Here is a 113,070-nt window from a genome sequence, read left to right on the forward strand (position 1 = left end):
GGCCGCCCGCAGCACCCGACCCGGCAGACCGAGCGCCGCCGCGGCAGCAGCGCACTACCGCGCCGCCGAGGACGCCCTGCGGACGGCCGGGATGCCGGGGCTGCACCGCGGTCTGTTCCCGCTCGCCCTCCTGGGGCTGCGTCTGCTGCACGACCGGCCCGCGCCCACGGACCCGGACCTCGACTGGGGCCCGTACCGGTCCTGGGCGCAGCCCCTCGTGCTGCTCGCCCAGGACCAGGTCGAGCAGGCCCGTACCGCGCTCGCCGCGGTGCCCGAACCACCGCGTGACCACATGCAGGAGGCCATGTGGTGCCTGACCGCCCGCGCGGCCGTGCGCCTGGGCGAGCGCGGAATCGCCGCGCACGCCGCGGCCGCCCTGCGGGGTGCCTGCGCTGAACACGCTGGCGCCGCCAGCGGAATGCTGACCCTGGGTCCGGTCGCGCGGTACCTGTCAGAGGCAGAGGCATGCGTCGCGGCCGGGTGAGCGACAGCGGTCCGCGCACCCCCGACCTCCCTCGACCGCACCACCTCCGACGGCGGACTCGGGCAGGACCGCAGGCCGTCCAGACGGGCTCGCGGTGCTCTGCGGCCGTGGCCGTGGCCGTGGCCGTGGGCAAGTGCGGCGTCGCCCCGGCTTGCCACACCTCGGCATTGTCGGGCCGACCTGAAATGCTCATGGTCGACGAGGTCGGCTGGGTTCACACTCACCCTCGTACTCCAGGACGCCCTTGCCGAGCCCACCTGGGCCGGTCTGCTCGGATCTGCCGGTCGCCGTGCTTTGACCCGCTGTTCTGGTCCCACGTGCGGCCCTACGGCGAGGTCCGCCTCGACCTCGGTTCTCGCCTCATAGTCACCGGCCCGGCGGTGGCGGACTGGTGACCGTGAGGCGGCGGGCCGCCGGGCCCGGGCCTCCATCGGCGCCGGCGCTTTCGCCAGATCCGCCCGCCGGTCGACTTCGACAGTCCGGACCGCACCGCCATCGAGCTTCGCGACCAGTGGGTCGCGTCCTTCGGGATCTCCTCCGGCGTCGCCACGACCACGGCTTCCACCTCGTCCACCGCGATCGCGGGTGGCCGGCCAGGCCGAGGTTCGTCCGCCAAACCGTCCAGCCCCTCGGCCAGGAACCGCCGCCGCCACTTGCGCACCGTCTCTGCGGCGATCCCCCAACTCCCTTGCCACGTCCACGATCGGCGGTACACCTGGACCATCGCAGGCCAGCACGATTCGAGCCCGCAGCCAACGCCTGGGCAGACTTCCGCCTCGCTGGCTTCCGAGTGAGGTGAATGGTCAGCTGTTCGGTGGCCGGTGCCCGTCCGGCGGGGTCGGGTAGTGGCTGTCCGCCGGCGGAAGTGCGAGTTCGGCCCAGACGGTCTTGCCCGCTCCGGCCGGGATGGTGCCCCAGGCGGTGGAGATCTGGTCGATGAGGTAGAGGCCGCGGCCGTGGGGTTCTTCCGGCGGGGGGAGCTGCCGCACCCGGGGAGGGTCGGGCAGGGCGTCGGTGACGGCGATCCTCAGGATGTGGCGGCCGGAGTCGAGCTGCAGGTCGAGGGCGAGGGGGCCGCCGGCGTGATGGGCGGCGTTGGAGAGCAGTTCGGCGGTCACCAGCAGCGCGTCCTCGACCACCGTGCCGCCCCCGTCAGGTCGCCAGAGCGCCATCGTCGTGCGGATGAACGCGAAAGCGCGGCGCGCGCACCGGGTGTTGCCCGGCGGGAAGTCCAGGCGGTCGTGGAAGGCCGGGGTGGCAAGCGGTCCGGGCATGAGAGCTTCCGTGCAGGTTCGGGTCGGGTCCAACCACGGCGTGTGCCCGTCCGGACGCGCCTTACACGGCCGGAGAGGGCCGCTGGTGGTACACCGCCTGCTCCAGTGACGGACATAGGGGGAAGACGTGGTCGGTCTCGATGATCCGCAGGACACGCCGCACCGCGGGGCTGGGCGCCGCCAGGACCAGCGGCACGCCGCCGGCGCCGGCCCGCCGGCGGACGGTGAGCAGGGCGTTCAGGCCGCTGGAAGTGAACAGGGTGACGGCGGACATCTCCACGACGAGGAGCGCCGGCGCCTGGTCCAGCGTCCGGGTCAGGGCGTCGTGGACGAGCTGTTCGTTGTCCATGTGCAGGTCGCCGGCCAGCAAACACACCGCGGCGTTGCCCACGCGGGTGATCTCGATCCTGAGGTCCGGCTCCGAACACACGCATTCGGTGTGCTCTCGGTATGGGGTCACGGCACTGCTCCAAGCCCACCGAAGGCTCCACCGTCAGAGGTGGGCCGGGGCATCGACCCCGCGCATGGGCGGGGGGACAGTGCGGCGACAGCCGACGGGCATCCGGTCCGCCACGGTGACGGAACCGGCTTTCCTCACTCCTACCCCGCGCAGCCGCACCCACACAGGACCCAGCCAGTGAGCCCGGGCGAGGGCAGCGGATGATCCTGGATCGGTGGGGCCACCCTCCCGTGCAAGCGGCGCACAGTTCGCTTGCCCTGAACTCAGCCGACGACGCGCCGCACGCCGCAGCGGCCAGAGGTGTTCCCTTGCAGCCAGCAGTGTCCGGCGTGTCCGGAACCGGGCGGGCGATCTCGCATGCCCTGGCGGCGTCTGGGCATGCGAGCAGGGGGTCGGTCGGCCCGGTCACGCACGGGCGAGCCAGTTCCGAAGAGCGCCACCAGCGTGCCGCTCGTGGGCCTCCCATCGGATGAGGAATTCGTCCTCGGCCGACTCGGAAGCCCCGCCCGGGAATCACTGCCTGCCGGGCCGGGACGAAGCCGGCACTCGAAGCACAGGAGAGGCGGATACGCGATGGGACACGGCGGCAACGTCATCAACGAGCTGATGACCGATCACCGGGAGGTCAGAAAGATCTTCGGCCGGATCCAGGGTACGGGCGGCGGCGGACAGCAGCTGCGCGACCTCGTGGACGAGGTCACGATCGAGCTGGTGCGGCACTCGGTCGCCGAGGAGCAGTACCTCTACCCCGCGGTGCGCGAGCACGTCGAAGACGGCGACCGGCTCGCCGACAAGGAGCTCAAGGACCACGAGGACGTGGAGAAACTCCTCAAGCAGCTGGAGGAGATGAGCACCGATGACCCGGAGATGATGCCGATGCTGCAGCAGCTCATGGACCAGGTCACCGCCCACATCCAGGACGAGGAGACCACCCTCTTCCCCATGTTCAGCCAGGCCTGTACGCCGCAGATGCTGGACGACCTCGGCGACAAGATCCGCCGCGCGAAGTCCATGGCCCCCACTCGGCCGCATCCCGCCGCGCCGAGCAGCCCCACCGCGAGCAAGATCCTCGCGCCCGGGGCGGGCCTGGTCGACCGGGCCCGCGACTTCGTCTCCGGCCGCGGCAAGTCCTGACCCTGCCCGGGGTCCGGGCTGGCCGGCACCGCAGCCCGGACCCGGCCCCCGCGCACGGCGGCGGGCCGGGTATCAGACATCCTGGAAGACGGCTCGCTCGACCAGGCCGACCACCTGATCGAGCGCCTCGACGTCGTCGTGGTGTCGGTGCACTCCGCCCGCTTGGTGGCCGCGGTCCGCAACCCGCACACCGACGTACTCGGACGCTGCACCGGCCGTATCGTCACCGGCCGAGGCCGGCCGCAGCCACGCTTCGACGCCGAAACGGTGCTCAGGGCCTGTGCCGATGCCGGGACGGCGGTGGAGATCAACTGCCGGCCGGAGCGCCGCGACCCGCCCGACGACCTGCTCCTCCAGGCAGCCGGCGCGGGCTGCCTGTTCGCGGTCGACACCGACGCCCACGCCCCTGAACAACTGCACCAGCAGTCCTCCGGATAGCCCGCGCCGCCCGCGCAGGCATCGGACCGGACCGGCTGGTCACGGCCTGGCCGACCGGCCCGCTCCTGCGCAGGATGAGGAGCACACCGCCCGCCCGGGCAACCCGAGGAGCCGGCTCAGCTACCCGCCCACGAGAACGAAACGCCCTCGGCCCCCACAAAAGTGACCCGGGTCATGCCGCCATCGGCAACACGCACCTAAACTGGACGGCCACGAAGCGAGGCAGCGCGGCCCCGCTCCAATGCGCTCGCACCCGCTCGACGACCGGACCCAGGCGAGCCCGCCCCGAGGGACCGACTGACGTGTCCACCGACCTGACACCCGTCATAGCCGCCTGTGCCCGCTGGCTGCTCACCGCCTACCCGCCACCCGCTGGCGCGCTGAACCGAGCGCTTGCCGAGGCCCAGGCCCAGCAGGCCGCCGCCCTCGCCGCCACACTGCGCTACCCCACCGCCCTCGACGTCGAGCTGCTTCACCTGCTCGCCCCCAGCGGCTCCGACCGGCTCGACTGGCTCGCCGGCTGCGACCCCGACGCCGACCGCCCGGGGAGCGCCGACTGGCGCACCTGGGTGGACGAGACCGTCGTCAGCTGGGCTGCCTGCCTGCTCGCCGACCCCTCCCTCGCAGCCCGCGCCCACCACCGAAGCGGCGCCCAGGACCAGGCGGACCACGGCGACCCGAGACGACTCACCATCCCCCGGGCCCGCGACAGCGAAGCCGGCGCGCTGCTGCGCCACCCCGACCTGCTCGAACCCGTCGCCGCCCTGCACCGCACCCAGCTGACGGACCTCCTGACCACCGAGGACGTTCCGCGGTAGGCACCCGGACGCCGCAGGACGGCCCGGGACCGACACCTGCGGAAGGGATTTGCCACGCCGGCGCGAAGCCGTCGGCAGCAACAGCGCGGATGATCACTGCGGGCTGCAGACCGCGACGGGCCGGCGGGTCGGCACGGCGTCTTTCCCCTGGGGGCGATCCCCCCAGCAACCGACCCGACCCGCCGTGTCACGAAACACCGGACCCGGGTAGGCCCGGTGGCGCATCACCTGGATGCGCTGGGGCATGAACGTCGCCGAGACCGCGCACGCCGCAGGCATCGGGCACTTCGTCCTCAGCTCGGTCGCCGAAGCGGACCGGCACTTGCAGGAGGAGCTGCCGGTGGACCCGGTCAGCAAGTGGCGGATCGAGCGGCACGTCGCCGCGCTCGGTCTGCCCGCGATCCTGAGGCCGGTGTCTGCCTCTTGAGCCCGGCACCAAGCCAATGGCCGCTCTGTGATCCGTTGCCGGCTTCGGAGCGTCAGGACGATGTCGGGCAATCGCCACCGGTCAGCGGGAGGTCACCCCGCGCGAGCAGCACATCCGCAGCCTCCTGGACGTACTCCCGCTCACCGCGGTCGCCTTCACCGCCTGCCTCCACTGGGACCAGGTCCGCTCCCTGGCCCGCGGCGGCGCAGCGATGCCGCTATGTGACGACATCGCTGCGGCTCCCTTGCCGACGGTCAGGACGCTCAGCGGGCACGGCGATCGGGGACGGCCGGAACTGTCCGTTTCGTGCCGGGGGTCGCGGGCAGACGCGCGGGCATGGACCAGTCCCAGGCACCGGTGCTCGAAGCCCTCACGGCCTTCCACGCCAACCCGCTGACCACCTTCACCCCGCCTGGTCACAAACAGGGCCGCGGCGCCGACCCCCGTGTCCTTCGAGCCCTGGGCGCCGACGTCTTCCGCGCGGACGTGCTGGCCATCGGCGGCCTCGACGACCGCTTGGGCACGCATGGCATCCTCCAGCACGCCCAGGAGCTGATGGCCGAAGCCGTCGGCGCAGACCACACGTTCTTCTCCACCTGCGGCAGCTCCCTCTCGGTGAAGGCCGCGATGCTCGCCGTCGCCGGCCCGCACGAAGAGCTCCTGGTGGGCCGCGACGCGCACAAGGCCGTCGTCGCCGGACTCATCCTCGCCGGTATCCGCCCCATCTGGGTCGAACCCCAATGGGACCCGGACCTGCACCTGGCCCACCCGCCCTCTGCCGACGCGTTCCGCACCGCCTTCGACCTGCACCCCACCGTCAACGGCGCGCTGGTCACCTCCCCGACCCCGTACGGGACGTGCGCCGACCTGGAAGCGATCGCCGGCGTGTGCCACGAGCACGGCAAGCCGCTGATCGTGGACGAGGCGTGGGGCGCGCACCTGCCTTTCCACCCGCGGCTGCCGCGCTGGGCCATGGACGCGGGCGCGGACGTGTGCGTCACCTCCGTCCACAAGATGGGCTCGGCCCTCGAACAGAGCTCCGTCTTCCACCTCCAGGGCGACCTCGTCGAGGCGGCCGTCCTCAAGCAGCGCGAGGACCTGCTCGGCACCACCAGCCCTTCCACCCTGGTCTACGCGGCCCTCGACGGCTGGCGCCGACAGATGGTCCAGCACGGCCGCACCCTCTACGACCGCACGCTCGACCTCGCCGACGAGGTCCGCGCCCGCATCGACGCGATGGCCGGCCTGCACGTCCACGGCCGCGAGGACTTCTGCGGCCCGGACCGCGCGGCTGACCTCGACCCGCTCCAAGTGATCATCGACATCTCCGCGCTGGGCACCAGCGGCTACCAGGCCGGCGACTGGCTGCGCTCGCACCACCAGATCACCCTCCACGTCTGCGACCACCGCCGCATCAGCGCCCAGCTCACCCACGCCGACGACACCACCACCACCACCGGCAGCCTCATCCACGGACTCACCGAACTCGTAGCGATCGCCGAGGACCTGACGCCCCCGCGTCGCATCCGCATCCCCGACCCGGAACAGCTCCGGCTGGAGCAGGTGCTGCTGCCCCGCGACGCGTTCTTCGGCCCGACGGAACAGGTACCCGTCGAGAAGGCCGCCGGCCGGATCGCCGCGGAGATGCTCACCCCCTACCCGCCCGGCATCCCCGCGGCCCTGCCCGGCGAACGCCTCAACGACGAGGTCATCGACTACCTGCGCAGCGGTATCGAAGCGGGCATGCTCATCCCGGACAGCGCCGACGCCACGTTGGCCTCCTTGCGCGTCGCCCTCGAAACCTGAAAGCCCGAAGAGCGATGCCGCGAGCGCCCGGCCCGGCACCGCACGCCGAGGCACACCCCGACCGGCAGGCCGGGCCGGCCACCGCCTTGGCCGACGCCCCCGGCTCCGGGCAGACGTTCCTCGGCGGCGTCGTCGCCTACGCCACCGACCTGAAGAGCACCCTCCTGCACGTCGACGCGGCCCTGCTCGCCGACGAAGGGGCCGTCCACCCCGAGGGCAGGCCCGGTGCTGGTAATCCCAGATCTGCCTGCTGCAGGCGCTGTACCTGTGGGAACTCCCGGACAGCATCGCCCGGTCCGAGGGCGACGCGGCGGCCGGACATCGGGACGGCGGCAGGAGAGGCCGCGGCAGCAACGGCGGCAACAGCGGTCAGGACGGCAACGGCGGCAAGGACGGCAACGGTGCAGCAGAGCGGCCCGGGAGCAGGAACGGCATGACCGCGGTGCAGACCATGGGCCGCTGGCTGTCGATGGCGGGCTCCGCCTGGGACGGGGAAGGCGACGGGGCGCCCGCGCCGCGCCTGCACCCGTTCGTCGCCGAGGCCGGCGACCCGGTGGCCCTCGCCCTGCAGACCCGGGAGCCTGACCGCTTCGTGTGGATCGACGAGAAGGGCGTGGTCGACAACATCGGTTCCCGGAGCAACGGTTCGCAGCCCTACCGCAAGCACAACCTCTGGATCCCGCCCTCGGTCGGGTGGACGAATCTCGACGGACGCACCCAGCGGCTCGTCGCCGACGTCCTGGTGATGCTCAACCTGATCGAGCGGGACGGGTTCCCGGACGAGGTGGAGGACCGGCTGAAGCGGTCCCACCGGCCGGGCATGACCCTGCCGCCCTGTGTGACCAGGGACCGCGCTCCGCTGCATCCCGAGCTGACCGCCGGCACCTCGGACCCGCCGGCACCGGGCACGACCTGCCTGCCCACCGGCAAGTTCAAGTTCTGCCCCTACCCGCCGCAGGGCACGCAGCTGCGGGCCGAGATCGGCGAGCCGTTCTGCCGCCGGCAACAGGCCCTGCTGCCCGGACGCGTGCGCCGGCGGCTGCCGCGGGCCTTCCGGAGGAAGACACCGTCCTGGGTCGGCATGCCCGTCATGGAACTGCACCGCTCCTGGGACGACAGGGCGGACCGCACGCGGGGCTAGAGGATCCGCCCGGTACAGGCAGCCGGTACAGGCAGCCGACCGGCCGTCGCGAAGGGCCCGGCATCCATGCCGGGCCCTTCCGCCGTTTCGAGAACGCTCCGCGTCTGCACGGCGTCGACGAGTGACGAAACGGCCCGACCGGGGACCCGTGGCCGCTGACCAGGCATGTCCTGTGCGCCTCGCCCGACCCGCATGAAAAACTGCACCGCCCGAGCACCAAGCAGAGAGGGGAGAGCCGTGGCACGACCGGTCCTCACCAAGGTCCACTGGGCGTTGATCACGCTCGTCGCGCTGGGCGCCACGTTCGTCGCGCTGATCGGCCTGGCCGGCTCGTACCTGGCGGTCCGCCGGGTGGCCCTCGGCGTCGGGATGGGCCGGTTCGCCTACGCCTTCCCGATCGGTGTGGACGTCGGCATCCTCGTCCTGCTCGCCCTGGACCTCGTCCTCACCTGGCTGCGCATCCCCTTCCCGCTGCTGCGCCCCACCGCCTGGGGCCTGACAGCGGCGACGATCGCCTTCAACGCCGCGGCGTCCTGGCCCGACCCGCTGGGCACCGGGATGCACGCCGTCATCCCGGTCCTCTTCATCATCATCAGCGAGGCGACGAGACACGCGATCTCGCGGATCGCGCGCCTCGGCTCCGACCGGACCATCGAGAAGATCCGGCTCACGCGATGGCTCCTCGCCCCCCGGCAGACCTGGGCGATGTGGCGGCGGATGCAGTTGTGGGAGATTCGCAGCCTGGACGAGGCCGTCCGCCTGGAACAGGCCCGGCTCGCCTACCTCACCTTGCTGGAGGACGCCCCGCTCGGCCCGGACGGGAAGCTGCCCGCCGCCGCGCACCTGCCGTTGAGGCTGAACCGGCTCGGCGTGCCGATCGAGTGGACATATGAGGACGGCCTCGCCGCTGCCGGCGTCGCCACCCGCCCCCTTGACCGGATCTTCGCCGCGCGGGCGTCAGGCGCCTCCGGCCGGCCGCAGCCGACGGAGGCACCGGCGGACTCGGCCCGGCAACTGCCGGCCATCGGCGGTCCGCGCAAGGAGCCGGCTGCAGCGGACGGTGAGATAGCGCCCATCCCCGTGGGAGGACGGACGGAGCCGTTGCGGGCTCGGTTCGAGGGCGTTGCGGGCCCGGCGTCCGGCAGGCCGGCCGCTTCGCGGGAGTCGGCCGGGCAGTCCCCCGCGGCTGCGGGACCGGACCTCGACGCGCCTGCGGGTGCGGGCCGCCTCGTTCGGCAGAGCCCGGTGCCTGCGCAGGCCGATCCCGGGTCCTCGCGGGCCGGTGACCTTGCAGGAGGTGCTGCGGGTCGGGGACGGCCCGAGGAGCCGGTGCGGGAGGGCTCCGCGGCCCTTGCTGAGACCACCCGTACCGAAGGGACCGAGCACGCTGCCGACCCGGCCGAGAACGACCTGCCGACCGTCGATCCCGCGCTCGCGGACAAGGCGCTCGCTGTCGGCATCCCCTTGACGTGGGCCGTCGGCTTCGCCGCCTTGGTCGCCGAGCACGGGCGCCACCCCGGGCCGGAGGAGCTCCGTCGCCACCTCTACAAGAGCCCCTACAACCTCCGGGCGCGGGGCAAGGACGACCAGCCGGTGAGCCTGCGCAGCGTCAAGCGCTACTACAACGACCTCAAGGACCTCTTCCCGCTCCCCGGCGAGGAGGACCAGGGGCAGCTCCAGCTGGAGAGCGCGGGGGCCTGACCCGTCCCGCACCACGACGGTCCGGCACCCTCGGGTGCCGGACCGTTCCGCTGTCGCTCGGCCACGGTCGCCTCCGGTGGTGTCGACGAGGTCGGTGAGCGGGTGCGGGTGGCCCGGCTGCCGGCCGAGTCCGGTGACGGCGCGCCGGCCGGAGACCGCCTGGTGGAGGGCCAGGGCCTCGGCGAACGGGGCGCCGACGGCCTCGGCGGCCTGCTCCACGGCCCAGGGCCCGGGCCCGGCCGGTGCCCCCGCGGCGATGTCGGCGGCCCCGGCGAGCGCGGCGACCGGTACCGCCTCGTGGGCCACTGACGCCTTCCGCGAGAGGTCAGCCGGTGTGATCCCGGGTTGTGCACGGGTGGTCAATGACCGCGGTGCCTTGAGGCATCGTGACCGACTGCGGGGGAAATGGCTCGCTGTGGGGTCCTGGTCCCGGCATGATTCCCACCGTGCTTGAGGATGAGAACCATCGCGGGCGGACGCGGTACACGCTGGCTGGGACAGAACACGGCCACGCCTGGGGCGTCTGCGCCGAGGCGGAAGGACTGTTCGGGGAACCGCAGCGTGGGACGTACGAGCTGTTCGGCTGGATTCCACAAGCTGAAGTGCGCGGCTGGATCGGTAGCCGAGTGTGGTTGGTGCCGGAAGACGAGGCGCTGGACCCCTGGCTGCTGGAGGACGCGGAAAGCCAAGGGACACTCCCTGGGACAGGCAGTCTCGTGCTCACCGGCCTGGACGAGTACGAAGGCCCACCCGAGGGATACAGGGGTCCCGTCCGAGTGCATGACGGGCACCGGTGGCTGGGCTCTTGTCGGGAATTCGCCCGTATCCTGCCGGCCAAGCAGTCGGCGTCCCCGCTCGTCCTGCGGGGACTCGCCCCGGAGGATCAGCTGCGGGCGGCACTCATGAAGGGTACCCGGCGGGCACTGGATCTGGAGCAGGCCGTCTTGGAGATACAAGATGACCGGGGCGAGCCGCTCACTGATCGACTGCTGTGGGCCAGAGTCAGCGCCTGGCGCCCGTCCTCGTCCGGGACGGATCTGATCGACCTGGAGCTCGACGGGGAACTCTTCACGCCCGTTCCCGAATTCGTCCGACCCATCTGGGAGCGGTGGCTCGCCGGGCCGCCGGACACCCTGGGGGCCTGGGTCGGCCTCGACACCCGGCGCCGCGGGGCCTGGCTCGACCTCGTTCGAGAGCGAGCCTGCCGACGCATCCACCGTGATCGGCCGACCGGTCACGCGTACGAACTCGACGGCCGACACATCACCGACGAACCAGGCCTCTATCTGGCGCTCGGCGAGGCAGTGAACGGGCCGGGTGGCTACTTCGGCGGCTGCCTGGCCGCCGTCGACGACTGCCTGGGCGGCACCTTCGGGTACACCGCGCCCGCAACCCTGCTCTGGCGGGACGCCGTGACCGCACGCGAGCACCTATCCCAGGTACTGACACCGGACGGGCAGTCCTATGACCTGTTCGCCGAGGTCCTCGATGTCCTTGCCGAGGGCGGCATTCACGTCACCTTGGCGTGAGCTGCGGTCAGCCCGCCGGTCAGCGACCTGCCCCACAGCTCCTGACTTGTGCACGCCCGGTCAGTGACCGGGATCCGCTACCGTCCGCACATGTTGAGGGACGGGACCTGGTCGGTCCACTACAGCTCGCGCGAGCTGCCTGAGCTGGACCGGCCCAAGTGGGACCTGCAACTCCTCCCTGACGATTGGGAGTTGTGGCTGGACAGAGCAGGCATCCCGGACGGTACGCCGTTCCTGCTGTCGCCGGGATTCGAGTACGACCTGGCGCTCAACACGTACTTCCATCGGGCGAACTTCATCGAGGCACCGTTCAACACCCAGGCCAACCGTGCGTCGGCCATCGCCCGGTTCCTGAACTTCCTGCATGCCTCCAGGAATGGGAGGGGCTGGCGTGACGCGACGCAGGAGGACCACCTCGCGTTCCACTACTGGCGCCGCCGGGACGGACAGGGGCCGACGGTCGCCGGCTCGACGTGGAGCCAGGAGGTCTCGCACGTCAACCAGTTCTACGTGTGGGCCTTGGGGCAGGGGCTCGTGGCCAAGCTGCCGATCCCGCAGCGTGCCCGCAGCGCTCCTCCCGCAGGCAGCGTGGCGGCACCACGCGCGTCGGCGGAGGCGGTGACGGTTCCGGCGACGTACGCCCACGATGAGGCCGGGGAACGGATCGAGTGGCTGCCCGCCGCGTCCTACCGCCGGTGGCGGGATGTTGGCGTGCGGGGCTACGGTGCCGACGGCCTGCCGCGGGCTGGCTTCCGAGGCCGGTGGGCTTCCCGCAATGCCGCGTTCATCGATCTGATGGTCCGCACCGGCATGCGGCTGACCGAGCAGGCCAGCCTCACCACATGGGAGATGCCCACGCATTCGGGAGGAGCGGACGACTATCGCCGGTTCTGGCTTCCGGGCGCGATCGCCAAGCGGGACTCGGCCCGATGGATCTACGCCCCGGCGGGAGTGGTGCGCGACCTGGCCGAGTATGCCGCCACGGACCGGGCCTTGGTCGTGGAGGAGGCGCGGGCAGCGGACCGCTATCGCAGGATTCGCCGCCCTCTGGTCATCGAGGATCCACATGCTCCGCAGGTCGCACGCCGCACCACCGGCGCACTCGCCGGGCAGCGGGTCGACATCCGGCGGCTGAAGCCTGCCGAACGGCGGCGGCTGCTGATCGAGACCGACGACGGGCTGGAGCCCGCGATGTTCTGGCTCGGGGAGAGCGGCATGCCCATCGCGGTCTCCACCTGGAAGGACATGTTCACCAACGCCAACCGGCGGTGCGCTGACCTTGGACTTAATCTACATGGACATGCCCATCTATTGAGGCACACGTTCGCGGTCATCGCCCTTGAGCAGCTGCAACGCGGGCACATCGCGGCCCTGGCCGACCTCAACTCCGCGCAGAGACTGCACTACACGCGGATCTTCGGGGACCCCCTGGACTGGGTCCGACGCCGACTGGGCCACCGGACAGTTCTCAGCACGCTGATTTACCTCCATGCCCTGCAGGAACTGGAGATGGAGACCCGGATGGCCCTGGTCCCCGACAGCTGGGAGGACCCGCGCGACACCCCGGTCGAGGTGCTGGGTGACGACACTCCACCCGACGGCTTCCGCGAGAGGGGCGCCGCGCAGTGACCCGCCATGGCCGCGGAAGCACCGGGCCGGGCCGCCCGGCAACCCTGCCCGGAACCGGCTACGAACCGCCGGCCCGGGTTCGCGCCGAGGCGCCGGGGCAGCTCACGGTTGAGTTCTCGGGCGACGACAGCCGCACGGACACGTTCGACGTCGCCGGCCTGCCCATGCCGGGCTGGCACGCGGTGTTCGCCGAGGCGTTCGCCCTTCGCACCGGGCCGAGCGGTGGTCTGCGGACGCTCACCTCCGCTCGAAGCTGCTGGCGGCGGCTCACCCGGTGGGCCGGGTTCCTGGCCTCACTGGCCGCGTCTCCCCACATCCCGATGCAGTTGACGCGGGATCACATTGAGGCATTCCACCAGCGTCCGCATGTGGATCCCAGAACGCGGTACTCGGACATGCGAGAGGTGCGGCTGCTGTTCGTCGAGCCGTCGGTGCGCCAGCACCTGCCTGCTGACGCCTGGGACGCACTCAACCGGCGGATGCACAAGCCCGTGACCAGCGCGGTTGGCGGCTACTCGGACGGGGAGTTCGAGCGGCTGGTCGCGGCGGCGCGAACCGACACCGCGCGGATCGCTCGCCGCATTCGGTCCGGGGAGGAGCTTCTGCTGCGTATCCGGCAGGATTCCTCGCGGCTCGGCACCGAGGAACTCGCCCGCGGCGAGATCCTCGCCGGGATGGCGGCCACGGGTGAGGTCCCGGGCGGGTCGCGACGGCTTGACACCGCCGCCCAGTTGTTCGTGACGCGCAAGGACCTGGCGCCCCTGATGATCCTGATCGCGGCGGTGAGCGAACGCAACGGCGAGACGGTGAAGGAGCTGCCCGCCGAACACCGGCTCCTCGAAGGCAGGGCCGTCGAATTGACGATCACGAAGCGGCGGCGGGGACGTCGGCGCTGGTTCGAGAGGGTGACCTGGGAGATCGGGCCGCCGGGGCGAGAACTACACACGCCGGGCGGCCTCTATCTCCTGCTGCTTGAACTCACCGCCCGCAGCCGCGAGTTCTGTGGATCGTCCGCGGCATTGTGCATCTGGCGCGATGGCCACAGCATCGGCGCGAGAGGGGCCGCCGAGCACGTTGCCCCCTTCGAGCGCGACCTCTCCGGGGGCACCTGCGTGAATCTCTCCGGCTGGGCCGCCGGCCGTTCGAAGCCCGTGGCCGCCGACGCGGGCGCAAACGCACCGCTGCAGCCGCTCGTCGTCTCCTTCAACCGGATCAAGACCAGTGCCGATGCGCGGCGAGTGAGAGAGATGGGCGGCCACCTCCCCTCGGCGGCGAAGAGCAACACCGCGCAGGTTCTCTACACCAGCTACCTCAGCGCCGATGCCGCGACCCGGGAGTGGGCCGACGATGTCATGGCGGAAGCCCTCGCCCAAGCTGAACGGGCGGCACTTGAAGCGCACGAGGCCGTCTCGCGAACCCGAGGCGGGGTACCTCGCGTCATCCCCGGCCCGGCATCGCCTGCCGCATTCGAAGAAGCCGGCCTGGAGACGAGCACAGCCGCTCACCTCGCGGGCGGTGGACTCGACACAGCGTGGACCGCATGCGCGGACAAGGATCACCATCCGGCCACCGACGCACCTTGCGGTGATTCGTTCCTGGACTGCTTCCACTGCGGCAACTGCCTGGTCACCCACGATCACCTCCCCCGGCTGATGTCGCTGCTGGACGCGTTGACCACGCGCTACCAGGAGATGCAGCAGGACGACTGGTGGCGGCGCTACGGACCGGTCTGGGCGGCGGTGCGGCAGGACATCCTCACCAAGTTCGACCCGGCCGAAGTCGCCGCCGCCCGCACGGGGCCGCTGCCCGACGCCCTTCTGGACCTGGTCGAAGCACCCTGGGAGCACCCGTGACCGTCGTCCCCATCACTTCGTCCCACGCGGATGCCCTGCCGCAGGGGAATCTCTACGTCCTTCACGGCCGCCCTCTGCGGCCCGGACTGCAGCTGGACGGCACCGCACGCTTCGGCGACGACCACTGGCGCCTGGGCCCCGCGCAGCTCCAAGAGCACCAAGGTGTGCTGGCGCTGAACTTCCGCGCCGTCCCTCTCCGCTTCCGGCCGGCCGCGAAGAAGCTGTTCTACAACCTGCTGTCCGGGCCTCTTCCGGACGGGGAAGACCGCGCCGCGGTCGGCACCCTGCACAGCCACTTCACCGCCATGAAGCGGTTCCTGACCTGGCTGGACGGGCGTTGGGAGACGGACCGCGTCGCCCTGTCCTTGCTGACCGTGGACGACTTGCACGCCTACCGCAAGCACCTGACCATGTCGTGCCCCGAACCGGCCCGTCACCGACGGATGTTCCGCACGGCCATCCGAACCCTGTGGCGATGGCGGTCACACCTTGGCGATGACGCCTTGCCCTTCGATCCGTTGCACATTCCTGACTGGGACGAATCGCGCCGGGGAGAATCTGCAGAGAACTCCACCGACCGAATTCCCGAGCCCGTCCTGGGACCACTGCTTGCCTGGGCATTGCGATTTATCGATGACTTCTCCTCCGATATTCTGGCCGCCGACCGGCAGTGGCGCGAGTGGCAAAACCCGTGCGCCCCGACAGCGGAGAGGAAGATCTCTGTCGGAGCGGCGCTTCAACGCATGCTCGATGAGCATGTCGGCAACCGGACTCCGCTTCCGGGGTGCAACGGCCGCCCCAACATCAAACACATCGCTCGTCTCCTGCACTGCCATAAGAGTTCTTTGAAGAGGTACCTGGACAGGATTGAGGCTGCGGCGACCGCCGTCGGAGTTGGTCCCACTTCCTGTTTCACTACTTCGACTCAAGGCCGCTTGGATGGCGGGCCTTGGGTCGACGGAATCGAAACGCACCACCGTGACTTCTACTATCTCGGCTCTCTGGCCCGGCACCTCCAGGCCGCCTGCTACACGGCGGTCGCGTTCCTCAGCGGCATGAGAGACTCGGAAGTCAAGCACTTGCGGCGCGGCTGCCTTCGCATTCAACGCGACAGCGAGGGAAACCCAGTCCGCTGGAAAGTGGCCAGCTTGGCATTCAAAGGGGAACGAGACGTCACGGGAGTGGCGGCCACGTGGACGGTCGGCGAGCCGGTGGGGCGTGCTATCGCTGTCCTGGAGGCATTGCAGCCGCCTGACAGTGACTACCTGTTCGCCGCCCTCCCGCACTTCCCGAAATCGAAGGAGACCGTCCGAACCCTTCCGACATCCGGGGCCACGAATCTGCAGCTCAATTCGTTCGTCCGATGGGTGAACGAGTACTGCGAAACACGCGGACGCCACGACACAATCCCCGTCGCATCAGACAAATCACTCCGGCTCCAGACCAGCAAATTCAGGCGAACCCTTGCCTGGTTCATCGCGCGCCACCCCGGAGGAGTGATTGCCGGTGCTCTAGCATACCGGCACCACAGCATCCAAATGTTCGAAGGATATGCGGGCACCAGCGCTTCCGGATTCCGCGCGGAAGTCGAAAGCGAACAGGCGCTGGCCAGGGGCGAAGGATACATGGAGATGATCGAAGCTCATCAGCACACGGACCTCGCCGGCCCAGCGAGCGACGAAGCCGCTTCCCGTCTCACTGCCTTCGGCAACCACATGCGATATCACGGGAGAATCGCCCTGGACAAGCACCGGCTACTACGAATCATGAAACGCAATGACCCTGCCGTCTATCCCGGCGAGTACGTCACCTGCGTCCATGATCCGGCGAAAGCCCTCTGCGAGAAGGCCCGAAAGGGCGGCAGCGAAGGGCTCCCAGCGCACGGCGGCTGTCTCTCTCTCGCCTGCCGAAACGTCGCCCTCACTCCTGAGAACATTCTCGCCTGGCAGCATGAGCTCGCTCGCATCGAACGTCGGCTCGCCGCCCGCCCTCCGCTGCCACCACTCCTACGGCATCGCTTGAGCCAGCGCTCTCGCGAGATCGAGGAGTTCCTCGCCGCCAACAACGTCCCGGCGGTGACTCCATGAGTGTTCCTACCGATCCGCCCATCGCACTCGTGCGCAAGCGCCTCGACGAGATGCTGAGTGACTGTCAGCAGCACGGAACCCGACCGAGTGTCCTGGCGCTCGCCCGCCGACTCGGCATGAGCAACACGACCTTCCGCCGCCGCTACCCCGACATCACCCAGGAGATCACCGCTCAGCGTTCCGCCCCTGCCGAACCGCCCGGACACACCCCCAGCGGGATGGGCAGACTCATCGCCCGCAATGCCAAGCTCCGGCATCGCAACCGTGAACTCACCGCCCAACTCGCCGTCGCGGCCGCCCACATCCAGTACCTGACCATGACGAATGCCAAGCTCCAACAAGAACTCGAAGCCCAGACCCGGGTCACCCACATCGGTCCCAGGACCCGAACCCCCTGACCCGCAGCGATCACGAGAGGCGCCATGCCCACCATGGCCCCCGGAACCCAGACGGCCTCGTGCGGTCAGCGGTCAGCACGGAAGACCGTTCACAACCCGGGCCCGCACCGGGCCAAGGGCGGCGGCTGCAGGGTGGCCGGGTCGGCCCGGTGCAGCAGCGGCTCGCGGCCGCTTCGGCTGGTCGGGGCGGTCACGGCTGCGCCGGCGCAGCGCGGTGTCTGCGAGGCGGCCCGCTCGGGGTCCTGCCGCAGCGAGTCGTGGTTGTCAGTGCCGGATGAGATCGTACGAGTACGCCGGGCCGCGTGGTCCGGCACCGAGGAGGGGGAGAAACATGCGGCGTGCGAGTTTCGCCTGGGCGGCGGCGGTGGCGGCGGTGGCGGCGATCGCGGGGGCGGCTGCTCCCGCGGCAGCCGAACAGGTCGGGACGCCCGGAACGGGTGAGGTCCTGCCCTACCCGGGGCAGGAGGGGCTGCTCTGGATCCCTGACTGGATGGGTGACGGCGGGGCGGTCACCGGTGGCGCATTCCCGGCGGGTCCGCCCGTCACGGTCACCGTCGGTTGTCGGGCGGGCAGCGGTGGCGCGGGAGAGGTGCAGGTCGCGTTCACCGCGGAGTACGGCGACACCACGCCGGTCGAGTTCACCGTGGCCTGCCCGACCGAGGCCGTCGGCACGGGCTCGGTGGTGGTGACGGCCGAACAGGGCCGTTCCTTCCGCGTCGGGGTGGCCGCGTCGGCGCCGGACGTCCACTGGGGGCTCACGGTCACCCAGCCGGACGCCTGACCGCCGGGGTGGGGCGGGTCACCCCGTGGTGAAGGGGCGGGCTTCCGGGGCGCCGTAGGCTGCCGTGATCCGCGTCGGACACCGGGTTCCACGGGGTTCCACCGGGCCGCACGGGCCCGGAGGCCCACCCGTAGCGGCCGGCCCGGTCCGGCCGTGTGCCGCCCCACCCCGCCACGCCACCCGGCCCGGCCCGGCCCGTGAGTGGCCGCTCGCGAGCTGCCACGAGCTGCTGTCAGGGGTGTTCCGGAATTCACGAACACAGTGGCCGACGATCCGGCTGCGCCCTGGCTCGCCCCGGCCTCCGGCGACACCAGGATCAGGAACACTGCTCATGGCCGGGGCGGCGAGGAGTTGGTCGACTCGTAGATGACGTGGTCGATCTGGCCGATCCCGAACAGGCTGCTGGTGTTCTTGTAGCCGATGGACCCGCGGCGCAGTAGTTGCCGTTGCCGCTGGTGGTGACCGTCAGCCCGTTCTCGGGCAGCCCACTCCGCCGATGGCGTTCGCCGGTGCCGCCACGGCGACCCCGGCCAGGGCGAGGCCGGCGGTGGCGGTGAGGGTAAGGAGCTTCCTCCCGATCTGCAGGGGGAATCCTTCGATCGAGGTGTCGGTTGTCGAGGCGCCGGGGTGATCGCGGCCCATGGAGAGAATCGCCGCCGGGCGCAACGACGGCGCGAGCCGCTCTGCCGGAGCCGAACAGCCTCGAAACCATCCCGAACTTGCACGGAGCATGACAATCTTGCCATCGCCCGCTGCCGGCCCACCGGGGGGAGAGGGGAACTCGAATTGCGCTTCTCCGGCCCGGAACGGCGCGGCTGACCCCCGCGACAGCGGGGGTCAGCCGGACGGCGTCGAGGCCGGGCCGAGGACACGGTGTCCGCCCCGCGCGAGCGGGGGTCAGCCTCAGGCGGCGAGTTCCTGTTCGCGGCCCGGCCTCCTGACCTTGGGCTTCTTGTTCGGCAGCGAGAGCCGGAAGACCTTGCGCCACGCGGAGAACACCTGCTTCGGCAGCGGCCCGGTGACGTACTCCAGCTCGTACTTTTCGAACAACGCGCGCACCTTCACCGCGACCTCGGCGTACCGGTTGCTCGGCAGGTCCGGGAACAGGTGGTGCTCGATCTGGTGCGACAGGTTGCCGGTCATGAAGTGCATGGCCCTGCTGCCGCTGATGTTCGCCGAACCCATCATCTGGCGCAGGTACCACTGGCCGCGCGTCTCGTCCTTGATCGACTGGCGCTCGAAGACCTGCACGCCCTCGGGGAAGTGCCCGCACATGATGACCGAGTGGGACCAGATGTTGCGGACCACGTTCGCGGTGAACGTGGCGGCGAGCGTGGTGAGGAACGACGGGCCCGACAGCAGCGGGTGGATCACGTAGTCCTTCAGCACCTGCTTGCGGATCTTGCGGCCCACGGCCTTGGCCCGTGCGCGGAACTCCGGGTTCTTGCGGCGGCGCTTGTGCAGGTTCTTGCCGAGCTCCAGATCGTACGCTGCGATGCCGTACTCGAAGAAACAGGCGTTGACGAAGTTCCACAGCGGCTGGCCGAGGTGGAACGGGTGCCACTTCTGGTCCTCGTCGACGCGCATGATGCCGTAGCCGAGGTCGTTGTCCTTGCCGATCACGTTGGTGTACGTGTGGTGCAGCTCGTTGTGCGAGTGCTTCCACTGATCGGACGGCGAGACGTGGTCCCACTCCCACGTGGTGGAGTGGATCTTCGGGTCCCGCATCCAGTCCCACTGGCCGTGCAGGACGTTGTGGCCGATCTCCATGTTGTCCATGATCTTCGCCACGGACAGACCGGCGGTGCCGAGCAGCCACGCGGGCGGGAAGATCGAGAACAGCAGCACGCCCCTGCTGGCCAGCTCGATCTTGCGCTGCGCCGAGATGACCTTACGGATGTAGGCGGCGTCCTTCTCGCCACGGCCGGCGATCACCTCGTCTCGGATCGCGTCCAGCTCGCGGCCGAGCTCCTCGATCTGCTCCGCGGTCAGGTGGGCGGTGGGGTCGATGGCGGTCAAAGTGCTTCTACCGTTCGATGTCGCAGGGGCCCGCCGCGGCGGACACGCAGGTCTGGATGAGGACGCCCGGCTCGGCCTCGGTGATCTCCCCGGTTCGCAGGTCGCGGACGGCGCCTGCCCTGAGCGGCGTGACGCAGCCGAAGCAGATGCCCATGCGGCACCCGGAGGGCATGAGCACGCCGGCCTCCTCGCCGACGTCCAGCAACGGCGTGGCGCCGTCCGCGTCGACGGTCTTGCCGGTGGCGCTGAACGTGACCTCGCCACCGTCGCCGCCGCCGCCGTCGCCGGCGACGACGGTGCCGGGGCGGAAGCGCTCGGTGTGCAGGCGCTCCCGGACACCGTGCTCGGTCCAGTGCTCTTCTACGGCGTCGAGCAGGCCCGCGGGCCCGCAGGCCCAGGTCTCGCGCTCGGCCCAGTCGGGCACGAGCTCGTCGAGACGGGCGATGTCGAGCCTGCCTTCCGTGTCGGTGTGCACCTCGGTGAGGCGCAGCTTCTCGTCCGCGACCAGGTCGTGCAGTTCGTTGCGGAAGATCACGTCCTGCGGCTGTGGCGCGCAGTGGACCATCACGACGTCGTCGAACTCGATGTCGCGCAGCATGCCCATCACGGGCGTGATGCCGCTGCCGGCCGTCAGGTAGAGCACCTTGGCGGGCTTGGCCTGCGGCAGCACGAAATCACCGGTCGGCTGGTCGAGCTGGACCAGCGTGCCCGGTGTCGCCTTGCGGACCAGGTGGTTGCTGACCTTGCCGCCCGGGATCGCCTTCACGGTGATCGTGACGCGGCCGTCCCGGCGGTTCGTCGGTGAGGTGATGGAGTAGGCGCGCCACAGGCGCCTCCCGTCGACGTCGACCCCGATCCGCAGGTACTGGCCGGCCGTGTGGCCGAGCCAGCCCCGTCCCGGCCTGATCACGATGGTCGCGGCGTCACCCGTCTCGGGGTGCACGGCCTCGATGCGCCCACGCAGGTCGGCGCCCGCTCGAAGCGGGCTGACCAGGTCCAGGTAGTCCGACGGCAGCAGCGGCGTCGTGACCATCTCCAGCAGTTTCCACGCCTTGCTGCGGAGGGCTGCACTCGTCATGGCTCCAGCTTGCTGCGCCTCCGGGCGTAAAGTCCTGACCGTAGGACGTTAAATCTGGTCGACTGAATTGTTCGCAGGGAACAAAACCGTGAGCCATGCAATCCGGAGGGCCAGCGGACTGGCCCTGGATGAGACGACGGTCACCGCACTTCGGGCCGAGCTGAAGACCACCGCCGACGAGGTCGTCCAGGCGATCATCGACGAGGTCCCTTCCTATGCCAACGCCCTTTCGGGCCGCATGGGCGGCACCATCCGCCGAGCCGTCCGCACCGCCCTGGGGCACTACCTGGACCTCGCGAGCGGGGACGCCACGGGCGGCGACGCCGGTGACGCGGCCTACGAGCTGGGCCGGGGCGAGGTGCGTGACGGCCGTTCGATGGATGCCCTGCTCAGCGCATACCGGGTCGGCGCCCGTGTGGCCTGGCGATGCCTGGCGGCGGGTGCCGTACCCGCTGGTCTGCCCGCCGCCGAGGTCGCCAAGTTCGCCGAGCTGACCTTCGCCTACATCGACGAGCTCTCCGCCGCGAGCGCCGCGGGCCACGCCGACGAACTGGCCGCCCGGGGCAGGGCCCACGAACGCCACCTGGAACACCTGGCCCGCGACCTCCTCGCCGACGCGAGCCCGGACGTACTGCTGGCCTCCGCCCAACGGGCCGGGTGGCAGCCTCCGGTTTCGCTGACCGCGGTCCTGCTGCCCGCCGCCCAGGCCCGGCCCGCCTACCGCGCGCTCGACCCGAGCACCCTCGTCCTCGACGATCTGCCGGACGCCACCGGTGTGCTGCTCGTCCCCGACGCCGACCGATCACGTCTCTTGCGACAGCTGACCGACCGCACCGCCGTGGTCGGCCCGGCCCGGCCGTGGACCCGTGCGTCCGCCTCGTACACACGGGCCGTACGCGCGCGCTCCCTCTCCCCCGACATCCGCGACACCGAGGACCACCTGCCCGAGCTGGTCCTGAGCGCCGACGCGGACGCGTTCGCAGACCTGCGTGCCCGAGCCCTCGCACCATTGCGGACCCTGCCCGTCGCGACCGGACGGCGACTGGAGGAGACGCTGCGGGCGTGGCTGCTGCACCAGGGCAGGCGGGACGAGGTGGCGGCGGCGTTGTTCGTCCATCCCCAGACAGTCCGGTACCGGATGTCGCAGCTTCGGGAACTGTTTCCGGATCTGGCGTCGCCACACCGGGTCCTTGAGCTGACACTGGCCGTGGGTCTTCGGGTCAGCTGACCCGGTGCTTCCGACCATCCAGCGGACCGCTCGCGAGAGTACTTTCCAGAATGGAACGTAGGTGCCGCCCTGGAGGTACGTGCCGCACCTGGGGGGAACCACGGTGGGCCGGGCTGCCGATGCTGCCGGTCGGCGCCGTCGCCGGTGCGGCCGCCGGCGGGGTGTTCTGGCGGGTCATGCACCGGGTCATTAGGTCTCCAGGAGCGTGGCCGTCGGGACCCCGCGGCACAAGTCGGCGAGGAGCTCCCAGGACGGATCCAGCCCGACGTGACGAAGCATCAGCCGGTGGTGGTCGTCGGGAGCGGGCTCGGGCGACGAGCTGGCGAGGAGTCGGTCGCCCGCGGCGACGGCTGCCGCGAACGGTTCCGACGTGATCGAAGGCACGTGGGCGAGAACGGTCTGCGCGAAGCCCGCCCGCGGGTTCCACCGGCCGCCGATCGGCTGCATCAGCACGCCGCCCGAGTCGAAGAGAACGGCGCGGAGGTCCTCCGGAGGGCGGGGTCGTGTCGTCATCGGATGCCTCCGTGTGTCAGCCGGGCCGTGACGTCGGCACCTTCCCGTACGAAGACCGGGATGCGCTCCAGCGGGGCCTCGGCCTCGGGCGTCGTTCCGCCGTCCAGCACCCGGCCGGTGGCCGGGTCGCGCCGGCGGGTGCCGGACGGCAGGGCTTCTCCGTCGCGCGAGCCGGGCCCGCCACCGCCGGCGGGGCGGTGGCGGGCCGGTGCGCGGCGGTGCTGCCGCGGTGGCTCAGCCCCAGGGCTGGGCGACCAGCCAGCTGGTGTCGGCGGCCCAGCTGGCACTGCTGTCCCAGCTGTTGGAGCCGCCGTTGCCCGCTATGTAGGCCGTGTAGTCGTAGTGCCGGAGGTACTTCGTCGGGAAGTTGACGGACCGGAAGGAGGTGCCGCTCCCGCTGTTGCCTCCGGTGGGGCAGAAGGTGGCGTCCTGGGCGAAGGAGCCGGCCCCGCTGTCGAAGTCCAGGTAGAGCTCGTAGTTGTAGTGGTGCAGGAACCGCCCGGGGTTGTTCGCGGACTCGAAGGACAGGCAGGAGCTGTCGGCCAGGCCGGCGCGGACGATCCAGGTGGCGTCGGCCTTGTCGATGGCCGAGCTGGAGGAGTTCGTGTCGGAGATGACGACCTCGGTGTCGGCGTCGTCGTGGCGGAGGTAGTGCGAGGTGCAACAGGGCGCGGTGGTGGCCCGCAGGGAGATCCGGGAGCCGGGGGTCAGCGTGCCGGTGCCGGTCGAGCCACTGGTGTAGCCGGCGGCGGTGATGTCGGCCTGGACCGCGTTCTCGGTGGCGTCCGACGGGTAGCCCTGGGTCATGACCCCTTCGTAGAAGGTGCCTTGGGCCCACTTGCTGTTGTCACCGCCGATGCCGAGGATGATCGCGCCTTCCTTGTGCATCGGGTTGTAGCCGGTGGCGTTGGGGCGCGCGCCGTTGTAGAAGGTGGACAGGCCGCCCGACTGGGCGTCGCCGCCGCGCAGGGCCCACTGGTTCGGTCCGCCCTTGAGCATGGCGGTCAGGAACCGGTCGTTGACGCTGGGGTCGTTGGTGTTGGAGCCGCGGTTGACCCCGGAGAACAGGCCGTTCTCCAGGTCGGCCATGACCCAGGGGCCGTTGCCGCTGCCCGAGCCCCAGCTCTTGTTGTCGCCGAAGTAGAGGGCCTCCATGTGGCCGTTGCCGGTGTCCAGGTTGTTGGTCTCGGCGTTGCCGTAGTCGAAGCAGCAACCGCCGTTGACGTGCGTACCGTCGAAGACGGCGTACATGCCCTCGGGCTGGTCGCCGGTGGCGATGCCGTTGGTGTGGTTGTTGCGGTAGCCCGTCCCGGGGGCGACGTACACGCCGTACGCCTTGTGCCCGCCGACGGTGACCGGCGCCTCGAAGGCGTTGGCGAGGTTGTCCGGACCGCCGGCGGCACCGCCGGCAGGAGCCCGGGTGAGGTGGTTGCCCTTGCCGGACTGGTCGTAGAGGACGGTGATGGCGCAGCTGGTGGCGGCGCAGAAGGAGTCCTGCGCGGCGGCGTCGGCGTATCCGCCGGTGCTCAGCAGGCCGATGTCCCTGGTCGCGTTGTCGGAGGCACGCCTGACCTGGTACAGCGGGCCGTTGTACGCGCCGTACAGGGCCCGGGTGGTGCTGTGCGCGGCGACGCACGGCGTGCCGCCGGCGCGGTAGAGGTCGCACGGCCCCTGGGTGGCCGCCTGCGAGGTCCCGGCCGTGGCGGTGAGCAGACCGGCGGCGAGCACGGTGGTGGTGCCGGCCGCCAGGAACGCCCGTCGGAGGCGGTGCATCCACGGTTTGATCATGAGGAACTCCTTCACTGGGTGGGGTGTGGAGTGAGCGGTCCGGTTCGGCGACGTCCGTCGCCACCGGACCCGGCTCGGGTTGCCGCCTGTCAGTTCCAGGGGCGGGCAGCCCGATTGTTAGCGCTAACAATCCCGGCCGGGAAGAGGCGCGCGTGATGACGGTACGGACACCTCCCGTGCCGCAACGGGCATCACTATGGCCAGCCGCCAGGACACCGTCAAGACATCGCGCATGGACGGACGGTCCAGGAAGGGGCCGGGGTCACGCGCCACGGCTCGGTGGCGCGTGACCTCGCGGCGGGGCCGGGCTCAGGCCGGGTAGGGCAGTTCGGCCTCCCGGGTGCCGGCCGGGCTGACGTGCAGCGTGCCGTCCGGGCCGCCGATCCGCGGCTGCCAGGGGTGCGGGCTGTCGGTGGTCACCCGCAGGCGGTCCCCGGTGCGGCGCAGCCGGAAGCGGGCGCTCTCGCCGGGGCCCTCGGTGTCCGGGATCACGACGGTGCGCTCGGCGCCGTCGGCGAAGGCGTGCACCCGCAGTTCGACGCCCTCGGCCCGGGCGGAGACCGGGCGCTGGTCGTCCGCCCCGAACGGGATGACGGTGTCCGGGCGGGCGAGCAGCGGCAGGGCGTGGAAGCCGTGCTGTTCGCGCACCCAGCGCGGGCCGGTGACCTGGTCGCCGGTCAGGATGTTGGTCCAGGTGCCCCGCGAGTTCACCCTGCTGAAGCACCGTGACCTCGACGGCCTCGGGCGCGCCGGACCGGATCCGCTGCGGCTCGCCGAGGGTTGCGCAGCGGGTCGGCGGCTCGCGTCAGACGAGGGCGTAGGCCTCGGCCTGGCGGTCGATGAGGTGGGGGGTGATGCCGGCGAGGACCAGTCGCCGGTAGGGCGCGCTCTCCCGGTGGGCGGCGAGCGCGCTCTCGTCCTCGTACTCGGCGAAGACGACGAAGGCGCCCTGGTCGCGCAGGGAGCGGACCACCCGGAAGGACAGCACGCCGGGCTCGGTGAGCGCGGCCTCGGTGATGGCGGGGAGCAGGTCGGCGACGTGCTGCTCGGCGCCGGTGTCGGCGAGCCAGTCGGTGATCACGACGAGGGACACGGCGGGTCCTTCCGGGTGGGCTGGACGGTCCTGGTGAGGAGGGTTCGGGCGGGGGTCAGGGAGTGGTGACGACGATCTTGCCGCGGGTGTGGCCGGCGGCGTTGAGGCGCTGGGCGTCGGCCGCCTGCTCCAGGGGGAACGTCGCCGCGACCTCGACGGTGAGCCGGCCGCTCTCGGCGAGGTCGGTCAGGGCGGTGAGGTCGGCGGCGTCGGGGCGCACGAAGACGTAGCGCCCGCCGAGGGAGAGGACGGCGCCGTCGGCGACGGAGGCGAGGCGGCCGCCCTCGGCGAGCAGCGCCGGCGAGATCCGGAGGGCTTCGCCGCCCACCAGGTCGAGTACGGCGTCGACACCCTCCGGCGCCAGCGCGCGGACGCGGTCGGCCAGGCCCTCGCCGTAGGCCACCGGCTCGGCGCCGAGACTGCGCAGGTAGTCGTGGTTGCGATCGCTGCCGGTGCCGATCACCCGGGCACCGAGGGCGACGGCGATCTGGACGGCGAGCGAGCCGACCCCGCCGGCGGCCGCGTGGACCAGCACGGTCTCGCCGGGCACGAGTTCCAGGGCGCGGGTCAGCGCCTGGTAGGCGGTGAGGCCGGCCAGCGGCAGACCGGCGGCCTGGGCGAAGTCGAGGTTGGCGGGCTTGCGGGCGAGGGTGCGTACGGGTGCGGCGACGTACTCGGCGAAGGTGCCGCGGCGCACCATGTCCTCGCGGACGTAGCCGATCACCTCGTCGCCCGGCGCGAACTCGGTGACTCCGACGCCGACCCGCTCCACGACACCGGCGACGTCCCAGCCCGGGATCACGGGGAAAACCACGTCCATCGCAGCGTCGAGGTAACCGGCCTGGATCTTCCAGTCGACCGGGTTGACCGATGCCGCCGCCACTCGGACCAGGACGGAGTCCGGGCCGAGCTTGGGCTCGGGCACGTCCCCGTACTCCAGGACGTCCGGTCCGCCGTAGCTGCGGTAGGTGATGGCCTTCATGGGTGGTGCTCCTCGCAGGAAGTGTTGAGTCACTCGATGGTTCACATCATTAAGTAACGCGTGAACGGTAGGACTGAACAGTTGAGGATGTCAAGTAATTCTCTGCTCCGGCCCACCTTCGCCACGTCGGCGCACCAGCCGTTGCGCACGTCGGGCTGCTGCTCCAGGCCCGGGTCTGTGGCATGCGCGGCGGCTGGAGTGGCCGCGGGTCGGCGGCCGCGGCGTACCCGCTCGTCCAGCGCGAACTGCTTCGACACCCTGCACAAGCATCAGCCGCCCGGCCACGCGTGGTGGCCGGGCGGCGGCGACGCCGGTCAAGGGCGTCTCACGGTCGGGGGCGGCGGGCGGTGATCAGGCGTTGCAGGACGATGAAGACGAACAGCAGGGCGCCGATGACGATACGGGTCCACCAGGAGCTGAGGGTGCCCTGGAAGCTGATCACGGTCTGGATCAGCCCGAGCACCAGAACGCCCAGCAGGGTGCCCAGCAGGTAGCCGGAGCCGCCGGTCAGCAGGGTACCGCCGATGACCACCGCGGCGATCGCGTCGAGTTCCAGGCCCACCGCGTGAAGGCCGTAGCCGGACAGCATGTAGAAGGTGAGCAGGACGCCGCCGAGCGCCGAGCAGAAGCCGCTGATCGCGTAGACGGTGGTCCTGGTGCGCTGGACCGGCAGCCCCATCAGCAGTGCCGACTGCTCGCTGCCGCCGAGCGCGTACACGTTGCGGCCGAGCCGGGTGTGGTGGAGCACCACGAATCCGACGGCGACCACCAGCAGCGCGATGACCGCGCTCGGCGAGACGAACAGGCTGCCGAGCGGGATCCGGGTCTGCGCCACGGCGGTGTACTGCGGGTCGGTGATGGAGATCGAGTCGACGCTGATCGTGTAGCACAGGCCGCGGGCCAGGAACATGCCGGCCAGGGTGACGATGAACGGCTGGATCTCGAAGACGTGGATGACCCAGCCCATCAGCCAGCCGCCCGCGGTGCCCATCAGCAGGACCAGCGGTATCACCAGCAGCGGCGGCCAGCCGTGCTGCTCGACCAGCCAGGCGGAGACCATGGTGGACAGCGCCACCACCGCGCCGACCGACAGGTCGATGCCGCCGGTCAGCACCACGAAGGTCATGCCGACCGCGACGACCAGCAGGAACGCGTTGTCGATCAGCAGGTTGAGCACGACCTGGCCGGAGAAGAAGCCGTCGTAGCGCACCGAGCCGACGCCGAACATCGACAGCAGCAGGACCGCGGTGACCAGCAGCGGGATCTGCCCGCGCAGGCGGGTCAGCAGGGCGTTGGCCATCATTCGCCGACCTCCCGGTCGATGGGGGCCGCGGCGAGCGGCCGGTCTGTGGGGGCCGATGCGGGCGGCCGGTCGGTGCCCCGGGCCCGGGCCAGGCCCTCTACCTGAGCGGGAAGGTCAAGGGCGTCATCGGCCTGTTCCGCTCCACCGACGGCGGCTCGACCTGGGTCCGGATCAACGACGACCAGCACCAGTTCGGCGGGAGCGTCATCAACGTCATCTCCGGCGACCCCGACGTCTACGGCCGGGTGTACTTCGGAGGCTACGGCCGCGGCGTGGTCTACGGCGACCCGTCCTGACCGGCACGGCCCGTGGGCGGGCGGGGACCTGCGCCGCCCGCCCCCGGGCCGGCCCCGGGAGAACACCGGGAAGAAACCTGCGCCGGCCCGGCGACCTTTCCGTTCCCGGCGCCCACCGGGCAGTGCAAGGTCGAGTCGATCCACCGATTGGACGGGAATGAGGGCAACGACGCACGCCGCCCCGCCGGCGAACCGCAGGCGTGGGCTGGTCATGGGCATTCCGTTGGCGCTGGTGGCGGTCGGCGTACCGGTGCGCCCGGCCTTCGCGCTCCTTCCGGGTGCGCTCCTTCCGGGTGCGCTCCTTCCGGGTGGCGGCTCGACGAAAGATTCTCCGAGATCACGGCAACCTCTCCGCGCATGGCGGCAACTGACGGGTGACCAGGGCCGGTACCGAGGCCCATCACGCCAGAAGGACAAGCCTTTGCCAGATCAGAACCGCTCTCATCGCCGCCGTCCGGCAACCCGCCGCCTGATCGCCACCGCCGTGGTGCTCGCCGCCGTGGGTGTCGCCGTGCCGCTGGTGGCCCAGGCCGCACGCACACCGAATGCCGGCACGCCGACCGCACTCGGTGCGGCAGCGGCCGGCAGCGGCCGCTACTTCGGCACGGCGGTGGCGTCGGGCCGACTCGGCGACTCGACGTACTCCAGCCTTCTCGACCGGGAATTCACCATGGTCACGCCGGAGAACGAGATGAAGTGGGACACCGTCGAGCCCTCTCGCGGGTCGTTCGACTTCGCTCCCGCCGACTCGATCGTCAGCCACGCCTCCGCGCACGGCCAGCGCGTGCGCGGCCACACCCTGGTCTGGCACTCCCAGCTGCCCGACTGGGTCAAGTCCACCACCGACCCCAACACCCTGCGCAGCGTGATGGCCAACCACATCACCCAGGAGATGAGCCACTACAAGGGCAAGATCTACGCCTGGGACGTGGTCAACGAGGCGTTCGCCGACGGCGGCAGCGGCCGGCACCGCGACTCGGTGTTCCAGAACGTGCTGGGCGACGGCTTCATCGAGGAGGCCTTCCGCACCGCGCGCACCGCCGACCCCGCGGCCAAGCTCTGCTACAACGACTACAACATCGAGAACTGGTCCGACGCCAAAACCCAGGGCGTCTTCGACATGGTCAAGGACTTCAAGTCCCGCGGCGTACCCATCGACTGCGTCGGCTTCCAGAGCCACTTCGCCGCGAGCGGCCCGCCGACCAGCTTCCAGACCACCTTGTCCAGCTTCGCCGCGCTGGGCGTGGACGTCCAGATCACCGAACTCGACATCGCCCAGGCGTCCACCACGGCGTACACCAACGCCGTCCAGGACTGCCTCAACGTCCCTCGCTGCACGGGCATGACCGTGTGGGGCATCCGTGACAGGGACTCGTGGCGCACCGGTGAGAACCCGCTGCTGTTCGACGACAACGGCAACGGGAAGCCCGCCCACAACGCGGTGCTCACCACCCTGGGCAGCGCCGGCGGCGGCACCCCGGACGGCGGCATCACCCCCGGCGCCGTCTACACGCTCTCCGGCGTGGCCTCCGGTCGCGTCCTCGACGAGCCCGCGGGACAGAACGGCAACGGCACGCCACTCCAGGTCTGGGACGCCAGCGGCGCCACCAACCAGCAGTGGCGCGCCACAAAGAACACGGACAGCTCCTACACCCTGACCAACGTCGCCAGCGGCCGGGTCCTGGACGAACCCGGGGGCCGGACCGCCAACGGGACGCGGATGCAGGTCTGGGACTCCAACACCGGCGCCAACCAGCACTGGAAGGCCGCCAGGAACGGCGACGGCTCGTACACGCTGACCAACGTCGCCAGCGGCCGAGCCCTTGAGACCCCCGGCAACCAGACCGCCAACGGCACTCCCGTCCAGATCTGGGACTCCTGGGGCGCCACCAACCAGCACTGGAACGTCAGGTCGTCCGGTTCGTCGACTCCGGCACCGACGCCGCCGGCTGGCTCGTGTGCTCTTCCGTCGACGTACCACTGGTCGTCCACGGGTGCGCTGGCGCAGCCCGCGAACGGGTGGGGCGCGCTGAAGGACTTCACCGACGTGGTGTACCAGGGCAAGCACCTGGTCTACGCCTCGAACGTGAACGGCTCCTCGTACGGTTCGATGGCGTTCGCTCCCTTCACCAACTGGTCGGACATGGCCTCGGCCCCCCAGACCGGGATGAACCAGAACGCGGTGGCACCCACCCTGTTCTACTTCGCGCCGAAGAACATCTGGGTGCTCGCCTACCAGTGGGGCCAGTGGCCGTTCATCTACCGCACCTCCAGTGACCCGACCAACCCCAACGGCTGGTCCGCACCGCAGCCGCTGTTCACCGGCGGCCTCCCGGGCGGTGTCGCCCCGATCGACCAGACCCTGATCGGCGACGACCAGAACATGTACCTGTTCTTCGCCGGCGACAACGGCAGCATCTACCGGGCGAGCATGCCGATCGGGAACTTCCCGGGCAACTTCGGCTCCTCGTACACCACGGTCATGACCGACACCGTGAAGAACCTCTTCGAGGCACCCCAGGTCTACAAGGTCAAGGGCCAGAACCAGTACCTGATGATCGTCGAGGCCCGCGGCGCCACCGAGCAGCGCTACTTCCGCTCCTTCACCGCCACCAGCCTGAACGGCACCTGGACCCCGCAGGCCGCCGGCGAGAACAGCCCCTTCGCCGGCAGGGCCAACAGCGGCGCCACCTGGACCGACGACATCAGCCACGGCGACCTCGTCCGCGACAACCCCGACCAGACCATGACCATCGACCCCTGCAACCTCCAGCTCCTCTACCAGGGCAAGTCCCCCACCGCCACCGGCCCCTACGACCAGCTCCCCTGGCGCCCCGGCATCCTCACCCTGCAACACTGACGGACCCGAGGCCGCACTCGCCCCGCCGGGGCGGACACGGCCTCCGGGGCGCCCGCTCGAAGGAGCGGGCGCCCCGGATCCGGACTCCGGCTCACCGGATCACCCCGGACGCAGCTCACGGCCCGCCGGTCAGACGGCGGCCGGCTGCTTCCCGGCGACGGCGGAGACCGCAGCCGTCCGGTCGACGGGCTTCCGCATCCCCTTGAGCAGCACCACCACCGCCGCCGTGGTGACCGCCGTGCCCGCCGCGACCACGTACAGGAACGGGCTGCCGATCAGCGGGTGCACCCGGATTCCGCCGTGCGGGGCACGAAGGGTGGAGCCGAAGGCCATCGACAAGCCACCGGCGGTCATGCTGCCGGCGATACCCGCAGGGGCTGCGCCTGACCATGACCTCGGGCGTGGCCAACTTCGGGATCGCCGCGACCACCACCGTCGCACCCGACCTGACCGAGGACGCCGGCGGCACGGCCATCTGCGGGCTGTTCGGCACGACGGTGAAGTCCGACAGCCGCACCTACGTCTCCTCGATCGGCTTCTACGTGCGCGGCGGGAACGTGCCGCAGACCGTCCTGGACCACCTGAACGACAACCGCCGCCACTACAGCCAGGCCGTGTGGGCCAACGCCGACGAGCTGACGCTCAGCCGCATCCTCGCCAACTCCGGGGCCCGCGCCGGGGGTCCGTTCCGGGCGACGGACGACGGACGACGGACAACGGACGACGGGCGACGGGCGACACCAACGGCCTCCGGCAGCCACCCCCCAGGCCGCGCCGCAGGCGGGGGACCGTCGGTGTGAACCGGCAGTGTGTCAGTTCGGGATGGGCCGCTGCTGCTGGTCGCTTGATCGACAGTGGCGGAAGGCGATCCCTCGCCGGGACCTTCTTCCGTCTTCTGGAGTTGAGCGTGACGTTCTCACTGTCGGGGGCCGTCGGCCGGCCCGCTGCGGGGCATCGTGCGGGTTCGGCCGGGCGAAGGGGCCGGGCGTCGGCTGCGGCGGCCGCCGTGTTCTGCGCCACGGCCGTAGCGCCGGTGGCACTGTCGGTGCCCGCCCATGCGCAGGGCACCTGTACTGTGTCCGGCCCCACCACCACCTGTACGTTCGCCTTCACCGGCGCCGAGCAGACGTTCACCGTCCCGGCCGGTGTCAGCCAGGTGAACGTCACGGCGATCGGCGCGGCCGGCGGCCTGGAAGGTCTCAACAACACGCCCGGGGGCCGGGGCGCCCAGGTTTCGGGCACGCTCACCGGACTGTCCGGCGGACAGACCCTCTATGTCGAAGTCGGCGGCAACGCCACCAACAACGGCTCCTGTTACCCGTCGTCCCAGTGCACCGGCGGGTTCAACGGCGGTGGCAGCACCCACTTCGGCGGCGGCGGAGGCGGAGCCTCCGACATCCGCACCCAACCCGACACCACCCCCCTCACCACCACCGACTCCCGCCTCATCGTGGCCGCGGGCGGCGGTGGAGCCGGTCTGGTGCAGAGCCTCGGGTGCCCGGCAGGCCCGGGCAGCGACGCCGGCCAGGCGGGCACGGACGGGGGTTGCAGCGGCGGAACCGGAGGCGGGGCAGGCACGGCCACTCAGGGCGGGGCCGGCGGGCAGCAGTTCGGCGGCCCCGGAACGCTCGGCACCGGCGGCACCGGCGGCGGTCCAGGCCCCAGCCTGACGGGGGGCGCAGGCGGCGCCGGCTACTACGGCGGAGGCGGCGGCGGCAACATCTCGGTCACCCCGACCGGGAACGCGGGCGGTGGCGGCGGCGGCTCGTCCCTGGTCCCCGCCGGCGGCACCGGCCCCACGGTGACCAGCGCGGCCGCGGGCATCACCATCAGCTACCTCACCCCGGGCAAACCGGTGAACACGCACCTGATCCCGATTCCCCAGCAGGTCCGGCTCGGCCGGCCGGTGGTGCTCGACGACCTGGTCTGCCCCGCCGACACGGGCGCCACGACCCCGCCCACCGGCACCGTGACGTTCACCGACACCACGACCGGCACCGACCTCGGCACCGCACGCCTGGTCCTCAACCTCCGGAACTGCGCCGCCGCGGGGCGCGTCGTCTTCCTCAAGTCCACCGGCCCGCACGTCATCACGGCCGTCTACAGCGGCGACACCGTCTACCAGGGCAACAGCGGCAACCCCGAAACCACCACCGTCACGGTGAGCCCCTGACCGGGACACCCGGCCGCACCGACAGGCGCACGACGGGCCCCTGCCGAGCCCTTGCCCGGCGGGGCCGGTCGGCTGCTCGACCACCGGCTCCAGCGAGGCGGCGATGCTGTGCGGCCCCGCCCTGAAGTGGCGCCGGCGGGACCGGCGGAAGGCGGCGGGCCAGTCCAGGGAGGAGCGGCCCGACGTGGTCTGCGGCCCGGTCCAGGGCGCGTTCATCGCGCCGTTCCTCCACGCGACCTGGTCCCCGACGACATGCTCCGGGCGATCGAGCGGCCGGAGCAGGGCCGTCGGCACGAGGACGAGCGCGTCGGTTTCCGCCACTGAGAAGGAACACCGAACGACTTGGGCGAGAGAGGAAGTCATGGCCGGCACCACCGGACGAGAAACACGACGCCCTCACCGAGGGAGAGCCTCGACCTGGCTGTCGCACGTCTTCGAACTCCGGCCCGTGGGCCTGAACTGGCCGCGAGCCGTCATGTTCCTCGACGTCGCGCTGGTGCCACTGATCGTCTTCTGGGCGATCGGGCACGAGGAGTACCTGCTCAGCGCGGTGTTCGGGTTGTTGTTCGCAGCGCTGGAGGACCCGGGAGGCAGCTTCGGTACCCGTGCGTGGCACATCGCCCTCTTCTCGCTGGTCGGCGCCGGACTGACGGCGCTGGCATTCGCCCTCGGCGGTCAGGCTTGGGGCTGGCTGGCGCTGGCGGCCTTCGCGGTCACTCTGCTGGCGGGCCTGACGGCCGCCTTCGGGGTGCGGAGGTTCGTGAACGCCATGCTCCTCAACATCTGGTTCATCGTCGCCACGTCCCTCGCGGTCGGCTTGCACCACGCCTCCCGCGTCACCAGCTACCCGTGGGCCCAGGCGGCCTCGTGGGCAGGCGGGTCGCTGCTGTGGATCCTGGTGACCTTCGCCGGGTGGCTGATCCACGGGCGCCGGGACCGGCCGCAGCCGGTCGCGGAACTCCCCGGTGACACCTCGCGGCGGAAGCTGACCCCGCCGATGACCGTGTTCGCGGTGATCCGCGCCCTGGTCATCGGCGGCACCGTCGCACTCGCGTTCGGACTGGACCTGACGCACGGCTCCTGGATGCCGATCGCAGCCATGGTCGCCATGAAACCGAGTCTGGAACAGAGCACCCTCGTCGCCGCGCAGCGGCTCCTGGGCGCCGTGATCGGCGCCGTCGCGGCGACGTTGCTCCTGCTGATCCCCACCAGCGAGCACGGCCTCAGGCTGTTCGCGGTCGACCGCGGGCTCGAAGTGGTCGCGCTCGTCCTGTTCATGCACGGGGCGGCGGTCCGCTTCTGGAACTACGCGTTCTACTGTGCGGCCATTGCCGCGAGCGTCCTTGTCCTGGTGGACCTTCAGCAGCCGTCCGACTACGCGACCGAGGGCTACCGGGTGCTGTGGACGGCGTGCGGCGCCGGGACCGGCGTGCTCGTCATGCTGCTCGCCGGCCTGCTCGGCAAACGCACCGCGAAGGCAACACCGCGCCCGGCCTGACCCGACGGCGGGCCCGAGGGCGCCGCCGCCCGCCCCTGCGAGGCTGCCGGCGGCGCCACCCCGGCCAGGGCCGCCCCTGCACGATCAGTTGGACTTGACGCGGTCGGCCCGGGGTGCGGTGGCGAGGGTGAAGGCGAGCAGGGCGGTGGCGGTGAAGTCGTCGGCGGATTCGACGGTCTGCCAGGCGCCGACGTGGTCCATGAAGCCGCTGCCGCGGCCGTCGAAGGCGGCGAAGGGGTTGCTCTGGTTCGTCGGGCAGGCCCGCATGGTGGGGAAGGAGTTGAGGTCCTTGAGCTTGTCGGCCGCGTTGGGGCCGTTGACGACGCCGCCGAGGAGGATGTCGCCGTCTCCGGTGAGGTCGCCGGCGAGGTTGGCGGCCTGGTGTTCGGGGCAGTGCGGGAAGGTGGTTCCGGCACCGATGACGAAGGAGGAACCCCACGCGTTGGCACCCAGGGCCCAGTTGCGCTGCTGGGTGGCGAACGCGGCGTAGCGGGCGTCGCCGGTGACCTGGTGGTAGAGCTGGGCGGTGGCGGCGAGGCCGAAGGTGTGGGGCACGGAGTCGAAGTCGGTGTAGACGGCGCCGGCCCGGAAGGGGTCGCGGGCGGCGCGGGAGCTTCCGTCGTCGAGCTGGCGCCTGAGGTCGGCGGCGAGCTGCTCGCGTGTCACTTCGGTGCGGCCGGTTCCGTCGTCGAGCAGGCGGGCGAGATCGGCGTGGGCGAGGGCGCTGACGTCGCCGAGCCCGAGGGTACCGAGGCTGTCGGAGGTGACGTACTGCTTGGCCCAGTGTCCGGCCTGCCTGGTCCACTCGGCCGCGCGCTTGTCGTCCAGGGCCTTCGCGGCGAGGGCGAGTTCGGCGGCGCCGAACTCCATGTCGTCCTGCCAGGACGCCTCGGGGTAGAAGCCGTGGGGGAAGGCGGTGACCAGCCGGTCGCCCGGGTCGGTGTTCGCGAGGGCGTAGATGTGTGCGGCCTTCTCAAGTTCCTCGTGTGCCCGCTCGGGGTCCTCGGCGGCGTCGAGCTGGGCGGCCAGCGCGAAGGTGGCGGCGACGCGTCCGGCGAGGTTCGGGCTGATCGGCTTGCCGGGGGCCGCAGCGCGGAAGACCGGCCGGTGCTTGATCAGGTAGTCGGGGTCGCCGGGCTTGACGTCGAGGGCGTCGTCGGCCTCCGGCAGGCGCCACACGTCGTGGTCGGAGCGGATCTTGCCGCTGCCGTCGTCGCTGTCGCCCTTGCCGAGCCCGACCTGGACGTAGAGGGTGCGCGACGTGTCGTCCCACATCTTGTCGAGCCAGTCCAGGCCGTGGCGCGCCTCGGCGGCCAGCTCCTTCCCGCCGACGGATGCGGTGCGGTGCGCGAGCAGGAGACTCGCGGTGGAGTACGAGGCAGTGTGGGTGAACTTGAGGAAGTCGCCGGCATCGTTCCAGCCGCCCGAGACGTCGACCGGGCCGGCGACACGCTTGAGGGGCGCGGTCAGCACCGTCTCGTCCTCCGCGTAGGCGGGGGTGTCATAGACCGCGGCCTGGCGGTCCGCCAGGTGGGACGGCTTGCGCCGCAGTTCCGTGGGGATGACGTCGGCACCGTCGCGCTGGGCCTGGAAGAAACGGACGTTGTCCTGGATGAGCTTGCCGAAGAGGTCGGCCGCCACGGCGATGCGGAACGTCGGGGAGACCGCCTTGACGGGCCCGGACACCTCGACCCGGTAGTCACCGGGCTCGGTCAGAGCGGACAGGTCCAGGGTGTGGACCGCCTTGTACGTGCTGTTCCAGCCGCCGGTGGACGCTCCGACCTTGCCCTTGAGGATCTCCTTCCCGGAGGCGTCGAGGACCCGGAAGGTCGCCTTGGGCGCGGAGACCGAGGTCATGAGGTAGGCCTGCTTGGCCTCACCGGGCGTGTAGCCGACCTGGTCGACGCGCACCACCGCCCGCGGACCGCTTGCCGCGAGAGTGTCCGCGCCCTGCGCGGACTGGACACAGTAGACGGCGACCACGGTGGCTGCCAGGCCGGCAGCGGTCATGCCGATGAAGCGCTTACGCATACGAATCTTTGCCATGCCCACAGACTGCCGGTCGGTGCATGAGGCGATCATGAGGAAGCCGCGGCACCCGACGTTGCCTGCGGATCCCCGTCCACCGCGGCCCGTCCCAGCGCCGGCGGATGCAGCTCAGCAGCCCCCGGGAGCGGACGCCGGTCAGCGGGCTCCCGCTGTTCGAGTGACGCCCGACGGGCGGGTACATCCCCTCGATCGCGGCCACCCCGGCGTTCGTGTGGTTTTCGACCCAGTAGGCTCGCCCGCCATGCGAGTACTTGTCCTTGAGGACGACCCCGAGCTCGGCCCCGTGATCACCCGGAGTCTGCGTGAGGCAGGCTTCGCCGTCGACTTCGCCACCGATCTCGCCGACGCCGACTTCAAACTCGCCGTCAACACCTACGACTGCCTGGTCGCCGACCGCAGCCTGCCCGACGGGGACGCCCTCACCCTCCTGGCCGCCCAGCGCAAGGCCGGTTCCACCCTGCCGGTCCTGCTGCTCACCGCCCTCGACGCGGTCAGCGACCGCGTGGCCGGATTCGAGCACGGCGCCGACGACTACCTCGTCAAGCCCTTCGCCTTCGCCGAACTCGACGCCCGCGTCCGCACCCTGTGCCGCCGCGCCCAGCCCGCACGACTGCCGGAACTGCGCGTCGGCAACCTGGAACTCGACCTGCCCCGCCGCAGGGTCCGACGCGACGGCGTCCTGCTCACCCTCACCGCCAAGGAGTTCGCGGTCCTGGAGGTCCTGATGCTGCGCGCCGGCGAGGTGGTCACCCGCACCGACCTCATCGAACGCTGCTGGGACGAGCAGACCGAACCACTCTCCAACGTCGTCGACGTCCTCATCGGCCAGCTGCGCCGCAAACTGGGCCCACCCGATCCCATCTCGACCGTACGCGGCGTCGGCTACCGGCTCGCCGACCCCGCCACGGACCTGTGACGCCGTCCAGTCCCGCCGTCGCGCGCCTGCACCGCGTCCGGTGGGCGACGACCCTGCTCTTCGCCGCGACGACCGCTCTGTGTCTGCTGGTCCTCTCCGTCCTGGCCGTACGCACCGATGACCGGTCCCGCACGAACGACCTCGACAACGGCGTCGGCCGGCGGGCCGACGGCCTCGCCCGCACCCTCTACTACGACGCCGGTGTCCTGCACCTCGACGCCCTGGCGGAGGACGACCTGGCGCTGAGCGCGGAACGGCTCGCCGTCATCCAGGCACCCGCGCCCGAACGGCCCCAGGTCCGACACGCGCCCACCGAGCGGGCCGCTCTTCCCGACCAGGCCGGGCTGGACGAGATCTGGAAGCAGGTCGAGCACGACCAGGAGACCGTCTTCGTCTCCGTGGAGGCCGGCGGCCGGGAGGTCCAGTGGGCCGCCGCCCCCGTCTGGGACGGCGACCGGATCGGCGCCGCCGTGCTGGTCGGAGCCGACCCCGCCGAAAGCCAGGCCGCGCACGACCGCCTGGTACGCCGGCTCGCCCTGGGCTGCACGGCCCTGGTGCTGGCCGCCGCGGCCATCGGGCACCTCCTGTCCGGGCGGGCCATGCGACCCGCGCTGCGCGGACTCGACCGGCAGGAACAGTTCCTCGCCGAGGCCGCGCACGAACTGCGCACCCCGCTGGCCACCCTGCGCCTGGTGATCGAAAGCGGCGCCGTCTCACCCGCCCGGGCACCCGCCGCCCTCGACGAGGCGGTCCGCCTCGTCGACCGCCTGGGCCGGCTGGTCACCGGGCTGCTGGCCCGGGCCCGCGTCGAGGCCGGCACCCAGGAGATCGAGCTCACCCTGCTGCGACTCGACCAGCTGGTCGAGCAGACCGTCGAGGAACTGCCGGACAGCACCCGCGTCACCGTCACCACCGAGGCCGCCATCGTCAACGGCGACCCCGAACTGCTCGCCCAGGCCGTCCGCAACCTCGTGGAGAACGCGCTGCGGCACGGCGGCGGCACCCCGGTCGAGGTGAGCGTCACCGCCGGCCGCATCGCCGTCCGGGACCACGGACCCGGCGTGCCGGCCAAGGACCGGGAACGGGTCTTCGAACGCCGCGTCACCGGAACCACGAGCACCGGCACCGGCACCGGCCTCGCCATCGTCCGCTGGGTCGCCGAACTCCACGGAGGCACCGCACAACTCTCCGCTGCCCCCGGCGTCGGCCTGCTCGCGGAACTCCTCCTGCCCCCGCACACCACCGGCTGACACGGCCCGGCGAACCGCGAACAGCAGGGGCCCGCGGCCCGCGGCCCGCGGTGACGCCGACCGGTCCGGCCTGGCCGATGGCCGGCCGGTCGTGCTCGGTCGGCCCCGGTCAATCGGCGGTGTCGTAGCGCAGGCCTGCGGGAACGGGCGGTGAGGAGTCGCCGGCCATGTGTCACCGACGTCCAGCAGTTCTGTACCTAGCGCAGCGCGTTCGCGAGGGACTGGGTGAGCGCGCAGGTGAAGCCGATGCCCCACTCGTCGGTGTCGTCGCAGCGCAACTCCCGGTCGCCGAAGGCCTCCACCAGGCGATCGAGCGGGATCACCGTGAAGTCGTCGGAATCCGGGCGGGCCACGTGGTGCACCTCGATCGTGCCGTCGGCCACGAACCGGGCCAGCGGTGCGGTCTCCGCCTCCACGAAGGCCCGTCGCCCGTCCGCCGTCAGCTCCGCCGGAAGGTCGGCGAAGATCCCGAAGGGGCCGGTCAGCCAGCCGCTCGCCTCCATTCCGCAGACCAGGACGGCTTCCTCCTCCTCGGTGAGCTCCGCCGGCATCCGCCCGTCCTCGCCGCCGCGCGGGTACGCCTCCGCCTCCCACCGGGCGTGGCCCTCACCGGACGCCCGGAGGGTCAGGACCGTGTCGCCGACCGGTCCGTGGAGCCACGTCACCGGATCGGCCAACAGCCGTTCCGACTCCGGCCCGGACAGCACCGGATCGTCCGCCGCCTGCACCATCGGGCTGCTGCGACGCACCGTCAGCCACCCCGCACCGACCAACCGCAGCGTCGCCGCGGCCAGCTCGGGCACCCGTGCCCGCTGCTCCTCGATCGTCGGCCCGCGCAGCGCCGGGACGTGCGGCGAGCCCGACCAGCGCAGCACCGCCGCGACGTGCTGCGGAACTCCCGCCGTCCGGTACCCCGAGACGGCCCGGCGCATCAGCACCTGCTCGGTGACGGTCAGATCGGCCCAGTTCTCCATGGCTGGTGATCCTCGCACGCGCCCTCCGTCGAGCCGCCGCCCCGGGTGCCCACTCCCCCCACGGGCCCTGCCGGACGGCCTGACGGGGTGGATCCGCTCGCCACGCGGATCGCGTGCGGTTGCTCGGTGCTGCGGAACGGCCACGTGCGGCAGTCCGGATCGAGCGCGGCCGCCTCGTGCGCGTGCCGGCTGACCGGCACGGCCTTGGCGGCGAGGTGCGAGCGCGGTGCGCAGCCGGTCCGGGGGGCCGGGGACCGCCGAACCGTGGCGGCCCGCCGGGCGACGGGCCGTCACGAACGCAATCGGGCGACGGGGCGGAGATGCGGCCCCGGAGCGCGGTCGGTGCCCGGGAACCCCCACGTGGGCATCTGGTCAACTCTTAGGCGTCGATGCCCGTTTCGGGGCACCGCCGAGGAAGCCGCCGCTTCGGCCCTTTACGACGGAGCGTCCGTCTGCCGGCATGCCGGGGTCGAGAAGGCGGCGAACGCAGCGTCCAGCAGCTTGCCGAGGTCCTCCTGGCCGTCGCTCGCAGCCCATTGCCCGAGGACGATCCACAGGATTTCGAGCGCCGCCGCTACGCGAACGGTGGCGATGACCGATGACCCGTCGGTCGAGGAGGTCGTCTCCTGCAGTCGGGCGGCGATCTCCGGTCGCCATTCGGCCTGCTTCTCGTGGAGGCGTGCGCACAGGGCCGGGGTCTGCTCAATGAGGCCGAGGATCGTCACGAGTTCCTGAACGTCGCCCACGAGGAACCTCACGGCTGACTCCAGGGCGTTGCGCAGCCTGCTCCAGTCGTCCTGGTTGGCCCGCTCGGCATCGAGCGCGTCAGTGATGACGCCACCGACGGGGTCGAAGACGAACAGGACCACGTCTTCCTTGGTGCCGAAGTAGCGCAGGAAGGTGCTCCGCGACACTCCGGCGGCTTCGGAGAGGTCGGCGAAGGTGACCTGGTCGAAGCCCGTGAGGCAGAACCGGTTGAACGCGACGCGGGCCAGCTCTGCTCGCACCGCGTGGCGGCTGATCTCGCGGGTACCGACTGGCGCTGCGCTCATGGGGGCGAGTGTACTCCGACACACTTGTTTGCTTATTCGGATACAGGTTCCTAATCTGATACTCAGTGTCAGTCGTGATGCTGAGATTCGTGACACTGCCCCAGCCGGCGGCCCGGTCACGGACCGTCCCTCACCGCGATATGGAGCCACCTCATGAGCTACGACGACCTTCCCGCCCTGACGATCGACGTCTCGGACGGGGTCGCGACAGTGACGATCGATCACCCGCCGCTCAATCTGATGGACGCGGTCCTCCTGCCGTCACTCCGGGCATTCGTCGCACGTGTGCGGGACGACGACGACGTCCGCGTCATCGTCTTCGAGAGCGCTGACCCGGAGTTCTTCGTTGCGCACGGTGACATGGCGTACCTCACCGACCCTGACGCGCTGCCTGCAGCCACTCGCGCTGCGATCGCGGCCGCGCCGGGCATGACCGTCCCGGAAGGCCTGAACATCCTCCAGGCGATGAGCGAGGAGGTCCGCTCGCTGCCGCAGGTCACCATCGGCAAGCTGGCGGGCTTCGCGCGCGGCGCGGGCAACGAGTTCTTCATGTACCTGGACATGCGATTCGCGGCAATCGGCAAGTCCGGGCAGGGGCAGCCGGAGTCCTTGATGGGGATCCTCCCCGGAGGCGGCGGCACGGTGAACATGACGCGCCTGGCAGGAAGGGCCCGCGCGCTGGAGCTCATCCTCGGCGCCGAACTCGTGGGTGCGGAGCTCGCGGAACGGTACGGCCTGATCAACCGCGCCCTGCCCGCCGCAGAACTCGATTCCTTCGTCGACACCCTCGCCCGACGGATCGCCGGCCTCCGGCCGGAGGTGATCGCCGTCACGAAGGCCGCGGTCGACGCGGTCGCGCCGCCGATTCCGCATGCGGCGTACGCCGTTGAGAACGAGGGCCTGTTCGCGGCGTTCGGCGATGAGGTCACCGAGCTCGCCCACAAGCTCCTCGCCGCCGGCATCCAGACCCGCGAGGGCGAACGGGACCACGAGCGCATCGCCAACAGCATCTGAGTGCCCAAGCCCTCGTCATCCGTGCCCGGAGGTTCTGTGCAGCTTGGGTCAGAAGAGGTGATCGGGCGCCGTCGCACGGCGGCGGCCCGGAAGCGCCGGGCCCGGGGCCGGGGCCCCGCGGCCGGAACCTGCGCGTCCAGGAGCACGGCGGTCTGCTGGTCGGTCAGCTTCCCCTCGGAGCGGGCCTTGTCCTGCTTGCACGGCCAGGCGCCGGGCCGGAACACCGGGTCGGCGTCGCCACCGGTGCGGTTCGCCGGGCCGTCGAAGGTGCCGCCGACAGCGAGGGAGGCGAGCAGCAGCCGACGAGGCGGCGAGGGCGACGGCGGGAGAGCAACAACCGCCGCGTCCCCGTCGCTCGCTGAGGCTCAGCGGCCCCAGTGCGGGCTGAGCGCGATGGCCCGCAGCTGATCCACGGTCAGTGGGGGGTCGGCCCGAGTGGGACTGGCGGTCGTCGCGTTCTCCGGGATGTGGTCGGTGTTGAACTCGTTCACCTTGACCTGCCGGCCGTCCGCGTACAGAACGAGCACGGACCAGAGCAGGTAGCCGCTCGTCAGTCTGGTCTTCTCGGCCCGGACACTGGTGCCGTCCGCGAGGATTTCGCAGGACAGCCACGGACCCGCATCGCACGTCGGAGTGCGCGGGGCGTTGTCGGCGAGCCACACGCCGACGGAGGCCCGGCCGAGCCCGTCGTCGTAGAGGACGGTACCCATGGCCGTCCCGGCCTGGCCGTACGTGACGCGTCCGTCCTCGAAGGCCCCGGTGGCGGAGACCCGGGTGACCTCACCCGGGGGCAGGAAGGCCGCCAGCTGCGCCGAGAGCTGGCCCGAGCGGGGGCCGCCGGCGGGCGGGGCGGCGGACGGCACCCGCGGCGGGGCGGGCGCGGCTGTCGTCGTGGGGACGGCCGTCGGAGTCGGCGTCGGGGTACCGGCCGGCGGGGGGCGGACACGGTTGCCGGCGAGAGCTGCACGGCTCCCAGAACGGCTGCCCCGGCGACGGCAGCGGCCCCGACGGCGATCTGGGCCCGGCGGACGAGGCGGAGCCGGCGGCCTCGCGCGGCGGCGCGGAGAACGAGGTCGGCACGGTGCGGGCCGAACGCGCGGGAGCTGTGCTGCATCGCCTCGTGCAGGCGTCGGCCGGACTGCTGATCGGGGCTCATGGTGCTCTCCTTCCAGGGGGCGGGGGTACCGAGTTCACGTCCGGTCACAGGTGTGCCACGTCGGCGAACAGCTCGTCGCCGAGTACGGCCCGCAGTCTCCGCAGCGACCGCAGGCTGCGCGCGCGTACGACCCCCGCGCTCACCCGCATCATCCGCGCGGTCTCCTCGACGGACCGGTCCTCCCAGTACCGCAGCACCAGCACCGCCCAGTCTCCAGGGGCGAGCCGTGCGAGCCCGTCCAGCAGGGCCAGTCGCAGCTCCGGGTCACCACCCCCGGCCTGTGCACTCTCCGGAAGCCGGCCGACCGGACGCTCCTGGGCGCTGCGCCGGCGGCGGTACGAGGTGAACGTGCGCACCAGCACGGTGTGGGCGTAGGCGACCGGTGCCTGCGAACGGTCGATCCGCCGCCATGACCGGTACATCTTCGCGAGCGTCTCCTGCACGAGGTCCTCGGCCAGGTGCCGGTCGCCGGTGAGCAGGCATGCCGTGCGGAAGAGCTGGTCGCTGCGGGCATGGGCGAACTCCAGGAAGTCCGCAGGTGTGTCCCCCACCGAAAGGTCTCCTCTCAACTGATGTCACCCCCAAGCACGCTCCAGGACCGCTGGTACGTTACGCCGAACAGCAGCGGAGTTGACGCCGCAGACAACGACCTCACCCGCTGGGCCGCCCGGGGGCGCAGCACGGCTGCCATCGATCGGGCACACCTGATCACGACCGGCTGCGCGCCGGACGGCGACCAGCGGGGCCGGACAACGGCAAGCGGGCAACGCCGCACGACAGCCGGACCACGACGACAGACCGACGACAGACGGGCAACGGCGCAGCGAAGCGCGAGCAGCAGGTCGGCGGCACCATCACCGGCACGGCCTGCTCATTGACGGCTACCCGCCCGTAGCCGCCCCCGTGCAGGAGTTCCATGCAGTCCGCGCGCCCGAGCGTCGCGGGCAGGCGTGGACCGGTGCCGTTCATGCGTCCGGTGCTCCGCCGCCCCACGGCCCGGCGGATGAGCCGGGCCCCCGCAACGGGGCCGAACGGCCCCCGAACGGCCCAGCCGGCACGAGCGGGCCGTCCCGGGTGCCCGTGCCTATCGTTGGTAGCACTCCTTGATCGGAGAGCGGCGAGGGACGGCAGGTGAAGTGTGGACGGACCCGTCATCGACTACCAGGCCGTGTTCCAGGCCCTGCCGGGCGCCGTCGCCCTGCTGACCACCGACCTGGTCTACGCGGGCGCCAACGCGGCGTACCTGGCCTTGTCCGGGCGCACGCGCGATCAACTGGTCGGCCGCTACCTGTTCGATGTCTTCCCCGACAATCCCAACGATCCGGCGGCCACCGGGGTACGCAACCTGCACGCCTCGCTTCGGCGCGTCGCCGCCACCGGCGAGCGCGACACCATGGCCATGCAGCGCTACGACGTCGAGGACGCCGAGCGCCCCGGCGTGTGGCAGGAACGCTACTGGAGCCCGGTCAACACCGCCGTCCTCGCCCCGGACGGAACCGTGGCACTGCTGCTGCACCGCGTCGAGGAGGTCACCGAACTCATCAAGGCCCGCGGCAACCGCGGCGGCGACCGCACTCGGGTCCTGGAAGCCGAGCTCTACACCCGCGCCCGCGAACTCCAGGACGTCAACGAACGCCTGCGCCAGGCCCACGCCCGCGAACGCGAGGTCGCCCTCCACCTGCAGGAGGCCATGCTCCCCGCGCCCCAGCCACTCGGGCACCACCGCGCCGCCGTACGCTACCGGCCCGCGACCGGAGCCCTCAACGTCTGCGGCGACTGGTACGACCTCGCAGACCTGCCCGGCACCGCCCGCACCGCGGTCGCCGTCGCGGTCGGCGACGTCGTCGGCCACGGTCTCGTCGCCGCCGGCGTCATGGGACAGCTGCGCAGCGCCCTGTCCGCCGCCTCCCGGGTCGCCTCGGGCCCCGCCCAGGCCCTGGAAGTCCTCGGCCTGTACGCCCGCTCCGTGGACGGGGCGGAGAACACCACCGCCGTATCGGTCTTCGTGGACTGGACCGACCACGCGCTCACCTACAGCAGTGCCGGCCACCCGCCGCCCGCCCTGTGCCGGCCCGACGGCACCGTCACCTTCCTCGACCAGGCCACCGACCCCCCGCTCGGTGCCCGCCCCGAACACGTCGCCCGCCCCCAGACCCGTACCGCCTTCACCGAGGGCTCCGTCCTCGTTCTGTACACCGACGGCCTCATCGAACGCCGCCGCGAGGACATCGACACCGGCCTGACCCGGCTCGCCCGCTCCCTCACCCGCCACCGCCACGCCGACCCCGAAACCCTCGCCGACGCCCTCCTGACCGACCTCGTCCCACCCGCCGGGCTCACCGACGACACCGCCCTCATCGTCCTGCGCCTCTGAACCGCACCGGAGCGTCAGAGAGGAGGAAGAGCAGGAGAGTCGGCGCGCAGAGCAGGAGCGGAGACGAGATCCCGGCAACCTGATGCTGCGCGCCGACGGAGACGGATCGCCGCTGCGAGCTGCAGTGCGCTCTGCCCGACGGCCTGCACGGGGTGATCGGTGGCCGGCGCTACCGGGATGAGGTGGGCTGCTCCTGCGGCGCGGGCAGGCGTCCGCGCAGCCTGGCATACCGTCGGCCGGCGAGCCAGACGCCCAGTACGGCGAGTGCGGTGACCGGCCAGGTCGAGATGCTCAGCGGCCCGGCAAACAGCGGGTCGACCGTGCGGCCCGACACTGCGCGGGTGAGGGGCAGTGTGAACTCGTTGAGGCACAGGTGTGCCGCGACAGCCGCCCAGACCGACCCGGTGGACAGCCGGATCGTGGCGATCACCGTTCCGAGCAGCGTGGCAGTGACCACGGCCACGGGTATGCCCAGCAGGATCGAATGGCCGGGGTAGCTTCCGCCGAGCGCCGTCATCGGCACGTGCCACGCCCCCCAGATCGCGCCGCCGAGCAGCAGGCCCCGGATCCTGCCCACGCCGAGCAGCCGCGGCAACAGGTAGCCCTGCCAGCCGAGTTCCTCGCCGAAGTACAGCGGTACGGACAGCAACGCACTCAGCACCAGCGGCACGACCGTTGCGGGCCCCGGCAGATGCGCGGGGGCGTACCGGCCCGCGAGCGTGGCCAGCGCCAGACCGGCGGCGGTGAGGATCACCGGGATCATCAACCCGACGGCGACGGACCGCAGTTCGTGCCGCCACGGATTGGCCCTGGCGAGCCCGAGGACCCGCGCGGCCCGGCGCGGTCCGAGTCCGCGCACGGTGAGGCCGAACGCGGTCAGCGCCGGCACCAGCATCATCAGGATCATGCACAGCGCCGCGATCCGGGGCGTGCCCTGCCCGGCGCTGGTACGGCGCAGGCCCTCCGCCCACAGCGGCACCATGGCGAGCCACGCGCCGACGAAACTGATCGTCAGGAAGAGGGGGAGATCGGAGCGGGAGTGGCCAGAAGCACTCGTCGGTTTCATGGCTGTGACGCTACGAACCACGGGCCGCCCGGGCGATCGCGCAGGCTCGTCGATCAATGGTGTAGCACGCTCCACTGCGCCCGGGGCCGCGAAGGGGCAAGACTGGTCGGTGTGAACGACTCGTCAACCACACGAGCACGCGCGGCGCGTAGCGCTCGGGCCGCCGGGTACTGCGCGACCGTGTTCGTCCAGGCCCTGGCCCTGGTCGTGCTGGTGCCCGTCCTGATCTACTCGGCGGTCCTGTGCCTGGTCGGTGCGGGACTGCTCGTCCTGCCGCACGAGCTGCGGCTGCTGCGCCGGCTGGCCGATGGCGAACGCGCCCGGCTGGGACGGTGGGCGGCGCCAACGCCACCGGCCGAGCCGCACGCGGGACGCGGCCTGGTGGCGGTGCTGTCGGACCCGGCGACCGGCCGCGATCTGCGGTGGGCGGCCGCCGCTGTGCCCGTCCACGCCGCGCTCGGACTGCTCGGCACGGCGCTTTTCCTGTTTCCGGCAGCCGCGCTCGTGCTCGGCTGCCTGTGGTGGCTGTTCCCGGCGGACGACCCGATCAGGCTGCTCCTGAACATCCCGATCGACAGCTGGGGATCCGCGCTCTACGCCGGAGTGCCGCAGCTCCTGCTCAGCGTGCTGCTCGCCCTGTACGGCCCGCCGCTGCTCGCCCGGCTGGCGGCGTCCGTGAGCCGCCGGCTGCTCGCCCCCTCGGCCGCCGTGGTCCTCGCCGAGCGCGTGTCGACGCTGGACCGGACCCGCACCGGGGCGCTCGACGCGCACGGCGACGAACTGCGTCGCATCGAACGCGACCTGCACGACGGCACCCAGGCCCGACTGGTGTCTCTGGCCATGCAACTCGGCCTCGCCGAGAGGACGTTGAGCACCGATCCCGGCGCGGTGGGCCCGTTGTTGACCCGGGCCCGGGAGGGCGCCGAGGAGGCGATGGCCGAGCTTCGCGACGTGCTGCGCTCCGTCTACCCGCCGGTCCTCGCCGACCGGGGCCTCGCCGGTGCGGTCGCCGCGGTCGTTGCCCGCTGCCCGGTGCCCGCCACCGTCGACCTCGGCAACCTCGGCGGACCCGGCGGACCCGGCGGACCCGGCGGACCCGGCGGACCCGGCGGACCGGGAGGGCCCGGCGCCCTGCCGGCGCGGACCGAGGTGGCCGTCTACTTCGCGATCACCGAGGCGCTCACCAACGCGGCCAAGCACGCCGGGGCCGGATCGGTCTCGGTGACCCTGGCCCGGACCGGGGGCACGCTCCGCGCGGAGATCACCGACGACGGCCGCGGCGGCGCGGCCGAGCGCGGCGGCACCGGACTGCGCGGCATGCGGCAGCGCATCGAGGCGGTCGACGGCACACTGCGCGTCCAGAGCCCGCCCGGCGGCCCCACCGTGATCACCGTGGAGTGCCCGTGCGGATCGTGATCGCCGAGGACAACGCGCTGCTCGCCCAGGGACTCACCGCGCTGCTGGAGGCTCTCGGGCACCAGGTGCTCGCCACCACGGGGGAGGCCGGGTCCTTCGTGGAGGCCGTCCTGACCCACGGGCCGGACGTGGCGATCGTGGACGTCCGTCTCCCGCCGTCCTTCACCGACGAGGGCATCCGGGCCGCGCTGCGTGCCCGGGAGCGTCTGCCAGGCCTGCCGGTCCTCGTCCTGTCCCAGTACGTCGAGGACACCTACGCCCGGGAACTCCTCGACGACGGCACCGGCGTCGGGTACCTGCTCAAGGACCGGATCGCCCGCGTCGACGACTTCCTCGACGCGCTGCACCGCGTCGCGGCCGGCGGCACCGCGCTGGACCCCGACGTGGTCCGCCAGCTGCTCGCGGCCCGCAGCAACCCACTGTCCCGGCTGACCGAGCGCGAACGCGAGGTGCTCGCGATGATGGCGCAGGGGTACGGCAACTCCGAGATCGCCGACCGCCTCGTGGTGACCGAACGGGCCGTGCACAAGCACGTCGGGAACATCTTCATGAAGCTCGGCCTCCCGCCCGAGGACAGCGGCGACCGCCGCGTCCTCGCGGTCCTCACTCACCTCGGAATCCCCCAACGCCGACCCCGCCATCCGGAGCCCCGCCACCCGGCGCCGCCGCCCGGCTGATGTCCTGCACCGGAGGTCCGTTCGTCGTGCAGGCGGACGAGGACACTGTGCGGGATGTCATCCACCTCATCCACCGCTTCACGAGATCGGCCTGGCCTGCCTGGACCCTCGGTGGGCGGGAGGCCGTCCCCGCCGGATCGGGCAGGATGTGATCGAACGTTTCGGGGGCATACGAGATGACGGGGTTGCATGATGGGGCGTACGGCACGGCGCGGGGGCGCGGCAGTGGCTGCGGTGGTGGTGCTGGCACTGGGGGCGGCGGCCTGCACCGGGCAGGGCGGCACAGGGGCAGCCGCATCCACGGCAACGGCGATGACCGCCGCGGCGGCGACCCCGACAGCGACCCCGACGGTGACGGCACACCCCGTGGTGCTGCCCGAGCCCGCCCCGGCATCGGCGCAGTGGATCGTGGACCAGCTGGCCAAGGACCCGCCACAGCCCTGCCCCGCCCCCACCCTGGCGAACCTCGCGGTGCTCGACCGCAGCGAGGACGCCCACGACCGGGCGGACGTGATGTGGTTGAGAGACGACTCCTACCTGTGCCTCGCCTCGATCAGCCGCGTCAACGGCAACCTGACCACGGGACTCTCCTACGGCTCGATCGCGTCCTACACCTCCGGGCAGAGCCCGTCGACGATCGGCGGCCTGCGGCAGCCCTCCTACTTCACGGTCTTCCCCGTCGACACCGGGCAGGTCGTGCTGCAGGGCGGGGGGAGCCGGTTCGGGCCGTTGCACCAGCGGACGGTCGACCTCGGCGCGGGCAGGGCGATCACCGTCGTCCAGTACCGCTACGCCGTCGAGCCGACGCCCGACCCCGATTCGTCGGTGGTCGAGCTTCCGCCGCGGGAGGACCCGGACCACCCGGCCGAGCTCTGCCCGTCCGTCCACGGGCCGTGCCGCCTCGCGGACGTCTACTGAACCCACGCGCCGGCCCCGATGGAGGCAGTGACCGAACACTTGAGCACACCGGTTGTACGGGGTCTCTGACCAGGGACGGGCCCGCCCGTTGCTCCCCGTTCCTAGGCTGCCGAGGCCCCGGGACGGCACACGAGGCCGCCGCCCACAGGGGCGGCCTCCCGGCATCTCGGATGCGCGAACGGCCGTCGGCACGGCTGGGCCCGCGGGTCAGCCCTCCAGTTGCGCGTACAGGCCACGGCCCGGGCGCTGCGCCCGGCCGGCCTTGGCCAGGCGCTCCAACATGGTGCGCACCGCCTTCACGTTGTCCTCCGACTCCTCGATTCCCAGCCGGGCGGTCACCTCCCGGGCGCGCAGAGCTTCCTGGGCGTCGGCCAGCACGGCCAGCACGGTCTCGGACGTGGCACCGGTCGTTCGCCGCCCCGGCACGGAAGCAGCCGTTTCGCTCACCTCGGGACCCGGCTCCGCGCCGGTCCGCACCGGCCTGGTGTTCCGGGTCGCGGCCGTCTTCTTCACCGTGGTGCGCGGCCGCGCGCCGCCGGCGGTCTTCTCGGCCGCGGCCTTCTTCGCGGTGGCTTTCCTCGCGGGCGCCGCCTTCTTCGCGGTGGTCTTCTTCGCGGGCGGCGCCTTCTTGACGGTGGCCTTCTTCGCCGTCTTCGTGACCGTGTCCGTGCCCGTGTCGGTCTTCTCGGCCTGCTCCCGGCCCCCGTCCGGCGCCGCCCCGGTTTCAGCCGCCAAATGCTGCGGCTGGTCCCCAATGATGGCGTCCGCCTCTGCCCGAATGCCGCCCACCGGCGTGAGGTCCTGCGAGGCCGGCAGTCCGCCCAGGGCCTGCAGGCTCTGGATGGCGCCGCGTACGGCGTTCTCGCGCGCCACGGCGGCGGTCAGCTCGTCCTCCAGGCGCCGCCGCCGGGCCTCGATCCCGGGAAGCTCCGCCTCCAACTGGGCGATGGTCTCACTGAAACGGCTGTCTGCCACGGTTCCTCCGCTCCTCCGCCCACGCGATCTGCCGCAGGGCCTGGGGGATCTTTACCCCGCCGCCGCGTCCGCCAACGAGAAGCCGCGCCACCACCCTCCACGAGCAGTCCTTGGAGGGCTGCCAGTACTGCACGCTCGCGACGGCCACCGGCCGGTCCCGGTCCACCCGGCACTCGATGGGGTGAAAGCCGGTCAACCCGGCGTCGGGGGGTCGCCTCCCCCGGTGAACGCCGCGCCACCGGTCCGCCGTGATCATCGTTCTTCGCATATGCCAAGGACCGATGACCGAACTCCCCAGCCCGACGCAGCACACCGCCCGCCCACCTGGCCCGGGCGGGGGCACACCCGGATCCCCCGGAACGCGGGCGGACGAGGCCCTGCGGCGGGGGCCGGGGTACCTGGCGCGGCGTGCCGCCGGAGGCAGCCGGGAGTGCGCGCGTGATCCCCCTGCCCCAGGGCCGCGGCCCCGAACGCCGGTTCACCGGGCCGTCGTGCGCCGTGTGCTGCATCGGGCAGGCACACGTCGACCGGGGGGTACTCGCCCCAGTGACGGTCCGACTGCGCCATCACATCGAAGACCCGTACGCCGCCTACCTCGACCTCCACATCGACACGCCGGACCCGATCACCTGGGTCTTCGCCCGCAGCCTGCTCGCCGACGGCCTGTACACCCACGCCGGCCTGGGCGACGTCACCGTCCACCCCTCCCCCTGCGACGCCTTCTCCGCCGTCATCGTGAACCTGTACCCCGAAGGCGACGTCCCCGCCTGCAGGCTCAGCATGCCCACCGCCGCCGTCCGGAACTTCGTCGACTGGAGCGGGCAGATCACCGCCCCCGGCTCCGAACACCTCCACCTCGACATCGACACCCTCATCCACCGGATCCTCGCCGACCCCTGAGATCACCGGGTTGTCGCGCGCGGCCGCGGGTGTGCCGGTCGGAACCGCCAGGACCCCCTGGTCACCACCGAATACGCCCCCTGGCCGAGGGTGAGCGGGGCTCCCGCCGTGTTGCCGTCGGCGTCCGGTCACCCGCCGGTGCCGGAGCCGTCCGGGTCGGCAGACGCCCCCGTGCCACGAGGTCTGACCCCCGCCCCGTACGACCGGTCGGGCCGCGGCGGGGTTACGACCGCCGCCGCGCTCGGCGACCGGGGGCGGGGGGTCGCCGAGCAGTGGTTTGCCCCTTCGACGTCCGGGCACGCGCGGGAGCGACGAACGGCGACGGCGGTTCAAGGGAGGCCCACGTGTACGCGGCCAAGGTGATGGGCAAGCCGTTCCGGCTGGTGGCGGGCCCATGGGCCGGCGGACCGGCCGGGTGGGTGACCTGGCGCCTGTGGCGGAGGTTCGCCGGCCGTCCCCGGGCCGGGAGCACGACCGGACGCAAACACGTCTGGCGTCGCTCGCTGGCAGGAGCCGCCCTTCCGGCGGCGGCGTTCGCGCTGGCGAAGGCGGCGCGGGCCGGGCGCGCCCGGACTCCGGCGTGAGCGGACAAGCCCGTCCGCACCAGGGCGGAAACACCGCCCCTGCCGCCCGGCGGACTCAGCCGGATCGGTCCACGCCGACTGCCACCGCGGAGTCGAACTGGCGCGCGCACGGGTCTGACGACCGGCCCCACCACACGCCCCGTCGACCGGCTGGGGACGGCCGGCCACGTCCGCCGCGCCCCCTCCCCCGACGACCGGCGCAAGGTGATCGTCGAACCCGTCGGAAAGCCCGCTCGCGGCCGGACCGTCCGGACCGGCAGCCGAGCGGACCCCGCCGGTGACGGCCCGGACAGTGCGTGCCGGGACCGGCGGGCCGGACGGCAGCACGGGACCGGCGGACAGCGGGTACGAGGACCTTCTCCTCGCATGGGGCGCGGGACCTGTGGACGGAGGCCACGGCTTCCCCCGGGGCATCCGCGCCGAACCGGAGGTCAGGCCGTGATGTCCACCAGGACTTTGCCGACCGCACGGCTCTCTACCGCTCGGTGCGCGTCGGCGGTGCGCTCCAGGGGGAAGCGGAGCAGCGGCAGACCGTTCCCCTCGCCGACGGGCAGCGCGCCGTCGCGCACTGCGGCGGCGACGTCCTGGGCGGCCGCGGCGCGTGCTTCCGGACCGGCCAGGAAGAGGATCAGGAACTGGAGGCGCGCGTTGAGCACCATGTTCTGCAGAACGTCCAGTTCGACCGGCTTGCCGCCGTCGTTGGCGTAGATCGAGATCGTGCCGCGCGTGCGCAGGACGGCGAGGTCCAGGGCGAGGTTCGCGCCGAGCGCCACCTCGGCAATGATGTCGACGCCGTCCGGTGCTGCCGTGCGGATCGCGGCAGCCGGGTCGCCCTCGCGGTAGTTGATCACGTGGTGGGCTCCGGCGGCGGTGGCCAGTCGGGCCTTTTCCGGACTGCTGACCGTGCTGATCACGGTGGCGCCGGCCCATCGGGCGAGTTGGATCACCGCGTGTCCGACGGCTCCGGCCCCGCCCGCGGCGAGCACCACCTTCCCGTCCAGGGCCCCGGGCCCGAGCCGGCGCGGTCCGTCCTCGGCGACGGTGAGCGCGCGGTGCGCGGTCAGCGCGGGGACGCCGAGTGAGGCGCCGAGGTCGAAGCCGGCTTCGTCGGGCAGCGGAACGGCCTGTTCGGCCGGCACGACGGTGAACTCGGCGGCGGTGCCGGTGGGCCGCCCGGCAGCGGCCATGAACAGCCAGACACGCTGACCGACCCGGCTCTGGTCGACGCCCTCACCGACGGCGTCGATCGTGCCGGCGCCGTCGAGGTGCGGAGTGACCTCGGGGAAGTGCTTCGGGTGGCCGATTCCTGCGCGCGCCTGCCAGTCGGTCGGGTTGACCCCGGACACGGCGACCCGTACGCGAACCTCGTCGGGGCCGGGCTCGGGCAGATCACGATCGACTAAGCGGAGGATGTCGGGGGTGCCGTTGTCGCGGTAGATGATGGCCTTCATGATCCGTCCTTGGTGCCTGGTAGAGGGGTCCCGGCGTGGCCTGACGTTTCGCCAGGTGCCGGCGGGGGCGTGGCAGCGGCCCGGGCCGCGTCGGTTCCGGTCAGCCGATGGGGACTTCGTTGGAGCGGGACTCGATGCCGTCGAGGGTGGCGAGGGTCGCGGCGTCGAGGGTGATCCCGCTGACCGCGGTGTTGGCCTCCAGGTGGGCGGTGTCGGCGGTGCCGGGGATGAGCAGCACGTTCGGGGCGTGGTGCAGCAGCCAGGCGAGGCCGACCTGGGAGGGCGTGACGCCCAGCGACGCAGCCACGGCGTGCACCGCCGGCTCCTCGGTCGCCTTGGGCAGGCCGGGGAAGGCCCCGCCGAGAGGGAAGAACGGCACCCAGGCGATGCCCTCGGCCGTGCACAGCCGCAGCACGTCCTCGTCGTCGCGTGAGACGAGACTGTAGGCGTTCTGGACGCAGACGACGCCGGCGGGCAGGGCGCGGCGAAGGCCGTCGAGGGTGACGCTGCTCAGGCCGATCGCGCCGATCTTGCCCTCGTCGCGCAGGGCGGTCATCACCGCGAGCTGGTCGTCGAGGTCGACGACCTGGTCACCCTCGGGGCGCAGCCCCGGGCCGGTGTCCAGGCGGCGCAGGTTGACGACCGCGAGCCGGTCGACGCCTAGGCTGCGCAGGTTGTCCTCGACGCTGGCGCGCAGCTGCTCGGGCCGCTGTGCCAGACGCAGCGGCAGGTGTCCGCCGGGGTTGGGGTCGGCTCCCACCTTGGTGACGACCAGGACGTCGTCCTCGGGGCGCAGTGCCTCGCGGATCACGTCGTTGGCGAATCCGAAGCCGTAGAACTCGGCGGTGTCCACGTGGTCGACGCCCAGCTCGACCGCGCGGCGCAGCAGGGCGACGGCTTCGTCGCGACGGTCGTGCAGGCGCTCAAGCTGCAGTGCGCCGTAGCCGATCCGGAAGACGGTGCGGGCGGCGATCGATGCGGTCGTGGCGGTCATGATGCTGGCTCCTCGGCCGGTGTTCGCAGGGCGGTGTAGAGCAGTTCGGCCTGGTAGCGCGCCATGACCTGGTGGGCGATCGGGGTGGCGTGTTCTCGGGCCCGGGCCGGCTCCCGGTGCTCGACCTTCACGAGCCAGGCCGTGACGCAGTCGTGCAGCATCGCGCGCATCCGGTCGGTAGCGTCGACGACGATGTCGTGGATGGCGGGGTCGGTGGTCGCCTCGCCCCAGGTCTGCACGCCGACCCGGGCCTCGGCGGGATTGATTGCGGCGATCAGGCGCCGGAGCAGTTCGTCGGGGTCGGGCGGGGCGTCGCCGGCCGCGTACGCGGCGAGGACGTCGGCGCGCTTGGCAAGCATCTGGCGGGCGGTGGCGCGGACCAGGTCAGCCTTGTTGCGGTAGTGCGCGTAGATCGAGCCGGTCGACAGGCCCGACTCGGCGGTGATGTCGGCGATCGAGGTCCGGTCCAGGCCGTTGCGGCTGAAGCAGCGCACGGCGGCCTCAGCGATCTGAGTACGCCGGAGTTCCTTGCGCGCGTCGGTGAGCCGAGGCACCACACCTCCACAAAAAGAATCGCTGTTCTGCTTGTGAGGGAACGTTAGCAGAACCTCGGTTCTGTTTACGGTGGGGTAGCCCCCGGATCGGGCAGCCCCGGCCGAGACGCGGCCCGGGGAGCCCCGGCCGGTGGCGGAAGGACGACGGAGCCGGCGTCGAGGTTGTCGTAGACGGTGACGGTGTCGGCGTGCGGCACCAGGGCCGGGAACCGGCTGGCGGTCACGTCCTTGGTGGCGGAGATCAGGGCGGCGGTGCTGCCGGTGGCCCGGGTCGGGTGCGGTTCGGGCCGGCGCATCAGCTGGTAGCCGATGGTGATGCCGAGCGGGCCACGGCACGACCGGGTGAGCGGGAGTACGGCTGACTCGCCGCCACGTTCACGCCCCGGGGGCCGGGGCCGACGGGCCATCGGGTACGGTCACGGTTTCACGTCCGCTCAGTGCCGGTGACGGTCCGTCCGGATCGCCACCGCAGGAGCGGTGAGTCCCACCCGAACCGTGTACAACCCTAGGGAGCTTCCCCGTGCACCAACTCCTGCGCCGGAACCTTCCGGTCCTCGCCGCCCTCGGCATAGCCGTCGGCGCTCCGCTGCTCACCGCCGGCACCGCCCAGGCCCAGGCCCAGCACGGATGCGGCACCGTCGGCGTCGAGTTCTCCGTCGACGGCGGCAAGAGCTGGATCTCCGACGGCCGGATGTCCCAGCCGCACGGCGTCATCCAGGTCCGCCTGGCCGGCGACGTCGCGGACGGCTGCGACTACCGGGTCTCGCTGGCCTCCTACGACACCCAGGGGCCGACCTGGGCCTCCTCGGGCAAGCAGACCTTCCTCGGCTGGGCGACCACGACGCTGCGCAGCGGGAACCGCCAGGCGACCCTGGACGTCTCCGCCCACCTGCCGAAGTGCTACGGCCAGATCGACCTGTACAACGGCGACAAGAAGTTCGACGGCATCGCCAACCCCGCGCCGAGGTACCCGGACGGCGTCTTCCCGGACAACCTGATCTCGGCCTGGAACGGCGGCAAGGCCTGCGCGCCGACCCCGACCGGCACGCCGACCGTCCCGGTGCCGACCTCCTCGGCGTCGCCCACGGCCACCGCGACCCCCCACCCGACCGGGACGCCCACCGCCACGACGACGCCCTCGGCCACCGCCACCGCGACGGCCACCGCCTCGCCCTCCACCACCGCCAAGCCGTCGGCGCCGTCCACCACCGGGACGCCGTCCGGCACCACCCCGTCGACCGCCCCGGCCGTGCCCGCGCCGTCCGCCCCGTCGGACACGACCGGCCCGGTCGGAAAGCCGACCGCCAGTCCGGTCTCCACCACGCCGGCCAGCACCCTGGCCAGCACGGGCGGCAACAGCAGCCAGATGATCGTCTACGGCGCCGGCGGGGCCGCGCTGCTCGCCGTCGGCGGCGGCGCGCTGGTGATCGCCCGCCGTCGGAGCGCCCGCCGCTGACACGGCACCGCTGAGGTACCCAGGACGCCCGCGCTCCCCCGGACCGCGGGCGTCCGTCGTCCGTCGTCCGTTCACCCCCGGACGGTCCGCCACCGGCGCCGGTACACCCTTGCCGCGACCCCTCCCCGCCCTGATCCGCACTCAGCACGACCGGCCGGACACTCGACACAACTGGCCAACACCAGGTACCGCGCGGGTTCGGACCTCGGACGAGCGGACCCCAGAAAAGTGGGGTTCCGATTCTGGACCCGCAGGCCGAGGCTGGCCGTATGAACACCATCGAACAGAACAAGCAGACAGTGACCGCATTCATCGACGCGCTGTTCACCCGGGGCGACCTCTCAGCCGTCGACGCGTACCTCACGGAGGACTTCGTCAACCACGACCCGCCCATCGGCGTCGGCGCGGACCGGGAGGGCATGCGCGCCGCAGGGGCGCTCTTCCGGCAGGCATGCCCTGACTGGCACTCCGACCTCGGGCGCCTGGTCGGTGAGGGCGACGTGGTGGTGGAACTCTTCACCGCCTCCGGCACCCAGCACGGTGAGGTGATGGGCGTCCCCGGTGACGGCCGCACGTTGGTGCTCAAGGGCATCAACGTCTTCCGGCTGCGGGACGGCCGGATCGCCGAACGGTGGGGCCGGCTGGACGAGCTGGGGCTGCTGAGCCAGCTCGGGCTCGTGCCGGACCGGGCGGCGGCGTAGCGTGAGTGCCATGGCCGCCGCCTTGCGGGCGCGACACGTCGAGCGGCTGATCGACAGCTGCTACGCCGACCTGGACAAGCCCGCCCTGACCACCGAGGTGCTGCGCCGCCTACCGGGCATCCTGCCGGTGGAGGCCGCGTTCTTCGCCTCGGTGGACCCGGCGACCCTGCTCTTCACCTCGGCTGTCGCCCAGGATCCGCTGGCCGGTGCCACCCCGCTCTTCCTCGACAACGAGTTCGGCCGCGCGGACGTCAACAAGTTCGCCGCGCTGGCCCGGGGCCCGGAGCCGGTGATGTCGCTGGACCGGGCCACCCGGGGCGAGCGCACCGTCAGTGCCCGCTACCGCGAGATCATGGCCGGCCTGGGGCTCGGCGACGAGCTCCGGGCCGCCCTGGTCGTCGGGCACGAGTGCTGGGGCGTGCTCTGCCTGCACCGGGCGGACGCGGAAACCGGCTTCTCCGCCACCGACCTGGACGTCGTGCGCAGGCTCGCCCCGCACCTGGCCGAAGGCCTTCGCCGTGACGTCGTGCACCAGGCACTGACCGGCGACGGGGCCGCAACTGCGGGCGGTCCCGGCGTGATCGTGCTCGACCAGGGGCTCTCGCCGGTCTCGATCAGCCCGGACGCCGAACAGTGGCTCGCCCGGCTCGAAGGGCCCGAGATCCAGGGCCTGCCGATGCCGATCTACTCGGTGGCAGTCCGGCTGGCCCGGGCACCCGACGCGTCGCCGGAGGCCGCGCATCGGCCCGGCTCGGTCAGGCTGCGCACCGCCGACGGGCAGTGGCTGACCGTGCATGCCACCCGGCTGCGGGGGCGGGCGGGGGAGCAGATCGGGGTGGTGGTCGAGCCGGCGCCCGCTGCCGAACTCGGCTCCCTGCTGCTGGCTGCTCACGGCCTCACCCCGGCCCAGAGCCGGGTCACCGCCCTGGTACTGCAAGGGTGCTCCACCCGGGAGATCGTGGCCCGGCTGCACGTCTCCGGGTACACCGTGCAGGAGCACCTGACGGCGGTGTTCGCCCGGTTCGGCGTGAGCAGCCGCCGGGAACTGATCGCCGCCCTACTCGCCCCGAAGGGACGCTGAACCGACCCGCGGCACCGCGTCCCGCGGCCGGCCAGGCCGCGCTCGCCGGCCCTCGCCCCACGGCTCGCCGTGACCGGGCACCGCACCGTGTTGTCCTGTCAAGAGCCGATTCCCGAGCGGGTGCCCAGCGGGGTTCCGGCAGGCGCGACGGGCCGCGGTCCCGCCGGATCCGGCCGGTGCGTACGATGCTCCGGTGCTGGGGAGACGGGGGAGGGACGTCCCGCTGTGGCGGGCGCGGGCGTTGGTGGTCGCGGTGGCTGTCGCGCTGGTGGCGGTGCACCTGCTGAAGGGGCTGGAGCGCCTGCCGGCCGAGCCGGTCGCCGGGGCCGCCGTCACGGCGGCCTGTCTGATGCTGGCCGCGTTGCAGCTGCGGCACATCCGGCCCGCTCCCGACGGGGCTCCCGGAGCAGCTCCGGGGTGGGCGGGACGGCCGGGGTGGGCGGGACGGCCGGGGTGGGCGGGACGGCCGGGGTGGGCGGGATGGACGGGCGTGGAGTCGGCGGTCGGCTTCCTCGCGGTCGGACCGCTCGGCGTCTCGATCGGCGTGCTCTGTCTGCCCGTGGCCTCGCTGCTGCTGGAGCGTCGCCGCCTGTGGCTCCCCCTGTTCGCGACGGGTGCCGTCCTGGCCGGCGGGGCACGGTCCGGCGGCGTCCGCGACACGGCCGACCTGCTGCTGACGGTCGCGCTCGGCGGCGTCATGCTGTACGCCGTCACCACGCTCGCGCTGCTGGCGGACCGCGTCCACACGGCCAGGCTCACGCTGGCCGCCTCGGCGGTCACCGATGAGCGGCTGCGCATCGCGTCGAGCCTGCGCAGCGAACTGTCCGCGGGCCTGGCGCGGATCCACGGCCTGGCCGTACGAGCCGACCCTTCCGTACTGGAGGAGCTGATCGACGGTGCCCGCGCGACGCTGGCGGCGGCCCGCGCCACGACCGCCGAACTGCGCAGCCTCTCGCTCGCCCCAGAGGCGGCGAGCGCCCGGGCCCTGCTCGCCTCCGCGGGCATCGCGGCCGACATCCGCATCGGGCACCGCGAACCGCTCGGTCCCTCCGGGACGGTGCTCGCGACCGTGCTGCGCGAGGCGGTCACGGCGGTCGTCCGGGTCGGCGATGCCCGCCGGTGCGAGGTCATCACCGGTGAGCGGACCGGGCGGACGGTCCTGCGCGTGGTCAGCGACGGCGTGCCGACGGCGGCGCTGGGCGCGGACGTCCTGGACGGCCTCGCGGAACGGGTCCGCGCTGTCGGCGGCCGGCTGACGGCGGGTCTGGAGCCGGACGGGCGCTTCGCCGTCGAGGCGGTGGTCGCCGCCACGCCCGCGCCGGTGGCTGCCGCCGATCCGCCCGAGCTGCGTGCCGCGCTCGGCCTCTACTACTTCCTGCTCGCCGCCTTCTGCGGCAAGGCGCTGCTGTTCTTCCCGGCGTCGCCGTCCGGCCTCGGGCTCGGCGTGGCCTGCGCGCTGGCGTTCTGCGCCTTCCAGGTCCGCTTCTCGATCCAGGACGCCACGCGGCACGCACGCCCGGCCCTGCTCGTCTCGGCCGTCCTCGCCCTCGCGCCGCTGCCCTGGCTGGGCCGGAACTGGATCGGTGCGGCGGGCATCCTGGCCGGCTCGCTGCTGATCGCGCTGCCGCTGCGCGCGGGCGCGGGCCTGGCGGCCGCCCTGGCCATCGCCGCCGGGGTGATCGGCGGGGGTGGGCCGGCCGCCGTCAACGTGGCGATCACCTGTGTGGTGGTCTTCGCGGTGCTCCGCCTGGTGCGGTTGGTCCGGGAGTTGCAGCGGGCGGGGGCCGGCCTGGCCCGCGCCGCCATCGTCACCGAGCGCCTGCGGGCGGCCCGGGACCTGCACGACCTGCTGGGGCACGGGCTGGCCGCGATCCTGCTCAAGGCCGAGCTGGCCCGGCGCCTGGCGGACGCCGCGGTCGTCGCCGGGGCCGCCGTCGGGGCCGGTACGGAGGCCGTCGGGGCCGGTGCGGGCACCGCGGACGCCGGCGCGGCCGACGCCGCCGCTGACCGCTGCCGGGCCGAACTGGCCGACATCGCGCGGCTGGCCGCGCGCGGGCGGGCCGAGCTGGGTGCGGTGGCCGACGACAGCCCCCGGCTGTCCTTCGCCGCCGAACTGGCTTCCGCGGCAGCGGTCCTGGAGGCGGCCGCCATCGCGGTGGAGGTGGATGACGACCCGGTGCCGGACGAGGCGGGAACCGTGCTGAGCGTGGCCCTGCGCGAGGCCGTGACCAACATCCTGCGGCACAGCTCCGCCCGCCACGCCCGGATCGCCACCACCGTCACCGGAGGGTCGGTGCGCCTGGAGGTGGAGAACGACGGCGTCCGGGCGGGCGTCACCCCGCCCGGCTCCGGGATCGGCGGCCTGACCGTGCGCCTGACCGAGGCGGGCGGCACGCTGAGCGCCGGCGCGGACGACGGCTGGTACGTGCTGCGGGCCGAACTGCCGCTGCACTGACCGCCGGCGCGGCACACGCCGGCGGCCGACCGTCCCTCTCCGCGCCCGGCTGCCGGGCGGCCCGCACACCCGGCAGCCGGCGCGCCGCGCCTACGAATCCAGCCAGCCCGCCTCGCGGGCGATGCGCACTGCGTCCGTCCGGTTGCGGGCGTTCAGCTTGGTGACGACCGCGGTGAGCACGTTGCGGACCGTCCCGGTGGACAGGTGCAGCCGCGCGGCGATCTCGGCCGGCTCGGCGCCCCCGGCCAGCTCCCGCAGCACGTCGTTCTCGCGCGGCGTGAGCGGATTGTCCGCGAGGTCCCACGCGACCACGGCCAGCGACGGGTCCAGTACCCGGCCGCCCCCGGCGACCTGCCGGATTGCCGCGACGAGGTCCGCCGGCGGGACGGTCTTCAGCAGGAAACCGTCGACCTTCGCGGCCAGGGAGCGGCGGAGCAGTCCGGGGCGGCCGACCGACGTCAACATCAGCGTGCGGCAGTGCGGAAGCTTCTCCTTCAGCGCCGCGGCGGCCTGCAGACCGTCCGTCAGGCCCGGCATCTCGATGTCGAGCACCGCCACGTCGGGCATGAAGACCATCGCACGGGGCACCACGTCGTCGGCCGAGTCCGCCTGCGCGACGACCTCGAAGTCGGGCTCCAGTTCCAGGAGTGCCACCAGCGCGCCGCGCACCACGTGCTGGTCCTCCGCCAGCAGGAGTCTGATCATGTCCCGACCCTACCCGTGATGACGTCACGGGTGCCTCGTGATCGCGCCCCTGGGACGGGAGTTCGCAGATCGGCAGGCTTGGGGACATGAACGAGGCAATCACTCTGGACGCCGTGAGCAAGGTCTACGGCAAGGGGCGGGGCGCGGTCGCGGCCCTGCGCGAGGTGACGGTGCGGCTTCCCAGGGGCGGCTTCACCGCCGTGATGGGGCCGTCCGGTTCGGGCAAGAGCACCTTCCTGCACTGCGCGGCCGGCCTGGACCGCCCGAGCTCCGGCACGGTCCGTCTCGGCGACACCGACCTGTCCCGGCTGAACGAGACCAAGCTGACCGAACTGCGGCGCGAGCGTGCCGGGTTCGTGTTCCAGTCCTTCAACCTGGTCTCCTCCCTGACCGTCGAGCAGAACGTCACCCTGCCGCTGCGGCTGGCCGGCCGGCGTGCCGACGCCGGACGCCTGGCCGGGCTCCTGCGCCGGGTGGGGCTGCAGGAGCGCGCCGGGCACCGGCCCGGACAGCTGTCCGGCGGCCAGCAGCAGCGGGTGGCGATCGCCCGGGCGCTGATCTCCGACCCGGAGGTGGTGTTCGCCGACGAACCCACCGGCGCCCTGGACACCATGACGGCCCGTGAGGTGCTGACACTGCTGCGCCAGACCGTCGACGAGCTGGGCCAGAGCATCGTCATGGTCACCCACGACCCCGTCGCCGCGTCCTACGCCGACGAGGTCCTCTTCCTGGCCGACGGCCGAATCGTCGACACCCTGTCCGGACCGACCCCCACCGAGGTCGCCGACCGCATGATCCGCCTGGGAGCGTGGAACCGATGATGCTGAGCCTCGCCCTCACCACCCTCCGGCACCGCACGGCCGGATTCGCGGGCGCCTTCGTCGCCCTCTTCTGCGCGGCCGCCCTCGTCTGCGGGTGCGGGACCCTCCTGGCCACCGGCCTCACCGGCACCGTGCGCCCCGAACGCTACGCGGCCGCACCGATCGTCGTCTCGGGGGACCAGGACGTGCACACCGTGCAGGGCGGCGGCAAGGGAAAGACCAAGGAGAAGAGCAAGCCGATCGCCGACCACGCGTGGGTGCCGGCCCCGCTGGCCGAGCGCATCGCCGCCCTGCCGTCGGTTCGGTCCGTCGCCACCGAAGTGACCTTCCCGGTGCTGCTGCCCGGCGGGCCCACCGGCGGCTCCTGGGGCCACGGCTGGGAGTCCGCGCCGCTGGCCGGGCTCACCCTCGCCACCGGCCGCGCACCCACCGGCCCGGACGAGGTCGTCATCGACGCCGGCACCGCCACCCGGGCCCACCTGTCCACCGGGTCCACCACCGCCGCCCGTACGGCCTCGGGCACCCTGACCGTCCGCGTGGTCGGCGTCACCGCCGAGCGGTTCGAGAGCCAGGCCGCCGTCTTCTTCTCCCCCGAGCGGGCCCGCGGCCTCGCCGGCCACGAAGGCCTGGTCGGCGCGATCGGCGTCTTCCCGGCGTCCCCGTCGGCGGCCGACGACGTCCGGGCACTGCTCGCCGGCAGCCGGAGCGTCCCGGCCCCCGTGGTCCGCACCGGCGACGACCGCGGCAGGGTGGAGTTCCCCGACGCCGCCAACGCGCAGGTCCGCCTGGTCAGCATGGGCGCCGTCCTGGCCGGCACCTCGCTGCTGGTGGCCCTGTTGGTCGTCGTCGGCACCTTCGGCCTGTCGATCCAGGGACGGCAGCGCGAGATCGCCGTCCTGCGGGCCGTGGCCGCCACCGGTCGGCAGGTCCGCAAGATGATCGGAGGCGAGGCGCTGGCGATCGGTCTGCCGGCCGGAACCCTGGGCGCCGTCGCCGGTCTACCGCTGGGCGGCTGGCTGCACGGCCGCTTCGTGGCCCTGGACGTCATCCCGGCGAACCTGCCCGTCGTCCTCTCCCCCTTCCCCGCCGTGGCGGCCGCGGCCTGTGCCCTGCTGACCGGGTGGGCAGCCGCCCGCATCTCGGCCCGGCGCGCCACCGCCATCAAGCCGGTCGAAGCCCTCGGCGAGGCCGAGCTCAAACCGCTGCGCCTGGCCTGGCCGCGGATCGTCTCCGGCGTCCTCGCCGCCGCCGGCGCCGTCGTCCTCACGTCCCTGCTCACCGTCCTGCACTCCGACCAGGCCTCGACCCCGGTCTGCTTCATCGCCGTCCTGCTCTGGTGCACGGCGCTCGCCCTGCTCGGCCCCCTGGTGGTCAGGGGCGGCGTCGGAATCCTCGGCCCGTCGCTGCGGGTGTCCCGGGTCGGCGGCTACCTCGCCGCCCACAACCTGCGGGCCGGGGCGCACCGGCTGGCTTCGGTCGTCACCCCGCTCACCCTGCTGGTCGCGATGGCCTGCACCATCCTGTTCACCCAGACCACCGTCGACGGTGCGGCCGGCGCGCAGCGCGACCGCGGCAACGTCGCCGACTTCGTCGTGGGACCGCGCGTGCCGGGCACCGCCGCCCAGGCGCTGGCCGCGGCCCCGGGCGTCCGGACCGTGACCCGGGTGCTCCACACCCAGGTCCGCGACGGGCTGACCAAGCGCAGTGTCCAGGCGGTCACGCCCGAGCGCCTCTCCGACACCCTCGACCTCGGCGTCACCGCCGGCGACATCGGCCGGCTGACGGACGGCACGGCGGCGGCCGCCGACGGACTGGGCTACCGACTGGGCCAGCAGGTCCACCTGGTGCTCGCCGATGGCAGCCCGGCCGAGGTGACGGTCGTCGCCCTCTACAGCCGCGGCCTCGGCTTCGGTGACCTCACCCTCGCGCACCCGCTGGTCGCCGCCCACGTGGACGTGCCGCTCGACAGCGAAGTGCTGGTGCGCGGCGACGGCCCGGCCGGCGCCACCCGGCAGTCCCTGACCGCCGCCCTGCACGCGGAGCCCGGGCTGGGAGTGCTGGACCGCGCCGCCGCACAGGCCTCGCAGAACCGGGTCAGCGCCCAGATCGGCTATGTCACCCTCGGGCTGATCATCGCCTTCGTCGCCATCGCCGTCCTCAACACCCTGGCCGTGAGCATCGCCGACCGCCGGCAGGAGTTCGCCGCGCTCGGGCTCACCGGCGCGACCCGCCGCCAGATCCGCAGGATGCTCGGCTGGGAGGCCGCGACGTCCGTGGTCATCGCCACCGCGATCGGCCTCGCGATCGCCACCGCGGTGCTCACCACCTACGCCCAGGGCATCACCCGCGGCACCGCCGGGGTGACGGTACCGGCCGCCGGCCTCGCCGCGGTCCTCGTCGGCACCGCCTCCCTCGCCGCCATCGGCACCTGGCTCCCCGCCCGGGCCACCCTGCGCGGCCTGCGCCGCCGCCGTGCCTGACCCCCCACACCCGTCGGCGACGGCCCGTCCGACCGGTACGACCGGCGCCGGGACGGGTGCACGCCGTGAGGCCGGCCCGGCCGCCGGCCGCTGGTGCGAGAACGCCCAAGGTGTCGACGACGTCCTCGCCCGGACCGGCGGGGCGGCGGTCAGGTGGTCTCGCGGTGCTGCTTCATCTCCGCCTCGGCGATGTGGTCACGGTCGCCCGCCAAGGCCTCGCGGACTCGGCGGGCGACGTCGGTGAACCGCTGGTGGTGGCCGTCGTCGTAGGCCTCCACGATCCGGAACGTCCACATCCCCGGCAGGACGTCGGCGCCCTGGACCTCCCGTCCGACACGGTCAACGAGCACGCGCGGCCGGCGGTACGTCCGGGCGAACGGGAGACACCCGGTCAGCCCCGGTGTTCCACGCGCCGACTCCGGGCACTTCAGGCTGGTGGAGCTCGACGGTCAGCGGGCGATCGAGATCGCGAAGGGCGCGAATCCGCTGGAGCGGATGACGTGCGGTACGAAGAGGATCGCGGCCTCCGTGGCGCGGGCGGTCTGGATCCCGCCGAGATCGTTGATCCACTCTTCGCGCCAGCCGAGGTCGGTGAGCAGTTCACGGACGGTCTGCTTGGCCTGCGGGTCGTCGCCGGAGAGGAAGACGTCGGGCGCCTGGGTGAGCGTGGCCGGCGCGGTCATCACCGGGAAGAGCATGGTGTTGAGCGTCTTGACGACGTGCGTCTCCGGGAGCGCTTCCTGGAGTTGTTCGGCGAGGCTTGAGCCGGGATAGATCAGGTGGGCGGGCAGTCCGTCCGGTCCGTCGGTGGTGGCGTTGGAGACGTCGACGAGGATCTTGGCGCGCAGTTCCTCGCGCAGGGCGACGAGCCGGTCCAGCGAGCCGGCGCCCGGGGTGGCGTTGATGACGATCCGGGCTCTCCGGGCAGCGTCGGCGGCGGCGCCCGGCGCGCGGTCCGCCACTGTCACCTCATGCCCTGCCCGGGTGAGGGCTGTGGCCAGACTGCCGCCGACGCGGCCGTTTCCGAGAACTGCGATCGTGGTCATGACGAGGTGGTCCTTCCGTACGGGTGAGTCGTGATGCGCGGTCAGCGCGAGAGCGTGGCGACGGCCTCGGCATGGACGCCGGGCGCGGCGGCCAGGAGGCTCTCGCTCTGCGGGGTCCAGGGACGGCCCTGGGCGTCGGAGATCCGCCCGCCGGCCTCGGTGACGAGCAGCACGCCGGGGAGCAGGTCCGCGCGGGCGCCTGCGAACTGCCAGAAGGCGTCCATCCGCCCGGCGGCCACGTTCAGGAGGTGCAGGGTTGCGGGCACGGCGGTGCGGACGACGAGCGCGTCGAGGAGCATCGCGGTGATCGAGGAGCCGACGCGCCGCACGACCTCCTCGTCCTCGTCCGGCCGGGCCTGGCTGGTGGCCACGATGCTCAGGCCGAGGTCCGCGGTCCGGGAGACGCGCAGCGGTCGGCCGTCGAGGTGGGCGCCCGCGCCGGTGAGGGCGGTGTAGGTCTCGCCGGTCAACGGCAGGTGGACCGCAGTGAACACCGGCTGGTTCTCACGCACGAGGGTGGCGGTCACCGCCCACTCCGGCAGGGCGTGCAGGTGGTTGACGTTGCCTTCGGCCGGATCCACGACCCACCATTCGCCGGGCGGCAGCGCCCCGCCGTCCAGCTCGTCCTCCACCCACCCGGCCTGCGGACGCAGGCGCGTGAGGCGGGGGCGCAGGATGTCGAGGGCCGCGTCGTCGTTGGCGGCGAGCGCGCGCATCAGCTCTTCGCGGGTCTGGTAGCGGACCACCTCGCCGAAGCGCCCGCGCAGCGCGGAGCCGGCCGCACGCACGGCGATCGCGGTCTGGCCGAGCAGGTCGGCGTCGGAGGCGGCGACATCAGTGGTCTGAAGCATTTCGGACATGGTGAACTCCCTTTCGAGTAGCAGGAGATGAGGCCGTTCGGGCCGAACTGTGCGCTCTGTTCAGCGCTCTGGTCTCGAAGGTATACAGCCCCTTGATTAACTTCAAATGCATGTAAAGCACGGCTAGGATTACTCACATGCAATTGGATTTGAACCTGCTCACCGCGCTCGACGCGCTGCTGGAGGAGGGCAGCGTGGCTGGTGCGGCCGCACGCCTGCACGTCACCGCCCCCGCGATGAGCCGGAGTCTGGGCCGGATCCGGCACTCGACCGGGGATCAGATCCTGGTGCGCACGGGCCGGACAATGACACCGACGCCGTACGCGATCGCCGTCCGGGAGCAGGTGCACGAGCTTCTCCAGCAGGTCCAGGGGGTGCTGGCACCGAGCCGTGAACTCGACCTGGCGACGTTGGAGCGCACCTTCACACTCCGCTGGCACGATTCCCTGGTCGCCTTGAGCGGCCCCGCGCTGCTCGCGGCGGTGCGCGGACAGGCGCCGGGGGTGCGATTGCGTTTCGTCGCGGAATCGAGCACCGACACCCCCGAGTTGCGGCGCGGCGAGGTCGACCTGGAGGCGAACGCCAACCGTCCGAGCGCACCGGACGTCCGTGCCGAGAAGATGGGCGAGACCCCCCTGGTCATCGCCGTGAGGCAAGGGCACCCCCTCACCCGCATCGGAACCATCACCGCACAGCAGTACGCCGCCGCTGAGCACGTCACCGTCTCCCGACGTGGAAACCTCAGCAATGCCCTCGACGGCGCCCTCGCCCGGTTCGGCCTCACCCGCCGCGTGGTCGCGACCGCGCCCACCGAAGCGGCGGCGCTGGAGTTCGCGCGCAGCTCCGATCTGGTGGTCAGCGTCCCCGAAGCCACCACGCGGTCAGCGGTCGCCGACCTGGGCCTGGTCGTACTCCCGATCCCGTTCGAACTACCGTCGGCACCGATATACCTGTCTTGGCATCAGCGCTACGACACCGACCACGCCCACGCCTGGCTGCGCGCTCTCGCGCGAACCGCGCTGGCCACGGGCGGAACGTCGGCGTAGTCGGCGCCGTCGGCCGCGTCACCCCCATGTCCACGCGACCACCCCTTCACCGCTTTGGTGAACTCGCTTACCACGAGCTCGGGTTGCTTCTCGCACCGAGCCGATGTTGAGTGTCAGGGCCTGGCCGCCGGAGCCGACCAGCAGCGGGTGGCCGGCCACAGGGCCGTCATAGACCTTCGTTTCCGGGCTCTGGTTCATCCATGCGTCGATGGCGAACCCGCCGCCGAGAACGGCTGCGGCGGCCACGGCGGCCAAGCGATTCCGTCGTCCGCGCTTCGCACCTGACGGGCGGTACTTTGCGTCACGGGCCCTCCCCGGCGGTCATCGGCCGTGCTCGCCGGATCGCCGGCCGCGCGCTCGACGCGCTCCGACACAGACCCCACCGACGTCGATGGTTCAGGTCAGCGCTGCCGCTACCGCGGACGTCCAAGTGGCTGTGGCACGGCGGGCCAGACGGCTGGTCGGGGCGTAGCCCTCGAAGAGGTGGAAGGCGCCGGGGACTACGTGGAGTTCGGTGTGGATTCCGGCCGCGATCAGGCGGTTCGCGTAGCTGAGGGCCTCGTCGCGGAGGGCGTCGGCCTGGCAGATCTCCAGGTAGGCGGGCGGGAGGGCGCTGAGGTCCTCGGCGCGGGCGGGGGCGGCGTAGGGGTCGGCCTCGGCGGAGGCCAGGTAGGGCTTCCACATGTTGCGCACGACGCGGCCGTCGACGATCCGGTTGTCGGTGCACTCGTCGACGGAGGGGTGGGCGCAGCGGTCGTCGAGGGCCGGGACGAGCAGGAGTTGGTAGGCGAGGGCGGGGCCGCCTTGGTCGCGGGCGGCGAGGGCGACGGCCGCCGCGAGTGCGCCGCCGGCGGAACGGCCGGCGACGGCGAGGCGGGTGGGGTCCACGCCCAGGTGGGCGGTGGTTTCGGCGGTCCAGCACAGGGCCGCGTAGCAGTCGTCGAAGGCGGCGGGGTAGGGGTGTTCGGGGGCCAGGCGGTAGTCGACGGAGACGACGACCGCGCCCGCAGCCAGGCAGAGGTCGCGGCAGTTGCCGTCGCCGGTGTCGAGGTCGCCGGAGATGAAGGCGCCGCCGTGGAAGTAGAGGATGCCGGGGCGCGCGCCCGTCGCCTCGGTCGGCCGGTAGATGCGGACGGTGAGGTCGCCGGCCGGGCCCGGGATCGCGGTGTGGTGCACGGCGATGCGTCGGTCGTTCGCCGGGGGCTTCGCGGCAAGCAGTGACCGCAGGTAGGCCCGGGTGGCCGCCGGGTCGGCCAGCGGGTCGAAGGGCGGGACACCGTCCAGGACATCGGCTATCTCGGGGTGCAGGCGCATCACGACTCCACGATTCCATAGTCTCATTGATATGATTGCAATGCCATGACGGTAACGGTCTCAGTGATATGGTGTCAATTGGTAGAATGAGAGGGGAAACGCCATGGCGAAGGACCTGACGCCGTCGCAGCTCGTCGTGCTCGGGCTGATCGCCCGGAACGGGCCGATGACGCCGTACGACCTGAAGGCCAAGGTCGAGGGGTCCGTCGGCCACTACTGGCCCATCCCGCACGCGCAGCTCTACCGCGACCCGCCCCGCCTGGCCGAGCTGGGGCTGCTGCACGAGGCAGCGGAGGATCACGGCCGTCGGCGCCGGGTGTTCCACCTCACCGACGCCGGCCGACGTGCGCTCCGGGACTGGCTCGCCGACCCCGCGACGCCCGAGCCGGAGACCCGGAATCCCGCCCTGCTCAAGCTGACCTTCGCCGACCTGGGCGCGCCGGGCCAGGTCGCGGAGCTCGCCGCGGCCCAGGCAGCGCAGCACCGGCGATCGCGGGACACCTACCAGGAGCTTCGCGACCGCCTCGATCCCGACGCCCCGGACACCCCGGCCCGCACCCGGCTGATCACGCTCGGCATCGCCCACGAGCAGAGCTACGTCACGTTCTGGGAATCGCTGGCGGCCGATCCGGACGGGACCGGCGCACCGCCCTCCTAGCCGGTCGGCCGACCGGCCCACCTTCCCGGCCGGCCGGCAGCGGCCAGGCCCCGCTCGCTTGCTATCGGGTGCCCGGGAGCAGTTCGACGCGAAGGTCGGCGCTCTCCTGAAGGACGTAGACCGGGTCGTAGTCGTGTTGCCAGTCCAGTGGGAGCAGATCGTAGCGGCCGCCTCGCGTGACCAGCAGGCGCAGGCCCTCGTAGCGACAGTGGTAGAGGGTGTCGACCTCGGCGCCGAGGCACTGCTCGTGGAGTGATCGGTGGGGACTGAGTTTGAGGCTCTTGGTGCTGAACACCACCACCTCCGTCCGGTCCTCGATGGTTCGGGCGTCGGCCTCGGCGTCGCTGCGGCCGATCCGGGCCGCAATCAGGGCGACTGCCCAGAGCAGGAAGAGGCCGGCCGCGAACACCGGGACGGCGTGGCGAAGCACCCCCTCGGGCCGGTGGCCGCCGTTGGCGGACCTGGTCTGGCCGATCACCAGCCCGAGCGCGATGGTGGTGGGGGCGACCCAGCCCCAGCCGTGCAGTTGGAGCGGCCGCCAGGCGAACAGCAGGAGCACGCCGAGCAGCAGCACCAGGACGTGCTGGCGTGCGATGGCGTCAAGCGAGCTGCGGGCGATCCGCTGCACCGGCCTCGGCAGCCGGGGTAGCAGGTCCGTGAGCCATATCCGTCAGTCAAGCGGTCGTGAACGACGCCGAACTCGCCGGCAGCCGGTACCCGCTGCTCGCGATCGTGCCGGCCACGATCTCCGCCCTGGTCGGCACGGTCTGGTACCTGCGGCGCCCGTACCGGCGCCGGGCAGAGGCCTGACCCGCTGCGCGGGCTGGAGGCGGTCACGGAGAGGCCGGCGGGCCCGAGCCCGGTGGGGCGGGCGGTCAGGCGTGGGCGGGCGGCGGTGCGCCGGGGGCTGCCGGGGGTGGTGCGCGGTCGCCGCCGGGGCCGGTGTCGAGGACTTCCCGGACGGCGAAGCCGAGGGCCACGAAGAAGGTGATCCACAGCACCACGGCCCAGGTCGGGTAGGACCAGGTGGCCAGGACCACGGCGGCGATCACCAGGATCGCCGCGCCGATCCAACGCTTGAAGCGGTGCACGAAGGGCCCGACCGGGCCGAGCTTCATGCCGAGCGAGTACAGCGCGTCGCGCAGCGAGCCGAGGATACGCCGGCAGGCCGTACGGACGGCGACGGCGGGCCGGGACGGGCCGATCAGGAAGGCGCCGACGGCGGTGACCACGGCGACCGCGCCGACCGCCCGGATGCCGGCCCGCATGAAACGGATCAGGGTGTCGTAGAACGTGCCCGCGGCCGCCTGGTTGGCGCCCGGGGGCAGATGGTCGAGGTAGAACGAGCGGAAGACTGTCAGCACGAGGCCGAGCAGCAGCATCGCCAGCGCCACCCCGACGGCGGCGCCGATCAGCGCGCGGCGCCGGTTGACGGCCAGGAACACGCCGCCCGCCGCGATCAGCACGGTGACGACCGGCAGCCAGGCCCCCATGATCTCCAGCAGCCGGAAGTACGTCCTGACCTTGCCGATGTCCTTGGACTGGAACACCACGAAGTTGGTGTGGACATCGGGGATCTTGGCGGCCGGGGCGAAGCCGGCGTTGACGAGTTCGTCCTTCGCCTTGGCGACGATCGGTGCGATGTCGATGGAGACCTGGTTGTTCTCCAGGACGACTGCGCCGCCGCCCTTGCCGGTCAGTGCCTTGTCGAGGGCGGTGTGGATGAGCCGGTTGGCGTCGACCCACAGGGTGGCGAACTGGTCGCTGGTGACGACCTTGTTGACGACGGTGCTGACCAGCTGGGTGAGGCCGCTCTTGATCGGCCCGCTCAGGTTGTTGATCAGGTTGGCGGCGTTCTGCGGCACGCCCTGTTCGGCGGCGGCGTCGGAGAGCTGCTTGACCAGGGCGTTGACGTCGATCTGGTCGAGCACGACGGTGGTGACGCGGTTGGTGACGGCCTGCTGGACGTCGGGATCTGTGGCCAGCGGTGCCATGGTCTGGACGTAGCGGTCGGTGTTGCCGACGAAGTCGGACGTCCAGACCGCCAGCACGGACAGCAGGGACAGCAGGGAGGCGATCACGATCAGCAGCACCGCACCGGAGGTCCGCCAGCGGTGGTGCTCCCGCTTCTTCGGGGCGGCCTCCAGCACGGCGATCCGCTCGTGCAGCCGGGTGAGCTCGTCCGCGTCCCCGGCCTCCGAGGGCGCGGGCCGTCCGGGTTCAGACGGTGGCGCGGGACGGTCGGGGGCAGGAGGAGGTGTCAGGGGCTGTTCAGGCGGACCCGCGTGCTCCTCGCCGTCGGCGGATTCGCCCGGGCCGGGCTCGCCTGCGCCGGGCTCGGGTGGGGTCGCCGCCATCGCTCCTCCTCGGGTGGGCGGCCGGCCGTCGGCTGCCGAGTGCCCTTCCAGGAGAAGCGGGGTCCGGCACGCGCACCACCGGGAGTCGGCACTACGGGTGGTCCACCCCGGCCGGCCGGGCGACATCACACCCGTCTGCGGCCGTTACGCGCGCCTGACAACACGGCAGCCTGGACAAGTCTCCGGAGCGGTCCGAGGCAGCCCAGCTGCACCGCGACGGACGACGGCAGGCGGTGCTCCACGGGAAGGAACACGGCTCGGCCGCACGCCGCACCGGCGCGCGGCCGGGGGTGCGGCCGGTCACCGGCCCGGGGTGCGGCGGCGCCGCCCCCGGCGCGGGCCACGGCGGCGCACAACTCCCCCGTGCGCCTGTGTGTTTCCGATCGCCGGCCGCTCGGGTAAGGCGGTCTGCCTGCGGGAACGTCCCCGCCGGTGCCCGCCCCGCCGCACCGGCGGTTCGGACGGCGCCGCAGGGGGGAACCCCGGGCCTGCGCGGCCGCGTCGGTCGTAGCGGCCGCGGTCCGGTCGGCGGCCACCGGACGGGACGAGGCGTGGGGGTCGGCGATGGACGACGAGGCGGTACGGGAACCCGGCGACTGGCAGCTGCCGGACTACACCCACCTGCGGGAGCTCGGCGCGGGAGCCGCCGGTCGCGTGGTGCTCGCCCACCACGACCTCACCGGCACGCCCGTCGCCATCAAGTACCTGCACGACGCGGCCGCCGGCCCCGCCCTGCGCACCGAGGCGCAAACGCTGGCCCGGCTCGACTCCCCGTACGTCACCCGGCTCTACGAGTACGTCGAGGGCGGTCCGCACGCGGCCCTGGTGATGGAGCTGGTCGACGGCGTCTCGCTGCGCACGCTGCTCAAGGAGGAGGGGGCGACCACGCCCGAGGCGGCGCTGGTCGTCCTCAAGGGCTCCCTCCTGGGGCTGGCAGCCGCCCACGCGGCCGGGCTGGTGCACCGGGACTACAAACCCGCCAACGTCCTGGTCGCCACCGACGGCACCTCCAAGCTGGTCGACTTCGGCATCGCCGTCCCCCGCGGATCCGACCGCGACGTCTCCGGCACTCCCGCCTACCTGGCGCCCGAGCAGTGGGCCGGCGCCCCGGCCTCGCCCGCCGCCGACGTCTACGCGGCCACCGTCACCTTCTTCGAGTGCCTGACCGGCGAGCGGCCCTTCACCGGGCGGACGATCGGCGCGCTCGCCGTGCAGCACCAGGAGTCCCGGATCCCCGACGAGCTGGTGCCCGACCACGTCCGCCCGCTGGTCCTGGCCGGGCTCGCCAAACGGCCGCAGGACCGGCCGGCGGGCGCGGCCGAGTTCGTTCGGCTGCTCGACCGGGCCGCGACGGCCGGTTACGGCGAGCGGTGGGAGGAGCGCGGCCACGAGGACCTCGCCGCGTTGGTCGCCCTGCTGGCCCTGCTGCTGCCCCGGAGCGCCGGCGGCCCCGCGCCCGCCGGGACGACGGCGCTCGCGCACACCCGGCTCGTAGGAGCCGTCGTCGCCCCCGCCGGCCCCTCGGCTCCCACCGCTCCCACCGCCGTACGGCGACCGCTCCTGCGAAGACGGGCCCGACTGACGGTGGGCGCGGTAGCCGGCGGCCTGGCGCTGGCCGTCATCGGAGGGGTCGCGCTGGCCGGCGTCACCGACCGGGGCACGCGGACGCTGACGGGCAGTCCGATGCCCTGGATCACCACCTCCCTGGACCCGACCCGGTCGAGCGCCCCGCCGCCCGGCCCGACGCCCTTCCCCTCCGGGCGGCCCTCACCCTCGCGCTCGTCGTCGCCCTCGCCCTCGCTCTCGCTCTCGCCGACCCTCTCCCCCACGCCCTCCCCCTCCGGCCCGCCCGCCAACGACCCGGCGCACGGCCCCACCCCCACGACGGGCCCCGGCCCCGGCCCCAGCCTCAGCGGGCGGCCCGCCCCCACGCCGTCACGTGCGCCCACCGATCCCACGACCGTCGCGCCCCCGCCGCCACCGCCCCGGACCGCCCCGGCCAGCCCCCCTCCGAGCCGCTCCACGCCGCCCACCACACCCCCGGCCAGCACGCCGCCCACCACCACCCCGCCGCCGGTCCGGGTGGCGTCGGTGAACGTCGACTCGATCGCCTGCGACGGCGGCTACGGCCTCCAGGCCACCGTCACCGTGGTCACCTCCGGGCCGCCGGGCGCCACGCTCGTCCTCAGCTGGACGCACAATTCGGCCCCCGCGTTCCCGAGCGAGACCGTCGCCACCGACATCGTGAAACTCGGCACCGGTCGCGCCACGCTGACCGTCCGCCACCAGTTCGGCACCGGCGACAGCCGTCTCCAGTGGGGCGTCCGGGTGTCCACCACACCGGCGGCCGGGAGCACCCCGACGGCCTACCGGGAGCTGTACTCCCCGTCCTGCCACGAGCCCGGCTGATCCGCACGCCACCGTCCCAGGAGGTCTCCCCGTGCCACCGTCCGGATCCTCACCCGACCAGGACCCGACCGAGCGCCTCTCACCGGGCGCGCCCGGCCGCACCGCACCGTTCGGCCGAGGCGGACCCGCCCCGGACGACCACGAGAGCGCCACCTTCCTCGACCCCACCGTCTGGGACTCCGCCCCCGCCACCGCCCCTCCGGCCCCCGTACCTGCCGCACCTCCACCTCCCGCACCTGCCGCGCCTCCCACGCCCGCGCCGGAGCTGCGCCGCATCGGCCCCGGCGTGCCTCCGCAGGCCGCCGCGGCGTGGCGCGGAACGGCGTCGACCGGCGGGCCGGTACCGCCGGCCCGTCGACGCCGGGCCTTCGGCTGGCTGGTCTGGGCCGCCGTCCTGCTCGTCCTGCTGGCCGTGCTGCTCACCCGCTGCCACGTCGATCCGCCGCTCGGCCTCACCGGTGTCTCCGTCACCGCCGCCCCGGCGGCCGGACCGACCTGCGGTGGGACGGCCGTCCTCACCGCGTCGGTCACCACGAACGGCAACCCCGGCACCATCCGCTACCGCTGGCTGCGCAGCGACGGGACGGCCTCCGGCGAACTCGTGCAGCCGGTGCAGTCCGGCGAGCGCCGGGTGGACCTGGTGCTGCGCTGGACCTTCGACGGCCCGGGCACCCTGCGCGCGACCGCCACCGTCGAGGTCCTGGCCCCCCAGCGGCTCAGCGGATCGACCACCTTCGGCTACAGCTGCGCCGGCTGAGCGGTCGCCGTCGGGGACTGTCGCCGGCGGGGGCGGTCGCCGTCGGTGTCCTGTCGTGGCGAGTCCCGCTGAACCGGTTCGCCGGTTCGCCGTCCTCGCCCCTCCGGAGCGCGTGGCTCTCATCCCGGCTTGTCGAGCGGCGAGTCGGGCGCCTCCGGTCCGCCTGGTCGGCGGATGGGCGTCCCCAATAGTGGGGAAGGGATTCGCCGGGTGCGTCGTACGTGTCACTCTGTCTGTCGGTCCGTCCGTGACGGCGGTGTCGCACTGGGGGAGGCTTGGTGGCTGCCAAAGGTGGCACCGGAGGCATGAAGGCGCAGCCGGCCGTGTTCGTGGGCCCCCATCAGTTACTGCGGCCGTTGGGCGAGGGCGGCATGGGGATGGTGTACCTCGCCCGCTCGCCCGGGCTGAGGCTGCTCGCGGTGAAGGTCATCCGGCCCGAGTACGCCGAGGATCCGCAGTTCCGGGACCGGTTCCGGCAGGAGGTGGAGGCCGCCAGGCGGGTGACGGGGTTCCACACGCCGCCCGTGGTGGATGCGCAGCCGCGCGGCTCCCGGCCCTGGATGGCCACGGCGTACCTGCCCGCGCCGTCGCTCGGCGAGGTGGTCATGCGGTTCGGGCCGCTCGGTGAGGCGGGTGCACGGGCGTTGGGGGCCGCCCTGGCGGAGGCGCTGGCCGCGATCCACGCAGTGGGAGTGGTGCACCGTGACCTCAAGCCGGGCAATGTGCTGATCGCGCGGGACGGCCCTCGCGTCATCGACTTCGGGATCAGCCGTGCGTTCGACGCCGTTCACCTGACCCGGACCGGCATGGTGTGCGGCACGCCCGGATACATCGCGCCCGAGCGCATCGTCTCCGCGTCCGTCACCCACGCCGCGTCGGACGTGTTCTCGCTCGGCTGCCTGCTGGTGTACGCGCTCACCGGCCGTACCCCGTTCGGCACCGGTGAGCCCGCGCAGATCAACCGGCGAGTGGTGTACGAGTGGCCCGACCTCTGCGGAGTGCCCGCCGCGCTGGGCCCCCTGGTGGCCGCGTGCCTGGACAAGGACCCCGCCCGGCGGCCCGTCGCGGCGGCCGTGCTGGCCGCGCTGGCTCCGGCCGATCCGGCGGCACTGCTGAGTCCGGGACTGCTGGCCGACCTTGAGGCCCGGGAGCGGCAGGCCGGGACCGACCTGGCCGCGCCGCCCGCCGACCCGCCCGCGCTGCCGGTGCGGACGTGGCAGTCGCTCAGCCGTCGCGGTCTGTTCGGCCTCGGTGCCGGGCTCGGCGCGGGTGCGGCCGCGGCCGTCGGCGTGCCGCTGCTGCTCACCCGTCGGGTACGGGTGGCCGCCGGGACGGCGACGGTCGGCAAGCCCGTGGACGCGTGGGGAGCCGACACCGGTGGCGCGAGCCCCTCGCCCGACGCTCCGGCCCCGCTGTGGGACCGGCCGTTCAGCGGTGTGACGGTCGGCCATCAGCTGTCCGTCCTCGGGGCAACGCCGGTGTGGTGGAGCGAGGGGCTGGGCGCGACCGGCCTCGACGGCTCGACGGGGCGTCCGGCGTGGTCCCGGCAGGAGGTCCAGATGTTCCAGGCGCAGAACGGGCTGCTCTACGGGACGTCCACGGACTTCACGAGCCTGGTGTGGTTGAACGCTGCGGCCGAGGACCACCGGATCCCGCTCGCCGTGCCGCCCGAGCAGCACATGTACGCCGCGATGAGCCTGCGGGTCTTCGGCGCGGACGGCCGGACCGTGGTGACGGCCCGGCAGACGTCCGACACCGGCGGCGGAGTCGTCGTCGGGGCCGACCTGGGCAGCGGGGAGGTGCTGTGGCAACACGAGGTCGCCCAGGACATGGCGGTGGGCATGGCCCGCCACATGGAGTCCCTGCTCAGCGGTTCCGGCAGCTCGATGGGCCTGGTCGCCGACGGCAGGTGCTACTACCGGGACGGGGACGTCCTGCACGCGGTGGACGTGCGAACCGGCGCCTCCCAGTGGCAGGCCGCCGGCCTCACGGCCGGGAGCGCCTCGGTGCCCTCACGGTTGATGCGTGCCGGCGACCTTCTGGTGGTGGTCAACGGCCAGTCGGTCCTGGCCCTGGACCCGGCCACCGGGCGACAGCGCTGGACGGCTCCCCCGGTTCCGCAGGCGGTCTTCGGCTGTGCACTCGGCACCGGCAGACTGCTGCTGTCCGGGGCCCTGGGCACGGCCTACTGCCTGGACGTCACGACCGGCAAGGGGTTGTGGCACTCCACCGTCGCGGCGGTGACCGATCCGGGCGGGGACGGTGCCTTCCGGACGCCGTCCGCAGGGGACGGTTTCTTCGGTGTCCCGCTGTCCCGGGGGCCGTTCGGAGCCGTCGTCCTCGACGCCGCCAGTGGCGCGGTCCGCTGGACGGTGCGGCCGGCCTCCGACGAGGGCCGGTGGACCACCGCGGCCGACGGCAGGACGCTCTACTGCGCTTCCGCCACCACGCTGCGCGCCTTCCGGGTCGGTGGCGCATGAGCGCACAGAGCGTCGGCCCGTACCGCATCCTGCGAAACCTCGGCGCGGGGGGCATGGGCGCGGTCTACCTGGCCGCCACCGGCAGCGGACGCCCCGTCGCGGTCAAGACCGTGCAGCAGCAGTACGCGACCGACGTCGAGTTCCGGCGCAGGTTCGCCCAGGAGGTGGCAGCGGCCAGATCGGTCAACGGGGCCTACACCGTGGCCGTGGTGGACGCCGACACCGAAGCGGAAGTGCCCTGGCTGGCCACCGAGTTCGTCGCCGGCCCGTCCCTGCACCAGGCCGTGGCGCGGCACGGCGCGCTCGCCGGGCCCGCGCTGCAGACCCTGGGAGCGGGACTGGTGGAGGCGCTCGCCGCGATCCACCGCGCCCGGATCATCCACCGGGACCTGAAGCCCTCGAACATCCTGGTCGCCCGGGACGGACCGCGGGTCATCGACTTCGGCATCAGCAAGCCGACGGCCGACGCACTGCCCACCGCGAACAGCCAGATCATCGGCACCCCCGGGTTCATGTCTCCCGAACACGCGGCAGGGCTAAACCTCACCCCCGCCAGCGACCTGTTCTCACTCGGCGCCGTGCTGGCCTTCGCCGCGACCGGCCGCGCGCCCTTCGGCGAGGGACCGCCCGCGGTGTTGATCTACCGGGCCTCCGAGGAGCCTCCGGACCTGGACGGGGTGCCACCGGAGCTGACGGGACTGCTGGTGCGCTGTCTGGACCGCGATCCGGCCCGGCGGCCCGCACCGGCCGAGCTCACCGAGGCCTTCCGGTACGGACCGGCGGTCGGCACCGACTGGCTGGGAGAGGCGGAGCGGACCGTACGCCGACGCGAGCGCGAACTGGCCCGGGTGCTGAGCGATCCGAACGGCACCCGGCGCCGGCTGCTCGTCCTCGGCGGAGCACTGCTCGCCACCGCCGCTGCGGGCGGTGTCACCCGCGCGCTGTGGCCGGGCACGTCGGGGGCGCCCCCGACGGCTTGGTCGGTGGCCCTTCCCCGGGCCGGCATGGCGCCGGTCGGCTGCGGCCCGGCGGCGGTGGTGTGTGCGGACCGCACGGGGACCGTCGGCTACGACCGCTCCGACGGACGGGTGCTGTGGAACAGCACCACGGAGGCCGGGACGCTCCCGGTCGGCGACGGCGGCCGGGTGTGGTCCGTGGACCCGGGCGGCGTGGTGCAGGCACGTGACGCCCGCACAGGTGCCACGCTCTGGCGCTCGTCCGACACGGTTCCCGGTGCGCAGTCCGTCGCCCTGCCGCTGCCGGGCCTGCTGCTGGTCACCGGACCCGACGGAGCACTGCACGGCTACGACGCCGCCGGAGGGCGCCGGCTGTGGAGCGGTACGGCGCTGGGCACCTCCTACCGCATCCAGGGCATGCCCTCGGCGGGGTTGCTGATCGTCACGCTCCTCGGAGACCTGGACCGGGCCGTCGGCGGTGCCTTCCGCTTCGTGGCACTCGACAGCGCGACCGGACGCCCACGCTGGTCGCTCGACGCCCAGGACCTGTACGCGCCGCCGGGCGGGAGCCGGCTCTACGCCCTGACCCCCGATCTCGCCCTCGCCGCCGTGGACGGCCAGAACGGAACCAGCAACTGGAGCGCGCCCAGCGGTCTTCCACCCGCCTCCGCGACCATGTTCACCGGTGCGTACCTGGGTTCGCTCTCGCTCCGCCAGGGCGTGGTGACCTGCCTGCCCGTGGCCGCGACGACGGCCACCGACGGCCGGACCGTGACCGCGGCCTTCGACACCGCGGGCGCCCGCCTGTGGATCGGCTCGCACACCGGCGCCGTCACCGGGTGCGCGGACGACGCCGCCGTCGTCGTGACCGGCGGCCCGCAGGGCGTGTCCGGCGTCGACCTGCACACCGGGCGCACCACGTGGACCTGGCCGTCGGCGCAGGGCGCCGCCACCGTACGGGGCGCTACCGGAGGTTCGGTCCTCGTCACCGCGCCCACCGCCGTCGGCGGAATCACCCTGCAGTCCCTCACCAGCGCCGCCGGCACCCCGCAGTGGCACCAGACCTTCGCCCGGCAGCCGGGGGCCCCACAGACCCTCACCCAGGACTCGCTCCTACTGCTCGGCTACGGGCCCACCCTGACCGCCTATCACCTGTCAGCCGGCTGACAGGCCCCGAAAGGTTCATCACGAGATGGCCGAGATCGAGGACACCCCACCCGCAACGCAGCCGCTGCCGACCCTCCCGAACACACGGCCCCTGCCGGCACAGGCCACTCCCGCCACCCTCCCCGACCCGGCGGACCTCCGCCCGGCCGGACCCACCCGTCGGTGGACCTGGCTGCTCGGCGGCATCACGGCCGGCGCGGGCACCGCAGCGCTCGTCCTGGGCCTGGTGGCCAACCTCGTCACCCCGACAACGACCGCCGCGACCACGCCGACCGCCACGGCCACGCCCGCGTCCTCCGGCCCGGCGACCCCGGCCACGGCGCCCTACACCACGGTCGTCGCGGGCTGCGCGCTCCTGCGCCCCGAGACGGTCGACCGCTACGCGAAGGGAGCCGCCTGCACCGAGCAGAAGCCCGTCGAGGGCGCGGCGTCCGCGACCGGAGGCTGGGACAGCAGGACCTCCGGCCTGACCACGATGCAGGTCGTGGTCACGCTGTCCCCGCTCGCCGACCGCATCTACCAGCAAACACTGTCCAGCGACCGGACCTTGGCGGCCACCGCCGGCATGAAGATCACCGACGACCACGCCGTTCCCGGCCTGGGGGAGAAGGCAACCATCCTCTACACCACCGTGAGCGGCTTCGGCCACGTCGACCTCGTGGTGCTCCAGCGCAACGCGCTCATCACCGTCCGCTACGAAGCGCACACCCTGTCCGGGTTCACCCTGAAGGACATCCCGCCCGCCGACGCCGAAGCCGCCGCCACCGCCTGCGCCCAGGACGCCCTGGCCACGCTCACCACCTCGTGAAACCGCGACGCAGGTCCGGTCCCGTTCGGAGGCCACGAAGGACGCCCAGCTGTGACGCCACCCGCTACCCGCGGTACCGGGTGGAGGCGTGGTGCCAGTCGTGGGCGCCACGGATGGTGGCCTGCAGTGCATCCGTGCAGAGATCCAAGGGCCCGACCGACAGCGCATCACCGGAGTGATCCTGCGAAGGCCCACGCCGGGGGCCCGTCCCTTCGTGACGGGCCTGGCCACTGGCGAAGGGCGGCGGCATGAGCGGCGCTGCGGGCGCCGTCGGATCCAGTCACCCGTCAGAAATGGGGATGCATCCCCGTTTTGATAGGGTCGACCCACATCCGGGGATACCTCCCCGGTTTCAGAGGGGACACACACATGCCTGCTCCGACGCTCCAGGACCTGGCCCCCGCGGGCCTCGACGTCACCACCGACCCGTACCCCGTCTACGCGGCGCTCCGCGCGAAGGGGCCGGTGCACCGGGTGCTCGTCCCGGGGTCCGGCGAGGCGTGGCTGGTCGTCGCGCGTGACGAGGCCCGGGCCGCGCTCACCGATCCCCGGCTCAGCAACGACATCCGGTACTCCTCCTCGTGGGCCGACGACGGCGGCCACGCCATCGGCGTCAACATGCTCCAGAGCGACGCGCCCCGGCACACCCGGTTGCGCGGGCTGGTCGCCCGGGAGTTCACGGCCTGCCGGATCCGGGCGCTGCGCCCGCGCATCCGGGAGATCGCCGACACGCTGCTCGGGGCGCTGCCCGCCGCCGCGGGCTCCCTCGACCTCATCTCCTCGTACGCACTGCCGCTGCCGATGACCGTCATCTGCGAACTGCTCGGCGTACCGGAGACGGACCGCGACGGCTTCCACGCCTGGTCGACCGAGCTGGTCGCGCCCAGCTCCGCCGAGGCCGCCGGCGCCGCGGTCGGTGCCATGACCGACCGCCTCACCGCGCTCATCGAGGAACGCCGGAGCGACCCGCGCGGGGACCTGCTCAGTGCGCTCGTCTCCGCGCCGGCCGACGGACTGTCCGCCGAGGAACTGCTCGGGATGGCGTTCCTCCTCCTCGTCGCGGGCCACGAGACCACCGTGAACCTCATCTCGGGCACGGTCCTCGCCCTGCTCGCCCACCCCGAGCAGTTCGCCGCCGTACGCGCCGATCCCGGCCTCGTCGACGCCGCCATCGAGGAGACGCTCCGCCACGACGGCCCGGTGGAGTCCACCGCGTTCCGCTTCGCCACCGAAGCGGTGCGGATCGGCGACACCACCGTCCCGGCAGGTGACAGCGTCCTGGTCTCCCTCGCGGCGGCCTCGCGCGACCCGCGCCACTTCCCCGACCCGGACCGGTTCGACCTCCACCGCGCACCCGCCGGGCACCTCGCGTTCGGCCACGGGATCCACCACTGCCTCGGCGCGCCGCTCGCCCGCGTCGAAGCCGCCATCGCGCTCCGCACCCTGATCGAGCGACACCCCGGTCTCACCCTCGACGCCGACCCGGCCGACCTCGTGTGGCGGCCGAGCACCATGCTGCGGGGGCTGACGCGCCTGCCGGTGCGGCTCCGCGGGTGAGCGCGCAGGTCCGGCCGACAGCAGCCGGGAGCCGCTGGATCGAGGGGACATCCGGCCGCTGCGAAGGCCCGTTTGTGCAGGAACGAACCTCACTTCTGTCGTGAGGGCTCCTGGGCCCGGAAGCGGGCCCAGGAGTGGAGGTCTACCGGGACGCGTCGGGATACGCGGCGGTCGCGCGGATCTCGACGAGAAGTCCCGGGCTGGCGAGACCGCTGACCCCGATGATCGTCCAGGTCGGGTAGGGCGCCTTGACGAGGCGCTGTTTGGCCTCGACGAAGCCGGGCAGGTGCCGGCGGATGTCGACGTGGTAGCTGGTGACGTCGACGAGGGCGGACGTGTCGAGGTTCTCCAGTCGAAGGATCTCCTCGATCTTCCGGATGGCGATCTCGGTCTGCTCCTCGATGGTGTCCGGGATGGTTCCGTCGGCTCGGCGACCGATCGTTCCGGCGATGAACAGGAGGCCGTGCGCGCGGACTGCGGCGGAATAGCCGAAGCTTGCGAAGGCGCTGGTGGTTCGCCCGAAGACCGGGTTGTCCTCGGGAACCGCGACGGTGTGGACGGTCATGTGCAGTGCTTCCTTGCTCTCGGTTGACGGGGTCGTGGAGTCCTGGAATCAGTTGGCCCAGCGGGACGAACGGCAGGCGTGCTCCAGCTGGGTCCGGCCGAAGGTCTCGCGTTCCCGGAGGAATTCGCCGGGGCTGGTGTACCGGGGTGCGTTCTTCGGGTTCTTCGCGGCCTGCGCGACGATCGCGTCGGTGAGCGAGCGGATCATGTCCAGCCGTGGATAGGCGGCGTGCACGGCGTCGGCCTGCTCGTCGGTGACGGCGTCGACGTGGTCGGCGCCCAGTGGGCCGCCGAAGTCGAGTGCGACGCCTTCGCGGACGAGCACGCACAGAGTGCCGCGGCGTTCCGCGATACCCGGGGAGGTGTGGAGGGCGATGGCCTGCCAGACCTGGTCGGCATCGGTCGCGGGTACGCCGCGGTCGGTGAGGAACGCGGCGGCCCGGTCGGCACCTTCGACCTCGAACCGCTGGCTGTGCGGGCCGTCCGACGCCACGCCGAGGTCGTGCATCGCGCACGCGGCGAACAACAGGTCGTCCTGGTAGTCGTGGCCGACGGCCAGGCCGAGGCGGCCGGCAACCAGCCGGGCGAACAGGTAGCTGCGGATGCTGTGGTTGAAGACGGATGGCGTTTCCACCGGTCGGATGAGGTTCATGACGGCGTCGGCAAGCGGTGTGCCGGGCAGCGCGATCAGGCCGTCGGTCGCCTCGTGGGTAGGTGCGGTCATGTCTTCAGCTTGGCCGCGACCGTCCTGACCTGGTGAGAGGCAAAATTTCCCATCTTCGATAGGATCTTGCCATGACAGTGCATCGAGTCGCGGTCCTGGCGCTGGACGGGGTCACCCCACTCGACCTGGCGATCCCGGCGCAGATCTTCACCACCCGGCCGGAAACCGCCTACGTGATGGACCTGTGCGCGCTGGAGGCGAAGGTGGTCACCAGCGCGGGTTTCGCCCTGGTCGCCGACGGGGGGCTGGAGCAGGTGCGCACCGCCGACACCGTGATCGTGCCGGGATTCGACCCGATCCTCCCGTTGCCGGACGCCGTGCTCGACGCACTGTCCGGAGCCCGCGAGCGGGGCAAGCGCGTGGTGTCGATCTGCACGGGCGCCTTCGCGCTGGCCGCGGCGGGCGTCCTGGACGGACTGCACGCCACGACCCATTGGAAGCACATCGACGAGTTCGAACAGAGCTTCCCGGCCGTCACCGTCGACCGCGACGTGCTCTACGTCGACGAGGGCGACGTGCTCACCTCGGCCGGGGTGTGCTGCGGCATCGACCTGTGCCTGCACATCGTGCGCCGCGACCTGGGTGCGGAGGTGGCCAACCAGATCGCCCGCGGCCTGGTCGCCGCCCCACACCGAGACGGCGGGCAGGCCCAGTACGTGCCGGCTCCCGTCGCGGTAGCCGGTGAGGCGTCGCTGTCCGGTACCCGCGGATGGGCCCTGCAGCGGCTCGGCGAGCCGCTCACACTGCGCGTGCTCGCCCGGCACGCGGGCCTCTCGCAGCGCACCTTCATGCGCCGCTTCACCGAGGAGACGGGCACGACCCCGTTGCAGTGGATGCTCAACGCCCGGCTCGGCAGGGCGCGGGAGCTGCTGGAAACCACGGACCGCTCGGTCGAGCAGGTGGCGCGGGACTGCGGGCTGGGCACGGCAGCCAACCTGCGGCTGCACTTCCGGCGCGCACTGGACACCACCCCCACCGCCTACCGTCGCACCTTCGCGCACTCGACGTCACGCCGCAGTCCGGCCTGTTCACCGGCAGTCCCGAACTCGGACTGAGAACGGCCCGGCCAGGGCTGCCGGTTGCCCCATGAGCGCCTTGCCATGCCGCCGGGTCTTCTCCAGGAACACGGTGCCGGCCGGAGCGGGCGTCCAGGCCGACTCGCCCGGGGCTACGCCGTCGAGCAGGCGGTGGCGACGTTCAGGCCGCCCAGGAGAACGGCGCCGAGAAGGCGTTCTTCCCTTCGTTTTCGAACACGAGACCGAAAGCGTTCACCCGCGACCTGGTAGCGACCCCGGCCGCGAGGGTGTCCGCCGGGAAGCCCACCCCGCTGACCCTGACGCCCTTTCCGGTCTCGTCCAGAGGTGAGACGAAGTCCTCGACTTCCATGTCGACCGCGTTGCCGATCCTCACCCGGTGGCGCCGGCCGTCATCGACGTAGTCGATCCGGGCGACCTCCATACCGAGCATCTCGCCGACCAGCGGGCTGAGCCCCTCCATCGGGCCACCTCGCCGACCGGAGAAGACCGCCCCGAGCGCCTCGGCCTGCTCGGGCGAGGCCGTCTCGTCCATGAACATGCCCATGCGCCAGTTGCCCTCGCTCATGAGCTGCGGGGTGTCGGCCACTACGGCGACCGTCAGGCCGCTCACGTCGACGTCATCGACCTGACCGGAACCGATGTGGAAGGCCAGGAGCACATGGCAGCGGTCGTAGTCCGCCGGAGCCGACAAGCCGGAGGTGGAGCAAGGGCACACCATGTTGCAATTGCAGTTCTCGAAATACGTCCCCTCGATTCGCCATGTCATCGGAAGATCCTTCCCAAGGCACACTTCCCATGCCCATTTTCCGCTCCCCACGATCACCCGGCAACGCTGGGCACTGGCCGCTCGGCCGCCCGCTTGCCGGCCCGCACAGCGAGGACGCCCCCGACCGGGCGGACACCGAGGCCCCGGGACGGCACACGAGGCCGCCGCCCACAGGGGCGGCCTCCCGGCATCTCGGATGCGCGAACGGCCGTCGGCACGGCTGGGCCCGCGGGTCAGCCCTCCAGTTGCGCGTACAGTCCACGGCCCGGGCGCTGCGCCCGGCCGGCCTTGGCCAGGCGCTCCAACATGGTGCGCACCGCCTTCACGTTGTCCTCCGACTCCTCGATTCCCAGCCGGGCGGTCACCTCCCGGGCGCGCAGAGCTTCCTGGGCGTCGGCCAGCACGGCCAGCACGGTCTCGGAGGTGGCACCGGTCGTTCGCCGCCCCGGCACGGAAGCAGCCGTTTCGCTCACCTCGGGACCCGGCTCCGCGCCGGTCCGCACCGGCCTGGTGTTCCGGGTCGCGGCCGTCTTCTTCACCGCGGTGCGCGGCCGCGCGCCGCCGGCGGTCTTCTCGGCCGCGGCCTTCTTCGCGGTGGCTTTCCTCGCGGGCGCCGCCTTCTTCGCGGTGGTCTTCTTCGCGGGCGCCGCCTTCTTGACGGTGGCCTTCTTCGCCGTCTTCGTGACCGTGTCCGTGCCCGTGTCGGTCTTCTCGGCCTGCTCCCCGCCCCCGTCCGGCGCCGCCCCGGTTTCAGCCGCCAAATGCTGCGGCTGGTCCCCAATGATGGCGTCCGCCTCTGCCCGAATGCCGCCCACCGGCGTGAGGTCCTGCGAGGCCGGCAGTCCGCCCAGGGCCTGCAAGCTCTGGATGGCGCCGCGTACGGCGTTCTCACGCGCCACGGCGGCGGTCAGCTCGTCCTCCAGGCGCCGCCGCCGGGCCTCGATCCCGGGAAGCTCCGCCTCCAACTGGGCGATGGTCTCACTGAAACGGCTGTCTGCCACGGTTCCTCCGCTCCTCCGCCCACGCGATCTGCCGCAGGGCCTGTGCGATCTTTACCCCGCTGACGCGTCCGCCAACAAGAAACCGCACCGAGCCGCAGCCTGCGCCGACACTCCCTCCTCTCGACCGGTACTCCCGGCGTCCTCCAGGGCGAGGCGGGTGTCCTTCGGGCGCCGGAGCCCCGCCCCGGAGCAGCCGGTGGGCGGGCGGGTTCCGGGCATCGTCCGGATTCGCAGGCCGCTTCCGAGGCATACATCCCGCCGATCGGGTCAGCAGCATGTACGTCCTCAACAGAGAACAGACAACAGACGAAGGAGATGACCGATCCATGGGTGCTCTTCTGCTCGTACTGCTGCTCGCCGTCGTGCTCTTCGGCCTCGGGTTCGCGCTGAAGGTGTTGTGGTGGGTGGCTCTGTTCGTCCTGGCGGTGTGGCTCCTCGGCTTCGTGGTCCGCACCGTCGACGATGCCGGCGGCCGACGCCGCTGGTACCGGTGGTGACGACCACCGGTGCACGGACCACGAGCGCCGCCCGGACGGTGCCGACGCGACAGGTGGGCAACGCCGATGCGGTGATGAGCCGGGTACGGGAATGCGTGGAGGCGGGCCGGGGCGAGGCGGGGAACGCCGGCACTCCCTCGGCGACAGGCACCCGCACGCTCCCCCGCATCGCGGCGGCGACGGCGGCGGCCTGCGTGGCCTGCGTCCTCGGGGTGTTCCCGGCCCGTCGGTACCGCAGCTGAACTCCGGTTCTCGGGCCCCGGGTGCGGCGACACCCGGGGCACCGGCGCGCGCCTGTCACGAAGCCGTCGGCTGTGGGCTCATCGCACGCTCGTACAGCTTCTCCCGCGCCCCCTTGAGGAGTTCGGCGGCCTTCTTCCGCGACGCCTCCTCCGCCTTGTCGAGCGCGCCCGGGTAGTCCGCGGACATCCCCGAGCCCGCGCCGTAGTCGATGTCGACCGTCAGGTTCAGATTGCCGTCGCAGACGGCCGACTTGAAGGACAGTTGGTCGACCGGCCCGGGGATGGTGTCGGTGAGCGGGTGCCGGACCGCCGACTGGTAGCCCTCCTGGCCGAGCCCACCGCCGTCGGTCATCTCGAACTTCCGCGTCTCGGTCGGCTTGGGGCCGCCGAGCGGGGACTTGGCGATGTCCGCGTCGACCTCCAGCCAGTGGCAGCCGTGGGCCGCCTCGAAGACCACCGCATCGACGGTCACCCGCCAGTCCTCCGTTGCCGGACCGGCGTCGTAGCTGCAGCTGAGCGTCGTGGACGGGTCGCTCTCGATCCCCTCGCTCGTCACCGGTATGGAGCGCCTCAGCTGTCCCGGCAGGCCCGGATCGCCCATCACCGCACAGAGGTCGCCGACCGTGCGGTACCAGCCGACTTGCCTCGCCTTGCTGTCACTACTGCTACTGCTGGCACTGGCACCGCCACCGCCACCGCCACCGCAGCCGGTGAGGAACACGAGACCGGCGGCCACGAGGACGGCTGCGCCGGTACGGGAGGTTCGATTTCGACTCATCACAGCGCCAGGCTAAGCCCACACCCTGTCAACGCCCCCGCCTGCCAGGGCGATCACCGCCGGCACGCGAGCTTCACCCGGCGGTCGGTACACGTCCCGGTCCGTACCGAAGCTGTTCCGGACGTCACTCGACCGCGATACGGCAGATTGCCGACGCCGGCCCGCGCGCGCCGCTCCCCGCCTGCGGGCTACGGCCGACTGGATCACCGTCAGGCTGCACGCCTCTTCGCCCCGCCCGCAGCGGCTGCCAGACCGGGCACGGGCAGGAGGCCGCGTAGCGGACTTCCGTCATGCGCGGCCGGTCGTCGCCCGCTGTCGTCGGCGTTCCCGTGATCCGGTGCACGGCCCTTTCAGGAGCGCGGTGGAAGCCGGTGGAGGCGTACGTCGAGTCGGCCGCCCTCTGCGCGGGCGGTGAGGTAGGTGGCGAAGGGCTCGCGGCGCCGGTCCGTCGGCGAGCCGGGGTTGAGCAGCCGCAGTCCGCCCTGGGCGCGACTGTCCCACGGGATGTGGCTGTGACCGAAGACCAGGACGTCCGCGTCCGGGAAGCGCGAGTGGCACCGCTGTTCGCGTCCCCGGGCGGGGCCCGTCTCGTGCACGAGCGCGAAACGCAGGCCCGCCAGTTCGACACGGGCCACCTCGGGCAGCCGTCTGCGCAGTTCCGGTCCGTCGTTGTTGCCGTGGACGGCGATCAGCCGCCGGGCCCGGGCCTCGAACAGGTCAAGGGTGGCGGTGTCGATCCAGTCCCCGGCGTGGAACACCACGTCGGCCCCGTCGATGGCGCGCAGCAGAGGAGCGGGCAACGAGCGCGCCCGGGTGGGAACGTGGGTGTCAGAGGTGAGGAGCAGTCGCACGTTTCCGGGCTCCGGTTCGGGTCAGGCAGGCAGGAGGGATAGCGGGCTGCGGGGCCGTGGGCCGCCGTGCCGGTCGTACTGAGCCCGGTCGAGACGGACGGGCTCCGTACCGGATACCGCCCGCGTCTGCCGGGGTGAAACGCTGCGGCACCGCTGCGAATGCGGCCGACGACCGCTGCGTCCGAAGCTGCGGGTGAGGGCCGCACGGCGCTCAAAGGATCACCCGGAACGGAGCGGACCATGAAACTGCAGGACGAACGTCCGGTCGACCACCACCTCTCCCAGGTCTACCGTGCCGGCGCCGGACTGTGCGGCATGGCGCTACTGGTCTTCGGCTGCCTGGGGCTCGCGGACGGGCCGGCGTTCTTCAGCACCAGCGGCGAGCGGATCGCCGGCCTCTCCAGCAACGGCCTGCTCAGCCTGGTGTCGGTGGTGACGGCGGTGGTGCTGATCGCCGGCGCGCTGATCGGCGGCACCGTGGCCTCCACGGTCAACATCACCGTGGGCTCGTTGTTCGTCCTCAGCGGCTTCGTCAACCTCGCGCTGCTGGACTCCTCGGCCAACATCCTGGCCTTCCGCATCCCGAACGTGCTCTTCAGCTTCGCGATGGGGCTGGTGATCGCCACCTTCGGCATGTACGGCCGCGTCAGTGGCAAGCTGCCGCTGGACAACCCCTACTGGCGTCACCGCCACCCGTGTCCCGCCGACCACGGCAGTGCACCCGCCCTCGCCCGACCGACCGAGCCCGCCGGACTCCCCGGGCGCCCGGCATGAGCGCGCTGCGCGCGGGCCGACACCCTGCCGCCTCGGCAAGGGCCCGGGATGCGCACGGCACTGCGGGGCCCGCGATGAACGGCAGGTCTTCCGGCCCGACGGTGGTCCCCGCAGCGGGACTGTTCACACCCGACTCGGTGTCCTGGACCGTGCACGCCGACCCGCCCATGGTCCTGGGCGGCCTACGGGCCCTGCTCCTGCAGGCACTGCACCCCCTCGCCATGGCCGCGGTGGCGCAGCACTCGGCGTTCCGCGAGGACCCGTGGGGCCGGCTCTACCGGACGGCACATTTCGTCGGCGCGGTGACCTACGGCAACGGCGGCGAAGTCCGCGAGGCCGTCCAGCGGGTTCGGCTGATCCACGAACACGTGCGCGGGACCGACCCGGAAACCGGCCGGTCCTACCGGGCCGACGACCCGGAGCTGCTGACCTGGGTCCACTGCGCGGAGGTCGGCTCGTTCCTGACCGTGGCGCGGCGCAGCGGGCTGGCCCTCGGCGAGGCCGAAGCGGACCGCTATCTCGCCGAGCAGGCGCGGGTGGCCCACCTCGTCGGCGTTCCGCAGGACTTCCCGGTTCCCACCGGCGTGAGGGACCTGGACGCCTACATGGTGTCGGTGCGCCCGCTGCTGCGGGTGACACCGGCCGCTCGGGAGGCGATGCGGTTCGCCGTGCTGCCGCCCCTGCACGGTTGGGCCCGTCTCGCCGGCCCGCTTCGTCCGGCCTGGGCGGCGCTGGTCGGCTGTGCGGTGGGCCTGCTGCCGCCGTGGGCGCGCCGCATGTACGGCCTGCCCGTCTGCCCGGCCACGGACCCCCTGGTGACGGCGCAGGCCAGGCTGCTCCGACAGGCGGCCCTGCGCCTGCCCCGGTCCTGGCGTGAGGGCCCGCACCTGGCCGCGGCCCGGCGCCGGCACGACCCGGACCTGTGGACGCCTCCCGGTGAGAACGTCCCGAGATCCGTGAGAACGTCCAAGGCCCGTGAGAACGTCCAAGGCCCGTGACGGCCCGGGCGCGAGCCCACGGCCTCCGCACCGCCAGAAGAGGGCACGCCGGGGCCGCCGGTGTCCCGCGTGCTCGGCCACGGCAGCCCATCCGCGGAGGCGTCCGCATCGAACAGGAGGGCGGCGGCCCGCAGACGCCGCGGGCCACTACGGAAAGGCGAGCTGATGATCAGCGTGGAGCGCAGCATGATGGTCGGGCGCCCTGCCGGGGAGGTGGTGGGGTACCTGGCGGACTTCGGCAACACGGTGGAGTGGGATCCGGGCACCGTGGCCTGCGTGCGCCTGGACCCCGGTCCGCTCGTGGCGGGGGCGAGCTGGCGCAACACCTCGCGGTTTCGAGGGCGGCAGACCGACCTGGGCTACCGCCTGGAGGAGTACCGGCCCGACCGGCTGGTCTTCGTCGGACACAACCGTACCGTCACGGCCACGGACGACATCACGGTCCGCGCCTCGGACGGCCGCACACTGGTGGTCTACCGCGCGTCGCTGCGCTTTCACGGCCTGGCTCGCCTCGCGGCGCCGTTCCTGCGGGCCGAGTTCGAGCGTCTCGCGGACGCGGTCGCCGAGCGGCTTCCCCGGGTGCTGGCACAGCGGTGACCCACGGCGCCGTGCCCGGTGCGTGCGGGTCGGACGCGCGCCGGGCGCCATCGGCCCGGTGAACCGCGCGGCAGGTATCCCGTGAGTGTCGCCCGCTCCCGCCGGCCGGGCTCAACCGACCTGGTGGATCTGATCTGCCGGGCGGTGGCGGCGGGCAACGGTCCTCTGCTCGATGTGCTGCTGGCGATCCTGGACGCCGTCGCCGACACCGACATGCTCGACCGCCTCACTGCGGCGCTGTCCCCGCAGCCGCCCGCGGGGCACGCGGCCCCGGCCGGCGGGAGGGCCGCCGGCAACGGGCTCGGGAGAGGCCGCGGCCCGCACCCGGTTCGGCCTCGTACGGCTTCCGCCCGGCATCGCCGTCCGTGAACCGGACGACGTGCTCGCCGTCCTGGCGTCCGCTCAGTCCCGGGACCGCCATGCGGTCGGGGCCGTGCCGGCGCCGCGTTCGGAGGCGGGCCGACATCTGCGCCGGCCACGGCACCGGGCTGTCACGGCCCGGCGCCCTCGGCGCGCGGGGACCCGGTCGGGCCGGTCGGGCCGGTCGGCCCGGTCGGGGGTTGGTGCTCGGTGCCGGCCGCCAGATAGACGCGGTAGGCAGCAGCGACCTGCTCCAGGTAGCGCCGCGCCGCGGCGCGTTCGGTCCGGTCGAGGTCGTCCGCGGCGTGGACCAGGAGACTCAGCAGCGGGGCGAGTTCGCCCATGACGTGGCCGAAGCCGCTGTCGGTCACGTCCAGGACCTGCCGGCGGCGGTCCGCCGGGTGCGGCGCGCGGGTCATGTGCCCTTCGGCGACGAGCCGGTTGACCGACTGGGTGCCGGCCGCGCTCGTCACCCCGAGGCGACGGGACAGCTCGACCGGGCCGATCGGGGCTCCGGAGCCCTTCGCCATGATGACGTGCTCGACGGCTTCCACGTTGGTGAGCGGCATGCCGAGACGCTCGGCGAGCGCTGCACGGGCCAGCTGGGTCAACGTCAGGACCTCGCGGAGCGCACCCGAGAGTTCGTCTCCCTGCGGCACTTCCGCTTCGGGGGCTGCGCCATCCGATCGCGCCTCGGGTCCGAATGACTGGTGTTGCGCCATGACGGCAATTCTGACACGGTAGAAATCACTAAGCTACTTAACGACTTTAGAGGGTGCCTGTCGTGTCCCCTGCCCTGACCCGCCTCTCCGGGCGGCGCCCCGCGGACTCCACACCCTTCCCCGGGTCCCGAGTCCCCGGATCCCGAGCCCGCCGCGGGCGCCGCACAGCCTGGCTGGTTCTCCTGCTGACCGTGGTCGGCCTCGGTGCCGCCTTCATGCTCGGCCCCTCCGACGCCACCACCACCCAGGCCACCGGCGCCTCCCTGCCGGCGTCCTCGCAGTCCGCCAAGGTCGCCGAGATCGTCAGGACCTTTCCCTCCGGAGCAGTCGCACCCGCGATCGTCGTCTACAGCAACACCGACGGCAGCCCCCTGACCGAAGCCCAGCAGGCCGTGATCGCCGGACGGGCCGCGACCCTCGCACCGCTGGGCGTCGCACCCGACGCCTCCCGCCCGCAGACGATCGAGGGCACGGTGGCCACCGTGGCCGTCCTGCTGCCCACGGGGGCCGGCGACGGCGACAACACCGCCTCCGTCGACCGCATCCGCCTCACCGCGTCCCAGGACCTGCCCGCACCGCTCCAGGCCGAGGTCACCGGAGCCCCCGCGGTCCGCGCCGACATCGGCAAGGTCTTCACGGGCGCCGACACCACCCTGCTGATCGCCACCGCCTCCGTGGTCGCCGTCCTGCTCCTGGTCACCTACCGCAGCCCGATCCTGTGGCTCGTCCCGCTCCTCGTCGTCGGGCTCGGGGACCGCACGGCCGCCGTCCTCGTCGGCGCCGTCGCCCCGCACGCCGGCGTCCAGGTCGACGCCTCCGCCGCCGGGATCCTGTCCGTCCTCGTCTTCGGCGCCGGTACCGACTACGCCCTGCTGCTCGTCTCCCGCTACCGCGACGAACTCCACCTCACCGACGACCGGTTCACCGCGATGGCCCGCGCCTGGCGCGGCACCGCCCCCGCGGTCCTCGCCAGCGGCACCACCGTCGTCCTCAGCCTGCTCACCCTGCTCGCCGCCGAACTCACCGGCAACCGCGGCCTCGGCCTCGCCGGCGCCGTCGGCATCCTGACCGCCATGCTGTTCGGCCTGGTCGTCCTGCCGGCCGCCCTCGTCCTGCCGGGCCGGTGGTTGTTCTGGCCGCTGGTCCCCGAGGTCGGCGCCCCGGTGACCGCCGACCGCCGCGGCGTGTGGTCGCGCATCGGCCAGGGCGTCGCCGGGCGCCCCGCCCGGGTCGCAGTGGCAGGAACCGCCGTCCTGCTCGTCCTGGCATCCGGAACCCTCGGCCTCAAGACCGGGCTGGCCCGGTCCGACTCCTTCCGCAGGACCCCCGAAGCCGTCCTCGGCCAGCGGACACTGGCCGCCGTCCAGCCCGCCGGCGCCGTCGACCCGCTCACCCTGGTCTCCGGCACCGCCGGCAGCGACCAGGTCGCCGAAGCAGCCCGCCGGGTCCCCGGTGTCTCCTCCGTCAGCCCCGGACCGCACACCGACCGGTGGGCGCGCGCCGACGTCGTCCTCGACGCCGCCCCCGGCACCGCCGCCTCCGACCGCGCCATCGAGCAGCTCCGCCGCACCGTCGCCGACGTGCCCGGCAGCGGCGCCCTCGTCGGCGGCCCCACCGCCGAGGCCTACGACACCGCGCGGGCCAACGCCCACGACACCCGCGTCGTGGTCCCCCTGGTCCTCGCGATCGTCCTGCTCGTCCTCGTCGCCCTGCTGCGCGCGGTCGTGGCGCCACTGCTGCTGGTAGCCACCGTCATCCTGTCCTACTTCGCCGCCCTCGGTGCGAGCTGGACGGTCTTCCGGACCCTCTACGACTTCCCCGCCCTGGACACCGGCGTCCCCCTGCTGTCCTTCCTGTTCCTCGTCGCCCTCGGCGTCGACTACAACATCTTCCTGATCGCCCGCACCCGCGAGGACACCGTCGCCGGCGACGACACCCGCACCGCCGTGCTGCGCGCCCTCGCCTCCACCGGCGGGGTCATTACCAGCGCCGGCATCCTGCTCGCCGCGGTGTTCGCCGTCCTCGGCGTCCTGCCGCTCGTCACCCTGACCCAGATCGGCGTCATCGTCGGCCTCGGCGTCCTCCTCGACACCCTCCTCGTGCGCACCGTCCTCGTCCCCGCACTCGTCCTGCTGACCGGCCGCCGCTTCTGGTGGCCGGGCCGGCCCGAAGCCCGGCCCCCCGCCCCCGAGGACGGCACCTGACCGGCCCCCGGACTCCGCCGGGTGCGGGCCGCGGACACCGTCGCCCGCACCACCCCACCTCCCTCCCGTCGGACCACCGACCTGCCAGCGAGGAGTGACGATGAGCAGCACCGCCCGAGCGAACACGTCCGACCCGGCCGGCGCCACGGCCGCCGGTCCGCGCCGCTGGTGGGGTCTCGTGGCGATCAGCCTCGGCGTGGCCCTGATCATCGTCGGCTCCACGATCGTCAACGTGGCCATCCCCAGCATCGTCGACGACCGGCACATCACCTCCAGCGACGCCCAGTGGGTGCAGGAGACCTACACCCTCGTCTTCGCCGCCCTCCTGCTCCTGGCCGGGCGCACCGGCGACCGCCTCGGGCGCCGCCGGGTCTTCCTGACCGGAACCGCCGTCTTCACCGCCGCCGGCCTCGCCGCCGCGACGGCCACCGGCGGCCCCGCCCTGATCGGCGCCCGCCTGGTCCAGGGCGCGGGCGGCGCGATGATGCTCCCGACATCGCTGGCGCTGATCAACGCCGGCTTCCGGGGGCGGCAACGCGCGCAGGCCTTCGCCGTCTGGGGCTCCACCATCGGCGGCACCGCCGCCCTCGGGCCTACCCCTGCTCGGCGGTTACCTGACCACCCACCTGTCGTGGCGCTGGGCCTTCGCCGTCAACCTGCCGCTGGGGGCCCTCGTCGCCGCCGGTGTGCTCGCGTTCGTCCGTCCTCGCGTCCACGAGGCGTACGGGTAGCCGAAACGAGGGCGCCGCCACCGCGTCGGCCGCTCGACGGGCGGGCAGCGGCCAAAGGACCGGCGGGATCGCGGCCCGCTCGCCGCCGCACGCGACGCATCGACGCAGGAAGCGCGGACCCGGCGTGCGGTGCCTTTCACGTGGTCGCGAATGCCGTTGGCCTCAGCGCTGCCTGCCCGGGCTGCCGATGCGCAGCAGGTTGCCACTGCGGTCGACCAGCGCGAACTCCCGCATCCGGTAGGCGGTGTCGACGGGCGCCGTCAGCCGGCTGCCGGTGGCCCGTTCGGTGGGCACGCCGAGCCGTGCCCAGTCCCGGTGGAGCGCGTCCGCGTCACGGACCTGCAGGTAGCAGCTGCCGGCCGTGGCCAGCGGGTCCACGTCGGGATCGTGGCGGAAGTGCAGTTCGAGCGTGCCCCGGACAACGATCAGGTAGCCGTCCTCTCCGCCCCAGCGCCCACGCACCTCGAAGCCCAGGCGGGCGTAGAACTCCGACGTCTCCCCCAGGTCCCGGCTCGGCAGGACCGGCACCGCGTACTCGACGCACTCCTCGCGCTCGTCCATGGCGCCACCCTAGGGCAAGATCGAAGCCGGTCGCCCTCGCCCTGGGCGTGCTTCTCGCGTGCCGTGTGCTCGCCGAGCAGTGCGCGGATCTCGCCGAGGTGCGTGCGGTCGGGGCGGAGGCCGAAACGGCGCAGGCTGGCGTCCTCGTCCATCGGGTCGTCTCTCCTGGTCGGCCGGCAGTGGCCGTGGCCAATGATCGCTCATGGCACCGGCCGCGGCCGGGGAGCCGCAACGCGCCTGCGGGCGGCGGAGGTTGGCGGGACAGGGTCCGGGGGCCCGGCAGGGCGGGGGCGGGGTGCTTCGGCTGCGGCCCGGTGGTGGGCGTGGCGGGGTGGGACCGTAGTGTCACCGGCATGGAGAAGACCGTCACGTACCTGGAAATGACCGACCCGGGCCGGCTGCGGCCGTCGCCGGCCGTGGATGCACTGGGCCTCGTCCCGGCCGACGGGGCGTCCCCGGAGGTGCAGGCCGTGCAGGCGCGGGTCGGGGCGCCGCACGGCTGGCGCAGTACCGCCCGTACCGCTGCCGACTGGGCGGCGCACCTCGCCGAGCATCCCCGGCGCCGGTACTGGCTGCTGACGTACGAGGGCGAGCCCGCCGGGGTCGCCAACCTGGAGCCGCATCCGGGCGGCGAGGTGGAGATCACCACGTTCGGGCTCGTCCCGGAGTACGTCGGGCGCGGGCTCGGCGGCTACGCGCTGACGCTCGCGCTGCGCCAGGCGTGGGCCACCGAGCCGCTCGACGCCGGGGCCGTGCGGCGGGTCTGGCTGCACACCGACACCGAGGACCACCCGAACGCGCTGCGCAACTACGAGAGCCGGGGCCTGCGCGCGTACCGGACCGAGACCGTCGCCACGGTCGGGGAAGGATGCTGAACCAACGGGCGATGGCGGGGGTGGCGGCGGTGGGGTGTGGTTACTGCGTGTCGGCGTCGATCACGGTCCAGGCCTTGGCCGAGGTGTCGTCCAGCCGCAGGTCGAAGGTGAAGGCGATCGGCCTGCGCTTGTGCGCGTCACCGCGCAGCACCTCTTCGGTGCGTCGGTCGACTTCGTAGTAGACGCCCTGCGCGTCGACCGCGACCCGGAAGACGACCGGGTCGCGTGAGACCAGCGAGCGCACCGTGACCGACGTGACGGTGGCCTCGCGCAGGACGGTCCGGCGGGCCGTGCGGACGGAGGTGAAGTCGAGGCTGCCGTCGTTCATGACCCATTCCTCAAGGAACCGCTCGACGGCGACCTCCAGAACCGCTCTGTCGAACCGGCCGTCGAGGACACTCAGATCGCCGGCGGCACGGTCGGCGTCCGTGCTCCACGAGATGTTGGTGAGGGAGAGGATGTCGCTCGCCCCGGTGACCGTGCTCTTCTGCGCGACCTCAAGCACCGCGTCCCGGGCGACCTCCTTCTGGTCCCAGCCGTCGGTCTCGATGGCGTTGCTCAGGTGGTGCGCTCCCTCGGCGGCCTGCTCGATCGAGGACACGATCCACTCGCCGGCCGTGCTCTTGCGCAGCGTCCAGTACTCGACGGGGCGCGTCGAGCCGTCCTTGCGCACGGCCTGCCGGCCGTCGCCACGGCGCACGTAGTCGCGCAGCGTCGCGGTGATCCGGAAGGTGACGGTGTCGTTCACCTCGCCCGCCCGGTTGGCGACGTCGACCAGCTCGACGACCGGACCGTCGATGATCTCCACGACGTTGACCTCGCCACGCGACTCGTAGTCGCGCAGTTCCTCGGACCACTTGACGTAGAGCACCGGGGACAGGATCCGCTGCAGCGTCGCGTGGTCGTGTCCGGTCCACGCCCGCTGGGCCGTCCCGTACAGCCACACCGCGCGCTGCTCCAGCGCCGCGCGGTCGAAGGTCGCATCGGTGTCGGCGATGGCATCGACCCGGGCCGAGACCTGGGCGGAGCGCTCGCGCGCCTGCTCGTCCGCACGGTGCGCCGTACGGTCCGAGACCGTGTTCAGGCCGCCCGCAAACGCCGCCTTGCGGCGCCGGGACCTGAGCCACAGGATCAGCAGGATCACGGCCACGATCACCAGCACGGCGACGAGCCCGCCGCTACCGGCCACGAAACCGGTCCCGAAGCCGACTCCGGAGCCACCACCGGACCCGTGGAAGCCGCCACCGCCACCGCCGTGGCTGCCCCCGCCACCGCCGCCACCACCGAACCCGTGACCGCCACCCCCACCGCGGGCGTAGGCGACCGTCGGGCTGCTCAGCGCGACGGCTCCCGCGACCACACATATCCACCGGCGGACGCGCACCGGGGCCTCCCTCCAAAAACCGCAGACCTTCCAGGCGAACAAGCGTACAAGCCGGAGGTGCACCGGAAACATGGAGACCCACAGGTCGCCCGACAGGGGGGGCGGCGGACCCGCCAGGGCAGGGATCCCAGCCCCGCACGACGTCCGGACACCCGCCCGCACCCCGGGCGCACCGTGCGCTTGCCGTGGACCGGTGTCTTGTAGCGCGGGCAGATCACAAGCACCGACGACCCATGCCACATATCTATACGAACCATGGCAAACTGGGCGCAAGTGATAGCGCTCTACAGAGGAAAATCACCCATGACCCATGGAGCCCACCCCCATGCTCCTACCGTCCGCGCGAACATCGACCGGGCCCGCGGCTGCGAAGAATGCCTCAGCTGGGGCACCGTGATCACACCCGAGGGCCGCCACGAGCTGTGCCCCCAGTGTCAGCACCCTGATCAGAAGTGTCAGCACCCTGATTGAGCATGCGCGACTGCGTCGGCGGTGCCGCGCTCAACCCGGTGACGGACACCGTCTTCACCAACACCACCATCACCGGGGCGCACGCCTGCAACGACGCCTACGGCACCGGGAAGTCCGGCTACGGCATCTGGGCCGGCCCGATGCCCGGGTCGGGCCAGGGGCCGGCGGTCGGCTCGGTCGCCTTCAACCACCTGGTGGAGAACGACAACGACGTGAACATCCGGAACACCACCTCCACCTTCGGCATCACCGTCGACCCGTAGCCCGACGCACCGCCAGGAACCGGCGTGGCCCCGAGGGGGCCGAAGCCGGTTCGCGTGCGAGCGCGGAGTGTCCGCTTGGCCTTCCGGTTCACCGTGCACACCTCGGACGGGCCGAACGGAGCCGAGACAGGGGGTGGGGCGCAGCCGCCGCCCGGCGAACCGGGCAGGCCGGCTCGCGACCGGGGCGGGCCACCGGCCTGACCGGGCGCGGCCCGCGGCCGGACGGCGGGCCGGGGGTCAGCTGCCGCCCGGTCCCCTCAGGGTGGCGTCGCGGCCTCCGTCGGTCAGTTCCGCCCACCGCTCGTACTCCTGGCGCACGTACGGCCGGGCCGATGCCTCCCACGTGGACAAGGCGGGCCCGGCCGGGCCCAGGACGAACCGCCCGTCGGCCAGGTCGAAGGCGAGCAGCTCGTACGCGGTGCGCGCGGCCTCGGTGGCGTCGCTCTCGTCACCGCTGCGCAGGGCCAGGCGGTCGGCCAGAGCGGCCCGGCGCAGCCGGAACTCCCGTTCCAGGGAGGCCCGCGGGTACTCGCCGTCGTGCCTGAGCGCGGTCCGCAGCCGGGTCACCGCCGCGTCCTCGGCCACCGGCCCCAGCGCAGCGGCGTACGCGCTCTCCGGCGCCGGGGCGTCGAAGCCCTCGCCGGCATGTGAGTGGTGACCGGTCACGTGTGTGTCATCTCCTCGGGTCATGGCTGAAGTCCTGGGCGTACCAATCCCCTTGGGTGCCGGAGACGGTCCGCCCTCGCTTCGCCGGGGCGCCAGACTACCGGCTGTGAAGGCGTGATGACGGCATGTCTACCGGGCAGTAGGGGCCCGGAACCCGGCGCCCCGCCACGCAGGGCACGGACGGCGCGCATCGGGTGGCGGCGGCTCCGGTCGGTTCGTCACCGCACGACGGCGGGGGCGAGGGCTGCGGGGGCGAGCACGGTCGGGGTGCCGGTGCCGTCGGCGGGGACGGTCCACAGGTCGCTGCCGTCGTCGCTGGGGAGGGAGTAGGTGAGTGTGCGGTCGTCGAGCCACAGGGCCTGGTCGTCGAGGGAGCGGTCCTCGGCGGTCGCGGTCTCGGCCATGGTCGTCAAGTCGAGGACGTAGAGCCGCCAGGGCGCGTCGTCGCTCAGGCCGGGGACGCGCTTCTTGTAGGCGACGCGGGTGCCGTCCGGCGACAGGGACGGGCACTCGACGTTGTCGTGCAGTGCGGTGAGGGTGTGCCGGACGGCGTCCCCCGCCACCAGGTGGGTCCGTCCGCCCGTGGCGAGGGTGGCGTAGAAGTGCTCGTCGTCGGCGAAGGTGACGCCCCAGATGTTGGTGTCGGCGGCCCGGTAGGGCTTTCCGTCCAGGGTGACGGCGTAGGTCTCCAGGTCCTCCTGGAGGGTCCAGGTCCGGGTGTCCAGGATCGAGGTCCGGGTGGAGAAGTCGGTGCCGGCGTAGGAGTCGCCGCCGACGAAGACCGTCCAGGCGACGAGGTTGCCCGAGGGGGCCACCCGCGACCGGGTGGGGATGCCGGCGAGGTCGTAGTGGCGGCGCTCGTGCAGGTCGGCGTCGAGGACGACCGCGCGGTAGGTGTCCGCCAGGACGCCGTGGACGGCCTGGAGGCAGATCCCGGTACCGGCGGCGGCGTGGAAGCGCAGGCAAGCGGGCGTCGCCACCGTCCGGGTGCCCCGGGGATCGCCGAGGGGGACCGCGGCGAGGTGGTCGCGCTGGGTGCCCCAGGTCATGCTGCGGAACACCAGCCGGGCCCCGTCGCCGTGCGGGCCCAGGCTGACGGCGCCCGCCCGGGCCGGCGGCCCGTCGCCCGTCCGGCCCGCGCCCCGGGCCTGGTCACCGGCGTGCAGGACGGTCCACACGCCGACCGCTGCGAGGACGGCGGCGGCGGTGCACAAGACGAGGAGACGGCGGCCGAAAGTCATGTACGGGTCCTCTTCGACAGGGTTCTTCGACGGGCAACCGGCGAACGGGCGGAAGGTGGGCGGGGCGGGCAAGAGGCGGACGAGGAGCAGGGCGGGTGGTCAGTCGGCCGGATGCGCCCCGCCCTCGGCGGCCCGGCCCACCAGGCGGGTGGCGACCGCGACGGCGGCGGTGAGGGCCGCGGCCATCGCGGTCAGGGCGACGGTGTCGCCCCAGCGGCTCCAGAGCGCGCCGACCGCGATCGAGCAGGCGAAGCGGCCGGCCGCCTGACCGGTGCCGACCAGGGCGAGGCCCGCGCCGCGCCGTCCTGCGGGTACGGCGCTCGCCGCGGCAGCGGCCAGGACGCCGTCCGTGGCGGCGTAGAAGAGGCCGTGCAGGGCGAGGACGACGACGGCGAGGACCGCGCCGCCGCCCGGCCGGGCGAGCAGCAGGCCGTAGCCGGCCAGCAGGGCGCCGTGCCCCAGGACGAACAGGCGCCGACGCCCGATCCGGTCGGCGAACGCACCGACCGGGACGGCGGCCAGCAGGTAGACGGCGGCGGTCCCGAGCGGCAGCAGCGGGAACCAGGAGGCGGGGAGGTCGAGTCGGCGCTGGAGCAGCAGGTAGACGAAGGAGTCGCTGACCGTGGCGAGGCCGAGGAGGGCGGCGCCCGCGGTGATCCTGCGCAGCGCCGGGAGGCGGAGCAGCTCGCGCAGGCGCAGCCGTGCCACGACGGCCCGCGGCGCCGGGCGCAGGCTGCGGCCGGGGACGAGGAGGACCAGGACCAGCACGCCGAGGGCGGCGACGTACGAGCTGACGAGGAACACGGCGTGGAAACCGCCGGGGGCGCCGCGCAGGAGGAGGAACGCGAGGAGGGGGCCGCTCAGGGCGCCGACGGTGTCCATCGCCCGGTGGACGCCGAAGGCGCGGCCGCGGTGCTCGGGCGGGGTGGCGAGGGAGATCATGGCGTCGCGGGGCGCGGTGCGCAGTCCCTTGCCCACCCGGTCGACGGCGAGGACGAGGCCGATCAGCGGCGCCGTGCGGACGAGGAGGAGCGCGGGGCGGCAGAGCGCGGAGAGGCCGTAGCCGGCGGCGGCGACGGCCTTGTGGCGTCCGCCGCCGCGGTCGCCGAGGAAGCCGCCGAGCAGCCGCAGGACGGCGGAGGCGCCGTTGAAGACGCCGTCCAGCAGGCCGAAGCCGAGCGGGGTGACGCCGAGCGCGGTGACGAGGTAGAGCGGAAGGACGGCGGTGACCATCTCGGAGGAGACGTCGGTGATCAGGCTGACCGTGCCGAGGGCCAGGACGGTGGGGGCGATCCGCGCGGACCGCCCCGGCCCGGGGGCCGGGGCGGCGGCGGACGCCGCGGGGCGGCGGCTGTCCGCGAGGTACACGCGTCAGCTCCAGACGCCGGCGATGTCGGTGGCGTCGGCGGCCTTGCCGGCGTGCTTGCCGACCCCGGCGAGGTCCTCCAGGGTGCGGAGCATGTCGTAGTGGTTGTACTTGGCGGTCGGCGCGCTGCCGGCCTTGACGGGCTGTCCGTACAGCACGGTGGGGATCTGGTTGCCGCTCTGCTTGTCGTCCTCGTCGTAGGTGATGACCAGCAGGCTGTTGTGGGTCTTGGCCCAGGAGGCGTACGCGCCGAGGTTGTTCTTGATCCAGCTGTCGCCGGTGCCCACCGAGCAGTTGTGCATGTCGCTGCAGAGGTTGGGGGTGACGAAGGAGACCGTCGGCAGCTTGGTGAAGTCCGTGGGGAACTGGCCGAAGGTGTGGCCGGTGCTGGTCGGCACGTTCTTGAACGCGAACCAGGGGTTGTGCTTCTGGGCGTAGTTGCCGCTCTTGCAGGTGGTGGAGCCCTCGCTGGGCAGCGACTCGTTGTAGCTGCCCCAGGTCTTCCCGGCCGCGGTCAGCTCGGATGCCAGGTTGGCGGCTGACATGGAGCCGACCTTGTAGCAGTCGTCGCTGGTGATGCCCTGGGTGCTGCCGGAGAAGACGGCGAAGTAGTTGGGCTGGCTGGGGTGGGTGATGCCGTAGGAGGCCTTGAGGACCGCGCCGCCCGTCGCGAGCGAGTTCAGGTACGGCGCGTCCGTGCTGCCGATGATCTGCTTGTAGGCGTGGTTCTCCATCATGACGACGACGACGTGGTCCGGCTTGGGCACGGCCACCGCCGCGGAGGCGGAACCGGTGCTCACCGTGGCGGCGGCGGTGCCCGCCGCCAGGGCCGTCGGCAGGGCGACGGCGAGCAGGAGCTTCTTCCGGGAACGGCGGTGACGACGGGGGGTGACGGCGGACATGTGTGTCTCCTGTCTGGGGAGGTGGGAAGGCGGCCGGTACCGGAGCGTCGTGTCCCTGCGCCCTGGACGGACGGGGAACGGGACACCCGGATTGCCGGTTCCGGCCCGGGCTACGGCGGGGGCGGTTGCTTCAGGGGCCCCGAGCCGTGGTCATCGACGGCTCCGGCTACCTGGCGGCGTTTCCCAGCCCGCCGACGTAGAGGAGCCGGTTGGGGGTGCCGGTCCCGGCGTTGCCGATCTTGCCGGGGGTGGCGGCCTTGATCAGTGCGTCCTGGACCTGGGCGGGGGTGGCCGTGGGGTGGGCCGACAGGTAGAGGGCGGCGGCGCCGGTCACGTGCGGTGCCGCCATCGAGGTGCCCGTCAGCTTGTGGCTGTCGTTGTCGCCGGTGTTCCAGGCCGAGGTGATGCCGGTGCCGGGGGCGAACAGGTCGGTGCACGTGCCCCAGTCGGAGTCCGAGCGGCGCTGGTCGTCGGAGGTGGAGTTGTTCACCACGATGGCCTCGCCGATGTCACCGGGCGAGTTCCTGCACGCGTCGGCGTTGCCGTTGCCGGAGGAGACCACCCAGGTGACCCCGGAGGCGATGGAGTTGCGGATCGCCTTGTCCTCGGCGGCGCTGACGCCGCCGTTGATGCTCATGTTGACCACGGCCGGCTTGACGGCGTGCTCGGTGATCCAGTCGGCGGCGGACACGATGGCCGAGGTGGGGATGGAGTCGTTGCAGGGGGTGACGCGGACGGAGACCAGCTTCACGCCCTTGGCCACGCCGTAGTCGCTGCCGCCGATGGTGCCCGCGACGTGGGTGCCGTGCCCGATGCAGTCGGCGCCGTTGCGGCCGTCGCCGACCAGGTCCACCCCGATGACGGCCCGCCCGCCGAACTGGGTGTGCGTGGTGCGCAGTCCGCTGTCGACCAGGTAGACGGTGACGTTGGAGGCGGTGTTCGGCGCGGTGTAGCTGTTGTCCAGCGGCAGGTTGCGCTGGTCGATCCGGTCCAGTCCCCAACTGGCCACCGAGGACGCCCGGGTGGCTTCCGGAGCCGACCCCGAGTGCCGGACGCTGTCCTGCTCCACGGACTCGACCGCCGGGTCCGACGCCACCGACTTCGCCTGGGCCGGTGTCATCTCGGCGACGTAGCCCTGCAGCGCCGTGCCGAAGACGGTGCGGACGGAGCCGCCATGGGCGTTCGCCAGCCGGCCGGCGACGGAGGCGGCCGACGTCTGCGCGGCCTGCGCACCTTGGCCGGTGGCCGCCCGGCCGGCTTCTGCGGCGGCTCCCCGGGGGACGTCCGAGGACGCCACCGCGCCGTCCTTGAACACCACCAGGTAGCGGCCGGCTATGGGTTCTGCAGCCGTCGGCGCCCCGTCGGAGGCGTGCGGGGCGGCGTTCGCCGGGCTGATCACCACGGCGGCGGCCGCGGCGGCGACGACGGTGGCCGCGACGATCACGGCCGTCGGCTTCGTCCTGCGGGCGTGACGGCGGGTGCGACGGGTGCGGTACAGGGACACGGTAACCCCTTGGGGGAGTGCGGCGAGGGTTCGCCGGTTCGGGAACGTGGACGGGGGACGCGTGCCGGCCGACGACGCGGAGGCTGTCGCCGTCCGAGCGGATCCATGACGGTCGGGCTCATCCGGCCTGCGGCGCGCGGGTGGGACGGCGGGCGGGACGGCAGACGGGACGGCGTGCGCGGCCCGGGTGGCGGTACGGCGCGTCGGGTTGCGCGGCCCCGGGGCGTTGTGAAGTAGGGGCGTGATCGCGACGACGGAGGCCCGGGCCTCTACGACCGGTCAGCAGAGGCCCCGCCGCGCCCGGCCCGCGGGGCACGGTCGGCGAACGGACCGGCCACGGTGCCCCCGGAGGGCGTCAGTGCGTCCCGTCGAGGTACGACGGGAGGTTCTTCGCGACGCCGCTCACGTCGGGCTCCCACGGCTTCTCGCCGGGCAGCGAGGTGGTGGAGGCCTGGGCCTCGGCCGGGACGAGCGCGGCGACGTCGACCGCCATGCGGGCGCCGGGGGCGAACTTCTGGAGCATGGACGTTCTCCTGCTGTGGGGTCAGGGAAGTGGTGGTGCCGGGCGAAGCCGTTCACCCGGCCCGGTCGTGGGTACGATCGAATCCCGGGGAACGGGCCCACCCACCGCACGGTGCGGAGGATTCGAGCTCCGGCCGGTGGGGGTCCGTGGGCATTAGAAATACCGTCAGAAATGCTCCGCCAGGCGCCACTTGCCGCCATTGGCGCGTTGTGGCCACAAAGGTCGGATACGGCCGGTCGCGCGGCGAGCGCGGGCGAACACCCACCGGAACCGCTCCCGACCTGGTCAGATCCAGCCGTTGCGCGCCGCGTGCAGCGCCATCTGGAAGCGGGTGACCGATCCGGCGCGGGAGTTGAGCTGTTCGAGGTGGCGCGAGAGGGTGCGGCGGCTGACACCCAGCAGTTCGGCGATGGTCTCGTCGGTGACCCCGGTGGCGAGCAGCTCGATGATGCGCCGGTGGATCGGGGCGAGTGCCGACGGCACGCGGCCGCTCAGGTGCATCGGCAACGCGGTCCGCCAGGACGCCTCGAACAGCCCCGTGAGCGCGGACAACAGGCTCGACGGGCGGACCAGCAGCAGGGAGTCGTTGACCTCCGCCTCGACGAACGACATCGACACGATGGCCAGTCTGCCGTCGAAGATGGTGAGCTTCACCGGGACGGTGGGCAGGATCCGGGCCTGTTCCCCGGCGGCTATGCACGGCTTGATGTTGACGGCGTAGTAGGCGGCGTCCTGGACGGCGGACCTGGAGTACACGACCCGGTACGCCACGCCCTGCCGGAGGTTCTCGATCTGGATCGGGTTGGCCGCCCGGTTCGTGTGGTAGGGCGGCGAGTCGAAGCGCAGGACCTCGCTCTCGGCGGCCGCTTCGATGGTCTCGATGCGCTCCACGATGGAGTCGCCGGTGACGACCTCGACCAGGTTCTCGGTCGGTTGGGGACTGACCGAACGCCGGTACCCGCCATAGGCGTTGACGGCGGCCTGCTGGGCCTCGCGGAGCTCCGCGGCACGGCTGTGCGCCAGGAACTCCAGCGCGACGGTGGGCTCTACGGGCACGTGCCGACGCCCCCCGGTCTCCGAGACGGTGACCAGGCCCAGTCTGCGCAGCTGTGCGAGATCCTCGTCGAGTGCCGGGTCCCCGTCCGGGCCACGGTCCCCGAGGGCTTCCCGGTCACGCCCCGGGTTCCGGGCCGGATTCCGGGGCGGCTGGTCGCCGTCGCCGGACCGGACGGCGAGCAGCGCCGCGTAGGCCTCCGCTTCACGGCGCGTCAGTCCCAGACGACACAGGTGCGTCGGCAGGTCCTCGTCGGTCATCAGCGTTCCTCCCGGTGAGGGCAGGCCGACTCGCGCGTGCACCGGAAACGGCACGGCCGCTCCGGCCCGTCGCTGCCGGCTGCGTGCGGTGTGCCCGGCATCGTGACACGTACCAATCGGTAGGTGTCGGGCGGGACCACCCCGAACCAAGATCCACACCGGGCCCGACCGAGATCCACACCACCCGGCCGGGCCCGGGACCGGCAGCGAGATCGTCACCGTCACCACCGACCTGTCCGGCCAGGCGCGGGTAACAACGTTACCCATGAGCTACAGTGTTACCGTGAACTCGCCCTACCAGGACGCTCAACGCGCCGGCCAAGCAGCCGTACGCACCGTGATCCTCGACCACGCCATCGACCTGCTGGTCACGGAGGGGCCCGCCGCGCTGACGATGCGGCGGATCTCGACCGGGATCGGCGCCTCGACCAAGGTCCTGTACACCATGTTCGGCGGCAAGGAAGGGCTGGTCGACGCGCTGTACCGGGAGGGGTTCGCCCGCCTGCGGCGAGTGCAGCAGCAAGTCCCCCGGGCACCAGACCCGTTGACCCACCTCAACGACCTCGCGGCCGCCTACCGTGCACACGCACTGGCCGAACCGGCCTACTACCGGGCGATGTTCGAGCAGGCGATGCCCGGCTTCCGGCCGAGTGCCGAAGCCCTGGGCGCGGCCGAGAGCGCCTTCGACGCCTCCGTGGCGGCCGTTCAGGCATGCATCGATTCCGGCGTGTTCGGGCCGGGAGACGCGCACGAGATCTCGAAGCTTCTCTGGGCGGCGGCACATGGGGCGGTGAGCCTGGAGATCGCCGGCCACTTCCCGCCGGAGGCCGCGGCTCGCCGCTTCACCACACTGATGGCGGCGGTGGGACAGGCGTTCCTCGCCGACGAGCAGGGACAAGGACGGACGTCATGACGATCAACCGCTATCTGTCGGGGAGTTTCGCGCCGGTCACCGAGGAGGTCACTGCGTTAGACCTGCCGGTCACCGGCCGGATCCCGGCCCACCTCAACGGCCGCTATCTGCGGAACGGCCCCAACCCGCTCGGCATCGAGGACCCCGCCGCCCACATCTGGACGCTCGGTGCCGGCATGGTGCACGGCGTCCGCATCCGCGACGGCCGTGCCGAATGGTACCGCAACCGCTGGGTGCGCTCATCGGCCGTCGCCGACCGGCTGGGGGAACCACGGCGTGGGACTCCCGTCGACGAGCGGCTGGACATGGCGCCGAACGTCCAGGTCGCGGGGCTCGCGGGCCGCACGTTCGCCCTGTTGGAGGGCGGGATACGCCCGTACGAACTCGGCTACGACCTCGACACGGTGGGCCCCTGCGATCTCGGAGCGACTCCTGAGGGCTACAGCTCCAATGCCCATTCCGTCTTCGACCCGCACACCCGGGAGCTGCACTCGCTCGCCTTCCTGTACGGCTCGCCTCACGTCCAGCACATCGTGATGAACGAATCCGGCACGGTGGTGCGGACCACGCTGATCCGTACGCCCGGAAATCCCTACATGCACGACTTCGCGCTGACCGAACACCATGTGGTCCTCTTCGACGCCCCGGTGGTCTTCAGCGCCGCTCACCTGCCGACCGGAGTCCCCTTCGTCTGGGACGAATCCCACCAGGCACGGGTGGGTGTGATGCCACGAACGGGCGGCGAGGTGCGCTGGTTCGAGGTCGCCCCCAGCCTGGTGGGGCACACGCTCAACGCGTACGAGGACGGCACGGACGTGGTCATCGACATCGTCCTGCACCCCGAGGGCTTCAACATCAGGGACTTCGGCACCAGCCGTCCCACCCTGGACCGCTGGCGGGTCGACCTGGTCGCCGGAAAGGTCCGGGAAGAGCGGCTGGACGACCGCATCCAGGAGTTTCCCCGGGTCAACTCCCTCTGCGTCGGACGCCCTCACCGATACGGGTACTCGGCCGCGGTCGAGCTCTACGCACCGCCCACCGGTCCGGGCGACCCGCGGCCGATCGAGGGGTTCAGCAGTGCGCTGCTCAAGCACGACCTGGTACGCGGTACGACCGAGGCACACGAGTTCGGCCGGTTCGGGGCCGTGGGCGAGGGCGTGTTCGTCCCCGCGGAGTCGCCCGTCACCGAGGACGACGGATATGTGATGGCTTACGTGCACGACCCCGAGCGCGACGCGGCGGATCTGGTGATCCTCTCCGCCCGGGACTTCACGGGCGAGCCGGTCGCCCGCGTCCACCTTCCGGTGCGGATCCCCCTCGGCCTCCACGGCAACTGGGTCCCGGGGGACCCCTGGAGCGGCGCCCGTCCCTAGGGACCGTCCTCAAACCCCCGCCTGCGGGGCGACGCTCCCCCAGTGGCCGGGAGGTGCCCCCATCCTCGGCCTTGCGATGCACGCACCCCAACGCCGCCCCGCCGCCCTCCGGGCGGACGACGGGGGCTTGAAGACGGTCCCCAGCGGCCGATTCCCGGCCGAGGGGCGAACAGCCGGATGTCGCCGGGACTCCCCGGCTCCCGGCGAGCGGGGTGGCCGTCATGCCGACGGCATCGTCTTCAGGGGATCAGCGACCGGACGGTGGTGCTACTGGAGGCGTGTCGCGGTCCGGACGAGGTCGGCGACGGCCCTGGACCGGCTGTGCGGCGGCCAGGCGATCACGGTGGTGACCTTCGGCGCGTCCAGCACGGGCACGGCAGCGAGGTCATCGTGCAGTTGGGACCGGCACGACTCCGGTGCGACCGAGCAGGCCCGGCCGAGCGCGACGAGCTGCAACAACTGTGCGTGGTCGCGGACCTGGGGGCCGGGCCCGGGCGGGTAGGTGCCGTCGGGGTCGGGCCAACGGGGCAGGGGCAGACCCGGGAGCCCGGTGATGTCGGCCATGTGCACATGGGCCCGGGCGGTGAGCGGATGCCCGGCCGGCAGGACCACCACCTGGCCCTCCGTGCCGAGCTCCTCGACGTGGAGCCCGGCCGTCGAGTCGAACGGCCGGTGCAGCAGCGCCACATCGGCCTGGCCCTGGCGCAGGAAGCGCCCCTGCTCGGCCGGTCCGCACAGGATGACCTCCACGGGCACCGCACCGGGTTCGGCGGCGTACGCGTCGAGCAGGTTCGCCAGCAGTTCACGGGACGCGCTGGCCTTCGTGACCAGGATCAGGCCGGGGCCGTCGGTCGCGGAAAGGGCCGCGCGACGGGTCCGGCGTTCGGCGGCCTCGACCGCTCCCAGGGCCGCCCGGCCCTCGACCAGCAGCACCGCGCCGGCCTCGGTCAGCGCGACGGTTCGGCTGGTCCGGTCCAGAAGCAGTACCCCGAGCCGCCGTTCGAGCTGCTGGATCGCCCGTGACAGGGGTGGCTGTGCGATGCCGAGGCGCTGGGCGGCACGCCCGAAGTGCAGCTCCTCGGCGACAGCGACGAAGTACCGCAGTTCCCGCGTCTCCATGCGGTCACGCTACCCCGGATCAATACCCGGACGGTATCGGTGTCCACCCGATCGGTCTTGGACCACGGACCGGGGTCGGGAGCAGCATGGTTCCCATGAGCGAACGAACGATCGCGCTGGTGACCGGCGCGAACAAGGGAATCGGCTACGAGATCGCCACGGGCCTGGGCGCCCTCGGCTGGAGCGTCGGCGTCGGCGCCCGCGACACTCAGCGCCGTCAGGCCGCGGTGGACCGACTGCGCGCGGCCGGCGTCGACGCGTTCGGCGTGCCCCTGGACGTGACCGACGACGCGAGCGTGACCGCTGCCGCACGGCTGATCGAGGACCGTGCCGGGCACCTCGACGTACTCGTCAACAACGCCGCCATCACCGGCGGCATGCCGCAGGAACCCACCCGCGTCGATCCCGCCACGATCCGAACAGTCGTGGAGACCAACGTGATCGGCGTCATCCGCGTCACCAACGCGATGCTGCCGCTGCTGCACCGCTCCGCCTCACCGCGGATCGTGAACATGTCCAGCAGCGTCGGCTCCCTCACCCGGCAGTCCGGAGCCGACGGCGAGCAGGCGATCGGCCCGGTGGCAGCGGCGTACTCGCCGTCGAAGACGTTCCTGAACGCCGTCACACTCCAGTACGTCCGGGAGCTGAGCGGTACGAACATCCTGATCAACGTCGGCTGCCCCGGCTACGTCGCGACCGACCTCAACGGCTTCCGCGGGGTGCGAACCCCCGAAGAGGGCGCGGCGATTGCCGTCAAGCTCGCAACACTGCCCGACGGCGGCCCGACCGGCCAGTTCTTCGAGGACGCCGGCGCAGTGCCCTGGTGAGGGGCACGGCGGCCGTCCCGCTCCCGTTCCCCCGCCCTTGCCGTGCAGCGGACCGGAGCGGTCCCTGACCGCCGGTCAACCAGGGTGTGACGCAGGCCGGCTGCCGGCCGGCGCGGGGCCCGGCCGCTCGGGGAGGCCGGTGGCCACCTGCGACGAGCCCGCCGCACCCTCACTCGCACGGGTGACGCACGGAGTGGCGTCACCCGTGTCGGGGGCGGGTGCGCGGGAGGCTTGCCGCCCGCGCACCTCGGTGGAAGGTCTGTGATGGCGTTCGACGTCCGCTCCGAGCTCGCTTCGATCCGGTTGGCGCCGGGGGCCCGGCCGGTGCTGGGGCACACCCCGGCCATGGTGCGGGATCCGCTGGCCTTCCTGGACGGACTGCCCCGTCACCGGCCGTTGCTGCGACTGCGGTTGGGGCCGAGCACCCTGGTCCTGGTCTGCGACCCGCAGCTGGTCCGCCAGGTCTTCCTGGACGACCGGACCTTCGACAAGGGCGGTCCGCTGTACGAGCGGGTCCGCGAGGTCCTCGGCAACGGGCTCGTCACGTGCCCGCACCGCGACCACCGGCGCCAGCGGCGTCTGTGCCAGCCGTCCTTCCACTCCGACCGGCTGCCCAACGTCGTCGCCGCAGCGGTCAGTGCCGCGCAGGAGACGACCGGGTCCTGGCGCGACGGGCAGGTTCTCGACGTCATCGCCCAGTCCGTGGCGTTCGCGACCCGCGGCATCCTGGGGAGCCTGTTCAGCACCTCGCTGCCCGATGCCACCGGCGAGCGGATCCGCCGAATGCTCGCCGTCCTCGATGACGGGATCTTCCGACGCGCTTTCAGCCCCGCTCTCGTCAACCGGCTACCGCTGCCTGCCAACCGGCGCTACCGGGACGCCGCGGCCGGGCTTCGCCGCGAGGTCGCCGCGATCCTCCGCGCCCGCCGTGCGGAGCGGCGCGACCACGGGGACCTGCTCTCCGCTCTCCTGGGCGTCGCCGGCTCCGAGGCCGGCGGCCACGGCGCGCAGACGTTGTCCGACACGGAGATCGTCGACCAGGTTCAGGTCTTCCTGCACGCGGGCGTGGAGGCCAATGCCGTCACCCTGGCCTGGTCGCTGCACCTTCTGGCCGAGCATCCGGCGGTCGCCGAGGGTGTGCGTGCAGAGTGCGATGCCGTCGTGGGCGACACCGCTTGCGCACCGGAACACCTGCCCCGCCTCGTCCTGACCCGGGCCGTGGTGACCGAGGCTCTGCGGCTCTACCCGCCGGCCTGGCTCCTGACCCGCTCGGTGGAGGAGAGCACGGACCTCGGCGGCGCCCGGCTGCCCGCGGGCACCGCCGTCGCCCTCAGCCCCTACCTCCTGCACCGCCGTCCCGAGCTCCACCCCCGGCCCGAGCTCTTCGACCCGGAGCGCTGGCGCGACAGCCCGCCCGACCGTACCGCCTTCCTCCCCTTCGGGGCCGGGGCCCGCAAGTGCATCGGCGACCGCCAGGGCGTGGAGAGCGTCGTGACCGGGCTCGCCGTCATCACCCGGAACTGGCAACTGACCCCCTCCACCAGGGCGTCGCCGCGGCCCCGCGCCCTCCTGATGCCGCGTGGCCTGCAGTTGCGGGCGAACGCCCGGTGAGCGGCGCCACCCCAAGGAGCCGGGACTCCCGGGGAACCGAGCCGATGACCGAGGACCTCCCCGTCCTCCCGGACATCCCCTGTCCGTTCCCCTCCACCTTCGGTGCCCAGCCGCACCCGCACGCCGAGACGGCCGAGAACGACGTCCTGGCACTCCTGGACGGCATCGACGCCCCGGCCCGGCTGCGACGCAGGCTCGCCGACATCGGCCTCGGGCCCCTCACCGGCCGGCTCTACCCCGGTACCTCCCGTCACGGACTGCGCCTGGCCATGCTCTACTACGCCCAGTTCTGCCTGCACGAGGACTGGATCACCCGCCAGGACCCCGCCGCCCTCACCCGCGTCTACGACCGCGTCCTGGCCGCCTTCGACGGGGAGCCCGTCACCTCGGACGACCTGCCGCTCACCCGGCTGACCGCCCGCCTCGCCCGGGACCTGCGCGCCTTCCGCCTGCCCGAGCACACCGGGCGCTTCCGCACCGCACTGAGCGACTACCTGGGCGCCCACCTGTGGGAGGCGGACCTCCAACGCCACCGGCGCTCACCCACGCTGGCCGAGTACCGGCACCTGCGGCCCGTCGTCCTGGGCGTGCGCCCGCTGCACGAGCTGTACCCGCTCATCCACGAGCGGCCCGTACCCGCGCACCTGCTGGGCCACCCCGTGGTCGAGGCCCTGGGCGCCATGATGGTCAACTTCCACGTCCTGGCCAATGACGTGCACTCCCTGGCCAAGGAACTGCGCGGGGAGAGGCACCCCCTCAACACCGTGCTCGTCCTGCGCGCCGAGAAGGGCCTGACCCTGCAACAGGGCGTCGACGCCACCGCCCGCGCCGCCGCGAAGGAACTGGCCGCCTACCAGCAGCTCAAGGCGGCCCTGCCGCGCCTGGGCCTGGATCACCCGGCGCTCGCCGCCCACCTGGCCGACGTGGAACGCCTCGCCGCGGACGCCGTCGCCTGGCACCTCGCCACCCCCCGCTACCAGGTCGCCTCCCGCCAGCAGTCCGCCCCCGACGGAGGAACCGGCTCGTGAGCGCCCGCGGCTCCGCCCACGACCACGCCCTGCACCGGCTGCGGGCCCTCGTCGACGA

At 72.6% G+C, this 113,070-nt stretch carries 106 protein-coding genes and 2 pseudogenes (2 of these 108 cut by a window edge); 59 read left to right on the plus strand and 49 right to left on the minus strand.

Annotation, left to right across the window (positions count from 1 at the left end):
• Positions 1–484, plus strand: partial view of a BTAD domain-containing putative transcriptional regulator gene (locus ACZ7KX_RS25395; RefSeq protein ID WP_470328447.1) — the 3' end only. Its footprint begins 1,454 nt before the window's first position; 484 of the gene's 1,938 nt are visible here — the last part of the coding sequence; its start codon lies off the left edge, out of view; it ends in the stop codon at positions 482–484.
• Positions 485–809: 325 nt separating this feature from the next.
• Here the strand turns inward: ACZ7KX_RS25395 and ACZ7KX_RS25400 are convergent, their stop codons facing one another.
• The 3 genes from ACZ7KX_RS25400 to ACZ7KX_RS25410 all read right to left on the minus strand — a co-directional run bounded on the left by ACZ7KX_RS25400 (position 810) and on the right by ACZ7KX_RS25410 (position 2,218).
• On the minus strand, positions 810–1,208 hold the full coding sequence (locus ACZ7KX_RS25400; RefSeq protein ID WP_470328448.1) for a helix-turn-helix domain-containing protein: 399 nt from the start codon (positions 1,206–1,208) through the stop codon (positions 810–812).
• Positions 1,209–1,287: 79 nt separating this feature from the next.
• Positions 1,288–1,758: an ATP-binding protein gene (locus tag ACZ7KX_RS25405; RefSeq protein ID WP_470328449.1), complete on the minus strand. Its 471-nt coding sequence runs from the start codon at positions 1,756–1,758 to the stop codon at positions 1,288–1,290.
• A gap of 61 nt (positions 1,759–1,819) precedes the next feature.
• Complete coding sequence (locus ACZ7KX_RS25410) at positions 1,820–2,218, minus strand: STAS domain-containing protein (RefSeq protein ID WP_470328450.1); 399 nt, start codon at positions 2,216–2,218, stop codon at positions 1,820–1,822.
• A gap of 573 nt (positions 2,219–2,791) precedes the next feature.
• On the opposite strand from ACZ7KX_RS25410, the gene ACZ7KX_RS25415 reads away from it, so the two are divergent.
• The gene (locus tag ACZ7KX_RS25415) at positions 2,792–3,352 is read left to right on the plus strand and encodes a hemerythrin domain-containing protein (protein WP_470328451.1); all 561 of its coding nucleotides are present in this window, start codon (positions 2,792–2,794) and stop codon (positions 3,350–3,352) included.
• A gap of 72 nt (positions 3,353–3,424) precedes the next feature.
• On the opposite strand, the gene ACZ7KX_RS25420 is transcribed toward ACZ7KX_RS25415, so the two are convergent.
• Positions 3,425–3,772, minus strand: coding sequence for a hypothetical protein (locus tag ACZ7KX_RS25420; protein WP_470328452.1), 348 nt, complete (start codon positions 3,770–3,772; stop codon positions 3,425–3,427).
• 320 nt (positions 3,773–4,092) lie between these two features.
• On the opposite strand from ACZ7KX_RS25420, the gene ACZ7KX_RS25425 reads away from it, so the two are divergent.
• From ACZ7KX_RS25425 to ACZ7KX_RS25480, 12 genes are all read left to right on the plus strand, one after another.
• Positions 4,093–4,608 carry a hypothetical protein gene (locus ACZ7KX_RS25425; protein ID WP_470328453.1) on the plus strand — a complete coding sequence of 172 codons (516 nt, stop codon included), beginning with the start codon at positions 4,093–4,095 and terminating at the stop codon, positions 4,606–4,608.
• A gap of 244 nt (positions 4,609–4,852) precedes the next feature.
• Complete coding sequence (locus ACZ7KX_RS25430; RefSeq protein WP_470328454.1) at positions 4,853–5,035, plus strand: hypothetical protein; 183 nt, start codon at positions 4,853–4,855, stop codon at positions 5,033–5,035.
• A gap of 336 nt (positions 5,036–5,371) precedes the next feature.
• Complete coding sequence (locus ACZ7KX_RS25435; protein ID WP_470328455.1) at positions 5,372–6,841, plus strand: aminotransferase class I/II-fold pyridoxal phosphate-dependent enzyme; 1,470 nt, start codon at positions 5,372–5,374, stop codon at positions 6,839–6,841.
• 14 nt (positions 6,842–6,855) lie between these two features.
• Positions 6,856–7,278, plus strand: a complete 423-nt coding sequence (locus ACZ7KX_RS25440; protein ID WP_470328456.1) for a CinA family protein — start codon at positions 6,856–6,858, stop codon at positions 7,276–7,278.
• On the plus strand, positions 7,275–7,982 hold the full coding sequence (locus tag ACZ7KX_RS25445) for a hypothetical protein (protein WP_470328457.1): 708 nt from the start codon (positions 7,275–7,277) through the stop codon (positions 7,980–7,982). Before ACZ7KX_RS25440 ends, ACZ7KX_RS25445 begins: the two co-directional genes overlap by 4 nt.
• A gap of 237 nt (positions 7,983–8,219) precedes the next feature.
• Entirely contained in the window at positions 8,220–9,683 is a 1,464-nt protein-coding gene (locus tag ACZ7KX_RS25450) for a DUF2637 domain-containing protein (RefSeq protein ID WP_470328458.1), read from the plus strand.
• Between the two features lie 434 nt (positions 9,684–10,117).
• Positions 10,118–11,212 carry a barstar family protein gene (locus ACZ7KX_RS25455; protein WP_470328459.1) on the plus strand — a complete coding sequence of 365 codons (1,095 nt, stop codon included), beginning with the start codon at positions 10,118–10,120 and terminating at the stop codon, positions 11,210–11,212.
• A 90-nt stretch (positions 11,213–11,302) separates the two neighbouring features.
• Entirely contained in the window at positions 11,303–12,841 is a 1,539-nt protein-coding gene (locus ACZ7KX_RS25460) for a tyrosine-type recombinase/integrase (RefSeq protein ID WP_470328460.1), read from the plus strand.
• Entirely contained in the window at positions 12,838–14,694 is a 1,857-nt protein-coding gene (locus ACZ7KX_RS25465; RefSeq protein ID WP_470328461.1) for a hypothetical protein, read from the plus strand. Before ACZ7KX_RS25460 ends, ACZ7KX_RS25465 begins: the two co-directional genes overlap by 4 nt.
• Complete coding sequence (locus ACZ7KX_RS25470; RefSeq protein WP_470328462.1) at positions 14,691–16,781, plus strand: hypothetical protein; 2,091 nt, start codon at positions 14,691–14,693, stop codon at positions 16,779–16,781. Before ACZ7KX_RS25465 ends, ACZ7KX_RS25470 begins: the two co-directional genes overlap by 4 nt.
• Positions 16,778–17,179 (plus strand): hypothetical protein, encoded by a 402-nt coding sequence (locus ACZ7KX_RS25475; protein WP_470328463.1) that lies wholly within the window; start codon positions 16,778–16,780, stop codon positions 17,177–17,179. Before ACZ7KX_RS25470 ends, ACZ7KX_RS25475 begins: the two co-directional genes overlap by 4 nt.
• Before the next feature lie 331 nt (positions 17,180–17,510).
• On the plus strand, positions 17,511–17,960 hold the full coding sequence (locus ACZ7KX_RS25480; RefSeq protein WP_470328464.1) for a hypothetical protein: 450 nt from the start codon (positions 17,511–17,513) through the stop codon (positions 17,958–17,960).
• Positions 17,961–18,863: 903 nt separating this feature from the next.
• On the opposite strand, the gene ACZ7KX_RS25485 is transcribed toward ACZ7KX_RS25480, so the two are convergent.
• The gene (locus ACZ7KX_RS25485) at positions 18,864–19,979 is read right to left on the minus strand and encodes a fatty acid desaturase family protein (RefSeq protein ID WP_470328465.1); all 1,116 of its coding nucleotides are present in this window, start codon (positions 19,977–19,979) and stop codon (positions 18,864–18,866) included.
• A gap of 7 nt (positions 19,980–19,986) precedes the next feature.
• The gene (locus ACZ7KX_RS25490; RefSeq protein WP_470328466.1) at positions 19,987–21,057 is read right to left on the minus strand and encodes a ferredoxin reductase; all 1,071 of its coding nucleotides are present in this window, start codon (positions 21,055–21,057) and stop codon (positions 19,987–19,989) included.
• Positions 21,058–21,145: 88 nt separating this feature from the next.
• Here ACZ7KX_RS25490 and ACZ7KX_RS25495 point away from each other — a divergent pair, with 88 nt between their 5' ends.
• Positions 21,146–22,285 (plus strand): PucR family transcriptional regulator, encoded by a 1,140-nt coding sequence (locus ACZ7KX_RS25495; protein ID WP_470328467.1) that lies wholly within the window; start codon positions 21,146–21,148, stop codon positions 22,283–22,285.
• 189 nt (positions 22,286–22,474) lie between these two features.
• Here the strand turns inward: ACZ7KX_RS25495 and ACZ7KX_RS25500 are convergent, their stop codons facing one another.
• From ACZ7KX_RS25500 to yjfF, 6 genes are all read right to left on the minus strand, one after another.
• Positions 22,475–22,798: a hypothetical protein gene (locus tag ACZ7KX_RS25500; protein WP_470328468.1), complete on the minus strand. Its 324-nt coding sequence runs from the start codon at positions 22,796–22,798 to the stop codon at positions 22,475–22,477.
• Positions 22,799–23,032: 234 nt separating this feature from the next.
• Positions 23,033–24,586 carry an alpha-L-arabinofuranosidase B gene (locus ACZ7KX_RS25505; protein WP_470328469.1) on the minus strand — a complete coding sequence of 518 codons (1,554 nt, stop codon included), beginning with the start codon at positions 24,584–24,586 and terminating at the stop codon, positions 23,033–23,035.
• Between the two features lie 309 nt (positions 24,587–24,895).
• On the minus strand, positions 24,896–25,297 hold the full coding sequence (locus ACZ7KX_RS25510) for a hypothetical protein (protein WP_470328470.1): 402 nt from the start codon (positions 25,295–25,297) through the stop codon (positions 24,896–24,898).
• Between the two features lie 94 nt (positions 25,298–25,391).
• Positions 25,392–25,679 carry an antibiotic biosynthesis monooxygenase family protein gene (locus tag ACZ7KX_RS25515; RefSeq protein WP_470328471.1) on the minus strand — a complete coding sequence of 96 codons (288 nt, stop codon included), beginning with the start codon at positions 25,677–25,679 and terminating at the stop codon, positions 25,392–25,394.
• Positions 25,680–25,734: 55 nt separating this feature from the next.
• Entirely contained in the window at positions 25,735–26,661 is a 927-nt protein-coding gene (locus ACZ7KX_RS25520; RefSeq protein WP_470328472.1) for an NADP-dependent oxidoreductase, read from the minus strand.
• A gap of 325 nt (positions 26,662–26,986) precedes the next feature.
• Complete coding sequence (gene yjfF / locus ACZ7KX_RS25525; RefSeq protein WP_470328659.1) at positions 26,987–27,961, minus strand: galactofuranose ABC transporter, permease protein YjfF; 975 nt, start codon at positions 27,959–27,961, stop codon at positions 26,987–26,989.
• A gap of 768 nt (positions 27,962–28,729) precedes the next feature.
• On the opposite strand from yjfF, the gene ACZ7KX_RS25530 reads away from it, so the two are divergent.
• Positions 28,730–31,120, plus strand: coding sequence for a non-reducing end alpha-L-arabinofuranosidase family hydrolase (locus ACZ7KX_RS25530; RefSeq protein ID WP_470328660.1), 2,391 nt, complete (start codon positions 28,730–28,732; stop codon positions 31,118–31,120).
• A gap of 129 nt (positions 31,121–31,249) precedes the next feature.
• Here the strand turns inward: ACZ7KX_RS25530 and ACZ7KX_RS25535 are convergent, their stop codons facing one another.
• A complete protein-coding gene (locus tag ACZ7KX_RS25535) occupies positions 31,250–31,474 on the minus strand; it encodes a hypothetical protein (protein ID WP_470328473.1) in 225 nt (74 codons plus the stop codon).
• A 35-nt stretch (positions 31,475–31,509) separates the two neighbouring features.
• Between ACZ7KX_RS25535 and ACZ7KX_RS25540 the strand changes: the two genes are divergently transcribed.
• The 3 genes from ACZ7KX_RS25540 to ACZ7KX_RS25550 all read left to right on the plus strand — a co-directional run bounded on the left by ACZ7KX_RS25540 (position 31,510) and on the right by ACZ7KX_RS25550 (position 34,791).
• The gene (locus ACZ7KX_RS25540) at positions 31,510–31,920 is read left to right on the plus strand and encodes a hypothetical protein (RefSeq protein WP_470328474.1); all 411 of its coding nucleotides are present in this window, start codon (positions 31,510–31,512) and stop codon (positions 31,918–31,920) included.
• A gap of 275 nt (positions 31,921–32,195) precedes the next feature.
• Complete coding sequence (locus ACZ7KX_RS25545) at positions 32,196–33,293, plus strand: glycine-rich protein (protein ID WP_470328475.1); 1,098 nt, start codon at positions 32,196–32,198, stop codon at positions 33,291–33,293.
• A 448-nt stretch (positions 33,294–33,741) separates the two neighbouring features.
• Positions 33,742–34,791 (plus strand): FUSC family protein, encoded by a 1,050-nt coding sequence (locus ACZ7KX_RS25550; RefSeq protein WP_470328476.1) that lies wholly within the window; start codon positions 33,742–33,744, stop codon positions 34,789–34,791.
• An 84-nt stretch (positions 34,792–34,875) separates the two neighbouring features.
• Here the strand turns inward: ACZ7KX_RS25550 and ACZ7KX_RS25555 are convergent, their stop codons facing one another.
• Entirely contained in the window at positions 34,876–36,837 is a 1,962-nt protein-coding gene (locus ACZ7KX_RS25555) for a glycoside hydrolase family 9 protein (protein WP_470328477.1), read from the minus strand.
• Between the two features lie 244 nt (positions 36,838–37,081).
• On the opposite strand from ACZ7KX_RS25555, the gene ACZ7KX_RS25560 reads away from it, so the two are divergent.
• Both ACZ7KX_RS25560 and ACZ7KX_RS25565 read left to right on the plus strand, forming a co-directional pair.
• Positions 37,082–37,756 carry a winged helix-turn-helix domain-containing protein gene (locus tag ACZ7KX_RS25560; protein ID WP_470328478.1) on the plus strand — a complete coding sequence of 225 codons (675 nt, stop codon included), beginning with the start codon at positions 37,082–37,084 and terminating at the stop codon, positions 37,754–37,756.
• A complete protein-coding gene (locus ACZ7KX_RS25565) occupies positions 37,753–39,006 on the plus strand; it encodes a sensor histidine kinase (protein WP_470328479.1) in 1,254 nt (417 codons plus the stop codon). Before ACZ7KX_RS25560 ends, ACZ7KX_RS25565 begins: the two co-directional genes overlap by 4 nt.
• Before the next feature lie 197 nt (positions 39,007–39,203).
• Here the strand turns inward: ACZ7KX_RS25565 and ACZ7KX_RS25570 are convergent, their stop codons facing one another.
• Together ACZ7KX_RS25570 and ACZ7KX_RS25575 are read right to left on the minus strand one after the other, a co-directional pair.
• Positions 39,204–39,980: a hypothetical protein gene (locus tag ACZ7KX_RS25570; RefSeq protein WP_470328480.1), complete on the minus strand. Its 777-nt coding sequence runs from the start codon at positions 39,978–39,980 to the stop codon at positions 39,204–39,206.
• Between the two features lie 434 nt (positions 39,981–40,414).
• Positions 40,415–41,032, minus strand: coding sequence for a TetR family transcriptional regulator (locus ACZ7KX_RS25575; protein WP_470328481.1), 618 nt, complete (start codon positions 41,030–41,032; stop codon positions 40,415–40,417).
• 153 nt (positions 41,033–41,185) lie between these two features.
• On the opposite strand from ACZ7KX_RS25575, the gene ACZ7KX_RS25580 reads away from it, so the two are divergent.
• Positions 41,186–42,046: an enoyl-CoA hydratase/isomerase family protein gene (locus ACZ7KX_RS25580; protein WP_470328482.1), complete on the plus strand. Its 861-nt coding sequence runs from the start codon at positions 41,186–41,188 to the stop codon at positions 42,044–42,046.
• A gap of 365 nt (positions 42,047–42,411) precedes the next feature.
• Here the strand turns inward: ACZ7KX_RS25580 and ACZ7KX_RS25585 are convergent, their stop codons facing one another.
• Together ACZ7KX_RS25585 and ACZ7KX_RS25590 are read right to left on the minus strand one after the other, a co-directional pair.
• Positions 42,412–42,909 (minus strand): hypothetical protein, encoded by a 498-nt coding sequence (locus tag ACZ7KX_RS25585; protein ID WP_470328483.1) that lies wholly within the window; start codon positions 42,907–42,909, stop codon positions 42,412–42,414.
• A gap of 337 nt (positions 42,910–43,246) precedes the next feature.
• Positions 43,247–43,753 carry a SigE family RNA polymerase sigma factor gene (locus tag ACZ7KX_RS25590; RefSeq protein ID WP_470328484.1) on the minus strand — a complete coding sequence of 169 codons (507 nt, stop codon included), beginning with the start codon at positions 43,751–43,753 and terminating at the stop codon, positions 43,247–43,249.
• A 587-nt stretch (positions 43,754–44,340) separates the two neighbouring features.
• Between ACZ7KX_RS25590 and ACZ7KX_RS25595 the strand changes: the two genes are divergently transcribed.
• The gene (locus ACZ7KX_RS25595) at positions 44,341–45,576 is read left to right on the plus strand and encodes a PP2C family protein-serine/threonine phosphatase (RefSeq protein WP_470328485.1); all 1,236 of its coding nucleotides are present in this window, start codon (positions 44,341–44,343) and stop codon (positions 45,574–45,576) included.
• Between the two features lie 169 nt (positions 45,577–45,745).
• Here the strand turns inward: ACZ7KX_RS25595 and ACZ7KX_RS25600 are convergent, their stop codons facing one another.
• Positions 45,746–46,699, minus strand: a complete 954-nt coding sequence (locus tag ACZ7KX_RS25600) for a CPBP family intramembrane glutamic endopeptidase (protein WP_470328486.1) — start codon at positions 46,697–46,699, stop codon at positions 45,746–45,748.
• 123 nt (positions 46,700–46,822) lie between these two features.
• Here ACZ7KX_RS25600 and ACZ7KX_RS25605 point away from each other — a divergent pair, with 123 nt between their 5' ends.
• The 4 genes and pseudogenes from ACZ7KX_RS25605 (at position 46,823) to ACZ7KX_RS25620 (ending at position 49,653) form a co-directional block, all read left to right on the plus strand.
• Complete coding sequence (locus ACZ7KX_RS25605; protein ID WP_470328487.1) at positions 46,823–48,058, plus strand: sensor histidine kinase; 1,236 nt, start codon at positions 46,823–46,825, stop codon at positions 48,056–48,058.
• Complete coding sequence (locus ACZ7KX_RS25610; RefSeq protein WP_470328488.1) at positions 48,046–48,735, plus strand: LuxR C-terminal-related transcriptional regulator; 690 nt, start codon at positions 48,046–48,048, stop codon at positions 48,733–48,735. Before ACZ7KX_RS25605 ends, ACZ7KX_RS25610 begins: the two co-directional genes overlap by 13 nt.
• A gap of 26 nt (positions 48,736–48,761) precedes the next feature.
• Positions 48,762–48,883, plus strand: a pseudogene (locus tag ACZ7KX_RS25615) (IS630 family transposase); the annotation flags it as partial.
• Positions 48,884–49,086: 203 nt separating this feature from the next.
• A complete protein-coding gene (locus ACZ7KX_RS25620) occupies positions 49,087–49,653 on the plus strand; it encodes a hypothetical protein (RefSeq protein ID WP_470328489.1) in 567 nt (188 codons plus the stop codon).
• A gap of 207 nt (positions 49,654–49,860) precedes the next feature.
• Here ACZ7KX_RS25620 and ACZ7KX_RS25625 read toward each other — a convergent pair whose 3' ends face one another.
• Positions 49,861–50,628: a hypothetical protein gene (locus tag ACZ7KX_RS25625; RefSeq protein ID WP_470328490.1), complete on the minus strand. Its 768-nt coding sequence runs from the start codon at positions 50,626–50,628 to the stop codon at positions 49,861–49,863.
• Positions 50,629–51,174: 546 nt separating this feature from the next.
• Here ACZ7KX_RS25625 and ACZ7KX_RS25630 point away from each other — a divergent pair.
• The gene (locus tag ACZ7KX_RS25630) at positions 51,175–51,528 is read left to right on the plus strand and encodes an SsgA family sporulation/cell division regulator (RefSeq protein ID WP_470328491.1); all 354 of its coding nucleotides are present in this window, start codon (positions 51,175–51,177) and stop codon (positions 51,526–51,528) included.
• Positions 51,529–51,872: 344 nt separating this feature from the next.
• The gene (locus tag ACZ7KX_RS25635; protein WP_470328492.1) at positions 51,873–52,112 is read left to right on the plus strand and encodes a hypothetical protein; all 240 of its coding nucleotides are present in this window, start codon (positions 51,873–51,875) and stop codon (positions 52,110–52,112) included.
• A gap of 431 nt (positions 52,113–52,543) precedes the next feature.
• Here ACZ7KX_RS25635 and ACZ7KX_RS25640 read toward each other — a convergent pair whose 3' ends face one another.
• The 4 genes from ACZ7KX_RS25640 to ACZ7KX_RS25655 form a co-directional block, all read right to left on the minus strand.
• A complete protein-coding gene (locus ACZ7KX_RS25640; RefSeq protein ID WP_470328493.1) occupies positions 52,544–53,563 on the minus strand; it encodes an NADPH:quinone reductase in 1,020 nt (339 codons plus the stop codon).
• A 100-nt stretch (positions 53,564–53,663) separates the two neighbouring features.
• Positions 53,664–54,557: an aldo/keto reductase gene (locus tag ACZ7KX_RS25645; RefSeq protein WP_470328494.1), complete on the minus strand. Its 894-nt coding sequence runs from the start codon at positions 54,555–54,557 to the stop codon at positions 53,664–53,666.
• Complete coding sequence (locus ACZ7KX_RS25650; RefSeq protein WP_470328495.1) at positions 54,554–55,111, minus strand: TetR/AcrR family transcriptional regulator; 558 nt, start codon at positions 55,109–55,111, stop codon at positions 54,554–54,556. Before ACZ7KX_RS25650 ends, ACZ7KX_RS25645 begins: the two co-directional genes overlap by 4 nt.
• Positions 55,112–55,176: 65 nt before the next feature.
• A complete protein-coding gene (locus ACZ7KX_RS25655; RefSeq protein ID WP_470328496.1) occupies positions 55,177–55,407 on the minus strand; it encodes a hypothetical protein in 231 nt (76 codons plus the stop codon).
• A gap of 224 nt (positions 55,408–55,631) precedes the next feature.
• Here ACZ7KX_RS25655 and ACZ7KX_RS25660 point away from each other — a divergent pair, with 224 nt between their 5' ends.
• The 4 genes from ACZ7KX_RS25660 to ACZ7KX_RS25675 all read left to right on the plus strand — a co-directional run bounded on the left by ACZ7KX_RS25660 (position 55,632) and on the right by ACZ7KX_RS25675 (position 60,804).
• Positions 55,632–56,567: an LAETG motif-containing sortase-dependent surface protein gene (locus ACZ7KX_RS25660; protein WP_470328497.1), complete on the plus strand. Its 936-nt coding sequence runs from the start codon at positions 55,632–55,634 to the stop codon at positions 56,565–56,567.
• Between the two features lie 269 nt (positions 56,568–56,836).
• A complete protein-coding gene (locus tag ACZ7KX_RS25665) occupies positions 56,837–57,268 on the plus strand; it encodes an ester cyclase (protein ID WP_470328498.1) in 432 nt (143 codons plus the stop codon).
• 10 nt (positions 57,269–57,278) lie between these two features.
• Positions 57,279–58,349 (plus strand): helix-turn-helix transcriptional regulator, encoded by a 1,071-nt coding sequence (locus ACZ7KX_RS25670; protein WP_470328499.1) that lies wholly within the window; start codon positions 57,279–57,281, stop codon positions 58,347–58,349.
• Between the two features lie 193 nt (positions 58,350–58,542).
• On the plus strand, positions 58,543–60,804 hold the full coding sequence (locus ACZ7KX_RS25675) for a sensor histidine kinase (protein WP_470328500.1): 2,262 nt from the start codon (positions 58,543–58,545) through the stop codon (positions 60,802–60,804).
• Positions 60,805–60,894: 90 nt separating this feature from the next.
• Here ACZ7KX_RS25675 and ACZ7KX_RS25680 read toward each other — a convergent pair whose 3' ends face one another.
• Positions 60,895–61,509 (minus strand): response regulator transcription factor, encoded by a 615-nt coding sequence (locus tag ACZ7KX_RS25680; protein ID WP_470328501.1) that lies wholly within the window; start codon positions 61,507–61,509, stop codon positions 60,895–60,897.
• Positions 61,510–61,595: 86 nt separating this feature from the next.
• Here ACZ7KX_RS25680 and ACZ7KX_RS25685 point away from each other — a divergent pair, with 86 nt between their 5' ends.
• Together ACZ7KX_RS25685 and ACZ7KX_RS25690 are read left to right on the plus strand one after the other, a co-directional pair.
• Positions 61,596–62,330, plus strand: a complete 735-nt coding sequence (locus ACZ7KX_RS25685) for an ABC transporter ATP-binding protein (RefSeq protein ID WP_470328502.1) — start codon at positions 61,596–61,598, stop codon at positions 62,328–62,330.
• On the plus strand, positions 62,327–64,810 hold the full coding sequence (locus tag ACZ7KX_RS25690; RefSeq protein WP_470328503.1) for an FtsX-like permease family protein: 2,484 nt from the start codon (positions 62,327–62,329) through the stop codon (positions 64,808–64,810). Before ACZ7KX_RS25685 ends, ACZ7KX_RS25690 begins: the two co-directional genes overlap by 4 nt.
• Positions 64,811–64,959: 149 nt before the next feature.
• On the opposite strand, the gene ACZ7KX_RS25695 is transcribed toward ACZ7KX_RS25690, so the two are convergent.
• From ACZ7KX_RS25695 to ACZ7KX_RS25705, 3 genes are all read right to left on the minus strand, one after another.
• Positions 64,960–65,160 carry a hypothetical protein gene (locus ACZ7KX_RS25695; protein WP_470328504.1) on the minus strand — a complete coding sequence of 67 codons (201 nt, stop codon included), beginning with the start codon at positions 65,158–65,160 and terminating at the stop codon, positions 64,960–64,962.
• Positions 65,161–65,259: 99 nt separating this feature from the next.
• Positions 65,260–65,856, minus strand: coding sequence for an NADPH-dependent F420 reductase (locus tag ACZ7KX_RS25700; RefSeq protein ID WP_470328505.1), 597 nt, complete (start codon positions 65,854–65,856; stop codon positions 65,260–65,262).
• 41 nt (positions 65,857–65,897) lie between these two features.
• Positions 65,898–66,716 carry an inositol monophosphatase family protein gene (locus ACZ7KX_RS25705; protein ID WP_470328506.1) on the minus strand — a complete coding sequence of 273 codons (819 nt, stop codon included), beginning with the start codon at positions 66,714–66,716 and terminating at the stop codon, positions 65,898–65,900.
• Positions 66,717–66,853: 137 nt separating this feature from the next.
• Here ACZ7KX_RS25705 and ACZ7KX_RS25710 point away from each other — a divergent pair, with 137 nt between their 5' ends.
• The gene (locus ACZ7KX_RS25710) at positions 66,854–67,762 is read left to right on the plus strand and encodes a LysR family transcriptional regulator (protein ID WP_470328507.1); all 909 of its coding nucleotides are present in this window, start codon (positions 66,854–66,856) and stop codon (positions 67,760–67,762) included.
• Between the two features lie 18 nt (positions 67,763–67,780).
• Here ACZ7KX_RS25710 and ACZ7KX_RS25715 read toward each other — a convergent pair whose 3' ends face one another.
• A complete protein-coding gene (locus ACZ7KX_RS25715; RefSeq protein WP_470328508.1) occupies positions 67,781–68,008 on the minus strand; it encodes a hypothetical protein in 228 nt (75 codons plus the stop codon).
• A gap of 150 nt (positions 68,009–68,158) precedes the next feature.
• On the minus strand, positions 68,159–69,076 hold the full coding sequence (locus tag ACZ7KX_RS25720; protein ID WP_470328509.1) for an alpha/beta hydrolase: 918 nt from the start codon (positions 69,074–69,076) through the stop codon (positions 68,159–68,161).
• Positions 69,077–69,179: 103 nt separating this feature from the next.
• Between ACZ7KX_RS25720 and ACZ7KX_RS25725 the strand changes: the two genes are divergently transcribed.
• Positions 69,180–69,734: a PadR family transcriptional regulator gene (locus tag ACZ7KX_RS25725; protein ID WP_470328510.1), complete on the plus strand. Its 555-nt coding sequence runs from the start codon at positions 69,180–69,182 to the stop codon at positions 69,732–69,734.
• 61 nt (positions 69,735–69,795) lie between these two features.
• Here ACZ7KX_RS25725 and ACZ7KX_RS25730 read toward each other — a convergent pair whose 3' ends face one another.
• Positions 69,796–70,362, minus strand: coding sequence for a hypothetical protein (locus tag ACZ7KX_RS25730; protein WP_470328511.1), 567 nt, complete (start codon positions 70,360–70,362; stop codon positions 69,796–69,798).
• 56 nt (positions 70,363–70,418) lie between these two features.
• Between ACZ7KX_RS25730 and ACZ7KX_RS25735 the strand changes: the two genes are divergently transcribed.
• A complete protein-coding gene (locus tag ACZ7KX_RS25735) occupies positions 70,419–70,544 on the plus strand; it encodes a hypothetical protein (protein ID WP_470328512.1) in 126 nt (41 codons plus the stop codon).
• 65 nt (positions 70,545–70,609) lie between these two features.
• On the opposite strand, the gene ACZ7KX_RS25740 is transcribed toward ACZ7KX_RS25735, so the two are convergent.
• Entirely contained in the window at positions 70,610–72,091 is a 1,482-nt protein-coding gene (locus tag ACZ7KX_RS25740) for a hypothetical protein (protein WP_470328513.1), read from the minus strand.
• 564 nt (positions 72,092–72,655) lie between these two features.
• Between ACZ7KX_RS25740 and ACZ7KX_RS25745 the strand changes: the two genes are divergently transcribed.
• The 6 genes from ACZ7KX_RS25745 (at position 72,656) to ACZ7KX_RS25770 (ending at position 82,225) form a co-directional block, all read left to right on the plus strand.
• Entirely contained in the window at positions 72,656–74,500 is a 1,845-nt protein-coding gene (locus ACZ7KX_RS25745) for a protein kinase domain-containing protein (RefSeq protein WP_470328514.1), read from the plus strand.
• Between the two features lie 31 nt (positions 74,501–74,531).
• On the plus strand, positions 74,532–75,257 hold the full coding sequence (locus ACZ7KX_RS25750) for a hypothetical protein (RefSeq protein WP_470328515.1): 726 nt from the start codon (positions 74,532–74,534) through the stop codon (positions 75,255–75,257).
• A 305-nt stretch (positions 75,258–75,562) separates the two neighbouring features.
• Positions 75,563–77,737 carry a protein kinase domain-containing protein gene (locus ACZ7KX_RS25755; RefSeq protein WP_470328516.1) on the plus strand — a complete coding sequence of 725 codons (2,175 nt, stop codon included), beginning with the start codon at positions 75,563–75,565 and terminating at the stop codon, positions 77,735–77,737.
• Positions 77,734–79,860: a serine/threonine-protein kinase gene (locus ACZ7KX_RS25760; protein ID WP_470328517.1), complete on the plus strand. Its 2,127-nt coding sequence runs from the start codon at positions 77,734–77,736 to the stop codon at positions 79,858–79,860. Before ACZ7KX_RS25755 ends, ACZ7KX_RS25760 begins: the two co-directional genes overlap by 4 nt.
• Positions 79,861–79,885: 25 nt before the next feature.
• Entirely contained in the window at positions 79,886–80,668 is a 783-nt protein-coding gene (locus tag ACZ7KX_RS25765) for a hypothetical protein (protein ID WP_470328518.1), read from the plus strand.
• Between the two features lie 369 nt (positions 80,669–81,037).
• Positions 81,038–82,225 (plus strand): cytochrome P450 family protein, encoded by a 1,188-nt coding sequence (locus ACZ7KX_RS25770; RefSeq protein WP_470328519.1) that lies wholly within the window; start codon positions 81,038–81,040, stop codon positions 82,223–82,225.
• Between the two features lie 142 nt (positions 82,226–82,367).
• On the opposite strand, the gene ACZ7KX_RS25775 is transcribed toward ACZ7KX_RS25770, so the two are convergent.
• Positions 82,368–82,790 (minus strand): RidA family protein, encoded by a 423-nt coding sequence (locus ACZ7KX_RS25775; RefSeq protein WP_470328520.1) that lies wholly within the window; start codon positions 82,788–82,790, stop codon positions 82,368–82,370.
• A gap of 48 nt (positions 82,791–82,838) precedes the next feature.
• Complete coding sequence (locus ACZ7KX_RS25780; protein WP_470328521.1) at positions 82,839–83,513, minus strand: HD domain-containing protein; 675 nt, start codon at positions 83,511–83,513, stop codon at positions 82,839–82,841.
• Positions 83,514–83,584: 71 nt separating this feature from the next.
• Between ACZ7KX_RS25780 and ACZ7KX_RS25785 the strand changes: the two genes are divergently transcribed.
• Positions 83,585–84,568 carry a GlxA family transcriptional regulator gene (locus tag ACZ7KX_RS25785; RefSeq protein WP_470328522.1) on the plus strand — a complete coding sequence of 328 codons (984 nt, stop codon included), beginning with the start codon at positions 83,585–83,587 and terminating at the stop codon, positions 84,566–84,568.
• 142 nt (positions 84,569–84,710) lie between these two features.
• Here the strand turns inward: ACZ7KX_RS25785 and ACZ7KX_RS25790 are convergent, their stop codons facing one another.
• Positions 84,711–85,316 (minus strand): DUF1326 domain-containing protein, encoded by a 606-nt coding sequence (locus ACZ7KX_RS25790; protein ID WP_470328523.1) that lies wholly within the window; start codon positions 85,314–85,316, stop codon positions 84,711–84,713.
• 233 nt (positions 85,317–85,549) lie between these two features.
• The gene (locus ACZ7KX_RS25795) at positions 85,550–86,317 is read right to left on the minus strand and encodes a hypothetical protein (RefSeq protein ID WP_470328524.1); all 768 of its coding nucleotides are present in this window, start codon (positions 86,315–86,317) and stop codon (positions 85,550–85,552) included.
• Positions 86,318–86,643: 326 nt separating this feature from the next.
• Here ACZ7KX_RS25795 and ACZ7KX_RS25800 point away from each other — a divergent pair, with 326 nt between their 5' ends.
• Entirely contained in the window at positions 86,644–86,814 is a 171-nt protein-coding gene (locus ACZ7KX_RS25800) for a hydrophobic protein (RefSeq protein WP_350524502.1), read from the plus strand.
• A 297-nt stretch (positions 86,815–87,111) separates the two neighbouring features.
• Here ACZ7KX_RS25800 and ACZ7KX_RS25805 read toward each other — a convergent pair whose 3' ends face one another.
• Positions 87,112–87,834 (minus strand): hypothetical protein, encoded by a 723-nt coding sequence (locus ACZ7KX_RS25805; protein WP_470328525.1) that lies wholly within the window; start codon positions 87,832–87,834, stop codon positions 87,112–87,114.
• 350 nt (positions 87,835–88,184) lie between these two features.
• Positions 88,185–88,685, minus strand: a complete 501-nt coding sequence (locus tag ACZ7KX_RS25810; protein ID WP_470328526.1) for a metallophosphoesterase family protein — start codon at positions 88,683–88,685, stop codon at positions 88,185–88,187.
• 240 nt (positions 88,686–88,925) lie between these two features.
• Between ACZ7KX_RS25810 and ACZ7KX_RS25815 the strand changes: the two genes are divergently transcribed.
• The 3 genes from ACZ7KX_RS25815 to ACZ7KX_RS25825 all read left to right on the plus strand — a co-directional run bounded on the left by ACZ7KX_RS25815 (position 88,926) and on the right by ACZ7KX_RS25825 (position 91,054).
• A complete protein-coding gene (locus ACZ7KX_RS25815; protein WP_470328527.1) occupies positions 88,926–89,459 on the plus strand; it encodes a DUF4383 domain-containing protein in 534 nt (177 codons plus the stop codon).
• Positions 89,460–89,596: 137 nt separating this feature from the next.
• Positions 89,597–90,457 carry an oxygenase MpaB family protein gene (locus ACZ7KX_RS25820; RefSeq protein WP_470328528.1) on the plus strand — a complete coding sequence of 287 codons (861 nt, stop codon included), beginning with the start codon at positions 89,597–89,599 and terminating at the stop codon, positions 90,455–90,457.
• A gap of 165 nt (positions 90,458–90,622) precedes the next feature.
• A complete protein-coding gene (locus tag ACZ7KX_RS25825; protein ID WP_470328529.1) occupies positions 90,623–91,054 on the plus strand; it encodes an SRPBCC family protein in 432 nt (143 codons plus the stop codon).
• A 491-nt stretch (positions 91,055–91,545) separates the two neighbouring features.
• Here ACZ7KX_RS25825 and ACZ7KX_RS25830 read toward each other — a convergent pair whose 3' ends face one another.
• Positions 91,546–92,073, minus strand: coding sequence for a MarR family winged helix-turn-helix transcriptional regulator (locus ACZ7KX_RS25830; RefSeq protein WP_470328530.1), 528 nt, complete (start codon positions 92,071–92,073; stop codon positions 91,546–91,548).
• Between the two features lie 254 nt (positions 92,074–92,327).
• Here ACZ7KX_RS25830 and ACZ7KX_RS25835 point away from each other — a divergent pair, with 254 nt between their 5' ends.
• Together ACZ7KX_RS25835 and ACZ7KX_RS25840 are read left to right on the plus strand one after the other, a co-directional pair.
• Positions 92,328–94,340: an MMPL family transporter gene (locus ACZ7KX_RS25835; RefSeq protein WP_470328531.1), complete on the plus strand. Its 2,013-nt coding sequence runs from the start codon at positions 92,328–92,330 to the stop codon at positions 94,338–94,340.
• 100 nt (positions 94,341–94,440) lie between these two features.
• A pseudogene (locus ACZ7KX_RS25840) lies at positions 94,441–94,875 on the plus strand (MFS transporter); the annotation flags it as partial.
• A 358-nt stretch (positions 94,876–95,233) separates the two neighbouring features.
• On the opposite strand, the gene ACZ7KX_RS25845 reads toward ACZ7KX_RS25840, so the two are convergent.
• The gene (locus tag ACZ7KX_RS25845; protein WP_470328668.1) at positions 95,234–95,632 is read right to left on the minus strand and encodes a bleomycin resistance protein; all 399 of its coding nucleotides are present in this window, start codon (positions 95,630–95,632) and stop codon (positions 95,234–95,236) included.
• Positions 95,633–95,985: 353 nt separating this feature from the next.
• Between ACZ7KX_RS25845 and ACZ7KX_RS25850 the strand changes: the two genes are divergently transcribed.
• Positions 95,986–96,507, plus strand: coding sequence for a GNAT family N-acetyltransferase (locus ACZ7KX_RS25850; RefSeq protein ID WP_470328661.1), 522 nt, complete (start codon positions 95,986–95,988; stop codon positions 96,505–96,507).
• 40 nt (positions 96,508–96,547) lie between these two features.
• On the opposite strand, the gene ACZ7KX_RS25855 is transcribed toward ACZ7KX_RS25850, so the two are convergent.
• On the minus strand, positions 96,548–97,891 hold the full coding sequence (locus ACZ7KX_RS25855) for a Tim44 domain-containing protein (protein ID WP_470328532.1): 1,344 nt from the start codon (positions 97,889–97,891) through the stop codon (positions 96,548–96,550).
• A 473-nt stretch (positions 97,892–98,364) separates the two neighbouring features.
• Here ACZ7KX_RS25855 and ACZ7KX_RS25860 point away from each other — a divergent pair, with 473 nt between their 5' ends.
• Positions 98,365–98,625 carry a hypothetical protein gene (locus tag ACZ7KX_RS25860; RefSeq protein WP_470328533.1) on the plus strand — a complete coding sequence of 87 codons (261 nt, stop codon included), beginning with the start codon at positions 98,365–98,367 and terminating at the stop codon, positions 98,623–98,625.
• Between the two features lie 237 nt (positions 98,626–98,862).
• Here ACZ7KX_RS25860 and ACZ7KX_RS25865 read toward each other — a convergent pair whose 3' ends face one another.
• The 7 genes from ACZ7KX_RS25865 to ACZ7KX_RS25895 all read right to left on the minus strand — a co-directional run bounded on the left by ACZ7KX_RS25865 (position 98,863) and on the right by ACZ7KX_RS25895 (position 106,141).
• Entirely contained in the window at positions 98,863–99,291 is a 429-nt protein-coding gene (locus ACZ7KX_RS25865) for a hypothetical protein (RefSeq protein ID WP_470328534.1), read from the minus strand.
• A 218-nt stretch (positions 99,292–99,509) separates the two neighbouring features.
• Entirely contained in the window at positions 99,510–100,532 is a 1,023-nt protein-coding gene (locus ACZ7KX_RS25870; protein ID WP_470328535.1) for a TolB-like translocation protein, read from the minus strand.
• A 99-nt stretch (positions 100,533–100,631) separates the two neighbouring features.
• Positions 100,632–101,900: an MFS transporter gene (locus ACZ7KX_RS25875; RefSeq protein ID WP_470328536.1), complete on the minus strand. Its 1,269-nt coding sequence runs from the start codon at positions 101,898–101,900 to the stop codon at positions 100,632–100,634.
• A 3-nt stretch (positions 101,901–101,903) separates the two neighbouring features.
• Positions 101,904–102,800 carry an alkaline phosphatase family protein gene (locus tag ACZ7KX_RS25880; protein ID WP_470328537.1) on the minus strand — a complete coding sequence of 299 codons (897 nt, stop codon included), beginning with the start codon at positions 102,798–102,800 and terminating at the stop codon, positions 101,904–101,906.
• A gap of 166 nt (positions 102,801–102,966) precedes the next feature.
• Positions 102,967–104,304 carry a S8 family peptidase gene (locus ACZ7KX_RS25885; protein ID WP_470328538.1) on the minus strand — a complete coding sequence of 446 codons (1,338 nt, stop codon included), beginning with the start codon at positions 104,302–104,304 and terminating at the stop codon, positions 102,967–102,969.
• Positions 104,305–104,659: 355 nt separating this feature from the next.
• Positions 104,660–104,827 (minus strand): hypothetical protein, encoded by a 168-nt coding sequence (locus ACZ7KX_RS25890; protein WP_470328539.1) that lies wholly within the window; start codon positions 104,825–104,827, stop codon positions 104,660–104,662.
• Between the two features lie 285 nt (positions 104,828–105,112).
• Positions 105,113–106,141 carry a helix-turn-helix domain-containing protein gene (locus tag ACZ7KX_RS25895; RefSeq protein ID WP_470328540.1) on the minus strand — a complete coding sequence of 343 codons (1,029 nt, stop codon included), beginning with the start codon at positions 106,139–106,141 and terminating at the stop codon, positions 105,113–105,115.
• A 283-nt stretch (positions 106,142–106,424) separates the two neighbouring features.
• Between ACZ7KX_RS25895 and ACZ7KX_RS25900 the strand changes: the two genes are divergently transcribed.
• Both ACZ7KX_RS25900 and ACZ7KX_RS25905 read left to right on the plus strand, forming a co-directional pair.
• Positions 106,425–107,054: a TetR/AcrR family transcriptional regulator gene (locus ACZ7KX_RS25900; protein WP_470328541.1), complete on the plus strand. Its 630-nt coding sequence runs from the start codon at positions 106,425–106,427 to the stop codon at positions 107,052–107,054.
• On the plus strand, positions 107,051–108,427 hold the full coding sequence (locus tag ACZ7KX_RS25905) for a carotenoid oxygenase family protein (RefSeq protein WP_470328542.1): 1,377 nt from the start codon (positions 107,051–107,053) through the stop codon (positions 108,425–108,427). The genes ACZ7KX_RS25900 and ACZ7KX_RS25905 overlap by 4 nt, the downstream gene beginning before the upstream one ends.
• A 267-nt stretch (positions 108,428–108,694) precedes the next feature.
• On the opposite strand, the gene ACZ7KX_RS25910 is transcribed toward ACZ7KX_RS25905, so the two are convergent.
• On the minus strand, positions 108,695–109,546 hold the full coding sequence (locus tag ACZ7KX_RS25910; protein ID WP_470328543.1) for a LysR family transcriptional regulator: 852 nt from the start codon (positions 109,544–109,546) through the stop codon (positions 108,695–108,697).
• 95 nt (positions 109,547–109,641) lie between these two features.
• Here ACZ7KX_RS25910 and ACZ7KX_RS25915 point away from each other — a divergent pair, with 95 nt between their 5' ends.
• The 4 genes from ACZ7KX_RS25915 to ACZ7KX_RS25930 form a co-directional block, all read left to right on the plus strand.
• Complete coding sequence (locus ACZ7KX_RS25915) at positions 109,642–110,373, plus strand: SDR family oxidoreductase (protein WP_470328544.1); 732 nt, start codon at positions 109,642–109,644, stop codon at positions 110,371–110,373.
• 264 nt (positions 110,374–110,637) lie between these two features.
• A complete protein-coding gene (locus tag ACZ7KX_RS25920; protein ID WP_470328545.1) occupies positions 110,638–111,984 on the plus strand; it encodes a cytochrome P450 in 1,347 nt (448 codons plus the stop codon).
• Positions 111,985–112,028: 44 nt separating this feature from the next.
• A complete protein-coding gene (locus tag ACZ7KX_RS25925; protein WP_470328546.1) occupies positions 112,029–113,012 on the plus strand; it encodes a terpene synthase family protein in 984 nt (327 codons plus the stop codon).
• Positions 113,009–113,070, plus strand: partial view of a hypothetical protein gene (locus ACZ7KX_RS25930; RefSeq protein WP_470328547.1) — the 5' portion only. It continues 1,507 nt past the right edge of the window; the window shows 62 of its 1,569 coding nt (coding positions 1–62); its start codon is at positions 113,009–113,011; the stop codon falls past the right edge of the window. The genes ACZ7KX_RS25925 and ACZ7KX_RS25930 overlap by 4 nt, the downstream gene beginning before the upstream one ends.

The sequence above is a fragment of the Kitasatospora sp. NPDC038210 genome, assembly GCF_055600605.1.

Bases quoted from the DNA above. Each gene is read 5' to 3' on its own strand.
- ACZ7KX_RS25400 (WP_470328448.1), bottom strand. From the start codon at position 1,208: ATGGTCCAGGTGTACCGCCGATCGTGGACGTGGCAAGGGAGTTGGGGG.
- ACZ7KX_RS25405 (WP_470328449.1), bottom strand. From the start codon at position 1,758: ATGCCCGGACCGCTTGCCACCCCGGCCTTCCACGACCGCCTGGACTTC.
- ACZ7KX_RS25415 (WP_470328451.1), top strand. From the start codon at position 2,792: ATGGGACACGGCGGCAACGTCATCAACGAGCTGATGACCGATCACCGG.
- ACZ7KX_RS25430 (WP_470328454.1), top strand. From the start codon at position 4,853: ATGAACGTCGCCGAGACCGCGCACGCCGCAGGCATCGGGCACTTCGTC.
- ACZ7KX_RS25435 (WP_470328455.1), top strand. From the start codon at position 5,372: ATGGACCAGTCCCAGGCACCGGTGCTCGAAGCCCTCACGGCCTTCCAC.
- ACZ7KX_RS25440 (WP_470328456.1), top strand. From the start codon at position 6,856: ATGCCGCGAGCGCCCGGCCCGGCACCGCACGCCGAGGCACACCCCGAC.
- ACZ7KX_RS25445 (WP_470328457.1), top strand. From the start codon at position 7,275: ATGACCGCGGTGCAGACCATGGGCCGCTGGCTGTCGATGGCGGGCTCC.
- ACZ7KX_RS25455 (WP_470328459.1), top strand. From the start codon at position 10,118: ATGATTCCCACCGTGCTTGAGGATGAGAACCATCGCGGGCGGACGCGG.
- ACZ7KX_RS25460 (WP_470328460.1), top strand. From the start codon at position 11,303: ATGTTGAGGGACGGGACCTGGTCGGTCCACTACAGCTCGCGCGAGCTG.
- ACZ7KX_RS25475 (WP_470328463.1), top strand. From the start codon at position 16,778: ATGAGTGTTCCTACCGATCCGCCCATCGCACTCGTGCGCAAGCGCCTC.
- ACZ7KX_RS25480 (WP_470328464.1), top strand. From the start codon at position 17,511: ATGCGGCGTGCGAGTTTCGCCTGGGCGGCGGCGGTGGCGGCGGTGGCG.
- ACZ7KX_RS25490 (WP_470328466.1), bottom strand. From the start codon at position 21,057: ATGACGAGTGCAGCCCTCCGCAGCAAGGCGTGGAAACTGCTGGAGATG.
- ACZ7KX_RS25500 (WP_470328468.1), bottom strand. From the start codon at position 22,798: ATGACGACACGACCCCGCCCTCCGGAGGACCTCCGCGCCGTTCTCTTC.
- ACZ7KX_RS25505 (WP_470328469.1), bottom strand. From the start codon at position 24,586: ATGATCAAACCGTGGATGCACCGCCTCCGACGGGCGTTCCTGGCGGCC.
- ACZ7KX_RS25520 (WP_470328472.1), bottom strand. From the start codon at position 26,661: ATGAAGGCCATCACCTACCGCAGCTACGGCGGACCGGACGTCCTGGAG.
- yjfF (WP_470328659.1), bottom strand. From the start codon at position 27,961: ATGGCCAACGCCCTGCTGACCCGCCTGCGCGGGCAGATCCCGCTGCTG.
- ACZ7KX_RS25535 (WP_470328473.1), bottom strand. From the start codon at position 31,474: ATGACCGCCGGTGGCTTGTCGATGGCCTTCGGCTCCACCCTTCGTGCC.
- ACZ7KX_RS25540 (WP_470328474.1), top strand. From the start codon at position 31,510: ATGACCTCGGGCGTGGCCAACTTCGGGATCGCCGCGACCACCACCGTC.
- ACZ7KX_RS25555 (WP_470328477.1), bottom strand. From the start codon at position 36,837: ATGGCAAAGATTCGTATGCGTAAGCGCTTCATCGGCATGACCGCTGCC.
- ACZ7KX_RS25560 (WP_470328478.1), top strand. From the start codon at position 37,082: ATGCGAGTACTTGTCCTTGAGGACGACCCCGAGCTCGGCCCCGTGATC.
- ACZ7KX_RS25570 (WP_470328480.1), bottom strand. From the start codon at position 39,980: ATGGAGAACTGGGCCGATCTGACCGTCACCGAGCAGGTGCTGATGCGC.
- ACZ7KX_RS25575 (WP_470328481.1), bottom strand. From the start codon at position 41,032: ATGAGCGCAGCGCCAGTCGGTACCCGCGAGATCAGCCGCCACGCGGTG.
- ACZ7KX_RS25580 (WP_470328482.1), top strand. From the start codon at position 41,186: ATGAGCTACGACGACCTTCCCGCCCTGACGATCGACGTCTCGGACGGG.
- ACZ7KX_RS25640 (WP_470328493.1), bottom strand. From the start codon at position 53,563: ATGAAGGCCATCATCTACCGCGACAACGGCACCCCCGACATCCTCCGC.
- ACZ7KX_RS25645 (WP_470328494.1), bottom strand. From the start codon at position 54,557: ATGACCGCCACGACCGCATCGATCGCCGCCCGCACCGTCTTCCGGATC.
- ACZ7KX_RS25655 (WP_470328496.1), bottom strand. From the start codon at position 55,407: ATGCGCCGGCCCGAACCGCACCCGACCCGGGCCACCGGCAGCACCGCC.
- ACZ7KX_RS25665 (WP_470328498.1), top strand. From the start codon at position 56,837: ATGAACACCATCGAACAGAACAAGCAGACAGTGACCGCATTCATCGAC.
- ACZ7KX_RS25670 (WP_470328499.1), top strand. From the start codon at position 57,279: ATGGCCGCCGCCTTGCGGGCGCGACACGTCGAGCGGCTGATCGACAGC.
- ACZ7KX_RS25680 (WP_470328501.1), bottom strand. From the start codon at position 61,509: ATGATCAGACTCCTGCTGGCGGAGGACCAGCACGTGGTGCGCGGCGCG.
- ACZ7KX_RS25685 (WP_470328502.1), top strand. From the start codon at position 61,596: ATGAACGAGGCAATCACTCTGGACGCCGTGAGCAAGGTCTACGGCAAG.
- ACZ7KX_RS25690 (WP_470328503.1), top strand. From the start codon at position 62,327: ATGATGCTGAGCCTCGCCCTCACCACCCTCCGGCACCGCACGGCCGGA.
- ACZ7KX_RS25700 (WP_470328505.1), bottom strand. From the start codon at position 65,856: ATGACCACGATCGCAGTTCTCGGAAACGGCCGCGTCGGCGGCAGTCTG.
- ACZ7KX_RS25705 (WP_470328506.1), bottom strand. From the start codon at position 66,716: ATGTCCGAAATGCTTCAGACCACTGATGTCGCCGCCTCCGACGCCGAC.
- ACZ7KX_RS25710 (WP_470328507.1), top strand. From the start codon at position 66,854: ATGCAATTGGATTTGAACCTGCTCACCGCGCTCGACGCGCTGCTGGAG.
- ACZ7KX_RS25720 (WP_470328509.1), bottom strand. From the start codon at position 69,076: ATGCGCCTGCACCCCGAGATAGCCGATGTCCTGGACGGTGTCCCGCCC.
- ACZ7KX_RS25725 (WP_470328510.1), top strand. From the start codon at position 69,180: ATGGCGAAGGACCTGACGCCGTCGCAGCTCGTCGTGCTCGGGCTGATC.
- ACZ7KX_RS25740 (WP_470328513.1), bottom strand. From the start codon at position 72,091: ATGGCGGCGACCCCACCCGAGCCCGGCGCAGGCGAGCCCGGCCCGGGC.
- ACZ7KX_RS25745 (WP_470328514.1), top strand. From the start codon at position 72,656: ATGGACGACGAGGCGGTACGGGAACCCGGCGACTGGCAGCTGCCGGAC.
- ACZ7KX_RS25755 (WP_470328516.1), top strand. From the start codon at position 75,563: ATGAAGGCGCAGCCGGCCGTGTTCGTGGGCCCCCATCAGTTACTGCGG.
- ACZ7KX_RS25760 (WP_470328517.1), top strand. From the start codon at position 77,734: ATGAGCGCACAGAGCGTCGGCCCGTACCGCATCCTGCGAAACCTCGGC.
- ACZ7KX_RS25765 (WP_470328518.1), top strand. From the start codon at position 79,886: ATGGCCGAGATCGAGGACACCCCACCCGCAACGCAGCCGCTGCCGACC.
- ACZ7KX_RS25770 (WP_470328519.1), top strand. From the start codon at position 81,038: ATGCCTGCTCCGACGCTCCAGGACCTGGCCCCCGCGGGCCTCGACGTC.
- ACZ7KX_RS25775 (WP_470328520.1), bottom strand. From the start codon at position 82,790: ATGACCGTCCACACCGTCGCGGTTCCCGAGGACAACCCGGTCTTCGGG.
- ACZ7KX_RS25780 (WP_470328521.1), bottom strand. From the start codon at position 83,513: ATGACCGCACCTACCCACGAGGCGACCGACGGCCTGATCGCGCTGCCC.
- ACZ7KX_RS25785 (WP_470328522.1), top strand. From the start codon at position 83,585: ATGACAGTGCATCGAGTCGCGGTCCTGGCGCTGGACGGGGTCACCCCA.
- ACZ7KX_RS25790 (WP_470328523.1), bottom strand. From the start codon at position 85,316: ATGACATGGCGAATCGAGGGGACGTATTTCGAGAACTGCAATTGCAAC.
- ACZ7KX_RS25800 (WP_350524502.1), top strand. From the start codon at position 86,644: ATGGGTGCTCTTCTGCTCGTACTGCTGCTCGCCGTCGTGCTCTTCGGC.
- ACZ7KX_RS25805 (WP_470328525.1), bottom strand. From the start codon at position 87,834: ATGAGTCGAAATCGAACCTCCCGTACCGGCGCAGCCGTCCTCGTGGCC.
- ACZ7KX_RS25815 (WP_470328527.1), top strand. From the start codon at position 88,926: ATGAAACTGCAGGACGAACGTCCGGTCGACCACCACCTCTCCCAGGTC.
- ACZ7KX_RS25825 (WP_470328529.1), top strand. From the start codon at position 90,623: ATGATCAGCGTGGAGCGCAGCATGATGGTCGGGCGCCCTGCCGGGGAG.
- ACZ7KX_RS25845 (WP_470328668.1), bottom strand. From the start codon at position 95,632: ATGGACGAGCGCGAGGAGTGCGTCGAGTACGCGGTGCCGGTCCTGCCG.
- ACZ7KX_RS25850 (WP_470328661.1), top strand. From the start codon at position 95,986: ATGGAGAAGACCGTCACGTACCTGGAAATGACCGACCCGGGCCGGCTG.
- ACZ7KX_RS25860 (WP_470328533.1), top strand. From the start codon at position 98,365: ATGCGCGACTGCGTCGGCGGTGCCGCGCTCAACCCGGTGACGGACACC.
- ACZ7KX_RS25870 (WP_470328535.1), bottom strand. From the start codon at position 100,532: ATGACTTTCGGCCGCCGTCTCCTCGTCTTGTGCACCGCCGCCGCCGTC.
- ACZ7KX_RS25880 (WP_470328537.1), bottom strand. From the start codon at position 102,800: ATGTCCGCCGTCACCCCCCGTCGTCACCGCCGTTCCCGGAAGAAGCTC.
- ACZ7KX_RS25890 (WP_470328539.1), bottom strand. From the start codon at position 104,827: ATGCTCCAGAAGTTCGCCCCCGGCGCCCGCATGGCGGTCGACGTCGCC.
- ACZ7KX_RS25895 (WP_470328540.1), bottom strand. From the start codon at position 106,141: ATGACCGACGAGGACCTGCCGACGCACCTGTGTCGTCTGGGACTGACG.
- ACZ7KX_RS25905 (WP_470328542.1), top strand. From the start codon at position 107,051: ATGACGATCAACCGCTATCTGTCGGGGAGTTTCGCGCCGGTCACCGAG.
- ACZ7KX_RS25910 (WP_470328543.1), bottom strand. From the start codon at position 109,546: ATGGAGACGCGGGAACTGCGGTACTTCGTCGCTGTCGCCGAGGAGCTG.
- ACZ7KX_RS25915 (WP_470328544.1), top strand. From the start codon at position 109,642: ATGAGCGAACGAACGATCGCGCTGGTGACCGGCGCGAACAAGGGAATC.
- ACZ7KX_RS25920 (WP_470328545.1), top strand. From the start codon at position 110,638: ATGGCGTTCGACGTCCGCTCCGAGCTCGCTTCGATCCGGTTGGCGCCG.
- ACZ7KX_RS25925 (WP_470328546.1), top strand. From the start codon at position 112,029: ATGACCGAGGACCTCCCCGTCCTCCCGGACATCCCCTGTCCGTTCCCC.